Genomic DNA, 115343 nt, shown 5'->3' with positions numbered 1-115343 from the left:
GGCGCGGGGCCGGTGTTTTCAACGTGGCATCATTAAACAGCCGGCGCTCCGATCACTCGTAGACCTTCGCAGCGCACAGTATTTTTGCAAAGGTGCTCCAGCTTGGATGGACTACATCACTATCCCCAGTGTTCTTTGCATACATATCCATTGATCTAATCCAAGCCGCCATTGCAAACAGAAAGCGCTCCAAATTAGCGTTTTCCCATTCATAAGGAGCAGTGGTCAGTTCCTCGCCCAGCTCTTCGATAAAACTTGCCAGCTCTTCTTTTGTTTGTATCGCAACCACTCGATCAAAATTCATAAGCCCTCACTTACAGACGCCACGAACGCAAATAATTGATCCATTATTCGGCGTAGTCATTTTCCAGCCTTCTTTGGCAACTTCTGCTGGCGTAGCTGGCACAATCTTGATTGGGACACCGGCTTGTGAAGCGGCAAGCAAACGGCGATTGTCCAAGCTGTAAATCACCCCATCCTTCTCAAACACCCGAATAGGCGGCAAGTCGTCTGGAGATATTTTCCCAGTCTTTAGGCCATCGATTGTGGCTTGGAGCGTTTTGTGTAGTGGTCAACTAATCCCGGACACGATGTTAAGTTTTTTCTCGGCCTGAGCTGGGGCCAGTCCGTTGTTGAATCGGTGCGGTCTGACCCAGTTGTACCGATGCATCAGGTAATGACTGATGTCGCGGTGCGCTTCTTGAGCTGTCATGTAGCCCACGGTTGGTATCCATTCAGTTTTCAAGCTGCGAAACACACGCTCCATCGGCGCATTATCCCAACAGTTTCCACGACGACTCATGCTTTGGCGCATGCGGTAACGCCAGAGCCGTTGGCGAAACTGGCGACTGCCATATTGCGAGCCCTGATCCGAGTGAAACAGCAGCCCTTGAGGCCTGCCACGCTGTTCGTAAGCCATGTCCAACGCCTTGATGACCAGATCCGCATCCGGCTTGTTTGACAGTGCCCAACCCACAATTCGGCGTGCGTAGAGATCCAGAACGACTGCCAGGTAATGCCATTTCCCTTGAGCCCAGATGTAGGTGATGTCACCACACCAGACCTGGTTGGGTGCCGGAACATCAAACTCTCGATTCAAGATATTCGGAATGTCAAGCCGCTCGACCGTCGCTTGTTTGTAGGCATGTGATCCAGGTTGTTTGCTGACTAGCGCCAGTTCCCGCATCAGGCCTCGCACCTTAAACCGCCCGATCTGCTCGCCGTCTTCCTGCATCATCGACACGATACTGCGGCTACCGGCAGCGCTTCGACTTTGCGTGAAAAGTTCGTTGAACCGACTGCGCAACCGAAGCCGCTCAACGTCGGGATTTCGGCGTCTGAGGCGGTGTAGTAACACGAACGAGTGACATCAAAGACTGCACAAAGCCAATCGACCGGCTCTTGGGTACTTAACTGATCAATCAGCGTGTGCGCTCGTGCTCTTCCGACATCAAGAGCGCGGTAGCCTTTTTTAAAATGGATTTCTCCCGCTCAAGACGAGCAATACGCGCTTCCAGTTCTTGGATTTTCTGCTGCTCAGGCGTCAGCGCTTTGCTCTGCGGAGTAACGCCGCTGCGCTCCTGCTGGAGTTGGTTAACCCAGCGACGCAACGCGGACTCGACCACTCCAAGCGAACGGCTGGCTTCGGTATGGCTATAGCCTTGATCGAGCACGAGGCCTGCGGCCTCGCGTTTGAATTCAGCGGAAAAGGAACGACGTTGTTTGGTCATCAGACACCTCTATCTGGCGAGCATTCTCGCCTAAATGGGTGTCCGGTTTCATTAGACCACTACAGACTTCTACAGATAAAGCAACACTGCACATGGCCGGTGTTAGATAAAATCCTATTGATTAGGATTGGTAATCATCAAACTCCCAGGCAAATATCTTTCCCAGCTTTATCACGATAGTTTCCCAGCTATCCCCCTCGCAGCAACTCACATATTCATGAATCAATCCATTAATAGTCGAAAAATCATATTCTCGAACAATTAATAGACCTCTCCCCCAACGAGGCTCCCACATTGTCTCTTCTAACCACTTTGGAGTGCAGATGAAAAGCTCAAAATCATCTGCCCCTTGCGTACTATCAAGCCCAATTCGAATACGAAGACTTAAAGAAAAGTTGTCTACGTTCTCAGGGACGTAGGTCTCGACATCAAAAAAATCATTAGAAATACTTTTTATAACAGCACGCATCATTCCTCCTAGTCAGCCAATTCAGATGGCCGTTGCTTACTTTTACGCGCTGACCTGTTACCGGGTTTATGTTGTACATTTCGAAATTGGCCTGCACGCCTGTCGTTGCAAAAGATGAATCTTTGGGTGTCGGCGGCCTATATACACGAGTGCCGTCTGCGCTAATCAAACCAAGCCCATCACTTGTTTTTGTCGCACCATCTCCCCAGGTTTTACCCAACTGATTAGCTTCGGAAGATGTACCTTGACCTATAGAGAAATTCGGATTTTTCGTTCCACTGCCGTTCACAGCCGCAGCTAATCTTGAGTCCTGAGCCGCAATATTGCTCAGGTTTTCTTGTATCAGTTGATCCTTCAGCTTTGGATACAAGGCCGCATTTTCAGCGCCGGAGCTAGCAGCTCCACCTTTTGCACCTCCCTTCCCCATTAAAAACCCGCCTACCACAGCGAGCAGATGGCTTCCCCAATTAGCAGCCTCAGGCGACACCCCCTCGCCCTCCAACGATAGCTGCGTTTGTGCCTGAGTCAAAATGCCAATGGCATTGGTATTTTGCAGCTGATAACGATGCAGGTCCTCCCGAAACATTGCTGGAAGAGTGTCGTCCAAAGCCATGTGGGCTAGACGCTCCTGCAGGCTTTTCCGATCATGCAGGATGTCACCGAACAATTGAACACAAAGATATGGATTGCCATTGCATAACGCTGCAAGCGCGTCATCGTCCGCAACGCTTTGATCTCTGAACCGCTGCTTTACCTTCTCACAGTTTCCTTTCGCTTCACAAGAACGGGCGGCCGCTTCCAAATCATCCAGCTCTTGATGTCCCGTTAAATTGTATTGAGTGGCATTTTTCGCAATCCACCCCCCCTTGTCCATTTTGCTAGCGTCCGTATCCTCCTGCGCAGCAGCAGCTAAGACACCAACAATTTGCGAGCTCATGCTCAAAAGGTCTTCATTACCTTTTACCAGCGTGTTCAGGTACGTAACGAGCGCTTCGTTCGCCCCGGCAGCCAATGCACCGGTTCTGAAATCCCCGCCCGTCACCTCCGCTAACAAGCCTCCCACCATCGCGTGAACAGCAATTTTCGGCAGAGAGCCGTCCTCAAGAACGTCTTTAGTGTAATCGCCAACAGCGTTGAAGCTGGCCGCCGCCAACGTATTGAACAACGCACCTTTCAATGCATCGCTTGTGCTGCCGCCTTGTCCCAAGGCCTTGCTCACGAGCAAGGACGTCCCATTCTGTAGCACTTGATTGGCGGCGAATTGACCGATACCACCCCAACTTCCCAACGACTCGGAAATGACCTTGCCCGTTACCGTATTGGTCTTAGTACCGGTCCAATCGCTGAAATAAGCCGCTGTAAGGCCCGCTGTAATCGCCGAGATGGCATAATTCTTCACTGCATCTGAAGAAGTCACGTCTTTAATTACTGCGCCAAGGTCACCGCCGTTGTTGATGGCACTGACTGTTGCGTTCGTCGATACATTTGACGCAACGGCGCCAGCAATGCTCCCCCCGACGCCTCCGCCAGCCATACCCGCTACGGCTGGCCCGACAACTGCGGCCATGAGGATAGCAATGATGATCTGCGACGCCGGTCCCAGCCCGGAATTACTGTATTTAAACGACTCGTGAATTTCTCTCACTTGTCGCCAGTCCACGTCCCCTCTTGCCTCTGCCTGTTTGAGCCAAGCGAGTTGGGGATCGGCCTTTACCATTGCATCGATGGACTGACTGACGGTTTGTTGGTTGATCTGTTTTGCATCAATTCTCAGCCCACCAACCGCCTTGATAACCACATCGCCGGCCGCTTTCATCTGTGTCTGACGGAAGGTTTCGTTGGTGTGCCCTTTGCCTTTTGACGAGACCCAAAAAGCGTTGTTGTTGGTTTTCTCGTGGCTTTCCTGGTGGAGATCCTTCACTCCTTCAAAGGTAATCGAACCGCCACTTTGCAGAGTCAAGTCACCGCCGCTATTTAGTTTGGCAACCTGATACCTTTGATCTGTGCCGCTGATCAGCATCAGATCACCACCTGTGGTGATCTCGCTTCCAACATGGGTAATTTTGGTGACCTCGTCACGCTTGGTCTGTTTGCTGCCCCAACTGCCCTTTTTCTTTTTGTCATACAGCGAATAGTCGCTGTCTTGTGCCGCTAGCAGTTGAAGATTGCCACCTGCCACCAGATAGGCTTCGTCACCTGCGGTGACGCGAGTCGATACCACCGACATGTCCTTACCGGCCTTGAGCGAAACGTCCCCTCCAGCCGTCACAGTACTGCCGATTTGCTTGACGTGGTCTTCCTGTGTCGTGAGTTTCTTGGATTTGGAATAGGAGTGGCTTTCGTCCGCAGCGGAGCTAAGAAGCAGATTCTCGGCAGCGGTGATTCCAATATCGCGCCGGGCCCCGATCTGGCTACCGATTTCGGCAACATCTCGACCAGCACGAATGGTCAGATCCTGACCCACATCCAGCGTAGAACCGTATTGGGTGATGCTGGAGCTCTGTTTTCCGCGAAAAAGCGCGAAAAAGCGCGAAAAAGGGGACAGATTTATTTTCCCGGCTCAGTCCTCGGCCGCCCCTGCCCTCGCTGCTCTACCCGCACACCCACAATCCGCTCGACCACATCTACGAAATGGCTTGTTTCCGTCAGTTGACCTCGCTGCAAAGCGTCGCGGATTGATAGCGCAGGCGGCGGAGTAATGAAAATGGGCGCCCTGTGGGTCGCCTGTTTAGCATTTTTAAACTGAATTAGAGGTTAGATGCGCTCGTAACAGGAATGCGCTGCTGAGGCTGTGTGGTGTCATAGACATGCAACTCACAGCCCTGCCCCACAAACTGAAATTCAGCCAAATAAACCTTACCTTTCTCCGGTGTGAACGTGGTGTTGATCGGGCCACAGCGGTAACCACGGTTTATACTCGCACCACTGGCGTAACCTGATACCTCGAATGGCTGATCGGGGTCAGCTTGTACCTCCAACTGAGGGAAGTGTTTCAAGGTCGCGCTGTTAGCCGCTTCGTTAAGCTTGGCAATCCAGCCGAAGACTTTACCACGACCAGAATCCACTACGGTTCCCTGCACATCCAGGCGCTGGTCTGGATCCGTTGCGCGCCTGACCGAAAACTCCACCGGGACGACGTTGCCGGTCACTCTCATGAGGACCTTGGCGTGCTGAGCATCGGCGGTCACTTTGTTTTGCTGGAGCTGGATGCCGTTGTTGAGCAGGGTTGGGGAAGAGTCTCGGACGCTGGACTTGCAGTCCTGCTCACATCAAGATCAGGGCTCAATATAAGCAGTGTGTTTTTTTCATGAATGCTCCTGACACATTATTAAAAGTTATAAAAACAGGGAGAACGACACTCGATGTACCCTCTCGATAAAGCATGGCTTGAGCCTGATGAATTGATACAGTGGGGACGTAGGAGTAGTTTAGGATTTCTCAGGAACAGACCACGATTAAAAATGGCCCAGTATTTTAGTCATTAAAACTCTGATCTATCCCCTGAGAACCGCTGAGGATGCTACCGCATTCGGACCTTTGCTCGTATCACGAAATTTTTAACTGTTTAGCTATTTTCCTGGCAGTATGCCGTATTTTCTGGGTCTCTCCAGACTTACTCAACGCATCCAGCTCCAACTCCAACACTTTAGATTGCGGGATAAATAAAACCCACTTCAATGCCAAGTTAGACCAGCGCTCACTCTGACTTTTCAGACCTGCTACAACAATCTCCTCAAATGGGAATAACGCTATAAAATCTTCCGAAAGCCCACAGCATTTAAGACCATCAATAATTTTGCCGCGAACCGCTTCAGGAAGCTCCTCTAAAACTGGCAAAAAGAATACACACGAGGCGTCGTCGCTAATAATCTGAACAACAGGCCCTGTTGATCTAGCCCAAAACCCATTGGAAGTAAGCCCTAAAGAAAAGCGTCCCCCAAACAACTCCGCCACAGAAATCCAGTTTAAAGCCCCCCCTTCAGAGTTGTACTCTTTTTTTTTCACCCATGGAATCTCGAGCCTTTTGAGCTCCATCAACAGCTTTTTCCTTAGTTCATCTGTCATCTAGATATTCCGGGAGTATGGGTGACATCAACACCATGGCTACTCATAAAAGACTTGAATTTTTCACGAAGTTCAGGAGTCCAGTTCATCCCGTAATGTCCGCTCCACTCATAGGTTCGGAGAACTCCATTTTCCTTCCAGATCCCGCCGCCAACAATAGCGTCAGATGAAGGAATTTTCCCCGCATCCAATATCCCATCATGCCCAAATTGATTCCGCCCCATGATGAATCGTTGGCTGACAGGGTCATAAATAAAATCAATAGGTTTTGAATTACTCACCCCTTGTACAGCTTTAGAGGATGAATATGCATCGCTAACCTCTAAGAAGCCCTTAGCTGGTCCGCTGCCATTCGCCGTGGCTTTTGCACCAGTATTAAAAATCTCCAGTTGCTGCGCAAGCTTGGCCTCAAACTGCCCCAGCTCACTGACCTTCCCAACCGCCCCCACCTCGCCAGGTCCAGGCAGAATCAACGTCGCAAGATCAATAGTGTTCTTCGTTGTTTGCAGCGCCTGACTATAGCTATTGTTTTGTAGCTTGAGGACGAAATCCTGGCCGTCCTGGATGATTTTCCAACCGCCAATGAGGTCCTTTGGATCTACAAACGGGTCCAGCGCGTTGTTAGCAACCTCCAGTACGTGGCCCTCAAGAAGGTCGTTCCCCATCGAGGCCATCGATTGAACCGTCGACCACAGACTTGTACCTAAACCGGCTAACGCCCCCTTGGCTCCATCAAATACGCCATTTTTTCTGCCGCTGAAATCAAGATTCAGTTTGTAGAAATTAGCCAGATCAGTGGTGCCATAAGAGTCCGGGTCACCGAGGTAAGCAATATTGATATCTGCATTCTTGAATTCCGATGAATGCGTCTTGTTGTAGCTCTTTATCAGAGCCAGCGTTTCCCCAGAGGTGTAACCTTTGCTGCCGTTCTCCAGAACTCCGACGGTGGTGTCATACCGTTCAGCCAATGGCGCCAACGCCTTCCCCAAATACTCCAGCGTCACAGCATCAAACTGACCGTCCGTTCCTCCAATCGTCTTGTTCCAGCCCGCATCGGTATAAAACGCAAACGCCCTCGCCATCCGCTGCTCGGCCTCGGCCTGACTGATGCCCAGGCGGGCAGCCAGCATCGGCGCTTCCTGCTCAATCAAGCGCGCTTCAGTGGGATGTACCTGGCGGTTGTATCTTTCCACGTTACTCGCAATGGTCGCGCCGCTCGCCTGTGCAAGGCCGCCTTTGCCTACCGCCGCCCCCAGACCTGCCGCCAGCAAGACATCAAAGGCATCTCGGCTGTCGGCACCTACACCGCTGTCTTTAAGCACCTTGTCCAAGGCCGGCATGATGGCCGCCGAAGCACCGACACTCAATGCGCCCCCGGCAGCGGTGCCGCTGGACAAGCCTTGTGCAGCGCCGGCTAAGCTATGGAGCAAGACGCGCGCAGCACCGCCCTCACCCCAGGCGGCCTGAAGCGTTTTGTCTTTCTGGCGCGTCGCTTCTGCCAATTGCTGGTCGGCGTAATCGCCAATTCTCTTGTACGTGTCGGCGGCTGTGGTGTTAGCCACCAGTCCAACCGCTGTACTGCCGCCGACACCGCCCAGCCCTGCCGCAATCAAACCTGCGGCGATATCAGCCATGAAACGCTTGTTACCGCCCACGTCCCAGCTCTTGGCATCGGCGATCGCAGCATTGCGCTCTTGCTCGGTCGAGGCGTTTCGAGCCCTTTCATTGGCGGCCTGTTGCTGTGCACTGGCGACCTCGGAGATGACCGTCTTGGACAGAGCAATGGTGCTTTGGACCAGGTCGATCCGCTCCTGCATCGCTTTTTCGTCTGGACGGTCCAACCGCGAATTGGCGTTGTCGGTGTCCCGGTTCAGCCCAACAAGATCATTGGCCCCGGCCGCATTGCGGACGGTGATCGTGCCTTCACTGACAGCGCTGCGCGTGGTACTGTGGTCGGAATCCTTGAGCAACAGCGGAACGCTGCCACCAAAGATGCTACCTGGCTTCAACTCGCCATAACCACTGCCATAAGAGGCGTTGAAGCCCGCAGACTGACTCTTGATCTCACTGACGTTCTTGATGTCACTGACAATCAGCCTGTCCGTGCTCAAGCTGTTCTTGTCGGCCGTGGCCTCGCTAGCAATCACCGATCCTTGCAACACCGTGTTCTTGCCTACGGTGATGTTGTAGCCGTCCTTGCCGGCGAACAGACCGCTTTGATCCGTCACCGCCTCGTACTTGCTGTTCATGTTGCTAGCGGCGACGTTGGCGGTCGCTGTCACCGTTTCGCCGTAGCAGAACGGCGGTATGCAGATGCTGGCGCCGAAGCCGCCGCTGGTTTGCTTGTTCTTGTGCTCGGAGGTGTCCTGTCGTGAGGCGATATTCAAATCGCCGCCAACCAATGCCAGGATGCTGTCAGCATGGAGCTGCGCGCCCGCTAGGGTCGTGTCGTTTCCGCTCTGCAGTTTCAGCGTGCCCGTATCCAGGGTGCTGTTGGCCTGCGTAACGTCGTGACCGCTACCCTTGCCTTTGGCGAGCTGGGCACCCAAGTCGAGGGTGAAACCGTTCTGCGAGCCGATGTTGAAGCTGGCTCCAATGGCGGTCTTGTTGTTGCTGCTATGATTCTCACGATTTTCAGTGTTCTGTGCACTCTCGAACGTGATGTCGTTTTTGGCCAGCAGCAGCGTATCGTCCGCTTTCAGCTTACTGCCGATAACATGGATATTCCCGGCAGTGCCGGCAGCCTGACCCGACGCGACGATCAGCAGGTTGCCGCCGCTGTTGACGGTGGTCTGCTTGGCGGTGGTGCCGTCGTATTGCGTAGTGCTCTTTCTGTGGGTACTGGCCAGCTCCGTCCCGATCTTGAACACGGCACCGCTGCTATTTGGGCTGCCACTGGCGGCCGCTGCAAGGTCTTCGACCCGATCGCCCATGCCGTTGAGCGCCATCAGGGCTTGTGCCCCCTTCACGGCCTTGAGACGACCATCATCGGCGTTCTGCGCGGCCTTGGCATTGTCCCGGATGCTCTTTGCCGTATCGACAATCGCCCCACCCACCACACGCCCTACGGCGAGGCTGCTGGATTCGTCCGTGCTGCTCTGGCTGGCACTTTCCATACCGGCAGCCAAAGTCACGTTGGAACCCGAGAGGTTAGTGTTTTTGGTGCTGACAAGGTCGCTGGCTATTACGCTCAGTTCACGGCCAGCAGACAGATTGATGCTGCCCTCGCTTGAACCTACGGTACTGCCGGTCAATGTTGTCTGAGTTGCTTTGCCGGTATGGTTTGCCTTACTGATCGACAGGTGCTGATTACCGGTGATGTCATCGATGCCAAGGTTGTTGCCCGTCAGAACACCCGTCAGGTCACGGTTCTTCTGCTTGTGCATTTCGTCGCGAGTAAAGGTGTTCTCAGCCGCGTCGATCTTCAGGTCACGTCCTGCCTGGACGTTCAAGTCCTGGGTACTGACCAACGACGAACCGGTTACAGTTACATCTCGACGCGATGCCACATCCACGGTATTTCCCGAGACGATGCTGCCCACCGCCGTGGTCTGGGTTTCAGAGACCTTGTTCTGAACCTTACTCGACTTCAGGCCGCCCCAACTGCTTTTGCTTTGTTTGCGCTCATGGCGGGCGCTGCTGGAGTCGGTAACGGCTGTAATCTGTATGTCGTTACCTGCTGCCAGGGTCACGCCACCTTTTTCGGAGCTGACTGCACTTCCTTCAATCGCCAGGTCATGCACAGCCACCAAGGTGCTTTTAGTACCGCTGATAACGGAGCTGGCCACGTTGGTAACAGAACTGGTCTCATCCAGCCGAAACTTCTTCCCAGAAGACGACTTCTTGGTCTTGCTGTAGAAGCTGTAATCCGAATCCTCAGCCGATTGCAGCACCAGGCTCGCACCAGCCACTAGGTAAGCCTCATCCCCCGCACTCACCCGGCTGGCAATCAAGCCCAAATCCTTGCCCGCACTCAGCGCCACGTTTCCACCCGCCGTCACGCTGGTGGACACGTGGCTCACATGATCTTCCTGAGCCGTGACCTTCTTGCTCTTGCCATAGACATGTTGCTCATTCGCCGCCGAAGCCAGGGTCAGGTCGCCGACAGAGCTCATGGCAATGTCGCGCTTGGCATCGATCTGACTGGCGACGGCGGTGAGGTTGCGGCCCGCGTTGGCAGTCAGGTCACGGCCGATGTCGAGGCTCGAGCCATACTGAGTAATGGTCTCGTCACGATGCGTGCCGCGGTTGCCATTGGAGATGCGCTCGGCCGAGGCAAGGTTGACATCACGGGTGGCGTTAAGGGTGGTATCGGCGCCGCTTTTCAGCACGCCGCCAACGTTGTTGATGTCACGCCCGGCGCTGATGGTCAGGTTATTTGCCGCTTCGATGCGCGAAGCGCTGTCGATGAAGTCGGTGCGCTCGCGGCGGTAGCCACTGTCGCTTTCATGGGTGGTAACGGTACGCTCGTTGCTCACGTCGCCACGGGTGGCGGTGAGGGTGATGTCGCGTCCGGCGATGATGCCACCGGCCTTGTTGACGAGGTCATTACCCGCCAGCAGATCGAGGCGGTTGCCGGCTTCCACCAGGCCGCTGTTGACCAGATCATTGGTGGCAGTAGCGGACAGATTGTTGCTGGCGCGCAGGGTGCCGGCGCTGTTCAGGTCTTTGCCGGCGATCAGGTTGACGTCGGCGCCCTGGATCAAGGCGCCATTGGCGGCCAGGCGGTTGTTGGCATTGGCCAGATACAGCACCGGTACAAGGACTTGCTCGCCGTTGACCTCGACGTTTTCCATCCAGACGATGTCATGGGTCAGTGCCGCGACTTGTTCGGAGGTGAGGCTCACGCCAATGGACAGGTTGAGTGCCTGTTTGCTGATGATGGCATTGTTCATCAGGTATCTGAACATGTCCTCGTTGGAGGACTGACCGTCGATGAAACGCTGACCGGTGCGGGCGACTACGGCTTGCTGGATCAGGGTCTGCTCGTATAACCCATCTCCGAGGCGCTTGGCACTCTGGTCCGGGTTGTAGTCGAGTTTCTCCAGCAAGTAATCCGAACTCATGAACTGCCTGAGGTCAGTAAGCACCGGGTTGGTTTCGATCAGGTATTTGTGTGGATTGGCCGTCACGGTGCTGGTGGGCAAACCCTGGACGCGGTCGAGCGTGAAGTCGGCGCTACGGCCAGGCAAGGTGCCTGCCACGATGGTGCCCGAGGTGCTGGTATCGAGGCTGCTGGCCTGGTTGGAAACGCCGGTGGTTTGGCTGGCGGCGATGTTCAGGTCGAGGCTGCTGGCAGTGGGTTGGGTGATGTTTCCTACCCCGAGATTTCGCGCCTGGCCGGTGGGCAATACCTGTTGACGCTGGGCCGGGGTAAGGCTTGCGCTGCCCATGCTCCAGCCTTGAGGCCCACTGACAGCCGGCGTGCTATTGCCCTGCCCGCTCAGGCGGAACAGGCCGTTCTGACCGGCGGGCAAGCTGAAACCGGGCAAGGCGACCGGGTTGACCTGCTGTTGCGCCAGGTTAGGGGGCAGTTGCTGGTTAAGGGTGATGCGGGTGGAATATTGGCTGCCTGCTGCAGCCGTGTTGGTGCGTGGGCCACTGCCGACGTAGCTGTAGCCCGGGCGTACGACGTTGTTGTCGATGTTGTTCTGAGTCGAGATGTTGACAGCGCCGCCGGCCTGGATCACGGCTGCGTAGCTTTGATCACCGCCGGCGAGTTGCCTGGTGCTGCCTAGATTGGTGTACTCCATTTCGGTCATGCCAATGAAATTGGCGATGCCGGCCTCAAGGCCACTGAGGTCATTGGCGTTGTAACCCGCGCTTTCGAACCAGTACTGGTTGGTGAAGTTGCCCGCCGCGGTGTACCAGCCGCCCGCATTGCGGGTCCGCTCGGAACGGAATATCCGCGTGGTTTCCGTCTCGCCGGTTTCGATGCCGCTATTGGTCAAGTTGGTCAGGGACGCGGTCAGGTTGCCGCCGCTGGCAATGGTGCTGCTCTGGTTCAGCAGATCGCCGCCACGCAGGGTCAGGTTAGCGCCGGCGGTAATACTGGAGGCCGCGCTGGCGGCGGTGACTTCAGTTTTCTCCCGCTGCAGGATTTCCCAGACGTGGTTCCGTTTACCGCTGCAATCCCCGGCGTTGTAGCCCTCAATGCACGCGACCTCGTAGATTTTGGCGGTGTAGATACCGCCGTTACCCACAGTCAGCAACGTACGGATGTTCTGGATCGTGCTGGCCGCCAGGCTCATGCTGGCGTCGCTTTGGATCGAACCGGATCGGTTGAGGATGCTGCTCGCCAACGCACCCTGGCCGTTACGGTCAATGGTGAGGTTGCCCAGGCTGTAGATGTTGGCGTCGAGGTTGTTCAGCGTGTCGACTCGTAGGCCCATGTCGGCCCCGCTGAAGATCAATCCCTGATTGTTTGCCAGCAAACCGGTCGTGACGGTCATCCCCTGACCGGCGCCCAATGTCCCCAGGTTGTGCACGCCAGCAGCGTTGATCACCAGGTTGGCGGTGGAGGTCAGCCGACCGGCGTTGTCCAGTTGACCGCTGACATTGATAGAGGTGTTGCCACCGCCAGCGATGCTGGAGTTGACGCTGTTCAGGCTCACTTGGGCGGCGCCAAGCCCCAGGGTGCCCTGGCTGCTTAGGCGTCCAGCGCCCCAGTAAGCACCGCTCAGGCCGAGACTCAAGCTGCCATTGCTGGCAAGCAGGCCTTCGTTGAACCAGTTGACGCCACTGCCTATGAAACTGTCCGAGGCCAATAGCTGGCCACTGGCGGTTTGGGTGAAGTTGTTGACGTTGACGTTCAGGCGCCCAGCCTGGATAACGCCGCTGTTGCTCCACATGTCGGTGGTGATGGTCAGCCCGCCACGGGTGACGAGCGTACCGCCAGCTCCGGTGACATTCGCAGTGGAGATGTCGAAAAGCCCGGTGCCTACGTGCAGCAGGCTGCCACCGGTATTGAGGAAGCTGGCGGCGCCAAGCGTCAAGTCGGTATTGGCAGTTTCCAGGGTACCGTTGCGGTTGTCGAACAGCCCGCCGATCTGGAAGTTGGTCTTGCCGCCGGTACCCAACGCACGCAACTGCCCCGTCTGGTTATCCAGACTGGCGGCCTTGATCGCCAGGGTGCTGTCACTCTCGATGATGCCCAGTCGGTTGTTCAACGCGCCGGTCAAATCCAGATCAATCTGGCTACCGGCAATCTGACCGTCGTTGTCACCGCTGTTGTCAAAATCGTTGGCCGTAACGCTGACCTTGCCTTTGGCGTAAAGGCCGCCGTTGCGGTTGTCGAAGTTACCCGTGATGACGGTCGCATCACCAGTCTGCGCCGAAATGCGCCCACCATAGTTGTCGATCCCGCCTAGCACAGTCAGGCTCAAGCGCTGGGCCTGGGTGATGCCACCCTGGCGGTTGTTGTTCAGGTCGTAGCCGTTTTTCAACACGCCGGTCAGGTGGGTGTTGAGCAAACCTTGCAGGCTGGCGAGCACACCGCCACGGTTGTCAACGTGACGGGCGCTGACGAGCAGGTCACCGGCCTTGGCCTGGAGGCGACCGCTCTGGTTGTCCACATCGGTAGCCACGGTCAGGGTCATGGCGCCCTGGCTCTGCACGGTGCCCTTGCTATTGGCAAGAGTGGCTGCGTCGATCTGCACGCCACCGTTCTGGCTGTAGATCAAGCCATCGGCGTCGTTCTGCACCGCGCCAGCGGTGTTCAGGATGAGTTGATCGTTGGCCGCAACGGTGCCGCGATTGCGGTTGTCCAGGCCGCCGGTGAGCAAGGTCAGCAGGCCTTGGCTGGCGATCTGGCCGCCCTGGTTGTTGATTTGCGTAGCTTGCTCGACGCGCAGTGGGCCGAGGCTGGCGATCTTGCCGTTGGTGTTGGTCAGGGCCCCGAGCAAATCAAGGGTCACGGCGTCGTTGCCAATCTGGTTGCCGCCACTGTTATCCAACGCAGAGCCGGTGAAGCTCAGGGCTTTTTGCGCGTTGACGGTACCACCGGCATTACCCAGGGTCATGGCGTTCATGACCAGCATGGCGCCGCTGTCGATCAAGCCGTTCTGGGCGTTGTTCAGCACGCCACCGGTGACGGTCAGGGTCTGGTCGCCACCGCTGGACAGAATGCCGCCACGGTTGTCGATGCCTGCCGCGCTGACGGTCAGTTGTTTTTTACCCACCAGCGCGCCGGCATTGCTGTTGAGCAACGTCCCGCTGAGGGTGACGCTGACGTCTTCGTCGCGGCTCGACAGGGTGCCGCTGTTGCGGTTGTCCAGGCTCGTGGCGGTCAGGTCCAGGCCCTTGAAGCCGGAGGTCAAACCACCTTGGTTGAGGACATCACGGGCGCCCACGGTCAGCAGCCCGTTACTGATGAGCTTGCCAGCGCCGTTGTCGAGGTCGCGAGCAGTCAAGTCCAGGCTCTGGCTGCTGGAGATTTCGCCATTCTGATTGTTCAGGTCCCGCAGGTGCTTGAGGCTCAGTTCACCCGTGGTGGAAATCAGGCCGGCGCTGTTGTTCAGGTCGCCGGTTGCGGCGCCAAAATCGATGGCGATGGCACTGCCCAACACCGAACCTTGCTGGTTATTCAGGCCGCTGGTGGTGATGGTCAGGCCGTTGGTGGCGTTGATCAGCCCCTGGTTCTGGTTGTTCAGTGCGCCGGCAAGCTTCAAGTCGAGGTTCGCGCGGCTGGTCAGGGTGCCGCCGTTGTTGTTGAGGCTCGCGGCCTCGACTTCCAGCGCGGCTGCAGCGATCAGACCCTTGAGGTTGGTCAGGGCGTTATCGACCCGCACGGTCAGGGCCTGGTTGCTGAGCAGTTTGCCGTTGTCGTTGTTCAGGCTTTGCGCCGCCAGGGGGAATGCCTGGGCGCTGGAGATTTCGCCGCCGTCGTTGTTGACACCCTTGAGATTCTTGAGCACCAGCAGCGGTGCATTGATCAGGCCGTTCTGGTTGTTCAGCTGGCCTTGATTCAGGTCCAGGTTCAGCGCGGTATTGCTGAAGAGCTGGCCGCCTTGCTGATCGAGACCGGTGACGCTGGCGGTCAATGCACCGCCACTGGCGATGCGACCGCCGTCCTGGTTGGTCAGTTGCTTCGTGGTCAGGTCAAGGCTGGCAGCGCTGCTCAGGCGTCCGGACTGGCTGTTGTTGAACGCGCCGGTCTCGATGACCACCGCCTGCTTGGCGCTGATGCTGCCTTGGTTGCGGTTGTCCAGGCTCGCGCTTCTGAGGGTGAGGCCGGCGTCGGTGACGATTTCTCCGCCCTGGTTGAGCAAGGCATCGTCTAGGGTGAGGCCCAGCGCCTCGGCACTGGAAATGCTGCCCAAGGTGTTGGTCAGGCTCGCCGCTGTCATCGTCAGTTCGCCTTCGGCACTCACGACACCCTGGCTGTTATTCAACGCACCGGAAAAGACAGCGGTGAGGCTCTTCTGGCTCAGCAGCGAGCCGCCAGTGTTATCGAGTGTCTTGCCGATCAAGGTCAGGTCGCTCTTGCCTGACAACAGGCCCTTGGTACGGTTGAGAACATCCTTCACCATCAAGGCCAGTGCGCCGTTGGCGAGTACTTGTCCGCCGTCGCTGTTGTCCAGGGCATCACCCTTAACGGAAATGTCGGCCTGGCTCGAAAGTTCACCGCCACGGTTATTCACCGCAGAGACATTGAGCGTCAGCGTGTCGGTCGCACCGATCAGGCCGGCATTGCGGTTGTCCAGCGAAGTGCCGGCAAGCGTCAGCCCGCCGAGGGCAATCATCTGGCCGCCCTGGTTGTTCACGGTCTCGACATCGGCCGTGACCTTGGTTTTGCCGGCGACCTGGCCGGCGCTGTTGTCCAGGCTCGCCGCATCGATGTGCAGGTCGCCATCGGCGATCACCGCAGCGTTGCGGTTGAGCAACTGCTCGTCCACGCTCAAGACCAACGCACCTCGGCTGCTGATCAGGCCGTCGGTGTTGTCCAGTCGAGCACTGTGACTGTCAAGGGATTGGGCGGAAATCAGCCCCTTGATGTTGTTGAGCACCTGATCGATGCGCAGGGTCAGCGCCTGGTTGCTGATCAGCTTGCCGTTGCCGTTATCCAGGTTTTGCGCGGCGATCGTGAACCCCTGGGCGCTGGAGATTTCACCGCCCCGGTTGTCAACGTCCTTGAGATTCTTCAGCACCAGGACCGGCGCATTGATCACGCCCTTGAGGTTGTTCAACTGGCCGTGATTCAGGTCCAGGCTCAAGGCGGTTTTACTAAACAACTCACCGCCCTGTTGATCGAGCCCACTGACGCTGGCGGTCAGTGCCTTGTCGCTGGCGATGCGGCTGGCGGCGCCGTTGCTGACCTGGGTGGCTGTCAGGTCCAGGGTATCGCCACTGACCAGGTAACCGCCTTGGGTATTGTCGAAGGTGCCGGTGGTGATGCGGGTCGCGCCCCTGACGCTGAGCAAGCCATTTCGCTGGTTGTCCAGGCTTTGGCTGCTGACGGTCAGACCAGCGTCGGTGGTGATGGCGCCGCCACGGTTAATCAGCGCGCCCGAGGCAGCGAGTGCAAGCACGCCGACGCTGGTGAGGCTGCCGTCGGTGTTGTCGAGGGTGCCGACGTTGGCGCTTAGTGTGCCGTCGCTGTTGATCAGGCCCGCGACGTTGGTCAGGGCATTGTCCAGTCGAATATCCAAGCCCTGGCGAGCGACCAGGCTCGCGCCGCTGTTGTCCAGACTCTGCCCCTCAACCATGGTGGAGCCAGCACTGAACAGCAGGCCTTTGTTGTGGTTGATGATGGCCGCCACTTTCAGCCCCAGGTCGGTGCCAGCCAGGATCTTGCCGTTATCGCTGTTATTCAGGCTCTGGCCGTCAATGGCGATGCCGACTGTGCTGGAGATTTCCCCGCCACGGTTGTCCAGGACATCCACGTTGAGTTTCAGCGCTTCTGTCGCGCCTACCAGGCCACCGTTGCGGTTATCCAGGCTCTGGCCGCTGATCGTCAGCAGGCTTTGGGCAACCAGCTCACCGACCTGGTTGTTCAGTTGCGTCACGTTCGCGGTGAGGTCGGACTTGCTGGAGATGCGTCCGCCGCTGTTATCGATACGAGTGGCCTGCAGATGCACCGGGCCAACGGCACTGAGCAGGCCGCCGCGGTTATCCATCTGCGCGCCGTCGACACGCAACGCCGCCTGGCTGCTGAGCAGACCTTGCTGACGATTGTCGAGCTGGCCGACGGTCAATTGCAGGTCCTTTATGGACTGGACCTTACCGGCGCGATTATCCAGGCTACCCGACTGGACATCCGCAACACCCTTGGCGCCGAGGCTGCCCTGCCGGTTGTCTAACAGACCACTGATTCGCGCGGTCAGGCTGCCATCGCTGACCAGGCTACCCTCTGAGGTGTTGTCCAGGCTGGCTGCATCGATTGCCAGGCTCTTGCCGGAACCCAGCACACCGTTCTGGTTGTTCAAGGCACCGATCAGACCGATGTTCAGCGCCACGTCACCCATTAGCAAACCGTCGCTATTGTCCAGCGCAGTGCCGGTGACCCTGATGGTGGCGGAGCTGAAGACTTCACCGTCGTGGTTATTCAACTGCCCGACGTTGGCCGTCAGGTTTCCACTGCTGCTGACGAGACCTTGGGTATTGAGCAGCTTGTCGGCGGTGACGTTCAGCGCGCCGTTGCTCAACACGCGGCCCTTGTTCTGGTTATCCAACGCTCCGGCTTTCACCGTGGCGGTTTGCCCGGCGCTGAGGGTGCCGCCCTGGTTGTTCAAGGTCTGCGCGACGTTCGCCGTCAGGTTACGGCTGGCAACGATGCTCTTGCCGTTATTGTTCAAGCTCTGCGCCGTGAAACTCACATCTCCCGAAGTATTACGCGTGTTGTCCGAATTGACCCCGGCTTCGATAATGCCGCTGTTACGCAGGCTGCCGCCGCTGTCCAGACGAATGCTGTCGCGGGCCACCAGGTTGTTCTGGCTCGTCAGGGCGCCCTGAGTTTTCACAGTCAACTCGGTGCCTGCATATACCGGTCCCCGGGCATCGAGGCTCGCAGCCTTGACGTTGACCGCGGCACTGGCCGAGGTGTCGGCCAGGCTCAAATGCCCATTGGCATCGAGCTGGATATCCCCCCCACTGGCAATCAGCTTGCCGTCCAGTTTCACCCCGACCCCGGCCTCGGTGCCCACCAGCTTGATCGCCCCGGCATACATACCGCCCAAGGCCGAGGAGTCGATGGCCAGTTGCGGTTTGTCGCTGCCGTCATCGGCGCGGGCGGTGGCGTTGAGGGTGGCGGCATCGACGTCATTGCGTCCGGCGACGATGGTCAGGTTTTTCGCCTGGATCTCGGCGTTGATCCTGGCGCTGCGGGTGATGATTTCGAAGCGGTCGACGTTGTTCGCATTCAGGCCCGCGCCTTCGATGGCGACGCTGCCCTGGTCCACCTGGTAGCGGCTCAACTGGCCATTCTCGACGACCGGCTTGCCGGTGGTCAGGGTCGCCCGTGGGGTATTGATGAAGCCGCAGCCGTTGCAGGTGATGCCATAGGGGTTGGCGACGATGACATGGGCCGACTTCCCCGCCACTTCGGTGTAGCCGCGCAACTGGCTGGGATTGCCGCCGTTGACTTCGTTGAGAATGACCTTGGCCGCCGTGCCGTTGAGGTTCGGGTTGCCGAGGATGATCCCGCCCAGTTGCGTGGACTGGGTGCGGTTGGTGGCGTTGTTGAGGATCACGCCGTTGCTGCCGACGTTGTAGTCCTTGAACTGGTTGTGGGACAGGCCGCTGCCATTGGGCTTGGCGATGTTGACGATGGGCACGCCGTTGCCCGCCTGGCCGAGGCTGGTGCCCGGACGACTGACCACGATGCCATCGGCCTGGGCCCACAGCGGTTGCCAGAACATGACGTTGGCCAACAGGAACGCCAGGCCGCGCTTGGGCATGCCCCAGAACAGGTTGCGGTTTTGCAGGGCAGCAGAAGGCTGGCGGGCCAGGAAGGCGTATTGGCGGTCGTCCATGATCAGGTCTCGTTGCAGCAGAAATTAGAGGAAAACATCCAGGCGCAAGTAGATCGGCGCTTCGCGCTCGGTCAGAGCATCCGGACGTTCCAGGGAATGGGCGAAGGTCACGCTGGCGCTCAGGTGTTCGCCGCGGGCGAACAGCTCCAGCGAGTGGCTGGACATGCGCCCATGCTCGTCGCCGTTGTAGCGGGTCCCGGTGATCACCCCCTGGTCGTAACCCAGGCTGGTGCCGTACTCGGCAAACACCGGGCGCAGCCACTCCAGGGTGACCGGGCGGCTCCAGCGCAGGTCGTTGCGCCAGTAACCGCCGCTGTCGCCGGCCAGCGACTGGTCCTTGTAGCCCCGGATCGACGATTGCCCACCCAGGCTCATGCGCTGCGGGCTGAACAGCACGTCTTCGCTGCGCTGCCCGGTCATCAGGCTGCTGAAGCTGAAGGACTCGCCCCAGAGCTGGAAGGGTTGCAGGTAGCTGAGGGTGGCGGTGTATTTGCGGTAGCGCGCGTCGGGCTGGCCGGGGCGTGGATTGTCGTCGCCCTGGGCATCGAAGGCGCCGATGCCTTGCTGCAGGCCCAGGTCCAGGTTGACGAAGGCACTGCCGACTCGCCGTCCGTGGTTGATGCCGAACTGCGCTTCACTCAGGCGATGGCTGCTCACGGCGAGCTTGCTGTCTTCGATGAAGTTGCTGGTGCGCAGATAAGCCAGGCCGGTGTTGAGGGACGTCTTGCTCATCGCGTCACGATGGACCACCCGCTCGACCCGCACCTGGTGGTTCTGGCTGTCGCCGGTCTGCTTGAAATTGAACCCGTCGACCGTGCCCCGCGAGCGGTATTCGCTCTGGCTATAGGTGTAGCTGACGTTCCACCAGCCAAATGGCAGGTTGTAATACAGCATGGCATTGCGCGAAGTGCGTTGATGATCGCTGATGGCATCGTGACCACCGCGCAAGGACAATTGATCGGCCAGCCCCAAGGGGCTGTCCCAATCCAGGGACGTGCCCCATTGCTGTTCGCCCGTGCTCCGCTGGCCGTCGTTGTGCCGCGACAACCCGACGCGCCAGGGTTTTTGCGGGGTGTTCTGCACCAGCACTTCGCTGCCGCCGACATGCTGCCCAGGCATCAGCTCCATCTTCGCCTGGTTCGATGGCAGGCGGTTGAGCTGGTCCACCATCTGCTCGATCTCCCGCAGGTTGACCAAGTCGCCGACCTTGCCGGGAAACGCCATCGCCAGTTCACCTTCCGAGAGCCGGCTGTTTTCGGCGCCCTTCAAGCCCTCGAGGCGCCCCTCCACCACCAGCACCTGCAAGTGACCGTCGGACAGATCCTGCTGCGGCAGGTAGGCGCGACTGGTGACCAGGCCTTTCTCGATGTAGCGGTCGGTGATGACCTTGAGCAGTTCGTTGAGTTGCGGCACGCCCAGGCATTGGCCGATGTAGGGCGCCAACAGGCGCTCGCGCTCAGCGGAGGAAAGGCTGTCGGCGCCCTTGAGCTCGATGGTGCGGATGGGGAAGCAGCGGGTATCGACCGGCGCCGTCGGCTGGGCCGGCTTCGCCTCCTGGCCGGGCAGGTTCTTCAGATCCTCCAGGCGCCGGCGCTGTTCTTCGAGCAAACGGTTCTGGCGTTCGCGGATCAGGTCGGTGTCACCGGGGGTGGGGGCAGCGTGAGCGGGGGGCAGCGGAGAAAGGCACAGCAAAGCCAAGCACAACCTCGCCCAACGGGCGGGTGAGAACATGTTCGATCCCTCGAATAAAATGACATCAAAATAGTGGCGCGATACTAGTTAGCCATCATTTTGACGTCAATTAAAAAAGCTGGACCCTGAGGGTATGGCCGGAACCGTTTGTCGGAAATCAGACGATTCTGTCTTTCGGTACGAAACGTCTCGTGAGGAAGCCGGACGCTTCTCTTCAAGCCCAGAAATAATTCGATCCAAGCGTCCGGCTTCCTTGGGTCGCTGAACTTTCAACCCCGCGCAAGCCTCAACCCCTTACAGCCCAACAAGGAATACGAGGCCCGCCATGAAGACCCTGATGAAACTCGCCTTTGCCGCCACCCTCGCCTGCGCCCTTCCGGCCTGGGCCACCTGCACACCCGAAGAAGCCACCATCAAGCGTGAGCAACTGGCCCAGGAAGTGACCAAGCTCACCGAGCAGAACCCGGCCAAGGCCAAGGAAATCAATGATGAGTTGCAGGCCATGGACCTGGAGACGGCCAGCAAGGATTTGCCGGATAAGTGCCAGTTGATCGATAAGCGCCTGGAAGAGTTGAAGCATGCAGAGAAGAAGGCCGACTGATCGATCCGAACTCCCTCCGCTTCTGTGGCGAGGGAGCTTGCTCCCGCTGGGGGCCAAACACCCGTGAAACCAGCGTGGCTGATGTGTCAGGCAGAACAGTAGTGGGGCTGCCATGCAGCCCAGCGGGGCGGTGCGACGTTTCGCTAAATTCCTTCGCTACAGTTCTGGTCGAACTTCTGAAGTTCATGCATAAAAAAACCGGACTCAAGGTCCGGTTTTTTTATGCAGCGCTACTGACCACTCATTCAGCCGCCGGCGCCTGGGGCTTGCGGCGTTTGAGCGGGGCCATGCCGTCCTTGCTGACCAGGGCCGGCGCCTCGGTCTTGGGGCGGTTGGCGGTCTTGCGCTTGGTCGGGGCCTTGGCGGCGGATTTCTTCTTGTCGCCCTTGGCATCGACTTTTTTCTTCTTCGCGCCAACGGCCTTGCCCGAAGCCTTGACCTTTTTCGGTCCGCTGTAGGTGCCTTTGACTTCCTTGATGGTGCGGCGCTCGAAGCTCTGCTTGAGGTAGCGCTCGATGCTCGACATCAGGTTCCAGTCGCCATGGCAGATCAGCGAGATCGCCAGGCCATCATTGCCGGCGCGGCCGGTACGGCCGATGCGGTGCACGTATTCGTCGCCACTGCGAGGCATGTCGAAGTTGATGACCATGTCCAGGCCTTCGACATCCAGGCCACGGGCGGCGACGTCAGTGGCCACGAGGATTTTCACCCCGCCCTGCTTGAGGCGGTCGATGGCCAGCTTGCGGTCTTTCTGGTCCTTCTCGCCGTGCAGGACGAACGCCTTGTATTCCTGGGCGACCAGGCGACCGTAGATGCGGTCGGCCATGGCCCGGGTATTGGTGAACACGATGGCTTTTTCGTAGGTTTCGTTGGCCAGCAACCAGTTCACGATCTGCTCTTTGTGCTGGTTGTGGTCGGCGGTGATGATTTGCTGGCGGGTGGTGGAGTTCAGCTGGCTGACCGCGTTGAGCTGCAGGTGCTCGGGGTTGTTCAGCACCTTGGCCACCATTTCCCGCAGGCCCGAGCCGCCGGTGGTGGCGGAGAACAGCATGGTCTGTTGACGCTGGCTGCACTCGTCCACCAGGCGCTGTACGTCTTCGGCAAACCCCATGTCCAGCATGCGGTCGGCTTCATCCAGCACCAGCACTTCGACTTCCTTGAGGTCGAGGTTGCCGGCGTTCAGGTGCTCGATCATCCGCCCCGGCGTGCCGATCAGGATGTCCGGTACCTTGCGCAGCATGGCGGCCTGGACCTTGAAGTCTTCGCCGCCGGTGATCAGGCCGGACTTGATGAAGGTGAATTGCGAGAAGCGCTCCACTTCCTTCAAGGTCTGCTGGGCCAGTTCGCGGGTCGGCAGCAGGATCAGGGTCTTGATGCTGACGCGAACCTTGGCCGGGCCGATCAGGCGGTTGAGGATCGGCAGCACGAACGCGGCGGTCTTGCCGCTGCCGGTTTGCGCCGTCACCCGCAGGTCACGCCCCTGGAGCGCGAGCGGAATAGCCGCGGCCTGCACCGGCGTCGGCTCGACAAATTTAAGCTCGGCCACGGCTTTGAGCAGGCGTTCGTGCAGGGCGAATTGGGAAAACACGGGTGCTACCTCGAAGAAATGCAAAAAAACAGCTGCATAGGGTAACGGTTTCGAGCGCGCAGGCCGAGTTTCTTTGTGCAAAGCGCGACAAAACAGTGTGTTTTTATCAACGAAACCGTCATCAACGGTCACTTCACCGGGCTTAAATGCTCTAATTCGCCTTCGTCGCGCTCACAGAAGAACCGTTTCGTCCATGGATATCAAACAGCTCTGGCTCAATCTTCAAGACCTCTGGGGTGCCCTCGACCAGCATCCGCTCCTGCATTGCGGCCTGGCCCTGGCGCTGCTGCTGGTCATCGCCCTGGTACTGGGGCGCGTGGCGCGCTACGTGATCCTGCATGGTGCCAAGCTGCTCGGGCGCCAGCCGGCCCTGAACTGGGTCAACGACCTGCGCCAGAACAAAGTCTTCCATCGACTGGCACAGACGACGCCGTCGTTGATCATCCAGTTCGGCCTGCACCTGGTGCCCGGGCTGAGCAAGACCAGCCTGGTGTTCCTCGGCAATGTCGCCCTCTCCTTCACGATCCTGTTCATGCTCCTGGCCATCAGCGCCCTGCTCAGCGCCCTGCTGGACGTCTACGCCCGCACCGAACATGCGCGTACCCGCTCGATCAAGGGGTATGTGCAACTGACGAAAATGGTGCTGTATGTGTTCGGCGCGATCATCATCGTCGCCACCCTGATCGACCGTTCGCCGCTGTTGCTGCTGTCCGGCCTGGGTGCGATGTCGGCGGTGATCCTGTTGGTCTACAAGGACACACTGTTGTCCTTCGTCGCCAGCGTGCAGTTGACCAGCAACGATATGCTGCGGGTCGGCGACTGGATCGAGATGCCCCAGGTCGGCGCCGACGGCGATGTGGTGGACATCACGCTGCATACGGTCAAGGTACAGAACTTCGACAAGACCATCGTCTCGATCCCCACCTGGCGCCTGATGTCCGAATCGTTCAAGAACTGGCGCGGCATGCAGCAGTCCGGCGGGCGGCGGATCAAGCGCAGCCTGTTCATCGACGCCAGTGGCGTGCGCTTCATCAACGACGATGAAGAACGGCACTTGACCCAGGTACGCCTGCTGACCGACTACATCACCCGCAAACAGGCCGAGCTCAAGGCCTGGAACGAAGCCCAGGGCAATGTGGCGGCAATGTCGGCCAACCGGCGGCGGATGACCAACCTGGGCACGTTCCGGGCCTATGCGTTGGCCTATCTCAAGAGCCATCCCGAGATCCAGCCGAACATGACCTGCATGGTCCGGCAACTGCAGACCACGGCCCATGGCATCCCCCTGGAAATCTACTGCTTCACCGGCACCACCGTGTGGGCCGATTACGAGCGGATCCAGGGGGACATCTTCGATTATCTGCTGGCGGTGATGCCGGAGTTCGGCTTGAACCTGTACCAGCAACCCAGCGGCATGGACCTGCGTTCCGGCTTGCTGCCGGCAGTGCTGGGGGCCAGTCATCTGCCCGAACAGGAAAAAGACCTGGCGTAGCGCCAGATAAAGACCTGCCCCTTTCCACAGCGCCATAACGCTGCAAAAGGAAAAACCCCGGCGGGAGCGAGCAAGCTCGACTCCCACCAGGGTGATGTCCCGCCGGGTTACTTGACCTGGCGCTGCGGTGCCTTGTGCACCATTGTGTAGGCGTAGTCCACGCCCATGCCATAAGCGCCGCTGTGTTCCAGCACCAGTTCCATCACCGCCTCGTACGTGTCCTTGTGTGCCCAGTCGCGTTGGTATTCCAGCAGCACTTGCTGCCAGGTCACCGGCACCGCACCTGCCTGGATCATACGCTGTACCGACATGTCGTGGGCTTCCTTGCTGGTACCGCCGGAGGCGTCGGTGACGATGTACACCTCGTAGCCTTCAGCCAGTGCTTCCAGTGCCGGGAAGGTCAGGCAAACCTCGGTCCACAGCGCCGCGATGATCAGTTTCTTGCGGCCGGTGGCTTTCACCGCATCCACCAGGGCCTTGTCTTCCCAGGAGTTCATCGAGGTGCGCTCGATAGGCTTCTGGTCCGGGTGGACCGCCAACAGCTCAGGCCAGATGTAACCGCTGAAGCTTTCGGTTTCGACCGATGTGTAGATGGTCGGCACGTTGAAGATCTTCGCCGCCTTGGCCAGGCCCACAGTGTTGTTCTTCAGGGTCTGGCGGTCGATCGATTGCACGCCGAAGGCCATTTGCGGCTGGTGGTCGATCAGGATCAGGGCGGAGTTGGTTGGGTTCAGCAGTTCGCGGATAGACATGGTGTGTTCCTTTTAAATGTCGAGATTTCAATGGTTTGGGTCAGTAGCGCTTGCCTTCGTCGGTGTTGTCGTCGGCATGGGTGTACTTTAGGGGCTACCAATAAAAGGGACAATTACCTAAAATAGAGAATCATTGATTCTAAAATAGGGACAATAATGGATCGCATCGACTGCATGCGTGCCTTCGTCGTCACGGTCGGAGAAAACGGCTTTGCAGCCGCCGCCCGCGCCATGGACGTACCGAGGTCAAAGGTCAGCAAGCAAATCCAGGCGCTGGAAGAAGCGATTGGCGTGCAGCTGCTGCAACGCACCACGCGCAGCCTGCATCTCACCGAAGCGGGGGCCGAGTATTTCGAAGCGGCGCGGGAAGTGTTGGCGGCCCTGGATGAAGCCGAGCAACGGGCACGGGACGGGATTGGCGAACTGCGCGGGGTGTTGCGGGTCAACGCGCCGATGTCGTTCGGCCTGCGCCGGCTGGGCAAGTTGATCCCGCTGTTTCATGAACGGCATCCGAACATCGAGCTGCAGGTGGTGCTCAGCGACCAGCAGGTGGATCCGGTGCGCGGCGGTTTCGACGTGACCATCCGCATCGCCAGCATGCCCGACTCGACCATGATCGCCCGGCAACTGGCACCGGCCCCGCGAATCCTGGTGGCCGCCCCCGCCTATCTCGAGCGGGCGGGCGTGCCGCAGAACCCTCAGGACCTGCGCGCCCATCAATGCCTCAACTACGGCTACCTGCAAAGTGGCGCGAGCCTGCAACTGTGCAACGGCAAGGAGACGCAACGGGTCAATGTCACCGGCCCCCTGCATGTCAACAACGGCGACTTGCTGGCACAGGCCGCCGAGGCCGGCATGGGCATCGCGCTGCTGCCGGACTTCATCGTTGAAGATGCCCTGGCTGCCGGACGCCTGGTGCCGGTCCTGTGCGACTGGAAGGCGCCGGCGATCAGCATCAATGCCGTGTACTCGTCGGCACGGCGGCTACCGCAGAAAACCCGGGCGTTCATCGAATTTATGGTGGAGCAATTGGCGATCAAGCAGGGCGCTCCGGGCGCTTGCTGAGATCGCCGATGATTCACCTGGCAACCAGCGGTCTGCGCAAGCTCAAGCGGCTCATCCAGACCGCCGCCAGGATCACGCCCCCGCCCAGGAACAGCCGCCCCAGCTCCTCGTGCTGATTCCAGATCAGCAGGTTCAACAACAACCCCACCGGCACATGCAGGTTGTTCATCACCGCCAGCGTCCCGCCCTGTACCAGGCAGGCGCCTTTGTTCCACCAGTAAAGTCCCAGCGCCGTGGAGACCAGGCCAAGGAAAACCAGCACGCCCCATTGCAACGCAGCTTCAGGCCAGAAATCCGCCTTGCCGAACAGCAGGAACGCCGGCAGCACCACCGCCAGCGCACCGAGGTAGAAGTAGCCGAAACGCCGATAGTGCGGCAGATCGCTCGGGTAACGCGCCACCAGGCGCCGGTACAGGACCTGCCCGGCCGCGAAGGTGAAGTTGGCCAGTTGCAGCAGCAGGAAGCCCATGAAGAAATCCGGGCTGACCCGGTCATAGCGAATCACTGCGGCTCCCGCCACGGCCACCAGCGCCGCGATCAATGCCCAGGGATTGAATCGGCGGTTCAGTGCGTCTTCGATCAGAGTCACGTGCAATGGCGTGAGGATGGTAAACAGCAACACCTCGGGCACCGTCAATACCCGGAAGCTCAGGTACAGGCAGACGTAGGTCACGCCGAACTGCAAGGCGCCGATCAGCAGCATGCCGCGCATGAACGACGGTTCCACCTGGCGCCAGCGCGTCAGTGGAATGAACACCAGCCCGGCCAGCAGGACCCTTACCAGCACGGCAAAGTAGCTGTCGACATGCCCGGCCAGGTATTCGCCAATCAGGCTGAAGGAAAATGCCTGGATCAAGGTTACAAAAAGTAGATAGCCCATACGCCCCTCGTTTCGAATGGCGGCGAAGATAGCCGTTTTGACGCAGGGGGGCGAGCCTGGGCGGATTACGGATCGGGGATGGGAGCTGCGGCCGAGTGGCTGGCACCGCGTTGCCAATGGGCATTGGTCGCGCGCTGCAGCACTCGGGTCAGCGCTTGGAAGTTCGCCGGCTTGGTCAGAACGTCATCGGCGCCAGCGGCTCTGAAACGCTCGATCTCGCTGGAAAACGCGCTTGCGGTAAATGCAACGACATAACAGGTATCGCCACATGGAAGTTCGCGAATCCTGCGGATGGCCTCCAGACCGTCCATGACCGGCATGTTGATATCCATGAAAATGATCCCCGGGATCGCCGCCATGCACCGGTTGATCGCCTCCTGGCCGGTTGATGCCAGGTCCGGCGAATATCCCAGCTCCTGCAGCATCGCCATGGCGACTTTCTGGCTCACGGGATGATTCTCCACCAGAAGAATATCGAGCGGGTACTGGCTGGCAAAGGATGAGTCGTAACCCGCCTGCGCCTCCTCCTCGAGGGGGATTTGCGAAACTGGAAAGATTTCCATCGGGAGCGAGACGCTGAACGTCGACCCCACCCCGGGCTGACTGGTGAACGACAACGTTCCGCGCTGCGCCTCCACCAGGTTCTTGCAGATGGAAAGCCCCAGGCCACTCCCGGCGAAGCGCTGGTTGCTCGCCCTTGCGAGCTGGGAGAACGGCTGGAAGAGGTTGTGCTGCAGCTCCTCGGGAATGCCGATGCCGGTATCACGAATGGAAAAATCCAGCCAGGCCTGGGGGCCATGACCACTGGTCGTGACCTTGAGGGAGATCTTGCCGCTGTCGGTGAACTTGACCGCATTTCCCAGCAGGTTGATCAGTATCTGGCGAAGACAATCGCTATCGGTCTTGATCAACGATGGCACATCCGGCGAAACCTGGGCCTCGAGTACCACTGGCTTGTCCTGGATGTTCTGGCGGGTGATGTCGATACAGGACGAAACCAGCGCCCTGAGTTCGAAGATAGAAGGCTTGAGCTCCAGCTTGCCGGCTTCGATCTTCGCCAGGTCGAGCACGTTATCGATCAGGGAGAGCAGGGTTCGCCCGCTGGCATGAATCGTTTTCAACAGGCGGCTTTGCTCCGGATCCAGGTCGGATCGAGCCAGTAATTCGGTCGCGCCAATGACGCTGTACATCGGCGTGCGGATTTCATGGCTCATGGTCGCCAGGAACCGGGTTTTCGAACGATCGGCTTCTTCGGCGGCCTGTTTGGCCTGGTTCAACAGCCGTTCGTTCATGTGCAGCTCCTGGAGGTGGCCGCGCATGCGCAGAAGAATGAGCGCGAGAAAGACCAGGATGGCCACGACGATGTGATACAGCGAATCGTGGTTGAGCTGCTGGTAGTAATCTTCCAGGGTAATCTCGGCCCCGGCCACATAAACCGTTCCATCCCTTGATTTCATGGGGACGAAGACAGCGCGAAAGTCCCCCCAGTGATCCGAGTAATCGATCCAGGTGGGCTGCGTACGCTCGAAGCTGTCGAGCAGCGCCTGGCTGGCATCCGGGTAAGGATCGAAGAACCGCACGAAATTCTTCTCTCGGATTTCCTTTTCCGATGCGCTGGAGCTGATCAGGATGGCCTTGGCGTCACGTTTGATCACGCTATAGACGAAGGCGGTGCCCATGGACTCGTTGAAGCTGGAAAGCCGCTGGATGGCGTCCCAGTCCTGTTCCGGGGTCTTGGACTGCTTGTCGACCAGATTGTCATGGTAGCGGTCGCCCAGGATCGCCGAAGCGCCCAACGCGGCATGCAACAGTTTGTTATTGATGTTCTCGGTGAGTACGCCCTGGGTCTGGACGTAGAGATAGTAGATGTATCCACTGGCACCTAGGACATAAGCCAGAAGTAAAGCCCATGTCTTTCGTTTGAGTTTGAACATCTATGACAGCCTCCCTACTGCGCGCGCCCAAGCATAGGTTGATGACCGGCGGGAAACAATTCTTATCTCCCTGGGCTCGATCATGAAGGGCCGGTGTCGACTTGACCGAGCGCCCCGTTTCCCTTCCTCGGCCAGTGTCGCAATCGCTGCAGAACTCAAACCTCAGGTGAACAGGCAAAAAAAAGCCCGATGTCGCTAAAGCGTTCGATCGGGCTACGGCACTCAGGAGCAATAAGTGCAAAGGGAGGTTCGATGCGCAAAACGGTTTGAAGGGAAGCGCCAGGTCACTAGACCACCTGGCGATTATCCGAGGATTAACGGATCAGGCGACCTCGGCCAGTCTGGCATTGGCCTGGTTCAAGCCCTTCTCCTGGAAGTCGCCGCCCAGGTTCATGCCCTCGGCGTGGATGAAGGTCACATCATGGATGCCGATGAAGCCCATGACCTGGCGCAGGTAGGGTTCCTGATGGTCCGAACTGCCGCCGGCGTGGATCCCGCCACGGGCGGTCAGTACGAAGGCACGCTTGCCTACCAGCAGGCCCTGCGGGCCGGTGGGGGTGTATTTGAAGGTCACACCGGCGCGCAGCACATGGTCGAGCCAGGCTTTCAAGGTACTGGGGATAGCGAAGTTGTACATCGGCGCGGCCATGACCAGCACGTCGGCGGCGAGCAATTGATCGGTGAGCTGGTTGGAGCGCTCCAGCGAAGCAGTTTCCACTTCGTTGCGTTGCTCGGCAGGCTTCATCCAACCGCCCAGCAGGTTGGCGTCCAGATGAGGCACCGGGTTGACGGCCAGGTCCCGCACGCTGATTTCATCGCCGGGGTGGGCGGCTTGCCACTGCTTGATGAAGGTCTGGGTCAGTTGACGGGAAACCGAGTCTTGCTGGCGGGCACTGCTTTCGATGATCAGAACGCGGGACATGGGATGTAGCCTCCATCGGAAAATGTTGTCAGTCGATGGAGTGAAGGTTAAACGTGACCATATCGATGAAAAAGCGCAAATAACTGCTGCAAACCATCGATAATTTCGTTTATAAGCAAGGCACGCGTTGCAGCGCCGCCTTGCACCCGATCATTTCGGCTTGCAGGTCAGCACGATCCGCAGCTTGATGATGTCGCGATTGAACTTGGCGGTCACGTTCTTGAACTTGCCCGCGGCGACTTCGATCTTGCGAGTGCGAGGTGCCTCGGGACCATTGCGGAACAGCACGGTACAGGCCGCGTCGGTGTTGCCATAGTTGTTGACCTGGATGGAGCCGATATCGGCGTCGGTGTCGTAGGGGGTGTAGTCGATGCTGACGCCTTCGAGGTGTTTTTCCACGTCGATGGGGTAGGCAAAGGCAGTCAGCGGCAGCAGGGCCAGCAACGCACAACAGGTTTTTTTCATTCGGCAGTCTCCACCCGGGGACCGCCAGCTTAGGACAAGAGGAGCTCAATATGAAAGCGCCCCGTGTGACCCTTGATCAATGGCGAACGTTGCAGGCGGTAGTGGACCACGGCGGCTTCGCCCAGGCCGCCGAAGTGTTGCACCGCTCCCAGTCATCGGTGAGCTACACCGTGGCCCGCATGCAGGACCAGCTCGGCGTGCCGCTGCTGCGTATCGATGGACGCAAGGCCGTGCTGACCGAAGCCGGGGGCGTGCTGTTGCGTCGTTCCCGGCAACTGGTTAAACAGGCCAGCCAACTGGAGGACCTGGCCCATCACATGGAACAAGGCTGGGAAGCGGAAGTGCGCCTGGTGGTCGACGCCGCCTACCCCACCGCCCGTCTCGTACGGGCGCTGACGGCATTCATGCCCCAGAGCCGCGGTTGCCGGGTGCGCCTGCGCGAGGAGGTGCTGTCCGGCGTCGAAGAAGTATTGCTCGAAGGCGTGGCCGACCTGGCCATCAGCGGTTTCAGCATTCCCGGTTACCTGGGGGCGGAATTGAGCGACGTGGAATTCGTCGCGGTGGCCCATCCCGAACACGCCCTGCATCGGCTCAATCGCGAACTCAGTTTCCAGGACCTGGAAAGCCAGCTGCAGGTGGTGATCCGCGACTCCGGTCGCCAGCAGCCCCGTGACGTGGGCTGGCTCGGCGCCGAGCAGCGCTGGACCGTCGGCAGCCTCGCCACCGCCGCCACCTTCGTCAGCAGCGGCCTGGGCTTCGCCTGGCTGCCCCGGCACATGATCGAACGGGAATTGAGAGAAGGCACGCTTAAGCGGCTACCCTTGGACCAGGGCGGCAGTCGCAACCCGAGCTTCTATCTGTATTCGAACAAGGAAAAACCCTTGGGGCCGGCCACGCAGATTCTCATCGAACTGCTGCGCACCTTCGACACCGCGCCGCTGGATGCGCCCTTTGCCGCCCCTGAACAAGCCTGACAAGGATTTCGCCGATGGCCTATTTCGTTCATGAAGATTGCAACCTGCATTACGAGGAATATGGCCACGGCGCCCCGTTGGTCCTGGTCCACGGGCTGGGCTCCAGCACTCAGGACTGGGAAAAGCAGATCCCGGTGTTATCCGCCCATTACCGCCTGATCGTCGTGGACGTGCGCGGCCACGGCCGTTCCGACAAACCCCGCGGACGCTACAGCATCGAAGCCTTCAGCGCCGACCTGGTGGCCCTGATCGAGCACCTGGCCCTGGGCCCGGTGCACTTGGTGGGCTGGTCCATGGGAGGCATGATCGGCTTTCAACTGGCCGTAGACGAACCCCGCCTGGTCAGGAGCCTGTGCATCGTCAACAGCGCTCCCCAGGTCAAGATCCGTACCGCGGACGATTGCTGGCAATGGTTCAAGCGCTGGAGCCTGATGCGCATCCTCAGCCTGGAAACCATCGGCAAGGCCCTCGGTGCCAAGCTTTTCCCCAAGCCCCACCAGAGCGCCCTGCGACTGGAAATGGCCCGGCGCTGGGCAACCAATGACAAACATGCTTATCTCGCCAGCTTCGACGCCGTCGTGGGCTGGGGGGTCCAGGAACGACTTTCCCGGATCGCCTGTCCAACCCTGGTCATCTGCGCCGATCACGACTACACCCCGGTGGCAGTCAAAGAAGCCTATGTAAAGCTGCTGCCCGATGCACGGCTGGTAGTCATCGCCGATTCACGGCACGCTACCCCGCTGGATCAACCCGAACACTTCAACCAAACCCTGCTCGACTTTCTGATCGCAGTCGACTCCACCCCTCAGGATCATTGAACCCATGCTGAAAAACATCGCCCTCGCCGTCGGCTCCGTCCTGTTTGCCGCCAACCTGATGGCCGCGCAGCCGGCCAAGGCGCCCCACGTAGTGCTGGAGACCACCAACGGCCAGATCGAAATCGAACTGGACCCGGTCAAGGCTCCCGTCAGTACGCAGAACTTTCTCGAGTACGTGGACAGCGGCTTCTACAACGGCACGATCTTCCACCGGGTGATCCCGGGCTTCATGGCCCAGGGCGGTGGCTTCACCCCGCAGATGCGACAGAAGGACACCAAGGACCCGATCAAGAACGAAGCCAGCAACGGCCTGCATAACGTACGCGGCACCCTGGCCATGGCCCGCACGTCCAACCCGAATTCGGCCACCAGCCAATTCTTCATCAACGTCGCCGACAATGCGTTCCTCGACCCGGGCCGCGACGCCGGCTACGCGGTCTTCGGCAAAGTGGTCAAGGGCATGGACGTGGTGGACATCATCGTCAACTCCCCCGCCGCTACCAAACAAGGCATGCAAAACGTGCCGATCGATCCTGTGATCATCAAGTCGGCCAAGCGCGTCGACCAATAAAGGCACAGGGCAAGCCTGAGCGGCGGCTGATCGAGCGCCGCTCACAGCAGAAAGGAGAGCCCTCGCCCGGGCTGTTTATCCATGGTTTACCGCCGTTTCGAAAAACTGATCGACATCTTCCGCGACGCGCCGAGCGCCGCTCCACCTGACCGCGTCCTGCCCTTCTACACCTACTACCTGAAGCAGGTCTGGCCAAGCTTCGCCGTGCTGCTGGTGGTGGGCTTGATCGGCGCCCTGATCGAAGTGGCGCTGTTCAGCTACCTGAGCCGCATCATCGACCTGGCCCAGGGCACGCCCAACGTCGACTTCTTCAAGATCCACGGCCTGGAGCTGGCGTGGATGGCAGTGGTGGCGTTGATCCTGCGGCCCATTTTCGTGGCCCTGCATGACCTGCTGGTGCACCAGACCCTGAGCCCCGGCATGACCAGCCTGATCCGCTGGCAGAATCACAGCTATGTGCTCAAGCAGAGCCTGAATTTCTTCCAGAACGACTTCGCCGGACGCATCGCCCAGCGCATCATGCAGACCGGCAACTCCCTGCGCGATTCGGCGGTACAGGCCGTGGACGCGCTGTGGCACGTGCTGATCTACGCCATCAGTTCGCTGGTGCTGTTCGCCGAAGCCGACTGGCGCCTGATGATCCCGCTGCTGCTGTGGATCAGCGCCTACATCGGCGCGCTCTACTACTTCGTGCCACGGGTCAAGGAACGCTCCGTGGTGTCCTCCGATGCCCGCTCCAAGCTCATGGGCCGGATCGTCGACGGCTACACCAACATCACCACCCTGAAGCTGTTCGCCCATACCCATTTCGAACAGCAGTACGCACGCGAGGCTATCGAGGAGCAGACCGAAAAGGCCCAGCTGGCCGGACGCGTGGTGACCAGCATGGACGTGGTGATCACCAGCATGAACGGGATGCTGATCGTCGGCACCACCGCCTTGGCGCTGTGGCTATGGACCCAATCGCTGATCAGCGTCGGCGCCATTGCCCTGGCGACGGGGCTGGTGATTCGTATCGTCAACATGTCCGGCTGGATCATGTGGGTGGTCAATGGCATCTTCGAGAACATCGGCATGGTCCAGGACGGCCTGCAGACCATCGCCCAGCCAGTTACCGTCACCGACCGCGACCACGCCAAGCCCCTGGAGGTGGCCCGTGGTGAAGTGCGCTTCGAGCATGTGGATTTCCACTATGGCAAGAAGAGCGGCGTGATCAGCGACCTGAACCTGACCATCAGGCCAGGGGAAAAGATCGGCCTGATCGGCCCGTCCGGCGCGGGGAAATCCACCCTGGTCAACCTGTTGCTGCGCCTGTATGACGTACAGGGCGGACGCATTCTCATCGACGGCCAGGACATCGCCGAAGTGAGCCAGGAAAGCCTGCGCGAACGGATTGGCATGATCACCCAGGACACCTCGCTGCTGCACCGCTCGATTCGCGACAACCTGCTCTACGGCAAGCCCGACGCCACCGATGCGCAGCTATGGGAAGCCGTACACAAGGCCCGGGCCAATGAGTTCATCCCGTTGTTATCCGATGCCCAGGGCCGTACCGGTTTCGATGCCCATGTGGGCGAGCGCGGCGTGAAACTGTCTGGCGGCCAGCGCCAGCGCATCGCCATTGCCCGGGTGCTGCTCAAGGATGCGCCGATCCTGATCATGGACGAAGCGACCTCAGCCCTGGACTCCGAAGTGGAGGCCGCCATCCAGGAAAGCCTGGAGACGCTGATGCAGGGCAAGACCGTGATCGCCATTGCCCACCGCCTCTCGACCATCGCTCGCATGGACCGCCTGGTGGTACTGGAAAACGGCCGCATCGCCGAAACCGGCAGCCATGCCGAACTGCTGGCCCACGGCGGGTTGTATGCGCGGTTATGGCAGCATCAGACCGGAGGTTTCGTGGGGATCGACTGAGCTGAGAGGTGTGGCTTGGCCCCATGAACAAGGAGCTGACGGCTTGCTCACTGTGGCGAGGGGATTTATCCCCATCGGGCTCCTGGCAGGCTGAACCCGGCTGGCCTGACAGAGCGCAGTCTCAGGTTTTTGGGTTGCTGCGCAACCCAGCGGGAATAAATCCCCTCGCCACAGGGGCCGGTGTCGGTCAGCCGATATCAGCACTGCCGATACGGCAGTGCCATCCTGGCCTCTTCGGCATAGGCCAACACGCCTTCATGCTCGCGGGCGAGGAAATCCGCCACTGCCGCTTTCAACCCGGGGTGGCGCAGGTAATGCCAGGAGCGGGTGATCACCGGCTCGAAACCGCGAATCAGCTTATGCTCGCCCTGGGCACCCGCATCGAAACGCTGCAAACCGTGGGCAATGGCGTAGTCCATGCCCTGGTAGAAACAGGTTTCGAAATGCAGGCGGTCGAACTCCGCCAGGCAGCCCCAATAGCGCCCGTAGAAGCTGTCGCCCCCCACCAGGCTGAATGCCATCGCCACCGGCCGGGTGCCTTGCCTGGCCAGGACCACGCGAATGGCCTCGGGCATGCGTTCGGCCAACAGGCTGAAAAATGCCCGGGTCAGGTACGGCGCCTGCCGGCGTATCGCATAGGTATTGGCGTAACAGGCATAGACAAAATCCCACGACGCCTCATCCAGTTGATGCCCCTCGAGCCATTCGAACTCGATGCCCTGCCCTGCCACCTGCTCGCGTTCCTTGCGCATCTGCTTGCGCTTGCGGGAGCTGAGCACGTCGAGGAAATCCTGGAAATCCCGATAACCGCGATTCTGCCAGTGGTACTGGCAGCCGATTCGCTGCAGCCAGCCCTCCTGCCCGGCCAGCGCCGAGTCGGTGAAGGCGTCGGTAAAGTTGATATGGGCGCTGGATAGCCCTTCGATTTCCAGGTAGCCCGGCAGGCTGGCCAGCAACTCCAGGCCGTCCTCGACCCGAGCCGCCAGCAGTCGCGGACCGCTGACCGGGCTGAACGGCACCGCCGTCAGCAGCTTGGGGTAATAGTCGATCCCGGCACGGGCACAGGCGTCGGCCCAGCCATGATCGAACACATATTCGCCGTAGGAATGCCACTTGCGATAACTGGGCAAGGCGGCCAGCAGACGACCCTCTTCGATATGCAGCAGATGTTCCGGCCGCCAGCCGGATTGCGCGCCCAGGCTGGCGCTGTCTTCCAACGCGCCCAGGAAGGCGTGGCGCAGGAACGGTTGGTTGGCGGGCACCAGTGCGTCCCACTCTTGAGGCGCGATGGCGGACAGGTTGTCCAGGACGTGTAGCGGCATGCGGTTCCCCGATCTCCAGACTGCGGATGGGGCGAGTATCGCCGATCTCGGCCTGCGCACCATAAAAAAACCCCGCCGGAGCGGGGTCGAAAGGAGCTTTAACGGATGAAGAAAGAGCTCTGTATCAAGTCAGCGCGATTCAGAACACGTACTGGGCACGGACCACGAAGCCGTCACCGTCGTCATCGCCATTGGCGTTGGTGACCTTGTCGGTCTTGGCCTTGATGTAGGCACCGGTGATTTTCACGGCTTCGTTGGCGTACCAGTTCACACCCAGGTTGTGCACCTTGGCTTCGGCATCGCCCACTTCACGGGTGGCCGAGGCCGTGGTGATGTTGTCGTCCTCGACGGTCAGGCTGTCGAAGCGATAGAACAGTTCCCAGGCACCGATGGACTTGTTCTGAGGCTTGATCGAATCGAATTTGCCGACCTTGTAGCCACGGGACTCACCGGTGAGGGTGTAGGCGCCCTGCACGTAGAAACCGTGGCCCTTGATGTCTTCGAAACCGTCGGCGTCAGCCTTGGTCTTGCGGGTGACGTATTCACCCTGGATCGAGGCCGGGCCCATGGCGAAGGCGGCTTCCAGGCCGAACGCGGTGTCACGGTCGTAGGAGCCGGCCGGCGAGTTGTTGGCACCGCCCAGTACCGGACGGTTGCCGTTCGGACCGGCATCGTTGCCGCCGAGGGTTTCCACGCCACGCATCCCCAGGCGGGAGCGATAACGCGCGTCGAACACGGTGTCGGACACGTCACGGGAAGCCACGTTCACACCGAAGTGCAGCACGTTGCCGGCGTCATGCATCGGCGCGAACACGAAACGGCCGTTGACTTGCTTGACGCTGTCGCCGTCGGTGTCGTCGGTGTCCTTGCTGAACACACCGGCCGAGGCATAGAACGAATCGGCGAAGGTGCTGGAGGCTTGCAGGCCCAGGCCGTTCTGGTGGCTGTTGGTCCAGTCGATCAGGTCGTAGGCAGCGTTGCGCTCAGGTGCGGTGACCCACTTGGAGCTGGTGGCTTTTTCCAGGCCGAAGTCGGGGTCGAAACGACCGACCTTGATCGAAACCGGCTTGAAGCCGTTGTAGGCCAGGGACGCTTCGTCGAAATAGCCGTTGTCGGAGTCGCCGCTGTTGTGGGACATGTCGTAGTTGATGGTGTAGGCCCAATCCGTGTACAGCACGCCGGACAGTTCCAGGAAGGCGCGGCGGATGTAGGCGGCATCGGCCGAATTGCCGTTGTCGGTGTAGATGCCGTCGAACTGGCTGTAGTCAGCCTGCAAACGACCGCCAAGCTTGAAGCTGAACTCTTTGTCAGTGGTGGCGACTTCAAGGCCGCCCTTGGTTTTGACCACGATATCGGCGCCGTCGGTGGTGACGGTACCGGCGAAAGCCTGGGCGGTTACTGCCATTGCCAGCGCGCTGGCGGCAAAACCTGCGAAGTGCTTACGGATCATCGAAGAATTCCCCTGTTGGTAGTCTATGCGTTAGAAAACACGCGGAAACGGGCCCGCTGGTGTTGGGAGGGGATCTTGGCGGCGGGTTGTGTCAGGCAAGTTGCCATCACATAAAGATTTCATGACAGCGGAACTTTTTACTTCGAATTGAAATAACCAGTACCACGGCCAGCCCTTGTGGGAGCGAGCTTGCTGGCGCTAGCGGCATGTCAGTGACAGCTTTTTGCCTGATACACCGCCATCGCGAGCAAGCTCGCTCCCACAGGGGCTCTCAGGACTCAGCGGATGTTTCGGCGACGCTCGGCGGCAAGCTTTTCGGCGAGGTGATCCAGATCGGGAATGGGGGGTTGGGGAAGACGCTTGAGCGTCGCCTGCATCAGGCGCATCTGGCGGATAAAACGCCGGCAGTTGGGGCAGAACATCAGGTGATGGCGCACCATCAGGCGCTCACGAAAGGTCAATTGACCATCGAGGTAATCGCTGGAGCGCGCTACTTGTTCCTTGCAGGTCAGCATTCACCGGTTTCCTCGAAATGTTCCACCGTCGCAAAGACCTTCAGCCGTGCGCGATGCAACAGCACCCGTACATTGGAGAGCGTCAGGTCCAGAAGATTACAGATTTCCTGCAACTCCAGCCCCTGCCGCTCCCGCAGGTCCAATACGCTGCCCTGCAGTTGCGACAGGCTGAGCAGCGTGTGTTCGAGGCAATCACGTAACTCGCCTTCGGTAAGCAAGGCCTCGGGCGAGTCCTGATGCCAGGCGAACGGCGCCAGCAGCCAATGGCCATCGGCGGCGAAACGATCGTCCCCCACGGTGCCGTGAGGCGACGGCAGGTCATCGAGCAGCACCTCGCGACGATTCTGCTTGTAGCGCCCTTTGGCTGTGTTGGCGGTGATGGTCAACAGCCAGGTCTTGAGACTGGAGCGCCCCTGGAACCCGCTGAGATTTCGCACCACCGACAGCCAGGCGTCCTGTACCACTTCATCGGCATGACGGCTGCCGACGATGGCATAGGCCACGGCGCGCATCGGCCCCTGATAGGTGCCGACCAATTCCTTGTAGGCCTGCTGCTCGCCCGCCAGCAGGCGCTGGAGCAGCTGGGTGTCATCGATGGCCGTCATTCAATCCCCCGCTGCCTGGCAAGACTGACGATGTATTCGTGGCGAGGGGATTTATCTCCTCGTCAATGAACCGTCTCGCCGAAGTGTGGATCAACGCTTGCGCAGGATCACGCTGCCGATCGAATAGCCGGCGCCGAACGAGCTGAGCACCGCGACCGAGCCGCTGGGCAGGTCGTCCTGATACTTGTGAAACGAAATCACCGAACCGGCCGAGCTGGTGTTGGCGTAGGTATCGAGAATCACTGGTGCTTCCGCCTCGGTGGCCTCGCGCCCCAGCAGCTTGCGCACGATCAGCTGGTTCATGCTCAGGTTGGCCTGATGCAGCCAGAAACGCTTCACTTCGCCGACGTTCAGCTGGTTTTCTTCCAAGTGAGCCCCGATCAGCTCGGCCACCATCGGGCAGACGTCACGGAAGACCTTGCGACCTTCCTGGACGAACAGCTTGTCCCGGGTGCCGATGCCCTCTTCTGCCGCACGGTTGAGGAAGCCGAAATTGTTGCGGATGTTATTGGAGAACTTGGTGAGCAGCTTGGTGCTGACCACATCGAACTGGTACGGCGACGTCGCCAGGTCCGCTCGCTCGATGATCACCGCGGTGGCGGCGTCACCGAAAATGAAGTGGCTGTCGCGGTCGCGAAAGTTCAGGTGGCCGGTGCACACCTCGGGGTTGACCATGAGGATGGCCCGGGCCTGGCCCAGTTGCACGCTGTTGGCTGCCGCCTGGATGCCGAATGTGGCCGAGGAACAGGCCACGTTCATGTCGAAGCCGAAGCCCTCGATCCCCAGGGCTTCCTGGACCTCGATGGCGATGGCCGGGTATGGGCGCTGCAGGTTGGAACAGGCGACGATCACCCCGTCGATGTCGGCGGCCGTGCGGCCGGCGCGTTCCAGGGCCTGACGGGCGGCACCGACGGCCATTTCGCACAGCACCGACCACTCTTCGTTGGAGCGCTCGGGCAGGCGCGGGGTCATGCGTTGCGGGTCGAGGATGCCGTCCTTGTCCATGACAAAGCGGCTCTTGATACCGGAAGCCTTTTCGATGAACGCTGCGCTGGATTCGGTCAATGCCTCCACTTCACCCCGCTCGATGGCCTCGGCATTGTCGGTATTGAACTGCGCGACGTAGGTGTTGAAGGATTGCACCAGCTCTTCATTGGAAATGCTGTTGGCCGGGGTGTACAGGCCGGTGCCACTGATGACGACGTTATACATGGTCGTGTCTCTGATCTGTTCAGGCAGAAAGCATTGGTACAACCGTACCAATACACAAAGGGTCTTTTCCCATCCTGGGGAAGCAGACCTGGCATCGCTTTATTCCGATCCGCCCGTGGCATTGAAGCTCAAAACCACGGGACCGGCATTTATAGGCGCGAAGTTTGCCATAAACGCTGGCGTTTGGCCCATTCTCCCTCACTTACAACACAAAACCTGTGGGAGCGAGCTTGCCCGCGATTGCGGTGTATCAGTCAACATCAATGCAAGCTGAACCACCGCTATCGCGAGCAAGCTCGCTCCCACAGGGGTCATGGGGCTACCCCCTGATTCTGCGATCAGCCCTCTACCACGCTCCACTGCTTGCCCAGGCGCTTATCGGAAATCGGCACCTTGGTTCCCAGTTGCTGGGCAAACAGCGATACCCGGTACTCCTCCAGCCACCAGCGATACACCTCCAGCTGCGGATCGCGCTTGCCTTCCTGGGCGTGCTTGGCGGCACGGGCCTGGTACTGCGCCCAGAGGTTCGACAACTCGCCGCTCCAGACCCGATCCTTCTGCACCTGGCTGCCCAGCTTTTCGAAGCGCTGCTCGACGGCCCTGAGGTAGCGCGGCAACTCCTTGAGCCACTGGTGCGGGGTTTCGCGCACGAAACCGGGGTACACCAGATGGCTGATTTGCTGCTTGATGTCGTTCAGGGCCACGGCCTGGGCCAGGTCGATCTTGCCCTTGAAGCGCTTTTGAAGACCGTGCCAGAGCTTGAGGATGTCCAGGGTCAGCTTCGCCAGGCGTTCGGCGTGCTCGGTCCAGCCGCCGCGCTTGCGCTCGGCCAGGGAAGCCAGCGCGGCGCCGTCGCGGGGCAGGTTCGCTTCGCCTTCCAGTATGCAGCTGTCGAGGCTGGCCAGCAGGATGTCTTCCACCAGGCTATCGATACGGCCCAGCTCGCGATACAGCAGGCCCAGCTCCGTCAGGCCCGGCAACTTGCCTCGCAGGAACTTCGCCGTCTCGGCCAGTTGCTGCATCAGCAGCCGTTGCAGGGCGCGGCGATGCTGGAATTCGGCTTCGGCGGGGGTCGGGAAACGACCTTCCTTGACCACGCCTCCCTCTTCCACCAAAGCCGGGTAGACCGTCATCGACAAGCCGGCGATCTGCTGCTGGGTTTTCTCGGCCACTGGCGCGAACACCTTGGCTTGCACCGGCGCCTGGCTTTTCGCCGTCTGGGGCACGGCCAGGGCCGCCTGGCTGGCTTCGGCAAATCGCGCCGTCAGCTCGGCCAGGTCACGGCCTTCGCCCAGGAACTTGCCCTGGCCATCGACGATTTCCAGGTTCATGCGCAGGTGGCTTTCCACCTGCTGCGCGGCTTCCGTCCAGGCTTCGTCGCTGACCCGCGCACCGGTCATGCGCAGCAGTTCACGGCCCAGCGCTTGAGGCAGCGAACCTTCGGCGAACGTGATGCGTTGCAGCGCGGCCTTGACGAAGTCCGGCACCGGTACGAAGTTCTTGCGCAAGGCCTTGGGCAGGTTGCGCACCAGGGCGATGCACTTGGCCTCGAGCATGCCGGGCACCAGCCATTCCAGGCGCTCCGGCGGCAACATGGGCAGCAGCGGCGCCGGTACGCGCAGCGTCACGCCGTCGCGCGGATGATTGGGCTCGAAGTGATAGCTCAACGGCAAGGTCAGGTCGCCGACACGCAATGTGTCGGGGAAATGCGCGGCAGTGACCTCACTGGCCTCGCGCGCCAGCACGTCCTCTTCACGCATGATCAGCAACTGCGGGTCTTTCTGGCTGTTGATCCGGTACCAGCTGTCGAAGGTCGCCGTCTGGTGGATCTCGGCGGGCAGCCGCGCGTCGTAGAACGCGAACAGGGTTTCCTCATCCGCCAGGATGTCCCGCCGGCGGGCCTTGGCCTCCAGTTCGTCGAGCTGCTCCAGCAAGCGGGTATTGGCCCCCAGGCATTTGGCCCTGGACTGGATCTCGCCGCGCACCAGGGCCTCGCGAATGAACAGTTCCCGGGACACCACCGGGTCCACCGGGCCGTAGTGCACTGGCCGACGCCCGACCACGATCAACCCGAACAGAGTGATCTGCTCATAGGCCACCACCTGCCCACGTTTCTTCTCCCAATGGGGCTCGAAGTGGTTCTTCTTGATCAGGTGTCCGGCCAGGGGTTCGATCCAGTCCGGCTCGATCCTGGCCACCATGCGCGCGTACAGCTTGGTGGTTTCCACCAGTTCGGCGGTCATCAGCCACTGCGGACGCTTCTTGCCCAGGCCCGATGACGGATGCACCCAGAACCTTCGCTGACGGGCGCCGAGGTAGTCACCGTCCTCGGTTTTCTGGCCGATCTGGCTGAGCAGGCCCGAGAGCACCGCCTTGTGCAGTTTCGGGTAATCCGCCGGGTCCTTGTTGAGGCTCAGCTGCATGTCGCGGCAGATCAGGCTCAACTGGCGGTGGGAATCGCGCCACTCTCGCAGACGCAGGTAATTGAGGAAGTTCTTCCGGCACCAGTTGCGCAACGGGCTGGCGGTCAGGGCCTGGCGCTGTTCTTCGAAACCACGCCACAGATTGACCAGCCCGGCGAAATCCGAATCCGGATCCTTCCACTGGGCGTGGGCCTGATCGGCCGCCTGCTGGCGCTCGGGCGGACGCTCCCGCGGATCCTGGATCGACATGGCGCTGGCGACGATCAGCACTTCCTGCAGGCTGCCCAGCTTCGCCGCCTCCAGCAACATGCGGCCCATACGCGGGTCTACTGGCAGGCGCGCCAGCTGACGACCCAGTGCGGTCAATTGGCCGTTGCGGTCCACCGCCGACAACTCTTGCAGCAGGTTGAAACCGTCGCTGATGGCCTTGCCGTCCGGCGGCTCGATGAACGGAAAATCGGTGATTTCACCCAGGCGCAGGTGCAGCATCTGCAGGATCACCGCCGCCAGGTTGGTGCGCAGGATCTCCGGGTCGGTGAATTCCGGCCGCCCGAGAAAATCCTCCTCGCTGTACAACCGCACGCAGATCCCCGGCTCGACCCGCCCGCAGCGCCCCTTGCGCTGGTTGGCGCTGGCCTGGGAAATGGCCTCGATGGGCAGGCGCTGGACCTTGGCCCGATAGCTGTAGCGGCTGATGCGCGCGGTGCCGCTGTCGATCACATAGCGGATGCCCGGCACGGTCAGCGAGGTCTCGGCGACGTTGGTCGCCAGCACCACGCGCCGGCCCGGGTGAGACTGGAAGATCCGCTGCTGTTCGGCCGGCGACAAGCGGGCATAGAGCGGCAGGATCTCGGTGTGCTTGAGCTGGGCCTTGCGCAGCATCTCGGCCGCGTCGCGAATTTCCCGCTCGCCCGGCAGGAAAACCAGCACATCCCCAGGGCTGCGGCGTTCGCTGCGCTCATGGGCGGCGATTTCATCCAGCGTGGCCAGGATGGCCTGGTCGACGGTCAGGTCGTCCTCGACCCGGTTGCCTTCCTCGTCCTGCTCCAGGGTCAGGGGCCGATACCAGGTTTCCACCGGGAAGGTACGGCCCGAGACTTCCACGATCGGAGCGTTGTCGAAATGCCTGGAGAAGCGCTCCAGGTCGATGGTGGCCGAAGTGATGATGACCTTGAGGTCGGGACGACGGGGCAAGAGGGTCTTCAGGTAGCCGAGCAGGAAATCGATGTTCAGGCTGCGCTCGTGGGCTTCGTCGACGATGATCGTGTCGTAGCGCTCGAGGTAACGGTCGTTCTGGGTTTCGGCCAGCAGGATGCCGTCGGTCATCAGTTTGACCAGTGTGTTGGCATCGCTCTGGTCTTCGAACCGCACCTGATACCCCACCAACGCTCCCAGCGGCGTCCCCAGTTCCTCGGCCACGCGGCTGGCCACGCTGCGGGCGGCGATCCGCCGTGGCTGGGTGTGGCCGATCAGGCCATGCTGGCCGCGACCGATTTCCAGGCAGATCTTGGGCAACTGCGTGGTTTTGCCCGAGCCGGTTTCGCCGGCGATGATCAGCACCTGGTGTTTTCGCAACGCGTCCTTGATTTCATCGCGCTTGGCGGCGATCGGCAGACTGTCGTCATAACGGATCACCGGCAGGCTGGCCTTGCGCGCCAGCACCTGGTCGCACGACGCCTGCATCCGCGTCACCCACTGGGCCAGTTTCGCCTCGTCGGGTTTCTTGCGCAGCTCGAGCAACTGACGCCGCAACCGGTGACGGTCGGCGAGCATGGCGTGGTCGAGGTTCTTCAGCAGTTTGTCGATAGCGGGGGCTTGGTCAGTCATCAGGTACGCAAGGGTCATCGGTTTGAGCAAGGGGCGATTGTCGCAGATTTGCGGCCATTGCGCCGAACACGCAAAGCAGCCCACCGCCACACCCTTGTGGGAGCGAGCTTGCTCGCGATAGCAGTGGTTCAGCCTCGATTGATGTTGACTGATATGCCGCTATCGCGAGCAAGCTCGCTCCCACAGGAGATTTTCGTCAAGGCTGCTTTTGTGGCGAGGGAGCCTGCCGGGTTATTCGTTATCCAGGTCCTTGCGCCGATATGGAAACACATCGATCACCTTCCCTGCCCGGATCGCCTCTTGCAGGCCTTTCCAATAGTCGGCGTTGTACAGCTCGCCATGCATCTGGTCGAACAGTTTGCGTTGCCCGGCGTCGGCGAACAGGAAGGGCGGGAATTCCTCGGGGAAGACATCCAGCGGCCCGATGGAATACCAGGGCTCGGAAGCCATTTCGTCTTCCGGCGTGCGAGGCTGGGGGATGTGGCGGAAGTTGGCTTCGGTCAGGAAACAGATTTCATCGTAGTCATAGAACACCACGCGACCGTGGCGGGTCACGCCGAAATTCTTGAGCAGCATGTCGCCGGGAAAGATATTGGCGGCCGCCAGTTGCTTGATGGCCAGGCCATAGTCCTCCAGGGCTTCGCGCACCTGGGCTTCGCTGGCATTTTCCAGATAGAGATTGAGCGGTGTCATGCGCCGTTCGGTCCAGCAATGGCGGATCAACACGGTGTCGCCCTCGACCGACACCGTGGATGGCGCCACATCCAGCAGCTCCTCCAGGCAGGCCGGCTCGAACTTGCTCAACGGAAAGCGGAAATCGGCGAACTCCTGGGTATCGGCCATGCGCCCCACCCGGTCGACGCTCTTCACCAACCGGTACTTCTCGATCACCGTGGCGCGGTCGACGTTTTTCGACGGCGAGAAACGGTCCTTGATGATCTTGAAGACCGTGTTGAAGCCCGGCAAGGTGAATACGCTCATGACCATGCCCCGCACCCCGGGGGCCATGATGAAGCGGTCGTCGGTGTTCGCCAGGTGATTGATCAACGCGCGATAGAACTCCGACTTGCCGTGCTTGTAGAAACCAATGGACGTGTACAGCTCGGCAATATGCTTGCCCGGCAGGATGCGCTTGAGGAAGCCGATGAATTCCGCCGGCACCGGCACATCCACCATGAAGTACGACCGGGTGAACGAAAAGATGATCGACACCTGTGCCTCGTCGGTGATCAAGGCGTCGATCTGGATGCCCCGGCCCTCGCGGTGCAGCAACGGAATCACCAGGGGCCATTGGTCATCGCGGGTGAAGATCCGGCCCACCAGGTAGGCGCCCTTGTTGCGATAGAGCACCGAGGAAAACAGTTCCACTGTCAGTTCCGGGTCCTTGCAGACCCAGTCCGGCAGGTTCTCTCGTAGCTGGGCCTCCAGGCGCTGCAAGTCACCCGGCAGATCGGCGTAGTCCTCGCTGAAACGGTAATCGGCGAAGATGCTCGCCAGCATCCGGTCCAGTTGGCCCTGGGGCTTGTAGGTGCGGGTCTGGGCAGCGCGGGCCCGGCGCAGGCTGGGCCGGGTGGTGTGGATGAACATGGTGCCGTCGCTGATCAGGTCGTGGCTGAACAGGCCGCAGAAGATCGAGTTGTACCAGGTCTCCGACAGCTCGTCGTCGAAGCGCAGGTCGATCAGGCTGATGTAGGCGCTTTTCACCAGCGGCCAGCAACTGACGTCCATCAGCGCTTCGGCATCGAACGCCTGGCGCAGGCGGGTCACGGTTTCGAAGACTTTTTCTTCGTACAGGTTGATTCGTGCCGCTGACGCCGCCTGTGCCTCCTGCCACCGGGCCTGCTCGAACCGGGCACGGGCGCCGTCGGTGATCTGCCGGAAATGCTCCCGATAATCGTCGAAGCCTTCGAGGATCGAACGGGCGATATCGATGGCGGGCCATGGTTGCGGCATAGGGTGAACCTCGGCGGGTCATATTTATTGTTGGCGACTGAGCTTAGAGGCCAATCGCGCGGCAACGCAACCATTGCCATCGGTCTTCGCGGGGGCGACACTTGCCAGCCAACCACGGAAGGAACCCCCTCTTGAACCTCGTCGATCTCCTGCGTCTGCTGTCACTGGCCGCCATCTGGGGGGCGAGCTTTCTGTTCATGCGCATCATCGCCCCTGTCATCGGTACGATCCCCACCGCATTCTTTCGTGTGTCCATCGCCTTCGTCGGGTTGCTGGTGATCCTGGCGCTGATGCGTATCGACTGGAATTTTCGTGGCAAGCTGAAAGTCGTGATGGGCCTGGGCCTGATCAACTCCGGCATCCCGGCCACCTTCTATTCCCTGGCGGCCCAGGTGCTGCCGGCCGGTTATTCGGCGATCTTCAACGCCACGACACCGCTGATGGGGGTGCTGATCGGCGGACTGTTCTTCAGCGAGCAACTCACCGTGGCGAAAGTCAGTGGCGTGTTCCTCGGCCTGTTGGGCGTCGGCATCCTGACCGGCGCCGGTCCGGTGGCCTTCGACCTGCAATTGCTGATGGGCGCCCTCGCCTGCCTGATGGCGACCACCTGCTATGGCTTCGCCGGTTTCCTCACCCGGCGCTGGCTCGATCATCAAGGCGGGCTGGACAGCCGACTCTCGGCGCTGGGCAGCATGTTCGGCGCCACGGTGTTCCTGCTGCCGCTGTTCGGCTACAGCGTCATCAGCCAGCCACCGGCCAGCTGGGGCGGCTGGAGCGTCTGGCTGTCGCTGCTGGGACTGGGCCTGGTGTGTACCGCCCTGGCGTACATCCTCTACTTCCGCTTGCTCAGCGCCATCGGTCCGGTCAAATCCATGACCGTCACGTTCCTGATCCCGCCGTTCGGCGTGCTGTGGGGGGCGCTGCTGCTGGATGAGCCGTTGGGCATGGCACACCTGTATGGCGGGGTGTTGATTGCGGCGGCGTTGTGGCTGGTGTTGAAACCGGCGGCCCAGACGTCCGTTCAGGTGCCTCAGCGTCGCTGAAAATGCCATCGCCAGCAGACCCACTCCCACAAGGATCACCCTGTGGGAGCGAGGCCGCTGCGATGGCGGTCGTACAGTCACTCTCGCGCTAGTGGTCAGCGGCTTTTACGAAACACGAACGCCAGCCCGATGATAATCAGCACCATCCCCAGCACGCTCAACAACGCCAGCCGGTTGCCGAATACCAGGTAATCCATGATGGCCGTCACCGCCGGCACCAGGTAGAACAGGCTGGTGACATTCACCAGGTTGCCCCGTGCGATCAAGCGGTACAGCAACAACGTCGCCAGTACCGAGACCACCAGCGCCATCCACAACACCGGCACGATGAAACCCGCGTTGTGCTCGAAGTGAAACGGCTGGAACGGCACGAACACCGCACACAGGACAAGCCCGGCCAGGTACTGGACAGGCAGCGTGCCCAAGGGATTGTCGGTGATGCGTTTCTGCATGATCGAGCCGGCCGTCATGCTCAACAGCGCCAGCAGCCCGCACAGCATCCCGGCCAGGGACATACCGGCCAGGCCGATGCCCTGGTACACCACCATGACCAGCCCGGCCAACCCCAGCATCAGGCCGAACATCCGCTGCCAGGAGCGCTGGCGCTCCATGAGCACCACGGTAAGGATCGGCTGCACACCCATCAGCGTCGCCATCACCCCGGGCGTGACGTTCATCTGCAGCGCCAACAGATAGAAAATCTGATAGGCGCCCAACAGCACGAGCCCGGTGGCCGTTGCGTACAACATCGGTTGGCCCGCCTTGGGCAATTTGAACTTGAACACCGGGATCAAGACCACCAAGGCGCACAGGGCGATGGCAAAGCGGATCAGCAGGAACGCGAAGGGCGAAGCATGGGCCAGGCCCAGTTTGGAAAAGATCGCCCCGCTGCTCCACAGCAGGACGAACAGGCTCGTGGAAGCCGCCGCCAATAAGGCGTTTCTGGAAAGGAAAAACATGAATACCACCTGTTATCAGGCAAAGAGCCAACTCAGCCGAAGCTGAAGTCCAGTAGTTTTTTCAGGCGGGCACAGGGAACGGCAACGACGGCCGATCAGCCCTGAACGCCAACACCTGGCGGTGATACGACGGCGTACACCGCAGGGCTACTGACAGGTGGAGGGTATTGACCGATCTGCCCACGCTGCTGGTCCCCGCACGGCACGACGCCAGCGTTCAACGCTGGAACCACAACCGCGATGACAGGGGATACAGACATGAGTCGATCTCTGGAAGGATGGGTTTGATAACCCAAGAGCGCCGACTATAACCAGCGCTCGAGGTGCAATGCAATGCTCAGACGAACAACCAGTAGCCCAATGCCGTCAGCACCGCTACCGCCAGTACGGGTCGCATCACGCGGTAGGCCTTGGGATGCTGGCGCTTCCACTGCTTGACCCGGCCACTGATACCGTCGCTGAACGACTTGCTCCAGGCATAGGCCCGGTTGATACCGCCGACATGTTCGTCGTCCAGGTTCTGCGGCGCGGTGGCACGTCCCAGGAAGGCGCTGATGGTGCGGTTGAGGCGCGTCATCAGTTGGCTTTTCAGCGGCCGCTCGACATCACAGAACAGGATCACGCGGGTCTGGGGTGTTTCATTCTTGACCCAATGCACATAGGTTTCGTCGAACATCACGTCTTCGCCATCGCGCCAGGCGTAGATCTGGCCGTCGACAAAGATCCGGCAATGTTCGGAGTTGGGTGTGGAAAGCCCCAGGTGGTAGCGCAGCGAGCCGGCAAACGGGTCGCGATGGGGATTCAAGTGGCTGTCACCCGGAAGCAGGGCGAACATGGCGCCCCGGACGTTGGGAATGCGGTTGACCAATTCCACGGTCCTGGGGCACAGCTGCTCGGCCGACGGTAACGGCTTGTCGTACCACTTGAGGTAGAACCGCTTCCAGCCCTTCTTGAAGAACGAGCCGAAGCCGGCGTCGTTGTTCTTTTCGGCGGCCCGGATGTATCCCTCGTCGAACAGGCGCATGGCCTCGTCGCGAATGACCTGCCAGTTGTCCTTGAGCACATCCAGTTCCGGGAACTTGCTGCGGTCCAGATAGGGTTTGGAAGGCACTCCGGAGAACAGGTACATCAAGGCATTGTAAGGGGCGAACAACGCCGAGTGGTTGACGAACTGGCGCAACACCGGCAGGCGTGCCCTGCCGCGCAGGTGCACATAGAGGGTACTGCCTATGAACACCAGCAAGACCGACGCCTTGGCGACGAACGAAACGGTCATTTTCAAACTCCTTGTCAAAAACTTAAGCGACGCCAATTGCCCGACGTAGCCGAAGGCCATGGTAAAGATTCATGGCCCGGGTAAAAACCGTCCGACGCAACATTCTCTGTTGAGTAAAACGCAATAAACCCTTCTAGCATGCGTCAGCTGAACCAAGGCTGACGCCAGCAAACATTGTCCTCTGGTTCTCGCGGCGAGGGGATATCCCCTCGTCGCCTCAGGCTTGCTTTCAACCCGACGTCACTGCTGGGTCTCCTGTTCGGTGAACAGGTCGCTGAACAGCATGCTCGACAGGTACCGCTCGCCGGAATCCGGCAGGATCACCACCAGGGTCTTGCCCTGCATCTCCGGTTTTTCCGCCAGGCGCACAGCCACGGCCATCGCCGCGCCACAGGAGATGCCGCAGAGAATTCCCTCCTCCTGCATCAGTCGCAAAGCCATGGCCTTGGATTCGTCGTCGGTGACCCGCTCGACCTGGTCGACCATCGTCAGGTCGAGATTCTTCGGCACGAATCCCGCCCCGATTCCCTGGATCTTGTGGGGGCTTGGCTTGATTTCCTGGCCTGCCATCGCCTGGGTGATCACTGGCGAACTCTCGGGCTCCACCGCCACCGACAGGATCGGCTTGCCACAAGTGTTCTTGATATACCGTGAAACCCCGGTAATGGTTCCGCCGGTGCCCACGCCCGCGACCAACACATCCACTGCGCCATCGGTGTCGTTCCAGATTTCCGGGCCGGTGGTTTTTTCGTGGATGGCCGGGTTCGCCGGGTTATCGAACTGTTGGGGCATGAAATAGGTGTCGGGGTCGCTGGCGACGATTTGCGTGGCCTTCTCGATGGCCCCTTTCATCCCCTTGGCCGGCTCGGTCAGCACCAGCTCGGCGCCAAGGGCCTTGAGCACCTTGCGTCGTTCGATGCTCATGGACGCCGGCATGGTCAGCATCAGCTTGTAACCACGGGCCGCAGCCACGAACGCCAGGCCGATGCCGGTGTTGCCCGAGGTGGGCTCGACAATGGTCATGCCCGGCTTGAGCCGGCCCGTGCTTTCCGCGTCCCAGATCATGTTCGCACCGATCCGGCACTTGACCGAATAGCCCGGGTTACGCCCTTCGATCTTGGCCAGGATGGTCACGCCCCGCGGGGCGATGCGGTTGATCTGCACCAATGGCGTATTGCCTATGGAATGGGCGTTATCAGCGTATATACGGCTCATGGCTGGGTCCTTAATGCGGCGTGAATTCAAGCGACTAAAGGTATGCCTGTTGCCCCTGGGCGTCCAGTTGCACCGAACGTCCGCCTGTCACGACAGTCAATGGCTTTGGGGGTGTTCTCAAGAACAGGCTGGAGACTCAATGACATGAAACGTCGATACAGCTGGCCACTGTGGGCCGTCGCCGCCATCGTTGCGCTGCTGGTGACCCTGCACCTGGCCCTGCCTTACCTGGTGCGCGACTACCTCAACGATCGGCTGGCCGACATGGGCGACTACCGTGGCCGGATCGCCGATGTGGACCTGGCGCTCTGGCGCGGGGCCTACCGCATCAACGGCCTGCAGATCGTCAAGGTCGACGGCAAGGTCCCGGTGCCGTTCGTCGATGCACCGTTGATCGACTTGTCGGTGAGCTGGCATTCGCTGTGGTACGACCATGCGGTGGTGGCACAGGTGGAGTTCACCCACCCCGAGGTGAACTTCGTCGACGGCGGGGCCAACCGCCAGAATTCCCAGACCGGCCGGGGCACCGACTGGCGCGAACAATTGGGCAAGCTGCTGCCCATTACCCTCAACGAGGTAAGGCTAAACGACGGCAAGGTCACCTTCCGCAATTTCAATTCAAAGCCACCGGTCAACCTGCGGGCCACCAACGTCAACGCCAGTTTCTATAACCTGACCAACGTGGTGGACACCGAGGGCAAGCGCGACGCCCGCTTCGAGGGCAAGGCGCTGGTGGCCGAGCACGCCCCGCTGGAAGTCCAGGCCACGTTCGACCCGCTGAGCAATTTCGAGGAATTCGAGTTCCGCCTGCGGGCCAGGAACATCGAACTCAAGCGCCTGAACGACTTCGCCGCGGCCTACGGCAAATTCGATTTCAATGCCGGCCATGGCGACCTGGTGATCGAGGCGCAAGCCGAGAACGCCAGGCTCAGCGGCTACATCAAGCCCTTGCTGCGGGACGTGGATGTGTTCGACTGGCAGCAGGATGTGGAGAACGAAAAAAAGAACATCTTTCGCTCGGTCTGGGAAGCCTTGGTGGGCACGGGCGAGACGGCGCTCAAGAACCAGCGCAAGAACCAGTTCGCCACCCGGGTGGAACTCAGCGGCAACGTCCACCAGCAGGACATCAGCGCTTTCGAGGCCTTCCTGCAGATCTTGCGCAACGGTTTCGTCCAGGCGTTCAACGCCCGCTATGAACAACCGGCACCCTCGACCGAGTAAGGTCTGCGTCTTTCTGTGGCGAGGGTAGCCCCATGCAGATACGCCGAGACTGAGTCAGCATGTGACGCTCCATTCAGAGACTGAATACAGCGTCTGCGTTCACAGTCGGCGGGACGTCGCGTTATAGTCGGGCATGGCATTTATTTCGCGCCCCGCCTCGTCCAGGCCGGCGCTCCCGTTCGAGGAATCGCAGATGAAGTTCGAAGGCACCAGCGCCTATGTGGCTACCGATGACCTGAAACTGGCCGTCAACGCCGCCATCACCCTGGAGCGGCCACTGCTGGTCAAGGGCGAACCGGGCACCGGCAAGACCATGCTGGCCGAACAACTGGCGCAGTCCTTCGGGGCGCGGTTGATCACCTGGCACATCAAGTCCACCACCAAGGCCCACCAGGGCCTGTACGAGTACGACGCGGTCAGCCGGCTGCGGGATTCGCAGCTGGGCGTGGACAAGGTCCACGACGTGCGCAACTACCTGAAGAAAGGCAAGCTGTGGGAAGCCTTCGAGTCCGAAGAACGGGTGATCCTGCTGATCGACGAGATCGACAAGGCCGACATCGAGTTCCCCAACGACCTGCTGCAGGAACTCGACAAGATGGAGTTCTACGTCTACGAGACCGACGAAACCATCAAGGCCAAGCAGCGCCCGATCATCATCATTACCTCCAACAATGAAAAGGAGCTGCCGGACGCCTTCCTGCGCCGCTGCTTCTTCCATTACATCGCCTTCCCCGATCGCGCCACGCTGCAGAAAATCGTCGACGTGCACTACCCGGACATCAAGAAGGACCTGGTCAGCGAAGCGCTGGACGTGTTCTTCGACGTGCGCAAGGTGCCGGGCCTGAAGAAGAAACCTTCCACCTCCGAACTGGTGGACTGGCTCAAGCTGCTGATGGCCGACAACATCGGCGAAGCGGTGCTGCGCGAACGCGATCCGACCAAGGCCATCCCGCCGCTGGCCGGCGCACTGGTCAAGAACGAGCAGGACGTGCAACTGCTGGAGCGCCTGGCGTTCATGAGCCGTCGCGGTACTCGCTGATCCGCTTCGGTTAACAAGAGCGAGGGCGATTGCCATGCTGCTGAACCTGTTCAATGAGATGCGCGCCGCCAAGGTGCCCGTGTCCGTGCGTGAACTGCTGGACTTGATCAACGCGCTGAAGCAGCGGGTGATCTTCGCCGACATGGACGAGTTCTATTACCTGTCCCGGGCGATCCTGGTGAAGGATGAACGGCACTTCGACAAATTCGACCGGGCGTTCGCCGCGTACTTCAATGGCCTGGAAAAACTCGACGACCATCTCCAGGCCCTGATTCCCGAAGATTGGTTGCGCAAGGAGTTCGAGCGTTCGCTGACCGACGAAGAGCGCGCGCAGATCCAGTCCCTGGGTGGCCTGGACAAGCTGATCGAAGAATTCAAGAAACGCCTGGAAGAACAGAAGGAACGCCATGCCGGCGGCAACAAGTGGATCGGCACCGGCGGCACCAGCCCATTCGGCTCCGGCGGCTTCAACCCCGAAGGTATCCGCGTCGGCGACGCGGGCAAGCGCCAGGGCAAGGCCGTGAAGGTCTGGGACCAGCGCGAATACAAGAACCTCGACGACCAGGTCGAGCTGGGCACCCGCAATATCAAGATCGCCCTGCGCCGGCTGCGCAAGTTCGCCCGCCAGGGCGCGGCCGAAGAGCTGGACATCGATGGCACCATCGACCACACCGCCCGGGATGCCGGTCTGCTGAATATCCAGATGCGTCCGGAACGGCGCAACACCGTCAAGCTGTTGCTGCTGTTCGACATCGGCGGTTCCATGGATGCCCATGTGAAGATCTGCGAGGAACTGTTCTCGGCCTGCAAGACCGAGTTCAAGCACCTGGAGTATTTCTACTTCCACAACTTCGTGTACGAATCGGTGTGGAAAAACAACCTGCGCCGCACCTCGGAACGCACGTCGACCCTGGACCTGCTGCACAAGTACGGTCCCGACTACAAGGTGATCTTCATCGGCGACGCCGCCATGGCGCCCTATGAAATCACCCAGGCTGGTGGCAGCGTCGAACACTGGAACGAAGAAGCCGGCTACGTGTGGATGCAGCGCTTCATGGAAACCTACAAGAAGCTCATCTGGATCAACCCTTATCCCAAGGACACCTGGGGTTATACCGCCTCGACCAATATCGTGCGGGAACTGGTGGAGGATCGGATGTATCCGCTGACCTTGCGGGGGTTGGAAGAAGGGATGCGGTTTCTGTCCAAGTAGACGCTTTGGTGCCTTTCAGGGCCTCATCGCGAGCAAGCTCGCTCCCACACGGGATCTTCATCACACAAAAGATCCCCTGTGGGAGCGAGCCTGCTCGCGAAGCTTTTAGCGCTTGGCAAACACCTGCAAACACTCCACCTGCTGGCGATGCGCGACCTCCTGCACCATCGGCCGCAGCCGTACCTGCGTACCGGGCAGGCACTGCGCCAGGCGAGCCAGGGCCAATGGCGTCAAGGCACCCAGGCGCGGGTAGCCGCCGATGGTCTGCCGATCGTTGAGCAGCACAATCGGCTGGCCGTCCGGTGGCACCTGCACGGCGCCCAGGGGGATGCCTTCGGAGATCATCGAGGGCCCCTGATATTCCAGCGCCGCGCCCAGCAACCGGATGCCCATGCGGTCGGCGCGACTGTCCAGCGTCCACGGGGTATTGAACGCGTCGAACAGGCTTCGCCCACTGAATGCGCCATTCTGCGCCCCCAGGATCAAGTCCAGCGGCTGCGCTTGCTGGAAGTCCGGGATCAGCGAGTGCGGCATGGGCCGCGGCGCCGCCACGCCGGAGTAAGCCAACCGAGCCCCGCGCTCCAGCGCCCGCCCGCGTCCATCCAGGCCGCCAAGCTCTTCGCGCACTACCGTCGCTCGGCTACCCAGCACCGCCGGCGCATCGAATCCGCCGGGGGCCGCCAGGTAGGCGCGGGCACCGAGCACCGGCTGAGTGAAGCTCAGCGTCTGGCCCCTGCGCAGGCCGAAATAGCGCCATGACGCCACGGCCTGACCGTCGATCCGCGCCCCCAGGTCCGCCCCGGCGATCGCCAGCACGCAATCACCTTCGGCCACCACGGTGAAACCACCCAGGGTGATCTCCACCACCGCTGCGTCCAGCGCATTGCCCAGCATCCAGTTGGCCCAGGTCATCGACAACCAGTCCGCCGCCCCGCCCTGGGTCACACCCAGATGGCGGACACCGAAACGGCCGGCGTCCTGCAACAGGCACAGCGCAGTGCTGGCCTCGATCGATAGGCGACTCATGCCTGCGCCTCCAACGGTGTGTCGTCGCCACCCAGGGCGATGAATTCGGCATGGCCCACGGCCTCGAAACGCACCGTGTCACCGGGCCGCATCAGGCTGTAGCCGTCACGTTCGCGGTCGAACAACCTGGCCGGCGTGCGGCCGATCAGGTTCCACCCTCCCGGCGACACCACCGGGTAGGCCGCGGTCTGCCGCTCGGCGATCCCCACGCTACCCGCCGCCACCCGTTTGCGGGGCGTATCCAGGCGCGGCGCGGCCAATACCTCGTCCACCAGGCCCATGAAGGCGAATCCCGGGGCGAATCCGAGGGCGAAGACCTGGTATTCGCGTTCGCTGTGACGACGGATCACCTGCTCCACGCTCAACCCGCCGCGACGGGCCAGCAGTCCCAGCTCCGGACCGACACTGGGGTCGTACCAGACCGGCAATACATGGCGCTGGCCGACGGAGCGGGCGTCCGGCGACAGGTTGTCCAGCGCCTGGACGATCAGTTCCCGTGCCTGGGCCGGGCTGAGGGCCAGCAGGTCGTAATGCACCATCAAGGTGGTGTAGCACGGCACCAGATCGATCAGGTGCCCGCCGAACCCTTCGCGCAGACGCTCGCTGGCGGCGAGCATCCAGGGCATGTTGTCTTCGGCGATGGCATCGAACAGGCGCACCATCAGGCAGTCCACCGCCACCACTTCCACGCGTGGCTTCATGGCGTGCTCTGCCGGTCCAGAGCCTCGCGGATGCGTTGCACGGCCGCCACCGAACTGGCGTTATCACCGTGCACGCACAAGGTGTTGGCCCGCAGGTGCAAGGCGCTGCCGTCGCTGGCGGTCAGCGCATCGCCACGGGCGATGGTCAGGGCCTGGGCGATGATGACCTGGGCATCGTGGTGCACAGCCCCAGGCAGTTGTCGCGAGACCAGGCGACCGGCGCTGTCATAGGCGCGGTCGGCGAAGGCCTCGAACCACAGGGTCACGCCATATTCATCCCCCAGGGCCTGCGCGGCGCTGTTGTCCCGGGTGGCCATCAGCATCAACGGCAGTTCCCGGTCATAAGCGGCCACGGCCTGGATCACGGCGCGCAGTTGCGCCGGGTTGGCCATCATGTCGTTGTACATCGCCCCGTGGGGCTTGACGTAGCTGACCCGCCCGCCCTGGGCCCGGCAGATACCATCGAGGGCGCCGACCTGATAATGCAGCAGATCCTGCAATTCCTGGGCGGTGTAGGCCATGGAACGCCGGCCGAAGCCCACCAGGTCCTGATAGGCCGGATGCGCACCGATCCTGACGCCGTGGCTCAGGGCCAGGCCGACGGTCTTGCGCATGATGCTCGGGTCACCGGCGTGGAACCCGCAGGCGATGTTGGCGCAGTCGATGAAGGGCATCACCTCCGCGTCCAGACCCATGGTCCAGCTGCCGAAGCTCTCGCCGATGTCGCAGTTCAATAGCAGGCGGTTCACGTGAACGCTCCTGTAGATTTTGAGCACTGGGGCCTGTGCCCCACAGATTAACAGTTACTCGGCTTCCAGCTGCTTGCCTTGGGTTTCCGGCAGGCTCAGGGCCGCCAGGATCACCACGCCGTAGGACACCGCCGCGAACGCACCGATGCCCACGCTCAGCGGTACTTTCTGGCTGAGCAGGCCGATCAACAGGGGGAACAAGGCCGCTACCGCACGCCCGATGTTGTAGCAGAAGCCCTGGCCCGAACCCCGGATTCGCGTGGGAAACAGCTCGGTCAGGAACGAGCCCATGCCACTGAACATGCCGGAAGCGAAGAACCCCAGGGGAAAGCCCAGCCAGAGCATCACGTCGTTGCTCACTGGCACCTGGGTGTACAGCAACACGATGGTGAACGAGCCGATGGCGTAGAGCACGAAGTTCTTCTTGCGCCCCAGGATGTCCGACAGGTAGGCACTGATGACATAGCCGATGTAGGAACCGACGATCACCATCGCCAGGTATCCGCCGGTGCTGAGCACGCTCAAGCCACGCTCATTCTTGAGGAATGTCGGCAGCCAGGAAGTGATGGCGTAGTAGCCACCCAAGGCACCGGTGGTCAGCAGGGAGGCGCGGATCGTGGTGAACAGGATGCCGGGAGCGAAGATCTCGTAGAACTTCGCCGGGTTCTGCGGCGTCAGCCGGGCCTTGGTCTGGTTATAGACTTCCGGGTCCTTGACCAGCCGACGGACGAAAATCACGAACACCGCCGGGACGATGCCGAGGATGAACAGTGCCCGCCAGGCATCTTCCGGTGGCAGCACCGAGAACAGCAGAGCATACAGGATCGCCGTCATGCCCCAGCCCAGGGCCCAGCCCGACTGCACCATGCCGACGGCCTTGCCGCGGTCCTTGGCGCGGATCACCTCGCCCATCAATACTGCGCCGGCGGTCCATTCGCCACCGAAGCCGAAGCCCATCAGCGTGCGGGCGATCAATAGTTGCTCATAGTTCTGGGCGAAGCCACACAGGAAGGTAAAGAACGCGAACCACAGCACCGTCAGTTGCAGGGTACGCACCCGGCCGATACGGTCCGAGAGAATCCCCGCCACCCAGCCGCCGATCGCTGAAGCGATCAGGGTACTGGTGTGGATCAGCCCGGCCTGGCCGGTGGTGATGCCCCACATCGCGATCAGGGTCGGCACCACGAAACTGAGCATCTGAGTGTCCATGCCATCCAGGGCGTAGCCGATCTTGCAGCTCCAGAACGTGCGGCGCTCCTGCTGGTTGATGTTGCGATACCAGTCGAACGGGCCGGACCGGGCCTGGGGCTGGGGGACGCCGAGGGTGTCGGGTGCACTCATGGTGGTTCTCCACGGTTTTATTGTTCTAAGCCTCGACGATGCACGCAGAGACCGGTTGCCCTCGATTCTTGAGCGCGCACGCCATCGCGTCCAACGAATAAAACCTTGGCCGGGTCATAAGAAAAATTTGATTGGTCAGGATGTGGGCCTGGCTGGCAAGTCTGCCCGGGCACCCTTGTGGCGAGGGGATTTATCCCCGCTGGGGCGCCAAGCGCCCCCTGTAAGGCCACCACTGTGTGTCAGGCAGGATCATTTCCATTGCTGCATCGGGGGGGGGGGCCGCTTCGCTGCCCAGCGGGGATAAATCCCCTCGCCACAGGAGTACTACGAACGCGATGTCAGAGCCCGCGCAGGTCCCGCTCTTCGATCGGCCGGCTCTGGCGCAGGCGCTTGCCGCCCAGCACCACCCAGTCGATCAGACGGAACAGGCATTCGAGGCCGAAAGACAGCAGCATGGCCCCGCCGATGCCCCAGAGCATGGCTTCGGGGGTCAGCAGGATCTGGTAGCTGTAGCCGTTCCAGGTTTCCTTGCGAATGTCCGGATCGGCGGCCAGCGCCACCTGCAGCACTCGGATGTACCACGGCCCCTGCATCGCCTGGAACTGTTTGTCCAATGCCTGCTGGCGCACCAACAGGGTGTTCAGACTGTCGGCATCGCTGCGAAAGATCGGGTCTTCGCTGGCGCGATAATGGGCCACCAATGCCTGCATGTCGCCTTTGAAAAACTGGTTGGCGGTGTCCTGGAAGCCGCGCAGGCCCGTCTGGGCTTCGATCAGGTGCGCCTCGACCCGCTTGGCGTAATCGTTGACGAACCCCGGCACCTGCACCCCCACCAGCAGGCCCACCGCAAACAACACAAGCCGTAGATAACTGAGCAACATAACGTGACGTCCTTATTCGGTATCGCCATGGCTGACGCATTCGCCGCGCCGCCACAGGCTCCATTGGCCCGGTTCGTAGCGGGTCCAGGTTTCGTTTTCGGTCAGGGGTTCGGTGGCGATCACCGTGACCACGTCGTTGGGCGTGGTTTCGGCCTGGAAATCCACGATCACGTCCACATCCTTGAGGCGCGCCGGGCCAAACGGTGCACGACGGGTGATCTGGGCCAGTTTGGTCGAGCAATAGCAGAACAGCCAGTCGCCATCGCTGAGCAGGCAGTTGAACACACCCTTGCTGCGGTATTCGCTGCAGGCCTGGATCAAGGACGGCAGCAACGACTCCACCTCGACCGGCTCCGGAAAGGCCTGGCGCACGCGGTTGAGCAGATCGCAGAACGCCGCTTCGCTGTCGGTATCGCCCACCGGCCGATAGAAACTGGCCTGGGGCTGGAAATCGGCGAGCTGGCCATTGTGGGCGAAACACCAGTTGCGCCCCCACAACTCACGCACGAACGGGTGCGTGTTGGACAGGCAGACCTTGCCCACATTGGCCTGGCGGATATGCCCGATCACCACTTCGCTCTTGATGGGATAACGTTGCACCAGGTTCGCCACTTCCGATTCGCTGCTGGCGGCCGGGTCCTGGAACAGACGCAGGCCACGCCCCTCATAAAAGGCGATGCCCCAGCCATCCCGATGCGGGCCGGTCTTGCCGCCGCGCTGCATCAGCCCCGTGAAGCTGAACACGATGTCGGTCGGCACATTGGCGCTCATGCCCAATAACTCACACATGCTCGGACTCTCGCTTGAAGGGGGCAGGCCTGGCTACAGACGCGGTTCGATACGCGAACGCTGAGGGTTTCCCGGCACCGGCGGGCGACCGTAACGGTCATCCCCGGCCACGCCGAACGGGGGTGCATCCTCCACGTCATCGGCGGCGGCAGCGGCTTTCGCAGCAGCGGCCCGCTCCTTGCGAGCGTTGGCGGCACGCTCGATGGGGAAACGGATCAGTACCACGATCAGGTAGAGGCCGAAGGCAATCATGCCGTACATGAACAGATCGGACACCGCCCGCCAGGCGTTGTTGCCGACCTTGAACAGCACGTCCAGGGCCACGATGGCCAGGGCCGGGGCGACCTTTTCCTTTACCGGGTCGACGATGGTGGGGCTGAACAGCAACACGGCCATCAGCAGCCGCAACGGCTCGCGCAACCAGCGCCACATGAAACGCGTCATGCGCATCCATACCAGCAGGCAGCCCAGCGCGGCGAAGGCGTATAGGCCCCAGGCGATCAGATAGTCGTTCTCGGTCATGGTGTCCATGGCAAGGCAGGCAAATAGGCGCTTATAGTAACGGCTTTTCGCGCTTGAGGCTGCCCCGGCGTCTGCCCGGTGAGCTGTGTGGACAGTCCGACCGGCCAACAGAACTAATCGCACAGGTCACCTGTCCTTTTTCGTACAACGTTCGAGAGTCTTTCATGCCCCTATCTGCCCACTTTTCCAACGCCCCGATTGCCCGCAGGGACATCGGCGTCGACCCGTATGCCTGGCTGCAGGAGCGCGACACCGAGGCGGTGCTCGACTATCTCAAGGCCGAAAACAGCTACCAGGAGGCGCAACTGGCCGACCAGGCCGAACTGCGCGAAACCCTGTTCCAGGAGATCAAGGGGCGGATCCTCGAGACCGACCTGTCCCTGCCCTCCCCTTGGGGGCCATACCTGTACTACACCCGCACCACCGCCGGCGATGAGTACCCGCGCCATTACCGCTGCCCGCGTCCGGCCGACGACAGCCTGACCGTGGACGAGAGCCGCGAGCAACTGCTGCTGGACCCGAACGAACTGGCCGGCGGCGGGTTCTTTTCCCTGGGTGCGTTCAGTATCAGCCCCGATCATCAGCGCCTGGCCTACAGCCAGGACACCTCGGGCGATGAGATCTACACCCTGTTCGTGAAGGAGTTGTCCAACGGCAAGGTCAGTGAACTGTCCTTCGAAAACTGCGACGGCAGCATGACCTGGGCCAACGACAGCCTCACGCTGTTTTTCGGCGAGCTGGACGATACCCATCGGCCTCACAAGCTCTGGCGTTATCGGTTGGACGGTACCGCCGCCGAGGAAGTGTTCCATGAGCCGGACGGGCGTTTCTTCCTGCATTGCTACCGTTCAAGTTCCGAGCGGCAACTGATCCTGTCCCTGGGCAGCAAGACCACCAGCGAAGTGTGGGTGCTGGACGCGGCGCAGCCCCAACAGCCCTTCACATGCCTGGCGCCCCGGGTGGAAGACCACGAATATGACGTGGACCACGGCCTGCTCGAAGGTCAATGGACGTGGTTTATCCGCAGCAACCGCGACGGCATCAACTTTGCCCTGTACCAGGCACCCGACACCGGCGTGGCGCCGGTCGAGGCCGATTGGCAGAACCTGATCCCCCACAGCGACACGGTGATGATCGACGGCCTGAGCCTGAACGCCGGCGCCATGACCTTGAGCTTGCGCGAGGGCGGGCTGCCCATCATAGAAGTTCACCCACAGGGTTTGCCGGCATATCGGGTGCAATTACCGGACGCAGCCTACAGCCTGCATGTGCAAAACAGCCTGGAATTCGTCAGCGAGCGTATCCGCCTGCGCTATGAGGCCCTGAACCGTCCGGCGCAGGTCCGTCAGTTGCAGTTGGCCAGCGGCGAACAGGTGGTGCTCAAGCAAACCCCGGTGCTGGGCCCGTTCGATGCGGACGCCTATGTCAGCCAGCGGCTTTGGGCGAGCGCGCCGGACGGCACGCAAGTACCCATCAGCCTGGTGATCAAGCGCGAAGCCCTTGGCCGGCCGGTGCCTTTGTACCTCTATGGCTATGGCGCCTACGGCGAGAGTCTCGATCCGTGGTTTTCCCATGCCCGGCTGAGCCTGCTCGATCGCGGTGTGGCGTTTGCCATCGCCCATGTACGCGGCGGCGGCGAACTGGGAGAAGCCTGGTATCGCGCGGGCAAACAGGAGCACAAGCACAACACGTTCAGCGACTTCATCGCCTGTGCCGAGCACCTCATCGCCCAGGGTTTCACCACGGCCGAGCAGCTGGCAATCAGCGGCGGCAGCGCCGGAGGCCTGCTGATCGGCGCGGTGCTCAACCAGCGTCCGGAGCTGTTCAAGGTCGCCATTGCCGAAGTGCCGTTCGTCGATGTGCTCAACACGATGCTCGACCCGGACCTGCCATTGACCGTCACCGAATACGACGAATGGGGCAATCCCGAGGAGCCGGCGGTCTATGATCGGATCAAGGCCTACGCCCCGTACGAGAACGTCAGCGCCCAGGCCTATCCGGCGCTGCTGGTGATCGCCGGGTACAACGACAGCCGCGTGCAGTATTGGGAAGCGGCCAAGTGGGTGGCGAAATTGCGTGCCACCAAGACCGACGACAATCCGTTGCTGCTCAAGACTGAACTGGGCGCTGGCCACGGTGGCATGAGCGGTCGCTATCAGGGATTGCGTGACGTAGCGCTCGAATATGCGTTTGTGTTGAAGGTTTTGGGGCTGGTCTGAGGAACTCTGTGGCGTGGTCGGGTCTTAGGCTCTGTACGAAAAGTCTCGAAACACAGGTCAGGCGAGGCAGTTATTCAACGCAGCATGAACGAGTATCAAGGCTTTTCGTACAGAGCCTGGCTCCCTGTACCACTCCCCCCAAGGCGATATAGGGTTTGCCCGCGATAGCGATGTGTCAGTCAATATCGACGCCGACTGATTCGGCGCCATCGCGAGCAACTCGTTCCCACACGGGGTCTTCTTCAATCCGAAACCGCAACAGACACAAGAAAAAGACCGTGAAGACATGCCAGAACCGACCTTACTGAACAATGAAATCCGCGACTGGCTGATGGACTGCGGCCTGTTCGACCAACTGTTGCCCGTGGATTTCGCCGCAGCCTCAGGCTATTTCAGCATCAGCGCCATTGCCCAGGGCGAAGCCATTTTCCGCGAAGGCGATGCCGGCAGTTTCATGTGCATCATCCACACCGGCCAGGTGGCCGTGCAAAAAGCCGGCCCTGACGGTCAGCCCGTGACTATCGCCACCCTGCGCAGCGGCCGGGCATTCGGCGAAATGGCCGTGCTGGACGGTGAACGGCGTTCGGCCAGTTGCATCGCGGCCAGTGATTGCCAGCTGCTGAACCTGGGCAAGGACTCCCTGGAAAAAATGCTCAACGACGCCCCGAAGGTCGCCGCCAAGATCATCCGCGCCCTCGCCGTCTCCCTGTCCAAGCGCCTGCGCATGGCCGATGGACAACTGTTGTCGCAGCAGGTCTAGCACCCTTTATCAGGCCCTTGAAAATCGCTGGCAGGACCAATATGGGCCTGGCTGATCCGATGCCATCGCGAACAGGGTTATTGCCATTGCGCAAGCCAGGCGACTCAGGGCTAACCCCCCGGCGACTTAGCCTTTGGCGGTTTCGGCTCCATCCCCGGTAGAGGCTGGTCCTTGGGCGGCCTGGGCATCTCGATGGGCGGCAGCAACGGCGGCCCACCGCTGCCGGGCCCCGCCTGGGGCGCGCTGCGAGGAACCACAGGCGGGTATGGCATGGGTGTAGCGGTACCGGGCGAACCGGGGATGCTCGGCGGACTCACCGGGATCGTCGGCTGCTGGCCGTGTGCCCAACCGATCGAAAGTATCGCCAGGACGACCGCCGTTAGCAGGGTGCGCTTCATCAATGGCTCCGTGGCTATTGTCCATGTAAGGCTAGCTGCTGCTCGGGGGTTTGCCTTGCCGGTGCATCAACCGGCATCGCGAAGGCCGGCAGTGCTGAGCTAAACTCTGTTCAACCGTCATCAGTCTTCTCCAAAAGGTGAACCCATGAGTTCGTCCACACCGCCGTCCAATACCGCCAAGCTGGACCGCATCCTCGCCGACGCCCAGCGCGACCGGGAAATGGGTTATCGCGACAAAGCCCTGAAAATGTATCCCCATGTCTGCGGCCGCTGCGCGCGTGAATTCTCTGGCAAGCGCTTGAGCGAACTGACCGTTCATCACCGCGACCACAACCACGACAACAACCCGCAGGACGGCTCCAACTGGGAGCTGCTGTGCCTGTATTGCCACGACAACGAGCATTCGCGCTACACCGACCAGCAGTATTTCGGCGACGGTTCCCTGAGCACGCCGAAGATCGCGAAGGCGACCCACAACCCTTTCGCCGCGCTGGCCGGGTTGATGAAAAAGGACGAGTGAACGCTGCCACCCGAGAGATCTCACCCCAGTGTTCCAAGGTCCGTCGAGCGTTTTTCAGGGGGCAGGCCCGCTCTCACAGGTGAGCGGGCCATAGCAGCGCCAATGTGGAAACGAACCTGCTCGCGATAGCGATGCAAGAGCTTGCCCCATCGCGAACTCACCCCACTTCCGCATTCCCCGTATAATCGCGCCTTTTACCAAAGGCATCCTGCCCGTGGCCAACAAACGCTACAGCTGCATCGGTCTGTTCAACCCCAAGTCGCCGGAAAACGTCGGTTCGGTCATGCGTGCCGCCGGCTGCTACGGCGTGGCGTCGGTGTTCTACACCGGCAAGCGCTATGAACGCGCCGCCGACTTCGTCACCGACACCAAGAAAGTGCATTACGACATTCCCTTGATCGGCATCGACGACCTGAAAAAAATCCTGCCCCTGGGCTGCGTACCGGTGGCCGTTGAGCTGGTGGAAGGCGCCCGCCCCCTGCCCGAATACACGCACCCGGACCGGGCCCTGTACATCTTCGGCCCCGAAGACGGCTCGCTGGACAAGGACATCCGCGACTGGTGCGAGGATGTGGTGTACATCCCCACCAACGGCTGCATGAACCTGGCCGCCACCGTCAACGTCGTGCTCTACGACCGCATGGCCAAGGGCAACAACACACGCTCGGGGCCGCAATTCCGCTGACCGGTGCGAAATTCCATTGAACGACGGATCTGCTCCGACAGTCAGTTTTATACAAATTCCCATACCGGAGACAGATCATGAGCGATAACAATCCGTTCGAGCCGATTGAGTCCACCCCTTTTCAGTCCCGTCCCGTGCAAAACGTACATGGCTGGGAGCGCGCGGGCTCCCTGGCCGGCGGTGTGCTGATGATGGGCAAGGGCCTGCGTCGTGGCGGCATCATCGGTCTGGCTCAGTTGGCCATCGGCGGCATGGCGCTGGCCCGGGGCATCACCGGGCATTGCTCGGCCAAGACGCTGCTGGAAAAGAATCGTCAGAACCTGCGCAACGCACGCGCGCGGATCGAGCAGGCCGGCGATGAACTGACCCGCATGAAGGCCAACGCCGAAGCGGCGACCCACACGGCCACGGTGACGGGGAATGATTCGTTGAGTTCGCCCAAGGCGGGGCTTTGATCGGGCAGATGCAACTGCGCTGATGGCCTTGGCGCCAACAGGCTCGCTCACACATTGATCGGATCGGACACAGATGATGTGCCCCTGAAGAACCAACGTGGGGACGAGCCTGCTCGCGATGGCAGTGTCACTGGAGCAAGCGTGTATCCAGCACCGTAGAGCCCGCCCCCAGGATATTTTCGCTGAGCAGGACAAATTCCTCGGTATCGATCGTTTCCAGGCGCATCGCCGCTTGCAGGACATCGTCCAGGGAGCGTTTGTTACGGGTCTTCAAGCGAATCTCCCGATCCAGCTCCTGCAGCAACAACACCGCCCTGGCCACCGTCGCCGGGTTGACCTGCTCGCCGCGCAACGTCGTCACGCCCTTGCTGTCCCGGGCTAGGCGTTCATTCAGGGCCTGATAGCGGTCATCACTCATGCCGCCGGCGCGGCGCAGCAATTCCACGCCGTAATACTCGGCCAGGCCTTCGCTGATCCAGTCGCTGCGCTCGCTGTCGTTGATGCGCACGAGCGCCTGCACCAACTCGCGCAGCAACGGGCTGTTGCCCCGTTCGCTGACCAGCGGCGGCCGGCTGTGCAGATAGATCGACTCATGACCGGCCTGGGCTCCCCGCCAGAAAGGATCGGCCGCGCCAACGATCAACAGCTTCGGCGGGTGCCGCGGGATCAGCGCCTGCACCTGCGGCCAGACGAACGTCAGCAGGGTCAGGACGTCCATCCGGCGCATGCCCTGGCCCTGGGGCGATGCGACTGTCACTTCGGTTTCGCCCAGGCGCGCGCGGCGACTGCCGAGCTTGCCGGCAAGTATCCAGCCCGTGGGACGGTCGAACAGGCGTGACGGGTTATCGATGCGAAAGCGTTGCTTACCAATGCGCGGCCAAGGCGTTTCGACGCTTTTCCAGCCATCGGGCAATGCCACTTCCAGGCGGGCTACCAGTTCCACACCGTCCTGCTGGTCGAGCCGGGCCGCCGGCACCAGGTCGTCGCCGCGCAACAACGCCCAGCCCGGGGTCATGCGGGTTTCGAAAGCGCCGCTCTTGCGCTCATGGCTGATGCGCACGCGATAGCTCAGGCTCGCCTTGTCGGGGCCCGGTTGCCAGACGCCTCGGGCCTCCTGGCCGGAGGTGAGCTGCCACTTCCCGTCTGCCTTGAAGTCGCTGTAGCGGCTACCGTCGCCCAGGTCGAAATCCAGGCTACGCACTGCCGAACCCCGTGCCAGGGTCAAGCGCACCTCGGCCTGGTCGCTTTGTGGCAACAGATGGACGTGATAGTCCAGGTCGACTTTCTGCGCCGCCCACAGCGGTCCGCTCAACGCCAGCCACCCAAGGACCAGCGTGCGTCTCAATCCTTCAGCCATGCACTTCCCCTGGTGTCGCGACGTCCGGTGGCTCAACCGGCGCGGAATATCAGATGGTCTTCCCAGTCATCTTCGGCCACGCTGCCTTCGGCCAGCATGCGCCCGGACTGGGAAATGCGCTCATGGTGCACGGCGTCGCGGTCGCCGCAGACCAGGTGATGCCACAGCGGCAGGTCCTTGCCTTCGCTGACCAACCGGTAACCGCAGGTCGGCGGCAACCATTTGAACTCGTCGGCCTTGCCCGGCGTGAGCTGGATGCAATCGGGCACGAAATCGCGACGGTTGGGGTAGTTGGTGCACTGGCAGGTCTTGAGGTCCAGCAGTTTGCAGGCGATGCGCGTGTAATAGACGCTGTTGTCTTCTTCATCCTCGAGCTTTTGCAGGCAGCAAAGACCGCAACCGTCACACAGCGACTCCCATTCCTGGGCATCGAGCTGATCGAGGGTCTTGCGTATCCAGAAGGGTTCGACTTTGGCGGCCATGGCTCGGGCATCAACATCAGGTGGTGAAAAGGCCGACAGTCTAGTGCCGGGGCCTCGCCAGGCCAAGCATTGGCGACTGTCGGTAGGCGGGGCTTGTCAGGCCGGGCAACGGGCAGTAGGTTGCGTCATTCCCGTCCCGAACCCGAGCAGGTCATCTTCATGAGCGCCAATCCCCGCATCGCCGATTACGCCATCCACCCGCAATTCATCGAACGCTGGTCTCCGCGCGCGTTCACCGGCGAGCCGATTGCCGAAGAAACCCTGATGGGCTTTTTCGAAGCCGCGCGCTGGGCGCCGTCGGCCTACAACTCGCAACCCTGGCGTTTCCTCTACGCACGCCGCGACACGCCGAACTGGGAGCGCTTCCTGGGCCTGCTCAACGAGTTCAATCGCAGTTGGGCCCAGCACGCCTCGGCATTGGTGATCGTCGTCTCGAAAACCACCTTCGCAGTACCCGGTGCCACCGAGGAAACCCCGGCTCAGAGCCACACTTTCGATACGGGAGCGGCCTGGGGTCACCTGGCGCTGCAAGCCAGCCTCAGTGGCTGGCATACCCACGGCATGGCCGGTTTCGACCACGAACTGACCCGCCAGGAACTGAAGATTCCCCAGGGCTACGCCCTGCACGCGGCCGTGGCGATCGGCAAGCTGGGGGACAAGTCCACCCTGGCCGAATACCTCCAGGCCCGGGAAACCCCAAGCCCGCGCCGGCCGTTGAGCGAGCTGGTGGCCGAAGGCGATTTCACCCTGTAGTCCTGCGCCAGCGTGGGGGCGAATGCGCTCCCACGACCGGTCCGGCCGTCTCAATAACCCCGGGCGAAGTCCACTTCCCCGCGCAGGGCTTCGCCCGCCTGATAGGCCCGCAGGTTTTCCAGGAACAATTGCACCAGCATCGGAGGCGATGTCGGTGCCGAGCTGTGACCGGTCAGCAACAGGCCCCATGCCGTCCAGAACGGGTGACGCTGCGGCAGCGGCTCCTGGCGGCAGACGTCGATCACCGCGCCGGCCAGGTGCCCGTCCTTCAAGGCCTGCACCAGGTCCGCGTCCACCACGGCCACGCCGCGACCGGCATTGATGAACAGCCCGGTAGGCTTGAATTGCCTGAACAGCGCCGCGTCATACACGTCGTGGGTCTGGGGCGTGTTGGGCAGCAGGTTGATGACGTAGTCCACCTCACCGACCAGGCGCGGCAGGTCCTTCATCGTCCCAACCTCGAGGAAAGGCGCCAGCTCCCGTGCCTCGCTGGCGATGCCATAGAGCTGCACGCCAAAGGGCACGAGGAACTTCGCCACACACTGGCCGATATCGCCGGTCCCTACAATCAACGCCTTGCGCCCCGCCAGGCCTTGCCCCTGGCGGTTGTCCCACTTGCGCTCCACCTGGCTGACCAACCGCGCCAGCACTTCGCGTTCATGGCCAAGCATGTAGGTGAGCACGTATTCGGCCATCAGCTGGCCGAAAATGCCCACGGCGCGGGTCAGACGATAGTCCCGCGTCAGGCCCTCGGCCAACAACGGCGTAATGCCTGCCCAGGTCGATTGCAGCCAGCGGGGTCGATGGCCCTGACGCAACAGCGTCGCCAGCAGATCGGGCTGGCCAAGCCAGACCGGACAGTCGCTGGCCAGGCGCGACAGTTCGGCGGAGTCGCCGCTGGTCAGGACTTCGAGATCGGGTGCAGCCTGGCGCAGCAATTGGGCATACACCGCGTGGTCGTGTTCGGCAATCAGAACGCGCATGAATCAAACCTTTCAAAAACAGTGCAGACGACTGCCGACAGAGTGTCGCTCCATCCATGCGGCAATCGCCAGGAAATCCAGTATCGTTCAAGAGGCGCCAGGACAGGCGCCCCTGGGGTGCGTCAGACCGGGTCGTTGCGGCGCAGCAACTCTTCGGGCAGATGCTCGATGTATTCGTCTTCGGCCGGTGGCATCTGCAAGTGATACCCCTGGGTGTCGAGGTTCTCCAGCACCTTGTTGATGTCCTCGCGGGACAGCTGTCGCTCGGGGCTCAGCACCAGGTCGAACACATGGGTCGCCTTGCCGAAGGCAGCCAGCAATGGCTCGGGTACCCGCGCCAGTGCATCGCTCTTGAGCACATAGAGGTACATCTCGTTTTTCTTCGAGCTGCGGTAAATGGAGCAGATACGTTTCAAGGCTGTTCTCCGGCAGTGGCCAGGCTATCGAGCAGTGCCTGGCCCATCAATTCGCGGCGCCAGCCACGCAGCGAATCGGGCAATTGGTAAGGACCCTCGGGGAAGCCGCTCTTGATCAGCGCTTCGAGGGTTTTCTTGCGCAGCATCAGTTCCGGGGCGATGCCCAGGCGTTCGGCCTCGGCCTGCCCCAGTGCCCGCAGTCGCTTGACCAGCGCCGAAGCCTCGATGGGCAACGGCTCTGGCACGGCCGGGGGCCATTGCTCGGGCGGCACCTTGGCGGCGCGTTTAATCAGGTCCAGCAAAAACTCGCCATCCTGGCGCACGGTACGTGGGTGCATGTCCTCGATTTTCGCCAGGGCACCGAGGTTATCCGGTTGGGTACGGGCCAGGGGCCATAGGGAATGCTCGCGTATGATCCGGTTGCGTGGCAGGTCACGGGCCCGCGCCTCCCGCTCACGCCAGGCGCATAGCTCCCGCAGCACGGCCAGTTGGGCGCGGGAGAGTTTCCAGGCCAGCTTGGCTTCGCGGTAGACCTCGTAAGGATCGACTTCGCGGCGCAGGTTGGCGACCAGCTCGGCGCCGTCTTCCAGAACCCAGGCGTACTTCTCATCGGAAAGCTTCGGGCGCAGTTGTACGAAAACTTCCGCCAGGTGCACTGCATCTTCGGCGGCGTAGCTGATCTGCGTCTCGGACAAGGGCCGCTGCAACCAGTCGGAACGGGTCTCGCCCTTGGGCAGCTCGATGCCCAGCACGTCTTGCACCAACCGCGAATAGCCCATGGAGAAACCCAGGTTCAGGTAGGCGGCGGCCAACTGGGTGTCGAACAATGGAGCGGGCAGGCTGCCCGTCAGGCGCAACAGCACTTCAAGGTCTTCGCTGCAGGCGTGCAGCACCTTGAGCACCGCCGGGTTTTCCAACAATGCCGCCAGGGGCTGCCAGTTATCGATGGTCAAGGGGTCGATCAGATAGGCACGCGTGCCATCGCCGATCTGCAGCAGGCCGGCAATGGGGTAAAAGGTGTCGACCCGCATGAATTCGGTGTCGAGGGCGACGAATGGCAACTGTTGCCATTCGGCGCAAAACCGACCGAGGCTATCGTTGTCGCGAATCCAGTGAATATCGATGGCCACACGGCTCTCCCTTGAAGAATGGCGCGCAGTATATATCGCCGTCAGCGATTGCGAGCATCCATAGAGCAAGAGCCTGAGAGAAATCGCCTGCGCAACGGCAAGAATAGTCCTACATTTTGATTTATTGCTCGACAGCAGTCAGGGCGTCACTCGGACATGCCCGCCGCTAAAGGGGCGGTCCGATGAAAGATTGAACGCCCCGGATGAAAGCAAACATCATTGGCGAGCCAGCACTCCATCGATCACGGCGCCGCGACAGTTGGCGAACATGTCCAGATCCGGGTTGTAGACCTTGCTGTTGACCTCCAGCAACCCAAGCATCGAATGGAACAGGTTGTCCTGGGACAGGGGCTTTTCCCGACTCAGTTGAAGGCAATGGGTGTCGACCGAAAAGGACTTCTGATAGCTGTCGGAAAACCAGGCGAGCATTGCCACGTGCTTCTGCTGCTCAGGGGCCAGCATATAGGGCGTGCCATGCAGGAACAGGTTGTATTCGCCCAGGGACTCGCCATGGTCCGACAGATACAGCATGGCCGTGTCGACCTTGTCCTGATTGGCCCGCAACAGGTCGATCAAGGTCGATAGCACGTGATCGGTGTACACCAATGTGTTGTCGTAGCCGTTGACGATGCTTTCGCGACTGCAATTGTTCAACGCGTTGCTTTCGCACACCGGGGTGAAATGTTCGTACTGCTTGGGATAACGCTTGAAGTATTCCGGCCCGTGGCTGCCCATCTGGTGCAAGACCAGCACCGTATCCTTGTCCAGGGTGTCGATGAAATGCTGCAGCCCCTGCAACAGGATCTCATCGCGACATTCGCTATTGGCGCACAGGTCCGGGTCCTTGAGATTGCTCACGTCCTGAACGGTGACCCGGTCGCAGGTGCCCTTGCAGCCGGACTGGTTGTCCCGCCAGATCACTTCCAGGCCGGCGCGCTTGAGCACGTCCAACAGGCCTTCTTCGTTCCTGGCCTTGCTGGCGTCATAATCCTTGCGCCCCATGTTGGAAAACATGCACGGCACCGACACAGCGGTTTCGGTGCCGCAGGAATGCACGTCGGTGAAGGCGATCAGGCCGGCCTCGTGGTCCAGGTTCGGCGTGGTGTCGCGGTTATAGCCGAGGATGCCGAAGTTCTCGGCGCGGGCGCTCTCCCCTACCACCAGTACGGTGAGGGACTTGCGGGCATGGGTCTGCCAGGCCGGATTGCGACTCGCATCCTCCCCCAGCCTGATGAACGGTTGTTCGGCGGACGCGACCTGCTCACGCAGGTAGCCGAATGAGGCACCGATGTAGTTGCTCGGCACGACCATCAGGCGCAACTCGTGGTGGTTGCGAAACAATGACGACAATCCTTGGTAATTGATCAACGCGACCCCACCGATGACGGCCACAGAAACCATACCAACCAATAACTTGCTTAATAACTCCCTGGGCCACCGGCGATAATTGATTGGTATCTTCCACAACAACCAGGACGGCAATACGCCGAGCAATCCCAAGTAGGCAAACAACTTCAATGACAATAGATCACGCACTTCCGTGGCGTTGGTTTCGGCGAAGTTGCGAAACATGCCGGCATCGATCAGCACACCGTACTGGGCCATGAAATAGGCAACGCCGGCGCTGATCAAGAACAGCAGTATCAACACGGGCTTGAGCACTGGACGGAACGCCACGAGGGTGAGCACCAGGTTGAAGGCACAGAAGATCATCACGACAAATGCCAGGCCCATCAGCATGCCCCGGCCATCGGTCGCCGTGATGCTCAGCAAGTGCTCCCATAGAACAGTGTTGAAGGCAACGAGTAAAAAGGCACTGGCGACCAGCGTCACCCACTCGGGGCGCACGGCTTTAATAGGCAGCATAATGATTGATGGCTTCCTGAAAGTTGCTCTTTGAAAAAGAACTGCCGAAACTAAGTGTGAAAATTCGTTTTTCACGGCAACACAAACTTTAGGTAGGCCACCATCAATTTTTCGTGAAAAAGTTGCTACTAAATTATTTTTTAAGAGGCACACATCAAGTGTCGGGGCGGCAGCCGAAGCGGGCCGGACTCGTCTTCGTGCCTGTCGTGTTCCCTACACTATCTGTCCCGTTCCCGACCGTGAAACAGCCTGCGCGGCATTCACTTGGAACCATCGTTCCGCTAGGATCATCGGTCTGGTTTGCGCAAGATCCGCGCAAGGAGCACAGCGAGAAGCAACGGATGCTGAACAGTAACTCCCTCAGAAAGCTGGATATGCAGGACCTCATGGTGTTTAGCGCCGTGTACGAGCAAAGCAGCGTCAGCGGCGTGTCCGAGGCATTGTGTGTCAGCCAGTCAACGGTCAGCTACTGCCTGAAGAAATTGCGCACCTGTTTCAAGGACGAATTGTTCGTCAACACCCGCACCGGCATGCGCCCCACCTATAAAGCCGTAGGCATGTACGACCATGTGCGCAGCATCCTGCAAAGCATCAACCGGTGCCATGACGGTGCCCCCACCTTCGATCCCACCCGGCACGCCGTCACGTTCAACATCTGCGCGCCGGAATACTTCGAACAACTGATCCTGCCGAAGCTGCTCCAGGACTTCGACTATGCGGACCTGCCGGTGGCGATAAACATGCACAAGCTCGAGACGGACATCCCCGCCCAGGGCCTGCGCGACGGCAGCCTGGACCTGGTGATCTGCTTCGGCCCGCACTTCCACAGCGACCATGCCGACTTCAGATCCCGGCAATTGCTGGAAGATGACCTGGTCTGTGTGCTGGATAGGCAGGTGGCGCCACTGGAGCCGCAATTGAACCTTCGATCTTTCGTACAGCGCCGGCACGTTTTTCCGTCGCCCTGGATCTCATCCACCAACATGGTGGACGGCTGGCTGTCACGGCAGGCACACCAGCGACAGATTGCAGCGCGCGCCAATAGCTACAGCGCGGCCTTGAAGATGATCACCGGCACCCACTTCATCCTGACCCTGCCTCGCCGCATCCAGAGGCTGCTGGCCGACGAGGCGGTGTTCAGTCACTGCGAAGCTCCCAAGGGGCTGCCAGGGTTTACCTTGAACATGCAATGGAGCCAGGCAGCCGACCAGGACAGCGCCAATGCCTGGCTGCGAGAACAGATCGTCAAGGCTTGCGCCGGGCTTGATGCCTGAGTTTCAGTTTTCGATGACAGCCTTGGCGTAGGAGCCCCGGTCCATGTCCGCCATTTCCACGCTGCACTGCACGCTGAGCCCTGCCGGCCATGGGCCCAGCTCCTGGAGCACCGCCAGCAGGCTGTCGGCCAGTTGTTTCTTGATCTCCGGCGAACGACCACTGAGCAAGGAGAGTTTCACATGCACGAAACCTCGCTCGCCCAGACCGGTGCCCACCCGAAAATGCTCGACTTTCCTGGCGCGGCTCTTGATATCCGACTCGGCCGCGAACTGACCGGACGCCACCAGCGCATTATTCAGGCGCAGCAAAGCCACATCGGCATTCAACTGGGGCAGATTGGGGGTGTACTCGAGGTGCAGGTGGGGCATGTTTCGACTCCGGTTCGAAATAAGGCGATGTGGATTCCAGCCGACGCAACCATACCCCGCCTGGCTTCCCGGGCACAGCCTTGCGTGACAAGAGGCGATCAGGGCTCGGGTTGTCCCGATGGCCCACGATTGCCCATGAACGCCTCCAGCCGTGAGCGCAACCAGCGTTCGGCCGGGTCGTTGTCGACATGGCTCAGCCAGACCATCGACAGGTCCAGGGTCGGGGTCTTGAATGGAAAGGGCTCGTTGAATAACTGGCCCGAAGCCGCCATGGCGGTGGCGGTATAGTCCGGCAGGCTGGCGATCAGGTCGGTACCCGCCAGCAACGCCGGCAACGCGCTGTACTGTGGCACCGAAAGCACGACCTGGCGCTTGCGCCCGATCTCGGCCAGCCATTCGTCAGCCAGACCGGCGACGTTCGCCGTGTGAGACACCAGCACGTGGGGCCTCGAGCAGTATTCATCCAGGGTCAGCGGCGAGTCCGACGCATCGGCTCGCAATACCCGCGGCTGAATCTGCCGTAGCAGCTTGCGCTTGGCGTTGGCCGGCAATCCCCGGGTCTGGCTGATTCCCACGGTGATATCACCCGCTGCCAACAAATCGGGGATGCGCCAGTAATCGACGTGCTGGACCACGAACACGACCTGCGGCGCCTCCCGTCGCAAGCTGTGCAGCAGCGGCGGCAACAGGCCGAACTCGACATCGTCCGACAGACCGATGCGAAACGTCATGGTACTGCTGGCGGGATCGAAATCATGGGTCAGGCTCAACGCCGCCGACAGCGAATCCAGCGCCGGCGAAAGGTGCTGGAAAAGTTCCTCGGCCCGGGCCGTGGGCTCCATGCGATGACCGACACGAATGAACAGCGGATCATTGAACCGCGTACGCAATCGATTGAGGGCCGAACTGATGGCCGGCTGGCCGAGGAACAGCTTTTCCGCCGCCCGGGTCACGTTGCGCTCAAGCATCAGCGTTTCGAACACCACCATCAGGTTGATATCGGCCTTGCGTAATTCGCTACGGTTCATCCATGGTTCCCCAGAGGCTGTCATGAATAGCAATATCTCATAACCCTTGGAAACGTATTTGCGATAGCGAAAATTTTAAGCTTGGCTAGGCTTTCGACGACATGTTCAAAACATGTCTTGAATGAGTAAATCGCAGGGAGCGAATCGATGTATTTTGAGATCTACAGACAGACCCGAGGCACCCAGAGCAGCGGAAAAGGCCAATGGCGCTGGCGCTTGAGGGCCGGCAACCACGAGACGATCGCCAGCGGCGAGTCCTATGTGAACAAGGCTGACTGCCTGCATGTCATCGGACTGATCAAGAATGTCCAGGGCGAGACGCCTGTGAAGGAGATCTGAAGCAGCGTCGCGCGCACCGCCCATAAGCTGCTTCGCCGGGCCGCCCAGCCTGGGGAACAGCTTTGTGTGGCTTCCCCCACTCCAAAGCGAGCATTCCTCGATGGCCATACAGCATTCACCTGTCAACTTCGCTCAGAAATGCGCCCTGTTCCAGGATCGGTGGGCACCAAAAGTCGTGGCTGAAATGAACGACTACCAATTCAAGGTCGCCCGGCTCGAAGGCGACTTCATCTGGCATTCCCACGCCGACACCGATGAAACCTTCATCGTGCTGGAGGGCGAACTCCGTATCGACTTCCGGGACGGCTGGGTGACCATCGGCGCGGGCGAAATGTATGTCGTCAAGAAAGGCATCGAACATCGGCCCAGCGCCGCCCGGGAGGCGAAAGTACTGCTGATCGAACCTCGGGGCGTCATCAACACGGGCGAAACCCATGAGCGAACCGCGCAGAACGATGTCTGGATCTGACCGGACCACGAAACAGGGTCAATCGTATTCGGCTTCCAGATGATCGCCCAACAGGCGCCGTTGGCGAGGGGTCGCGGCCGCGAGCACGGCAGGGTTGAACTGCCAGTGCAGGTATGGAGAGAACTTCTGCGCCATCATGCGTCGGCCATAGTGCACTTGCAGCAGGTAACGCGAGCGGTCGACGGTCCGGTTGTCACTGCCGGCATGCCACAACTCGCTACGCAGCACCAGCACGTCGCCAGCCCGGCATAACACTGGCTGCGCGGAACGTCCCGCCCATTGCGTCTCGCCTGCCACGGGCGCGCGTCCCGCCCGGTGGCTGCCAGGAATGACGCGTGTCGGGCTCAGATCGGCATCGATATCGTCGAGGTAGAACTGGGCGGTGAAAATCTGCATCGGCAAGTCGAAGGCCGGATCAAGCAGCAGGCTCGGCGGCAACTCCATCATCAGGTAGTCCAGGTGCAACGGGGCACCGACGAAACCGGGGTGGCAGCGCCAGGCGGTCTGGCCGATGATATGGCAATCATCCCCCAGGGCCGCTTCCGCCAGTTCGATGACGCCGTCCACATCGAGATAGGGCAACCAGAACGGGTCGCGATTGAAGACGCATTTGTAGTGATCGATGACGCCGCTGTAGTCCCAATGCATGGGCTTCAGTGCGTCGATGGCCCGGCGCAGGTCGACAATCTGCGAACGGCCCAACACGGCGGGCAGCAGGACGAAACCGTCCTGGTGCAGGGCGCGCAGGCGCTCATGAGTGAGCGCCGCGTCAGACTTGGAAACAGGCACTGTCGCGTTTGCCTCAGGTGCGGAAACGGCCGGTCAGTTCCGCCAGGCTCCTCGACAGGCTGGAGAGCTGCTGGCTGGCGTGCATGCTCTGGGCGGAATTCTCTGCCGCTTCGTTGGACAGGTCACGGATATCGGAAATGTTCCGGGCGATCTCCTCGGTCACGCTGCTCTGCTCTTCACAGGCATTGGCGATCTGTGCGGCCATGTCGTTGATGCGCTCGATGGAGCCACTGGTGCCACTGAGCACCTGATCCACACCCGCAGCGCGCTCGACACTGTCGCGGGCCTTGCTGCTGCCGACCTGCATGGCTTGTACAGCCTTGGCGACCCCGCTCTGCAGGCGCTCGATACGCACCTGGATGTCCTTGGTCGAATCCTGGGTACGCGCCGCCAGGGCCCGGACCTCATCGGCCACCACGGCGAAACCACGGCCCTGCTCGCCAGCCCGTGCGGCCTCGATGGCAGCGTTGAGTGCAAGCAGGTTGGTTTGTTCGGCAATGCCGCGAATCACTTCAAGGACGGCACCGATGCTGGAGGTTTCCTGGGCAAGGGCCTCGATGGTGCCCGAGGCACTCTCCACTTCCTGGGCCAACTGGCGGATCGATTCGATCGTGCTGGTGACGACTTCGGCACCATCCCGGGAGCGGCTGCTGGCTTGCTGCGCGGCGTCCGAGGCACTCACCGCGTTATGGGCCACTTCGTGTACAGCCGCGCTCATCTGGGTCGCAGCGGTGCTGACCTGATCGAGGGCCGCATGTTCGCTGCTGATCAATTGATCGTTGGTGGCGGCCATGCTGGCCATGGCACGAGCCGCAGCCTCCACCTCTCCGGTCACCCGGCCCACCTCGGCGATCAGTGGCTGAAGCTTGTCGAGGAAACGGTTGAAGGCGGTGCCAAGCTGTCCCAGCTCGTCAGCCGAACGCACTTCAAGACGCCCTTTCAGATCGCCACCACCCTCGGCAATCTGCTCGACGCGGTGAAGCAGACGACGCATGGGCGTCAGCACCACAAGCGGCAGGACAAGAATCACCAGGATGCCCCCGAGCAGACCGACCAGCAGGATGCCGCCTTGAAAAATCCCTACGGCCTCACCGCGCTCGATCGCTGCGTCCCCTTCCCGGTGCGAGGCCTCTTCCTCCAGTTCGCCCAGCTTGTCGATATCATCGCGCATCGCCTCGAACAGACGCTCACTGTCAGAAAAACTCAAGGCGCTGGCCGCTTGCGGGTCCCCCACGGACAACTCGATCACGCGCCGGGAAACCTGGGTCCATTGGGCAAAGCGCTCGTTGAACTGACTCACCAGCGCCAACGCATCGGCCCCAGGCTGCATCGCTGCGTATTTCTGGACACGGTCATAGGCTTGCTTCGTATTTTCCCCATGGCTGGCGCTCAAGGCTTTCAAGTGCTCGTCCGCATGGCCGTCCAGCAGACTGCGCTCGGCCACGAAAGCCTGGTAGAGATCACGGTCAGCGTTGAGCAGCAGGCTGATGGCAGGCAGATAACGCTTGGTCAACTGCGTGCTGGATTCGGTGACCTCACCGATGCCCCGCATGCCAGACCAGCCCATGAGCACCAGCAACACCACGAGAAAAGCGATGGGCAGGGTAATTTTCCAGCGGAAGCCAAGGTCGGCAAAGAACCGCAACATGGTGTCGCTCCTTTCATGAGGATTGACTTGCCTATCGGCAGACATGTCTTGAGCTATAGACCATTTATCCAATTGTCACAAAACAAGTGACACTGCCGATCGCTCAACAACAAGGCTCGGAGGCCTGCCTCGGTGCGGATTTGCCTAGCGCTTGCTGCCCTTCGAAGCAGCATTTGCATCCCGGAAACGAAAAAACCCCACAGACACAAATCTGTGGGGTTTTCGAATAATGGCGGAGAGATAGGGATTTGAACCCTAGGTACTGTTGCCAGTACAACGGATTTCGAATCCGTCCCGTTCGGCCACTCCGGCATCTCTCCAGTGGCGCGCATCATACCAGCACATTCGCCGGAAGCGAACCCCCGTGCGAATTTTTTTCCGTGCTATCAGATGCTTGCGTCGATTACAGCGGCACACCCAGACGCTGGGCGACTTCTTCGTAGGCTTCGATCACGTCGCCGAGGCCCTGGCGGAAGCGGTCCTTGTCCATTTTTTTCTTGGTGGCCTTGTCCCAGAGGCGGCAGCCATCCGGGCTGAATTCGTCGCCCAGGACGATGGAGCCGTCGCTGAACACGCCGAACTCGAGCTTGAAGTCCACCAGTAGCAGGCCGGCGTCGTCGAACAATTTGCTCAGAACTTCGTTGACCTTGAGGGACAGCTCCTTCATCCGGGCCAGTTGCTCGGCGGTGCCCCAGCCGAACGCCACGACGTGGGATTCGTTGATGAACGGGTCGCCCTTGGCGTCGTCCTTCAGGAACAGTTCGAAGGTGTAGGGGTTAAGCTTCATGCCCTCTTCCACACCCAGGCGCTTGACCAGGCTGCCGGCGGCGTAGTTACGCACGACGCATTCCACCGGGATCATGTCCAGCTTCTTGACCAGGCATTCGTTGTCGCCCAGCAGCTTGTCGAACTGGGTCGGCACGCCGGCTGCTTCGAGCTTCTGCATGATGAAGGCGTTGAACTTGTTGTTCACCATGCCCTTGCGGTCGAGCTGCTCGATGCGCTTGCCGTCGAACGCCGAGGTGTCGTTGCGAAACAGCAGGATCAAGCGGTCGGCGTCATCGGTCTTGTAAACCGACTTGGCTTTGCCGCGGTAGAGTTCTTCACGTTTTTCCATGATGGGCTCCGCTTGCTAAGTATGGGCTAGGCGATATGTCGCCAGTCGAGCCCTGAATCTTGATCGGCCAGTTGCAGCCAGTCCGGGTCGCACCCGAGGGTGTCGACAAAACATCGCCGGGCCAGCTGCGGCAGGTTGTTCTTGCTGCTCAGATGGGCCAGGACCAGGTGTTGCAAGCCCTGCCAGCCCAACTCGGCCACCAGGTACGCCGCCTGGTGGTTGTTCAAATGTCCTCGCTCCCCGCCTACCCGCTGCTTGAGAAAGTAAGGGTAATAACCACGGGCCAGCATGTCGCGACAGTGATTGGACTCGATCATCAACGCATCGAGATCCCGGTAGCTGTCCATGACCCTGTCGCAATACGAGCCCAGGTCGGTCAGCAAACCGAAGCGCCGTTCACCGTCGCTGAATACATACTGCGTCGGCTCCAGGGCATCGTGGGCCACACTGACCACGCTGATATCCAGAGCACCTATGCGCAGCTGCTCGCCACCGGTCACGAAACCGGCCGGCTCGATGGGCTTGCGCAGACCACCCAGCGTACCGCGGCTGAGGTAGACCGGAAGATTGTAGCGCCGAGACAGCAAACCCACGCCATGCACGTGGTCGGCATGTTCGTGGGTCACGAGTATCGCGCTCAGTTGCGCCGGATGCACCCCAAGGCGCAACAGGCGCTTCTCGGTTTCCCGCAAGGAGAAACCACAATCGACCAGCACATAGGTCCCAGCGCTGGCTACCAGCGTGCCGTTCCCTTGGCTACCGCTGCCGAGAACGGCGAAACGCATCGGATCAGCCCAGGTTGTCCTGAATCACGCTCAACACCTTGCGGGCCACATCGGCCGGCGCCACGGTGTTGATGTTCTTCTCGACCGTCACCTGGACGTTGTCGCCCACCTTGCTCAGGCGAACCTGATAGCGCTCAGCACGGGCTTCGATTTCTTCCTTGTCCGGCTTGCTACCGAACAGGCCACTGAAGAAGCCGGGCTTCTCGTCTGGCTTGTCGGCTTTTTCGGCGAGGTTGATGTAGTACAGGCCCAGGCTGCGGTTGATGTCTTCGACCCGCCATTCGCCCTGCTCCAGCGCACGCCCCACACTGGACCAGGCACGGTCCAGGTCGGAACCGACGTTGAGCACCGGGTTGCCGCTGCCGTCTTCACTCAGGCTGACTCGGCTCGGCGTGTCGAAATCACGGGAGGCCAGCATCGAGACCGAACCGCCCTGTTCGGCGGAGCGGCTCATGCTGGCGAGCATGTCGTCCACCAGCGCAGCGTCGAGGCCGGTATTGACCGAACGGTTGGTGAATGCCACGTCGGCGGTGCTGCCGGCGGGACGCTCGGCGCTGACCACGTAGACTTCACTGGTGTTGCGCTGGACGCCAGGCTCGATGCGCACGCGAACGCGGGTTTCGCTGTCGGAGCCGACGCCGGCGGCGCCCAGGCGCTTGCCCATGGCGGCGGACAGCTCATCGGCACGTTGCCAGGATGTGGTGAATTCGCCGGTCTGCGGACGCTGTTCGTCCAGGCGGAAACCGTTGTCCTGGAAGAACTGGATCGCCACGGGCCAGACTTCGGCCGGCGGGTGCTGGGCCATGACCCAGCGAGTATCGCCGCTCTTCTGCAGGGTGTAGTCGCTGGCATCGGCCACGGCCGACAGGGGTTGTGGACGCGGGACGACGTACTCGCCCTTGACGCTGTCGTCAGCCACGTTGCGCGGGATCGGCAACAGCGGATCCAGGCGCTTGGCGACGTGGACATCCGGCGGCAGTTGCATCGGTGCAGTCTGTTGTGCGCTGAGGTAATCGCTACCACGGTCGCGGAAATAACCTTCCGGCCCCCAGATCCACCCGCAGCCACTGGTGCTGGAGATAATCAAGGCAAGTGCGGAAAGTCCGGCCATTCGCTTCATGCGTTGTACTTCCTCAATTAAACCAGGACGCCGGACTGGCGCATGGCCTGCCGCAGCGGTTCTTGACAGGTATTGCTGAGCCAGGTGAGCGGCAGGCGAATGCCCTCCTGCATCAGGCCCATTTCCACCAGCGCCCATTTCACCGGGATCGGGTTGGCTTCGATGAACAGGTCCCTGTGCAACGGCATCAGTTTTTCGTTGATTGCCCGAGCGGTGGTGGCGTCGCCCTTGAGTGCCGCCTCGCACATGTCGGCCATTTCCCGGGGAGCGACGTTGGCGGTAACGGAGATGTTGCCCTTGCCACCCATCAGGATCAGTTCGACCGCCGTCGGATCATCGCCGGACAGCAGGATGAAATCCTTGTCCACGCCATCGAGGATGGCCTTGGCGCGCTTGAGGTCGCCGGTGGCTTCCTTGATGCCGATGATGTTCGGGATGGTGGAGAGACGAATCACGGTCTCGGCCTGCATGTCGCAGGAGGTGCGGCCGGGAACGTTATAGAGGATCTGCGGGATGTCGACCGCTTCGGCAATGTGCTTGAAGTGCTGGTACAGGCCTTCCTGGGTCGGCTTGTTGTAGTACGGGACCACCAGCAGGCAGGCATCGGCGCCGGCTTCCTTGGCGTTGCGGGTCAGCTCGACGGCTTCGCGGGTCGAGTTGGCGCCGGTGCCGGCGATCACCGGAATGCGCCCGTCGACCTGCTTGACCACGGCCCGGATGACTTCGATATGTTCATTGACGTCGAGGGTCGCCGACTCGCCGGTGGTGCCGACGGCGACGATGGCATGGGTACCGTTTTCAAGGTGGAAGTCCACGAGTTTGCTGAGGCTGACCCAGTCAAGACGCCCTTGTGCATCCATGGGTGTGACCAGTGCCACCATACTGCCCGCAATCATGAAACCGCTCCTGCCGGAAAAAGAGAGCCGTAATGGTACTGGCGCCAAGATGCTTGTACAAGCGAACTCCCATTCCCCTTGGCGATGGTTTTCGCTACCCTTCAGACTTTGATCGGTACCGATAAGCTCATATGCCGGTTCCCAGCCTCCGTTTTCGTCGCCACAAGCCCCGATCCTGCGTTTGCCCTGGTGCATTTCCCGTTGTTGCGGAACGCACGGCAATCCCAGGCACAGGGCTTGAGCCGTTCGGTTTTCGTGGGCAGGGCATCGTGTCGAGTGACAAAGGTCCCGACCGCTCATCGCTTTAGGAATGCTGCATGTCCACCCCCACAGTCCGCGAACAATTCCTTGTTATCAGTGCCCTTGGCGCCAACCCCATGGAGCTGACTAACGTCCTGTGCCGCGCCAGCCATGAAAACCGCTGCGCCGTCGTGACCTCACGCCTGACCCGTCACGGCGAATGCAGTGCGCTCGTGCTTGAGATCTCCGGCAGCTGGGACGCCCTGGCCCGCCTGGAAGGCAGCCTGCCAGTGCTGGCCAAGAAGCATGCCTTCACCGTCAACGTGGTGCGCAGCGCAGCCCTGGAAAACCGTCCCCAGGCCCTGCCCTACGTGGCTTATGTGAGTTCGGCCTATCGCCCGGACATCATCAATGAGCTGTGCCAGTTCTTCATGGACCATCACGTCGAGCTGGAAAACCTGACCTGCGACACCTACCAGGCTCCGCAGACCGGCGGCACCATGCTCAACGCCACGTTCACCGTGACGCTGCCGGCCGGCACCCAGATCAGTTGGCTGCGCGATCAGTTCCTGGACTTCGCCGATGCGATGAACCTGGATGCGCTGATCGAACCGTGGCGCCCACAAAACCCAATGTAAGGAAGCGTTCATGGCCGTTGCCGTCGACCAGCCGGTTACCGATTTCCAGGCGCCCGCCACCAGCGGGCAGACCGTCAGCCTCGCCGCCCTGAAAGGCAAGCAGGTGGTGATCTATTTCTATCCGAAGGACAGCACGCCGGGCTGCACCACCGAAGGCCAGGGCTTTCGCGATCAATACGCACAGTTCCAGGCGGCCAACACCGAAGTATTCGGCGTGTCCCGGGACAGCCTCAAGTCCCACGAGAACTTCAAGTGCAAACAGGAGTTTCCGTTCGAGCTCATCAGCGACAAGGACGAAGCCGTCTGCCAGTTGTTCGATGTAATCAAGCTGAAAAAGCTGTACGGCAAGGAGTACCTGGGCGTCGATCGCAGCACGTTCCTGATCGACAAGGATGGCGTGCTGCGCCAGGAGTGGCGCGGCGTTAAGGTGCCAGGGCATGTGGATGCAGTACTGGCGGCGGCTCAGGCACTGAACAAGGCCTGAAGTTTTTTGGCGCCAGCGCCGACGCCTTGGTGAGCAGGCTCCCCCACAGAGGATTGTTCAACAACATGAATCCGTGTGGGAGCGAGCCTGCTCGCGATGAAGCCATCCGCCTCACATCAGTCAAAGCTACAACAACGGCGCGACAACCGGCTCCTTGCCCGGCCAGGCATCCAGCACTGCTTTGATCAGGGTCGCCAGGGGAATCGCGAAGAACACACCCCAGAACCCCCACAGCCCACCAAACAGCAGCACCGCGCAGATGATCGCCACCGGATGCAGGTTGACCGCTTCGGAGAACAGCAGCGGCACCAGCACATTGCCGTCCAGTGTCTGGATGATCCCGTAGACCGCCATCAGGTAGATGAACTGATCGCTCCACCCCCATTGGAACAGAGCGATCAATGCCACCGGCACAGTCACCACCACGGTGCCGACATAGGGCACCACCACCGAAATGCCCACCAGCAACGCCAGCAATGCGGCGTAATTGAGCCCCAACGCCACGAAGCCGATATAGGTCACCCCACCGCAGATGAAGATCTCGATGACCTTCCCACGGATGTAATTGGCAATCTGGCGATTCATTTCCTGGGCGACCCGAGTAATCAGCGTCCGCTCACGGGGCAGGTAGCCGAGCACCCAGCGCCCGATCGTTTCCCGGTCCTTGAGGAAGAAAAACACCAGGATCGGCACCAGCACCAGGTAAATCATGACGTTCACCAACAGCGGCAGGCTGGACAACGAAAATGTCAGCGCCCACTGACCGAACTTGCCGATCTCGCCGCGCAGCACTTCGATGGCCTGCAGGACCTGCTCATCGGACACCAGGTGCGGATAGCGCTCAGGAAGCAGCAACAGCAGGGACTGCCATTTGGCGAGCATGCCGGGCAGCTCGTTGAACAGCGTCACCAACTGATGCCAGAGCAGCGGCACGACCACCACGACGAATACCACCAGCAACCCCATGAACAAGGCGAATACCAGACCCACTGCCACGCTGCCAGGCAACCGCAAGCGTTCGAGCGTCGTGACCAGCCCCTGCATCAGGTAGGCCAGCACCATCCCCGCCAGCACCGGCGCCAGCATGCCGCCCAGGGTGAGCACCGCCGTAAAGGCCAGGAATAGCAGCACGGCCAGCACCACGGCCTCTTCGTCAGAGAAATAGCGCTGAATCCAGTCACGTAACACTTTGAACATCAACAATCCTTATGAGCCGCCGGCTGGTTTTTTCAGGCTTTCTTGAGCCAGTAACGGAAGACGCCGTTATCGTCTTCCTCGTGCAGCAGCGTATGACCGGCCAGTCGGGCGAAGGTGCGGAAATCACGCTGGGAGCCCGCGTCCGTGGCAGTAACCTTGAGCACGGCACCGCTGGCCAGGCGATTGAGTTCCAGCTTGGCCTTGAGCAACGGCAACGGGCAATTCAGGCCACTGGCGTCCAGCTCGGCATCGTGGGCTACAGCATCGGTCATCGGTTCACTCCGCAACAGGTCGTTTGGCCGCCCATTTTTCTTGAAAAGCCGCCGGGTGACGATCAACGAGGCGACAACAGGCGAGGAAGCGCAGTCTACTGGTTGTAAATGAGCATTCCGAGCCCGTTTTCAACGCAACATGATCGTGGCGCAGACACTTTTCGACAAAATCAGAATATCTGGTCCAGCGCCCGGTGTCCGGCTACAGTAGGGTCTTTGTCAACTAAGGCTTCGTGCATGACATTTCTGCGCCCCACCCTGCTGACGCTCGCTTGCCTGCTTGCCTCACCAGGCTTCGCCGACGACCTGCCGTCACTTGGCGACGCCAGTTCTGCCATCGTCTCGCCGGAACAGGAACACCAGCTGGGTCGCGCCTGGCTGGCTTTGCTGCGCAGCCAGGTCGCGCAACTCAACGATCCGCAACTCAAGGACTATGTCGAGACCAGCGTCTACAAGCTGGTGGAAACCAGCCAGGTCAACGACCGGCGCCTGGAGTTCATCCTGATCAACAGCCCCCAGCTCAACGCTTTCGCCGCACCAGGGGGAATCGTCGGGGTCAACGGCGGCCTGTTCCTCAATGCCCAGACCGAAGGCGAATATGCCTCGGTCATGGCCCACGAACTGGCGCACTTGTCGCAACGCCACTTTGCCCGCGGCGTCGAAGCCCAGCAGCGCATGCAGGTGCCTATGATGGCAGCGCTGCTGACCGGCATCGTGATTGCCGCTGCCGGCGGTGGAGATGCGGGAATCGCAGCCATCGCCGGGACCCAGGCGGCGGCCATCCAGGAACAACGGCGCTTTTCCCGCCAGAACGAACAGGAAGCCGACCGCATCGGCATCCTGAACCTGGAAAAGGCTGGCTATGACCCACGCGCCATGCCGACCATGTTCGAACGGCTGATGCGTCAATACCGCTTCGATGCCAGGCCACCGGAATTCCTGCTGACCCACCCGGTGACCGAGTCCCGGATCGCCGACACGCGCAACCGCGCCGAGCAGGCCAGGCCAGGCGGCATCGAAGACAGCATGCGCTACCAATTGATTCGCGCGCGGGTCCAATTGATCTACGAGGAAACCCCGGGCCTGGGCGCCAAGCGCTTCCGGGCGCAACTGGATGAAAACCCGAAGAACGACGTGGCCCGCTATGGCCTGGCGATCGCCCAGATCAAGGGTGGCCAGTTGAATGAAGCCCGGGAGAATCTCAAGCCGCTGCTGGCCAAGTCCCCCGACGAGATCATCTACAACCTGGCCCAGACGGACCTGGACATTACCAGCAACCGACTGGCGGATGCCCAGTCACGCGTCGACCGGTTGCTGCGGCAATACCCCGCCAACTATCCGCTCAACCAGGTGCGCGTCGACCTGCTGCTCAAGCAGAACCGTCCCGCCGATGCCGAGAAGGCCTTGGAAACACTGCTCAAGACCCGCCCGGACGATCCCGACGTCTGGTACATGGTGGCCGAGACCCGCGGCCTGTCCGGCAACATCATCGGCTTGCACCAGGCCCGCGCCGAGTACTTCGCCCTGGTGGGCGACTATCGCCAGGCCATCCAGCAACTGGATTTCGCCAAGCGGCGTGCCGGCACCAACTTCCCGTTGTCGTCACGTATCGACGCCCGACAACGCGAGCTCATGGAGCAGGAGCGCATGGTCAAGGACATGATGGGCTGAGTTTTCCCGCAGGCAAAAAAAAACCGCCTCTTTCGAGGCGGTTTTTCGTTGCGCCGCTAACCGGTCATTCGGCCAGCTTGAAGGTGATGAAGCTCGCACGTCCCTGACGCAGGACACGCATCGAGACCGAGCGATTCTTCGGCAGCGCATTGGCGATATCGGTGAATTGCTTGGCGGAACTGATGGCCTGGTTGTTCAGATGAGTGATGATGTCGCCTGGCTGCAGGCCGATCAGGGCGGCAGGACCGTCCTGTACTTCCTTGATCACCACACCGCCCTGGAGCTCCAGGGTTCGCTTCTGCTCGGCCGTAAGCTCGACCACTGCCACCCCCAGGCGATTGCTGCTGCGCTCGATGCCGGATTTTGGCTGCGACTCCAGCTCCGCGCCTTCTTCCGGGATGGCGCCGACGGTCAGTTCGACGTTCTTGCGCTTACCTTCGCGGATCACTTCCAGGTTGGCCTTGGCACCGGCCTTCAACGCACCGACCAGGTGTGGCAGGTCAGCGGACATGATGATCGGCTGGTCATTGAGCTTCAGGATGACGTCGCCCACCTGCAGACCGCCCTTGGCGGCCGGACCGCCCTCCTGGATCTGCGCTACCAGCGCACCGGCAGGCTTCTCCAGCCCGAAGGACTCCGCCAGGTCCTTGTTCACTTCCTGAATGACTACGCCCAACCAGCCACGGCTGACCTTGCCCTCGCTTTTGAGCTGGTTCGATACGTCCATGGCAACGTCGATCGGAATCGCGAAGGACACCCCCATGAATCCGCCTGAACGAGTGTAGATCTGGGAGTTGATGCCCACCACTTCACCGTCGAGGTTGAACAGCGGGCCACCGGAGTTGCCCGGGTTGATCGGCACGTCGGTCTGGATGAACGGAACGTAGTTTTCGTTCGGCAGGCTGCGACCGATGGCACTGACGATGCCCTGGGTCACGGTGTGGTCGAAGCCGAACGGTGAACCGATGGCCACCACCCACTGGCCAGCCTTCAGGTTCTGGGACTTGCCGAGCTTGAGCACCGGCAGGTCCTTGCCTTCGATTTTCAGCAGCGCCACGTCGGAACGTGGATCGGTGCCGACCAGCTTGGCCTTCAATTCGCTGCGATCGGCCAGGCGCACCAGGATTTCGTCGGCGTCGGCGATCACATGGTTATTGGTCAGGATGTAACCGTCCGGAGAAATGATGAAGCCCGAGCCCAGGGACTGTGCCTCACGCTGACGACCACCGCCGGGGGAGCGTGGCTGGGGCATCCCGCGCTCGAAGAATTCGCGCAACATGGGCGGCAAACCTTCCAGATCCGGCATCTGCGGATCCGATACACGGCGATCCGGCAGTTTCTGGGTCGTACTGATGTTCACCACCGCAGGAGAAGCCTCCTCGACCAGGTGGGTGAAGTCAGGCAAATCGGCCGCCATGGCGGGAACGCCCTGACCGAGCACCAGCACAGTGGCGAAAATGGATAGATAGGTTTTCAAGCGTGGTATCGACATACGGCTCCCGTTACGACGAGCAGGGTTAAGCGATATGGAGCAAGGAATACCAGTTGGAAAAAGGCGCCGGTATTTTTGTTCCGGAAAAACAGGCAAGGCCAGAGCCGAGCGGCTCTGACCTAATAGAAAAAAAACAGAAGTTTTGCAAATTAAAATGCTGACATGAAGTTTCGGCATTTCGATCAGCCCCCGGCCTGGCTGGCCTCTGGCATGATCGAGCCACCGAAGCGGCCCATTATTGAGTCGCCGTGGCGTCTGAACGCATGGACAGCGCGATCCGTTCGGCCGTACCGATAGGGATTTCGCCGACCACCGTCACCATCATTTCGCCCTGGGGCGTGGTGAGGCGACGAGAAACGGCCGCCGTTGGCCCGAGCTGGGTACGGGTATCGGTGACGGTAGCACCGTTCAGGGGCTCGAGGAATACCGAGAAACGTGCCAGGCCGTCGTCATACATCAGGCTGTTGACCTGCACATTGGTATCCGGATCCTTGCGCACGTTACTGCTGGTCAATTCGAAGCCCGGTGGTAGCCAGTCCGAATGCCAGGCAGCCTTCACCGCAGTGGACTTGTCGGCACTTTGCACCACCGCCTTGCAGTCGGCGCTGGCCTGCAGGTCGTTTTCCGATGGCACGCCGGTATTCAAGCGCGTGAACTGGAAACGCTCCAGCAACTGCCCCTTGTCATTGAGCAACAGGGACTTGAGCGGCAAGCCGGTTTCTTTATCCAGATGCAGTTCGAAAGCGTACCGATGCTGGTCTTTGGGTGTCAGGGAGATGATCACAGCCGGTCGCCCGGCCACGCGCGACCTGCCGACTACGGCAAGGTCGTACCAATTCTTGAGTTTTTGCGGATCGAGCGCACGTGCAGTGCCTTCAGCATTTCCCAACCCCGGCGCCAGAGCACCGCTGACGCATTGTGTGCGTCCGTCAACACGCAGGACCTCCTGTGCGGAACCATCCTGCTGGAGCAACCGTTCGCGGACTTTACCGTCCTGGACACGGTGCCAGATGTTATGAGTGGAAAAGCTGCCGTTGCGCTCGTAAACGAAAGTACCCTGGAAACTTTGCTGTTGCTCGGCCTGGCCCAAACGATTCAACCAGTCCTGGGCTTCATCGGCATGGGCTGGAACAGCGCACCAGCCACCCAGCAGAAGCGTGAATAGAGGTATGGCGCGCAAGAGTCCTTCCTTAACGATTTTCCAGGCTAGCGGCACGAGCGTAAGGCAGCGCGCTTTCGGTACCTTTCAGCGCAGCCTGCTGGGCATGCTGACGCAGGTAGCTGGGCAGACGCTGGTCATGCCAGCCTGGCTGGCCTTGCAGGACACCGTTGACCATCGGGCCGGCGGTTTCCGAACCTTCGCTGTAGCCGGCCAGTACCGCAGGTCCCTTGACCTGTGGAGCGGCCAAGCCTGGCTGGCTGGACTGTTGCGCCATCTGGACACCGGCGATTTCATCCTGGTTGTACAGGCGAACACCGGCCAGGACGGCGACGGTAACCGACGCGGCAACGGCCAGGCGACCCAGGCTGCGCCATGGACCGCGGGAAGCTTTAGCCGGTACGGCTTCGTCAGCCAATGCAGCAGAAACGGCCGCAGCGATATCCAGACGCGGAAGCAGCAGGTCCTTGTGCATCACAGCCCGGGCGATCTGGTAACGAGCCCAGGTCTCACGGGTTTCAACATCGTCGAAGGCATTCAATACCCGACGCAATTCCAGTTCGTCCGCTTCGTTATCCATCACTGCGGACAGCGATTCCTGCAGGGCTTCACGACTCATGGCGTTCCTCTCTTGGCTGTCGCCGCTGTCTCAGTTTTCCTGCAACAAAGGCTGCAGGGCTTTATCGATGGCCTCCCGAGCGCGGAAAATCCGGGAGCGCACGGTACCCACCGGACACTGCATGACGCTGGCAATGTCCTCGTAACTCAGACCGTCGAATTCACGTAAAGTTAACGCCGTACGCAAATCTTCAGGCAATTGCTGGATGGTGCGATGGACGGTGCCCTCGATCTCATCCCGCAGCAACGCTCGTTCCGGTGATTCGAGGTCCTTGAGGCCGTGATCGCCATCGTAGAACTCCGCGTCTTCAGAACTCACATCGCTATCCGGCGGCCGTCGGCCGCGTGAAACCAGATAGTTTTTCGCCGTGTTGATGGCGATGCGGTAAAGCCACGTGTAAAACGCGCTATCGCCGCGAAAATTACCAAGTGCGCGGTAGGCCTTGATGAAGGCTTCCTGAGCGACATCCTGGGCTTCATGGGTGTCGTGCACGAACCGCACGATCAACCCGAGAATTTTGTGCTGGTATTTCAGCACTAGCAGATCGAAAGCTCGCTTGTCGCCACGCTGAACGCGCTCGACCAGCTGCTGATCCTCTTCCTGGGTTAGCATGAACACTCCTCGATAAGCTCGAAGGAGGCTTGCATGGCTAATTGTCCGGGCTTGCAAACATAGACTCGGGCTTTTCGCAAAAGTTCTCCCCCTTCAAAGCAAGTTTCCGACGCGCTCTGATCCCGGCACGCACGAAAAACGCAGCGCGAGATTTCCCCCGGCTGCGCGAATAATCTGTCGCCGGGTCTGCCGGCAAAGACTCGAATCGAAATCTTGCACCAACCCGACGCTGCTCCCTTCTGCAGACAACCGTCTATTGAACCTGGCCGGCTGACAAAAGTTCCCGCTATTTATAGCCATTCAAAACGGACATCGAGCAACCATGTGTAGATAAACCGCCTTATATCCTCGAAAAGGCCGGCTTGTCGCCCTTCGGCGAAAACCGTGACCCGACGAAGCGTGTCGCTTTTTCTGTCACGCTGGTTTCACATTGCCATGAATGCCCGGCTATTGTGCCGATCCCCCCCTCTATATACTAGTGGGCTGCGTGGCTGCCTGACCCGTTGAAGCGGATGTCTTGCGCCAACCCCGACCCGGGTCGCTTTGAGCGGAAACCTTTCGAATGAGCCAACAGTATCAACACGATGTTCTGGTAATCGGCAGCGGTGCCGCCGGATTGAGCCTTGCCCTGACATTGCCCCAGCATTTGCGCATCGCAGTGCTGAGCAAAGGCGACCTGGCCAACGGCTCGACATTCTGGGCCCAGGGCGGTGTCGCAGCCGTACTGGACGACACCGATACCATTGAATCCCACGTCGAGGACACCCTCAACGCTGGCGGCGGCCTGTGCAACCCGGAAGCGGTACGTTTCACCGTCGAGCACAGCCGGGAGGCCATCCAGTGGCTGATCGACCAGGGCGTGCCGTTTACCCGGGACGAGCACTCCGGTACCGAAGACGGCGGTTTTGAGTTCCACCTGACCCGTGAAGGCGGCCACAGTCATCGGCGCATCATCCATGCAGCCGATGCCACCGGCGCGGCGATTTTCAAGACCCTGCTGGCCCAGGCACGGCAACGGCCCAATATCGAACTGCTGGAACAGCGGGTCGCGATCGACCTGATCACCGAGAAACGCCTGGGCCTGGACGGCGACCGTTGCCTGGGTGCCTATGTGCTCAACCGTGGCACCGGCGAAGTCGATACCTACGGAGCCCGCTTCGTGATCCTGGCGTCCGGTGGCGCGGCGAAAGTCTACCTTTATACCAGCAACCCCGACGGTGCCTGCGGCGACGGCATCGCCATGGCCTGGCGCTCGGGCTGCCGGGTGGCGAACCTGGAGTTCAATCAGTTCCACCCCACCTGCCTGTACCACCCGCTGGCCAAGAGCTTCCTGATCACCGAAGCCCTGCGTGGCGAAGGCGCGCACCTGAAGCTGCCCAATGGCGAACGTTTCATGCCACGCTTCGACCCGCGCGCCGAACTGGCGCCAAGGGATATCGTCGCCCGGGCCATCGACCATGAAATGAAGCGCCTGGGTATCGACTGCGTCTACCTGGACATCAGCCACAAACCCGAAGCCTTCATCAAGAGCCATTTCCCGACGGTGTACGAGCGCTGCCTGGAATTCTCCATCGACATCACCAGGCAACCGATCCCGGTGGTGCCTGCCGCGCACTACACGTGCGGCGGTGTGATGGTCGACCAGCACGGCCGCACCGACGTGCCGGGCCTGTACGCCATCGGCGAAACCAGCTTCACCGGCCTGCACGGCGCCAACCGCATGGCCAGCAACTCATTGCTGGAATGCTTCGTCTACGCCCGCTCGGCCGCGGCGGACATTCTGGAACAGTTGCCCCGGATCGCCGCTCCCACCGCACTGCCCTCCTGGGACGCCAGCCAGGTCACCGACTCGGACGAAGACGTGATCATCGCCCACAACTGGGACGAACTGAGGCGCTTCATGTGGGACTACGTCGGCATCGTGCGTACCAACAAGCGCCTGCAGCGGGCCCAGCACCGGGTGCGCCTGCTGCTGGATGAAATCGATGAGTTCTACAGTAACTACAAAGTCAGCCGCGACCTGATCGAGCTGCGCAACCTGGCCCAGGTGGCGGAGCTGATGATCCGCTCGGCCATGGAGCGCAAGGAAAGCCGGGGCCTGCATTACACCCTCGACTACCCGAACCTGTTGCCTGAAGCGCTGGACACTATCCTGGTGCCGCCCACCTACGCCGACTGAACCTGAGCCGTACGCGCAGGCGCCGGTGCAGATCCGGTGCCAGCGCGTCTCGGGGCACGCAAATCGAGCGGACTCGCCGCTCACCCTTCAAGCGAAAGCGCAACACGACGATCAGTGGCAATGCCAGGCTGTCGGGACGCAACTGCACCGCCTGCCAGCCATCGGCGCGGTTCCAGAGTTGCCAGCCATCGAGGTCACGGCGCAACCCGCCAAAGGCCTGGCGATGGCTCAACAGCAGATGACGCGGCACCGTCCAGGCACCATGGGCCAGGCACACCGCAACGCCAAGCGCTGCGAATCCGCTCGGTACAGACATCAGCAGTAACGAGCCCAGGGCGAACGCCTGGGCCAGGAGATAGGCCGCCAGCAACTGCCCGGAGGCCCGCCAGCGGCATTCGAAGTGGTTATTTGGGCTGGACACGGTCCAGAATCATCCGAACCATGCGTTGCAATTCCGGGTCGTCGGATTCACTGCGCTCCATGAACCAGCCGAACATGTCCTGATCCTCGCACTCGAGCAGGCGGACATAGCAGGCACGATCCACTTCGTTAAGGTGGGGATAGACCTCTTTGACGAATGGCACCAGCAATACATCAAGTTCGAGCATGCCGCGACGGCTATGCCAGTAGAGGCGATTCAGTTCTACATCTTCGACCATGGAGGGCTCCTCAAATAGAGCGCAAGTATACAGGCACGGCCACGGCGGAACAGACAGCTTTGGTCGGGCACGACCGATCCTTTGTGAACTACCCATTTCAAGGGCGCCCCCTTATGATGTCCATCAGACTTTTTTATCCTGCGATGACCCATGGCTGATTCCGCTTTTTTCTGCACCCTGTCCCACGAAGGCGTCCTCGCGGTTCGCGGCGTGGATGCCAGTAAATTCCTGCAGGGCCAATTGACCTGCAACCTCAACTACCTGAGCGACGAGCGGGCCAGCCTCGGCGCCCGCTGCACCCAGAAAGGCCGCATGCAGTCCAGCTTTCGCATCGTGCTCCAGGGCGACGGGGTGCTGATGGCAATGGCCACCGAACTGCTCGAGCCGCAGTTGGCGGACCTGAAGAAATACGCGGTATTTTCCAAGGCCAGGCTCACCGACGAAAGCGCGGCCTGGGTCCGCTTCGGCCTGGAAAATGCCGACACGGCGCTCTCCGGCCTGGGCCTCGAGCTACCGGCTGACGTTGACTGCGTAGCGCGTCATGAATCCCTGATTGCCATCCGCGTCTCCCCCGGCCGCGTCGAACTGTGGGCGCCCGCCGAACAGGCCGACGCGCTCAAGATCCGCCTGCGCGAAGTAGTGGCCGAAGCCGACCTGAACCCGTGGCTGCTGGGCCAGATACGCGCAGGCATCGGCCAGGTCATGCCGGCTACCCGTGAACTGTTCATACCCCAGATGCTCAACCTGCAGGCCATCGGTGGCGTGAGTTTCAAGAAAGGCTGCTACACCGGCCAGGAAATCGTTGCCCGCATGCAGTACCTGGGCAAGCTCAAGCGGCGCCTCTATCGCCTGCAACTGGACGCCAACGAATTGCCGGAACCGGGTACGGCGTTGTTTTCTCCCTCCCATGGCAGTTCCATCGGTGAAGTGGTGATCGCAGCACGCGCCGAGCAAAATATTGAACTGCTGGCGGTGTTGCAGGCCGAAGCAGCAGAAGAGGGCAACGTGCACCTCGGAACGCTGGAAGGCCCGTCGCTGCAGTTGCTGGACCTGCCTTACGAACTGGACCGCGACCGCGAGATCCAGCGCTGATCGCAGCATTTGTCGCAACACCCTAGAGAACCGAAATGAGCGATTTGGCGGATAAGGTCCTGCGGGATTTGGTGGAGGCCATCGATAACGATGACCTGGTTCTGCCGACATTACCGGAAGTGGCCCTGCAGATTCGCCGGGCCGCGGAAGACCCGGAGATCAGCGTCAGCAACCTGAGCAAGGTCATCGGCCGCGATACGGCGCTTTCGGCGCGCCTGATAAAAGTGGTCAACAGCCCGCTGCTGCGCGCCACCCAGGAAGTCACCGACCTGCACACTGCCATCACCCGCCTGGGCGTCAACTACAGCAGCAACCTGGCCATCGGCCTGGTCATGGAGCAGATCTTCCACGCCCGCTCCGAGGTGGTGGAACAGAAGATGCGCGAGGTCTGGCGCAAAAGCCTGGAGATCGCCGGCATCAGCTATGCGCTGTGCCGTGGCTACACGCAACTCAAGCCCGATCAGGCCGCGCTGGGTGGCCTGGTGCACCAGATCGGCGTGCTGCCGATCCTGACCTATGCCGAAGACCATAACGAATTGCTGTCGGACCCCATCAGCCTCAGTCATGTGATCGACACGATCCACCCGGTGCTGGGTGACAAGCTGCTCAGCGTCTGGGAGTTCCCGGAGCGATTGGTGAAGCTGCCAGGCCTGTACCTGGATTTCAGCCGAGAGTCGAAGCAGCTCGATTATGTCGACCTGGTACAGGTCGCGGCGCTGTACTGCTACAAGGACACCGACCATCCCCTCGGCAGGATCGATGTGTTCAGGGTGCCGGCCTTCAAGAAGCTGGGCATCGACCCGGACAACAAGGACCGTTGCGCGGACATCGAAGAAGCGCGATCGATGTTCTACTGATCGAGCCCATGCCCCCCCTCCAACTGACTTCAAGCCGCCTGTGGCGAGGGCATATATTCCTTCGCCGCCACAGTATCTGCCTTTCGTCAATCCGAGCCCGGGATAAAGCTCACCCGCACCTTCAACCCGCCTTCCTGTCCGTCGTGCAGGCTGATCTGGGCCAGGTGGGCACGGCAGATTTCCCCGACGATCGCCAACCCCAGGCCGGAACCGGCGACTTGCTGGTTGCGTCGATAGAAGCGCTCGAAGACACGATCGCGCTCGTGCAGCGGAATACCGGGACCGTCATCCTCGACCTCCAGCACCGCTGGCGCAGTGACCCGCAGGATCACATTGCCGCCCGACGGTGTATGGGCCAGGGCGTTATCCACAAGATTGCTCAACAGCTCGTTCAACAACGTCGGCTCACCCCGCAGCCACACCGGCTCGTCCGCCTCCAGGGCCAAGGCCACGCCACGGGCATGAGCCAACGGCGCCATGGCCATGCCCAGTTCCCGGGCCAACTGACTGAGATCCAACAGCTGCGCGCCACCTTCGGCAATAGCCCGGGCGCCGTTCTCCACGCGGGCCAGGGACAGCAACTGGTTGGCCAGGTGAGTCAGGCGGTCGGTGCCCTGGGCCGCGGTTTCCAGGGTTTCCCTCCAGGTCGCCGGCTCATTGGCGCGCAAGCCCAGCTCAAGCCGTGCCTTGAGCGCAGCCAGGGGCGTTCGCAGCTCATGAGCGGCATCGGCGATGAACTGCGCCTGCCGTTCGAATTGCCCGCGCAGGCGCTCGGTGAAATGGTTCAGAGCCCTCACCAATGGCCATAATTCGTGCTGCACCTCCACCAGGGGCAACGGGCGCAGGTCGTCCGACTGACGCTCCTCCACCGCCGTGCGCAAGCGCTCCAGCGGGCGCAGCGCGGCGCTGACCGCAAACCACACCAGCAACAACGCGCCCACGGCCAGCATGCCCAGGCGCAACAGCGTATCGGCCATCAGGCTGCGAGCCATCCTGACCCGAGCTTCTTCGGTCTCCGCCACGCGGATCTCCGCCATGCCGTTCATGTTCGGCTCACTCACGGCCTTGAGCAGGCTCACCACTCTCACGGTCTGACCCTGGTAGTTGGCGTTGTAAAAGCGTGCCAGGGCCGGGTAATCGTCCGTGCGGGGCGTACCGGGTGGCGGGCCTGGAAGATTTTCGTAGCCGGAAATCAGCTTCTGGTTGATGTCGTTGACCTGATAGTAGATGCGTCCCGCGCTGTCGTAGGCGAAGGTGTCCAGGGCCACATAAGGCACATCGGCGCTTAGACTGCCGTCACGCTGGGACAGGCCGGCAGCGATGGTCCGGGCCGAGGCCAAGAGGGTCCGGTCATAGGCGGTATCCGCCGCTTCGCGGCCGTTCCAGTAGGCGCTCAGGCCGCTGGCCAGCATCAGCACCACCAACAGCAACGCCAGGTTACGCAGTAGCCGCCAGCGCAGGCTGTCAGGCTTATGCATCGCGGGTTTCCAGCAGGTAGCCCAGGCCTCTGAAGGTCACGATTGCCACGGCATGCCCATCGAGCTTCTTGCGCAGGCGATGGATGTAGATTTCGATGGCATCAGGGCTGGCTTCTTCATCCAGGCCGAACACCTGGGCCGCCAGTTGCTCCTTGCTCATCACCCGCCCCGGCCGAGCGATCAAGGCCTCCAGCACCGCTTGCTCGCGGGAGGTGAGGGTCAGCAGTTCCTCGTCGAGGGTGAAGCGGCGGGTATCCAGGTCATAGACCAATGCCCCGCAACGCTGCTGGCGTTCGCCACCCAATACGCTACGGCGCAACAGGGCCTTGACCCGTGCTTCGAGTTCGGTGAGTTCGAACGGCTTGGCCAGGTAATCGTCGGCGCCCAGGTTCAGGCCATGGACCCGGTCCTTCACATCGCTGCGAGCGGTCAGCATCAATACCGGCAGGGTCTTGCCCCTGGCCCGCAGGCGCGCCAGCACTTCAAAGCCGTCCATGCGCGGCAGCCCTACGTCCAGGATGGCCACGGCGTATTCCTCGCTGCTCAACGCCAGGTCGGCGGCTACCCCGTCGTGCAGCACATCCACGGTCAGACCGGTGCTCTTGAGCGCCTGGGCCACGCTTTCGGCGAGCTGCAGATGGTCTTCGACGAGCAGAACACGCATGGGTATTTCCTCGATTCAGGGACAGTCGGCGCCATTCACTGGCGCGGAGTTTACAGCCGCATCCGGTGCTGTGAAGCCAAAAAACATCTTGAAAGCTTTTGAAAGGTTAGCGAAAGGTTGGGCCGATAGAGTCTTGCAAGGATAGTTTCGGCTGTCCGCAGCCAACACGATGAACGAAAAACGCCTCGAAGCGTTTTCGCCCGAATAAGAACAATAAAGCGGAGTATTCACCATGCTCTCCATGCAGCTCCAGGCCCCAGTGCCTGCCCGCCCTTCCCGTTCCAATCCGATTGCCCTGGCCGGCGTCGAGTCCAAGACTCTGCCGAAGCCGGCGTACATCTATGGCCAACTCACCATGTCCCATGACTTCGATGGATCGGGGATGGCAAGGCCGAGCGTCATGAACGACTGCATGTAACGAACCCGCTGACCGGCTCCGCTCCGGATCCGGCAACGCCAGATTTGCACACACAACAACAACTCCTGTGGAGACCGTAATGAGCCCATCACTGCGTAAAATCGCTCTCGCCGCCGGTTGCCTGGTATTCGCCGGGCAACTGCTCGCCGAACCCAAGCGCCCCGAATGCATCGCCCCGGCCTCTCCTGGCGGTGGCTTCGACCTGACCTGCAAGCTGGCGCAGAGTGCGCTGGTCAATGAGAAATTGCTGACCAAGCCGATGCGCGTCACCTACATGCCGGGCGGTGTTGGCGCGGTGGCCTACAACGCAGTAGTCGCCCAGCGCCCCGCCGATGCCGGCACGCTGGTGGCCTGGTCCAGCGGTTCGCTGCTGAACCTGGCCCAGGGCAAATTCGGTCGCTTCGATGAAAGCGCCGTGCGCTGGCTGGCCGCTGTCGGCACCAGCTATGGCGCCATCGCGGTGAAAAGCGATTCGCCCTACAAGACCCTGGACGATCTGGTCCAAGCCCTGAAGAAAGATCCGGGCTCGGTGGTCATCGGTTCCGGCGGCACCGTGGGCAGCCAGGACTGGATGCAGACGGCCCTGATCGCCAAGGCCGCCGGCATCAATCCTCGCGACCTGCGCTACGTGGCACTCGAAGGCGGCGGCGAGATCGCCACGGCCCTGCTGGGCGGACACATCCAGGTCGGCAGTACCGACATTTCCGACTCCATGCCGCACATCCAGAGCGGTGACATGCGTCTGCTGGCGGTGTTCGCCGAGAAGCGCATCGATGAGCCAGAAATGAAGGAAATCCCCACCGCTCGCGAACAGGGCTACGACATCGTCTGGCCAGTGGTTCGCGGCTTCTACCTCGGGCCAAAGGTCAGCGACGAAGACTACGCCTGGTGGAAAGAGGCGTTCGACAAGCTGCTGGCTTCGCAGGAGTTCGCCAAGCTGCGTGACCAGCGCGAGCTGTTCCCGTTTGCCATGACCGGTCCGGAGCTGGACACCTACGTGAAGAAACAAGTGGCTGATTACAAGGTGCTGGCCAAAGAGTTCGGCCTGATCCAGTAACCGTCTCTGTTCACGTGGCGGCGCCGGCATCACCGGCGCCGCCCAGGAGTTAGTCATGCTCACCATCCAACGAATTTTTGCTGCGGTGCTACTGCTGGTCTGCATCGGCCTCGCGCTGATGGCCTGGCCGTATCAGGCAGCGTTTTCCTACGAGCCTGTCGGCCCGCGCGCCTTTCCCCTGCTGATGCTGGGGCTGATGGGCGCGGCATTGCTGTACATGGTGTTCCGTCCGGCCCCCATCGTGCACAGCGATGAAGACCGGCAGCTGGACCGTGAAACCCTGAAGAAGATCGGCATCTGCGTGGCGCTGCTGCTGATATTCGCCGGCACCTTCGAGCCCCTGGGCTTCATCCTCGCCAGTGTCCTGACCGGCGTACCAATGGCCCGCCTGTATGGCGGTCGCTGGATCCCGAGCGTGGTGATCATCAGCCTGATGGCCATTGGTCTTTATCTATTGTTCGACAAGTTGATGGACGTTCCCCTGCCCCTGGGCCTGCTCGACGTCCTGGAGAACTGATATGGATACCCTGAATTATCTTGGCCAGGGTTTCGGCGTTGCCATGACGCCCTATAACCTCGTCACCGCACTGACCGGTACCCTGATCGGCACCGTGGTTGGCCTGTTGCCGGGCCTGGGCCCGATCAATGGCGTGGCGCTGCTGATCCCCATCGCCTTCGCCCTGGGCCTGCCGCCTGAATCGGCACTGATCCTGCTGGCCGCGGTGTACCTGGGTTGCGAATACGGCGGGCGCATCAGCTCGATCCTGCTCAATATTCCCGGTGAAGCGTCCACCGTGATGACTACCCTCGACGGCTATCCGATGGCACGCCAGGGCCTGGCCGGGGTGGCATTGTCCCTGTCGGCATGGAGCTCGTTCATCGGCGCCTTCATCGCCACCTGCGGCATGGTGCTCTTTGCGCCCTTGCTGGCCAAATGGGCGATTGCCTTCGGACCGGCGGAATATTTTGTCCTGATGGTCTTCGCCATTGTCTGCCTCGGAGGCATGGCGGGCGACCGGCCGCTCAAGACGTTCATTGCAGCGTTGATCGGCCTGTTCCTGTCGGCAGTCGGGATCGATGCCAACAGTGGTGTGTACCGTTTCACCGGTGACAACGTTCATCTGGCCGACGGCATTCAGTTCGTCGTACTGGTCCTGGGCCTGTTCTCCATCAGTGAAATCCTGTTGATGCTGGAAAAGACTCATCACGGCCAGGAAGCGGTGAAAGCCACCGGGCGGATGATGTTCAACTTCAAGGAAGCGGCATCGGTCTTCATCGTGAACCTGCGTTGCGGCGTGCTCGGCTTCATCATGGGCGTGCTGCCAGGAGCCGGTGCAACCCTGGCCAGCGCCGTGGCCTACATGACTGAAAAACGCATCGCTGGCGCCAGTGGTACGTTCGGCCAAGGAGACAAGCGCGGTCTCGCCGCCCCGGAAACGGCCATCGGCGGTGCCGCCTGCGGTGCACTGGTGCCGATGCTGACCCTTGGCGTGCCTGGTTCGGGTACCACGGCAGTGATGATCGGCGCGTTGTCGCTGTACAACATCACCCCGGGTCCACTGTTGTTCCAGCAGCAGCCGGACATTGTCTGGGGCCTGATCGCGTCGCTGTTCATCGCCAACATCATGCTGGTGATCCTCAACATCCCGATGATCCGTGTCTTCACCCGCATCCTGGCCGTGCCGAACTGGGCCCTGGTACCGGTGATCGCAATCATCACCGGCATCGGCGTCTACGCGGTGCACGCCACCACGTTCGACCTGTTCCTGATGATTGGCATCGGCATCTTCGGCTACATCCTGCGCAAGCTGGACTTCCCACTGTCGCCAGTGCTGCTGGGCTTCATCCTCGGCGGCCTGATGGAACAGAACCTGCGTCGTGCGTTGTCGATCTCCAACGGCGGGCTGGAAATCCTCTGGTCGAGCCCGATCGCCTTCGGCTGCTGGGTACTGACGGCTATCATGCTGTTCATGCCACTGCTACGGATCTGGCGCCGTCGCGCCGCACAACGTCGCGCCCTGGCCAATGTCTGAAGCGACTTTCAGACAATGGTGGGGAACACCGCTGGTCGGCCTGGCCGGCGGTTACCTGGCCAGCCTGATCGGCTGGCCCCTGCCGTGGATGGTCGGTTCGTTGCTGGCGATCATCCTGGTGCGTTGCCTGACCCCATGGCAATTGGCGGAAATTCCCGGCGGCCGCAAATGCGGCCAATGGGTGGTGGGCATCGGCATCGGCCTGCACTTCACGCCAGTGGTGATGGAACAGGTCCTGAGTCATTTCGGCCTGATTTTTTTCGGCGCGCTGATCACCAGCGTGTCCAGCGTGGTGAGTGTCTGGCTGATGCGCCGCACCGGCGAAGATCGCGCCACCGCCTTTTTTTCCAGCATGCCGGGCGGCTCCGGCGAGATGGTCAACCTCGGCGCGCGCAATGGCGCGGACCTGAGTCGTGTCGCTGCGGGCCAGAGCCTGCGGGTCCTGGTGGTGGTGCTGTGCGTACCGGCCGCGTTCAAGTATTTGCTGGGCCAAGGCGCCCCGGTGCAGCACGCCACCACCGTGGACTGGCTGTGGCTGGCCATCCTGTTCCCCGCCGGCGCCCTGCTCGCCTGGATCTGGGAGCGCCTGCGTCAACCCAACCCATGGTTGTTCGGCCCTCTGCTGGTGAGCGCGGTGGTGAGTGTCGCCTGGGACCTGCACATCAGCCTGCCCCATGGCGGCAGCCAGATCGGCCAATGGCTGATCGGCAGTGGCCTGGGCTGCCACTTCAACCGGCAGTTTTTCCGCCGGGCGCCATCCTTCATGGGGCGCACGCTGGTGGGCACCGTGTTGACGATGCTGATCGCCACCCTGGCGGCCCTGGGCCTGAGCACGTTGACGCATCTGGACCTGCGCTCGCTGACACTGGGCATGATGCCCGGCGGTATCGCGGAGATGAGCCTGACGGCAGAGACCCTGCAGCTGTCGGTGCCGCTGGTGACGGCATTGCAGGTGATGCGTTTGTTGTTCGTGCTGTTCCTGGCGGAACCGTTGTTCAGGTACTGGATGCGCAAGCCGGCCTCAAGTTGATGACCGTTTGCCCCCATCGCGAGCAGGCTCGCTCTCACAAGCCGCACAGGTGAGAGCGGGCCTGCTCGCGATGGGGTTGCGCATCAAAGCGGCGGCAATCGCCAATCGATCGGCGTATCACCATGCTGTTCGAGGAACTTGTTGGCCCGGCTGAAATGCCCGCACCCCAGGAAACCCCGGTAAGCCGACAACGGCGATGGATGGACCGAAGTCAGCACCAGGTGCTTGGTGGCGTCGATCAGCTTCTGCTTGCTCTGCGCATGAGCGCCCCATAGCAGGAAGACCAGGTGCGGCTGATGCTCGCTGACCACCTCGATGACCCGATCGGTAAAATGTTGCCAGCCCTTGCCCGCGTGGGAGTTGGCGTTGGCACGTTCCACGGTCATGGTGGTGTTGAGCAGCAACACCCCCTGATCGGCCCAGCTTTGCAGGTAGCCATGGTTGGGGATATCGATGTTCAGGTCGCGTTTCAATTCCTTGAAGATGTTCACCAGCGATGGCGGCGCCGGCACGCCCGGCTGTACCGAAAAACACAGGCCATGGGCCTGGCCCGGGCCGTGATACGGGTCCTGGCCGAGGATCACCACCTTGACCTTGTCCAGGGGCGTGGAATTGAGGGCATTGAAAATCAGCGAAGCCGGTGGATAGATCTGCTTGCCGGCTGCGTACTCCTGGCGCAGGAATTCGCGCAACTGCGCCATGTAGGGTTGGTCGAACTCGGCACGCAGTGCCTGCTTCCAGCTCGGCTCGAGTTTGATACGGTCGTCGGCAGTCATGATTGCACCCGATAAAAACAATGGGCGCACCCTAGGAAAGCCCACAAGGCTTGTCAATTGATCCGACATGGCTTCGGCGTTTGATCCGGCATTTTCCCACGCAGCAGTCATACTGATCATTCAAATTTCTGATCGAGGTCACGATGAACCTGCACTTCGAAGAGCTCATTGGCATCGACGGCGCCCGTATCGGCATCGCCACCCTGGATGCCGAAAAATCCCTGAACGCCTTGTCCCTGCCCATGATCAACGCCCTGCGTGATCGTCTCGATGCCTGGGCCCGGGAACCGCAAGTGGTTTGTGTATTGCTGCGTGGCAACGGCGCCAAGGCATTCTGTGCCGGCGGTGAAGTACGCAGCCTGGTGGAAGCCTGCCGTGCCCACCCTGGTGAAGTACCGCCATTGGCAGCACAGTTTTTCGCGGCTGAATACCGACTGGACTTCAACCTGCATACCTATCCCAAACCCTTGATCTGCTGGGGCCACGGCTATGTACTCGGTGGCGGGATGGGCCTGCTGCAAGGTGCAAGCACGCGGATCGTCACGCCCAGCAGTCGCCTTGCCATGCCGGAAATCAGCATCGGCCTGTACCCGGACGTCGGCGCCAGTTGGTTCCTGTCTCGCCTGCCGGGCAAGCTTGGCCTGTTCCTCGGCCTGACCGGCGCCCACATGAATGCCAGGGACGCCATCGACCTGGGCCTGGCCGACCGTTTCCTGCTCGACGAACAACAGGACGACCTGATCGAAGGCCTGTTGCAGCTCAACTGGCAGGAACAGACCGACATGCAGCTCAACAGCCTGCTCAAGGCCCTGCAGCAAGAGGCCTTCGATCGACTGCCCGAAGCCCAATGGCTGCCGCGTCGGCAGAAAATCGACGAATGGCTGGATGTCAGCGACGTGCGTTGCGCCTGGAAAGCCTTGAACCTGCTGGTGGAAGACCAGGACCCGTTGATTGCCCGGGCCGCCCGGACCATGACCGAAGGCTCACCCCTGACCGCCTGCCTGGTATGGGAGCAGATCGCCCGGGCCCGGCATCTGTCCCTGGCCGGCGTGTTCCGCATGGAATACACCATGAGCCTCAATTGCTGCCGGCATCCGGAATTCAGCGAGGGCGTGCGCGCGCGGCTGATCGACAAGGACCACAAGCCCCGCTGGCACTGGCCGGACATCAACCACGTACCCGAGGCCGCGGTGGAGGCACATTTCCACAAGGCCTGGGAAGGCCGACACCCGTTGGCGGACTTGCCCAACGAATAGAATGGTTTCTGCCAGGCACAAAAAAAGCGGCGCTCGATGCGCCGCTTTTCATGGTCTGCCGATCAGCGATGGTAGCCTCGTCCATCATGATCGCGCCGTCCTCGATGATCACGTCCGTCTCGGTGACGACGGTTGTCATCCCAACCGCCCCGATCGCGGCCATCCCAGCCGCCCCGATGCGGATAAGGCCGATAGGCCGCCCGCGGTGGCGAATAATAGCGAGGGCCGTGTTGATAGTAGCGCGGTGCCGAATAGTAGCGTGGCGCCGGTTGGTAATACCGCGGGGCGTAGTAGCCACGCGGAGCCGAATAGTAATAGCTTCCGCCGCTGTAATAAGCCGGCGCCGGTGAGGTGTAGACCTCGGAGCGGTAATAGCTGGAGTCTGCGTCGTAGTAAGGCGCACAGGCCGAGAGAGTCAATCCGAGAAACGCAGTGAGCAGCAGTCGTCGATACATGGCGGCCTCCTGGACCGCGAATGGGCCGCATCAGCGACGCTGATGGGCGGCAGTCAACTATTGGGTGACTGACGATAAATCAGACAGTGAAATCGGAATCTGGTGCGACGCCGCAACAACTCGAAACATGTAGCTTTTTGCCTCATTGCGGTGCGCCCCGGCACCACAACCAAGCACTCATCAAGCGCTTCACAGCATCTTTCCAAGTCCGATCTCTCTGGCTCGGGCCTTTTGCCGACTTGGCACGGCTCTCGCTTAAACAATCACCGTGCAGGAGTCATCACAGGTTCGCGGCACCACAATTTGCAATGGCTGACTAGGGTTCCGGCTCGCCTCTGGCGAGTGGCTGGTCCGAGAGTTGGCGACCTCCAGTTGAGGTTACACGGCGGGAAAAAAGCCCGGGAGACAAGCCACCGTTCACGGTGCCGCGTTGCTCCTGTCCGCCCTTGATCAACTGGAGAACCCCCATGTTCAAGCTTCGTCTGTCCTCTCTGCTTCTCGCCGCCTTCGCGGCCCTCGCCAGCCTTTCGTCCACCGCCGCGCAGAAAGACCACTTCAGCGTTTGCTGGACCATCTATGCCGGCTGGATGCCTTGGGAATATGCCGGTAGCCAGGGCATCGTCGACAAATGGGCGAAGAAGTACGGCATCAAGATCGATGTCGTGCAGCTCAACGACTACGTCGAATCCATCAACCAGTACACCGCCGGTCAGTTCGATGGCTGCACCATGACGAACATGGATGCCCTGACCATTCCCGCGGCCGGTGGCGTGGACAGCACCGCCCTGATCGTCAGTGACTTCTCCAACGGCAACGACGGCGTCGTCATCAAGGGCGAAGGCAAGAAAGTGACGGACCTCAAGGGCATGGACGTGAACCTGGTGGAGCTGTCGGTCTCGCACTACCTGTTGGCCCGGGCCCTGGACTCGGTTGGCCTGACCGAAAAAGACCTGAAGGTCGTCAACACCTCCGACGCCGACATCTCCGCCGCGTTCAACACCGAGCAGGTCAAGGCCATCACTACCTGGAACCCGATGCTCTCGGACATCAAGGCCCAGCCTGGGGTGAGCGAAGTGTTCAACTCCAGCCAGATCCCCGGCGAGATCATGGACATGATGGTGGTCAACACCCAGACCCTCCAGGACAACCCGGCCCTGGGCAAGGCATTGACCGGCGCCTGGTTCGAGGTGGTGGCGCTGATGAATGCGAAAAACGCAGCCAGCAAGGCGGCGCTGGAGCACATGGCGAAAGCCTCGGGCACCGACCTGGCGGGTTTCCAGGCGCAGCTGGACACCACCAGGCTGTTCGCCACGCCCCAGGAAGCGCTCGGCTTCGCCACCAGCGGGCAACTGCCCGACACGCAGCGCAAGGTGGCGGACTTCTCGTTCCGCCACGGTCTGCTGGGCGAAGGCGCCAAGAACGCCGACGCGGTCGGCATGGCATTCGCCAACGGCGTGATCCTTGGCGACAAGGCCAACCTCAAGCTGCGCTTCGATCCCACCTACGTACAGCTGGCCGCCGACGCCAAGCTGTAACCGGAGGACCTGGCATGCGCCTGATCAACCGCTACCCGGACCGCCCCAGCCGCTTGTTGCTGGTGATCCTGCCCTTCGCGCTGGTGTTGTTCGCCTATTTCACTGGCTCGGCCGAACGGTTGACGGACAACCCCAACGACAAGCTGCTCCCCAGCGCGACACAGATGAGCGACGCGGTGAAACGCCTGGCTTTCACCGCCGATGCTCGCAGCGGCGATTACCTGCTCTGGCAGGACACCGCGTCGAGCCTGCGCCGGCTGGCCATCGGCCTGGGCATCAGTGCCCTGGCCGGGCTCTGCCTGGGGATCGCCGCCGGCACGCTGCCACTGCTGGGCGCGCCGCTGTCGCCCTTGCTCACCGTGGTCTCGATGGTGCCGCCGTTGGCCATCCTGCCGATCCTGTTCATTGTCTTCGGCCTTGGGGAGTTGTCGAAGGTGATGCTCATTGTCATCGGCGTCACACCATGCCTGGCCCGGGACCTGGAACAGCGCGCCCGGGAAATTCCCCGTGAACTGCTGATCAAGGCCCAGACCCTCGGTGCGTCCACCTGGACCCTGATCCTGCGCGTGGTCCTGCCACAGCTATTGCCGCGGCTGTTGATTTCCCTGCGGCTTATGCTGGGTTCGGCCTGGCTGTTCCTGATCGCCGCCGAAGCCATCGCCTCCACCGATGGCCTGGGCTATCGGATTTTCCTCGTGCGTCGTTACCTGGCAATGGACGTGATCCTGCCATACGTGGTGTGGATCACCCTGCTCGCCTGGCTGATGGACTGGGGTCTCAAGCGCCTGACTCGCCAAGCGTTCCCCTGGTATGAAGGGGCGAAGGCATGAGCTTCATCACGGTGAACAATGTCTGGCAACAGTATGCCGATCAGGTGGTGCTCGAACGCTTGAACCTGAGTGTCGCCGAGGGCGAGTTCTGCACCCTGGTGGGCGCGTCGGGTTGCGGCAAATCGACCTTCCTCAGGTTATTGCTGGGCCAGGAACAGGCCAGTCGCGGACAGATCCTGCTGGATGGCGAGCCCTTGGCGGGCGAGCCGGATGCCAGCCGGGGCGTGGTGTTCCAGCGCTATTCGGTATTCCCGCACCTGACGGCGCTGGACAATGTGGCCCTGGGCCTGGAGCTGCCACGCTCGCCGGTGCTGGGGCGTCTGTTCGGTAGCGCCAAGCGCCAGGCCCGGGAAGAAGCCGCGCGATTGCTGGACAAAGTCGGCCTCGGCCAGGCCCTGGATAAATACCCGGCGCAGCTCTCCGGCGGCATGCAGCAACGGCTGGCGATTGCCCAGGCGTTGATCATGCGACCGCGCGTCCTGCTCCTGGATGAACCCTTCGGCGCCCTCGACCCCGGCATTCGCAAAGACATGCATGCCCTGCTGCTGGCGCTTTGGCGCGAGACCCGCCTGACCGTGTTCATGGTCACCCACGACCTGTCCGAAGGTTTCAGCCTCGGTACGCGCCTGCTGGTATTCGACAAGGTGCGAGTCGACCCCCACGCCCCGGGCGCCTACGGCGCGCGCATCACCTACGACATCCCATTGAACAGCGATCGACGCACCGCCCATGCCGCCGTCGAGGCAGCGTCCGCCGGCCTGGCCGGTGCGTTGCGTATCGCTTGAAAAGGAGCTTTTACATGACCGATTCGATCCAACTGTTTCCACCCTTCGCCGAAGAACTGCTGCCCGGCGGCGGCCATCGCTCGTTCGTGCTCAAGCGTGGCCAGTTGCTGCGCCTGACCGATTTGCGCGGCGGGGCCAACGTGAGCATGACGCTGCTCAATGCCAACGAGAAAACCGAACGCCTGAACCTGCCGGACAGCCTCAAGTGCCAGCACACCGCCAAGCTCACCGCCGGTCATTGCCTGTACTCGGACATGGGTCGGGTGCTGGCGGCGATCACCGCTGACACCTGCGGCTGGAGCGACAGCCTGGGAGGCGTGCTCTGCGCCGAGGAAGTCGCCGAGAAATACGGCCAGGGTCGGTACCAGGAACTGCGCAACGGCTTCTTTCGCAACGGCACCGACAACCTGCTGGTGGAACTGGGCAAATGGGGGCTGGGCCTGTCCGACCTGCTGATGACCCTCAACCTGTTCAGCCGTGTCGATGTCGACGAGGCCGGGCAGTTTCATTTCGTCGAGGGCAACTCCAGGGCTGGCGATTTCATCGAGCTGTACGCCCCGATGGACACCCTGGTGGTGCTGACCGCGTTGCAACACCCGATGGACCCGAATCCGCAATACGCCCCGCAACCGGTCAAGCTCAGCTGGATGAATGCCAATGCCAGCGTCGCCGAGCACTGCCGTCATTCGCGCCCGGAAAACCAGCGCGGCTTCATCAACACCGACCGCCTGTTCGCCTGAGGATCGCAGCCATGTCATTCGCCATCAGCACCGCACACAAGCAACCCGACACCGCCCTCTATCGCGCCACGATTCCCGCCGGCGAACCCTGGCTGACAGAGGTCAAGGCGGGCCAGACCCTGCGCATTCTCGACCTGGAAGGCAACCAGGCAGTCGACACGCTGTTCTACAGCCTGGCCAACCCCAAGGAACGCTATGACGTGCAACGCACCCTGCGCCGGCAGAACAATGTCTACCTGAGTACCGGCAGCGTGCTGTATTCCAACCTCGGCCGTCCGATGCTGACCATCATCGAAGACACCTGCGGGCGCCACGACACCCTCGGCGGCGCTTGTGCCCAGGAAAGCAACACCGTGCGCTACGCCCTGGAGAAGCGCTACATGCACAGCTGCCGGGACAACTATCTGCGGGCCTGTGCCCACGACGGTCGCCTGGGCAAGGGCGACATCGGCCCTAACATCAACTTTTTCATGAACGTGCCGGTCACCGCCGACGGCGGCCTGAGCTTCGAAGATGGCATTTCGGCACCGGGCAAATACGTCGACCTGCGGGCGGAAATGGACGTCATCGTACTGATTTCCAACTGCCCGCAACTGAACAACCCGTGCAACGCCTACAACCCCACGCCTGCGGAGCTTTTGATATGGAACTGAAATTCGCGCGCCTGCGCCGTTGGCTGTTCATGCTGTGCCAGAGCCGTGCGGGGCAGTGCATCAAATAAACAGGATATTTATGAAACACCACCCATCCCCTGGGGGAATCTGGGCTTTGGTTTCGCTCACGGGGACGACCCCGTAGGCCATCGACAACTGCGGGACGGCCCGCATCCCGGTTCAGGCAGCACCCATGCCTGAGGGGGCAATGCCATGTTCGAAAAAATCCTCATCGCCAACCGTGGCGCCATCGCCTGCCGCATCCTGCGTACCTTGCACCAGATGCAGGTCAAGGGCGTCGCGGTGTACTCCCAAGCCGACGCCGCCAGCCTGCACATCCTCCAGGCCGATGAAGCCCATTGCCTGGGCGACGGCGCCGCGGCCGGCACCTACCTGGCGCTGGACAAACTCCTGGAAGTCGCCCGAAGCAGCGGTGCGACGGCGATTCATCCCGGCTACGGTTTTCTCTCGGAGAACGCCGCTTTCGCCGAAGCCTGCGAGGCCGCCGGCATTGCCTTCATCGGCCCGACGCCGGAGCAACTGCGGGTGTTCGGCCTCAAGCACACCGCTCGCGCCCTGGCCCGACAGCACGACGTGCCGTTGCTCGAAGGCACCGAGCTGCTCGACAGTGTCGAGGCGGCACTGCTGGCCGGCGCCCAAGTCGGCTATCCGGTGATGCTGAAAAGCACGGCGGGCGGCGGCGGCATCGGCATGCGGGTGTGCCGCAGCGCCACCGAGTTGAGCGAATCCTTCGAAGCGGTCAAGCGCCTCGGGCAGAACAATTTCAGCGACGCCGGTGTGTTCATCGAGAAGTACATCGAACGGGCCCGGCACCTTGAGGTTCAAGTGTTCGGCGACGGCCAGGGCCAGGTGCTCGCCCTGGGGGTGCGCGACTGCTCGGTACAACGGCGCAACCAGAAGGTCATCGAAGAAACCCCGGCGCCCAACCTGCCCGAGGGAATGGCCGAAGAACTCTGCGCGGCGGCGATCAAGCTGGCCCGGGCGGTGAACTACCGCAGCGTCGGCACTGTGGAGTTCGTGTTCGACAGTGACGCGGGGCGCTTTTATTTCCTGGAGGTCAATACCCGTCTGCAAGTGGAGCACGGCGTCACCGAGCAAGTATGGGGCGTGGACCTGGTGCGCTGGATGGTGGAACTGGCCGCCGGCGAGCTGCCGCCCTTGAGCGAACTGAGCCTGGGCTTGAAAGCCGAGGGGCATGCGATCCAGGCGCGCCTGTATGCCGAAGATCCAGGCCGGGATTTCCAGCCAAGCCCCGGTTTGCTGACGTCCGTGCAATTCCCGCCAACCGATGGCAAACGCCTGCGCATCGACACCTGGGTCGAGGCCGGTTGCCAGGTCCCGCCCTACTTCGACCCGATGATCGCCAAGGTCATTCATTGGGCGCCCACACGTGAACAGGCGCGCCTGGGCCTGCACCAGGCGCTGGGAGACAGCCTGCTGTACGGCGTCGAAACCAACCGCGAATACCTGCAACAGATTCTTCTCGACGCGCCCTTCGCCAACGGCCAGCCCTGGACCCGCTGCCTGGAAACCCTGGTCTATCGCGCCAACACGTTCGAAGTGCTCAGCCCAGGCACCCTGACCAGCGTCCAGGATTATCCAGGTCGCCTCGGCTATTGGGCGGTGGGGGTGCCGCCATCGGGACCGATGGACAGCCGCTCGCTGCGCCTGGGCAATCGCCTGCTGGGGAATGAAGAAGGCGCGGCTGCACTGGAAATCACCATGAGTGGCCCGCTGCTGCGCTTCAACTGCGATGCCCGGGTTGCCGTGACGGGCGCGACGATCGCGTTGAGCCTCAACGATGAACCCGTGCCGATGAACACCCCATTGGCCATCGCCGCCGGCTCCACCCTCGCCATCGGAACCCTTTGCGGCGCCGGGGCGCGCAGCTATCTGTGCCTGCAGGGCGGCCTGCAGGTACCGGACTACCTGGGCAGCAAAAGCACGTTCACCCTCGGCCAGTTCGGCGGCCACGCCGGGCGCGCATTGTGCACCGGCGATGTACTGCACCTGGCTGCGCTGGACGGGCGCCTCGAGTTGCCGTCGATCAGCGAGACGCCCATCGAGTTGCCGCCCGTGCGGCAGATCCGTGTGATCTACGGTCCGCACGGCGCGCCCGAATATTTCACCGAGCGCTACATCCAGACCTTCTTCGATACCTCATGGGAAGTGCATTTCAACTCCAGCCGAACCGGCATCCGACTGATCGGGCCGAAACCCGAATGGGTACGCGCCGATGGCGGCGAGGCCGGACTTCACCCCTCCAATATCCACGACAACCCCTACGCCATCGGCGCCGTGGATTTTACCGGCGACATGCCGGTTATCCTCGGCCCCGACGGACCGAGCCTGGGCGGCTTCGTTTGCCCGGTGACCGTGATCGAGGCGGACCTCTGGCAACTGGGGCAGCTCAAGGCAGGGGACCAGGTGCGCTTCGTGCCGGTGGACCTGAAGACCGCCCGCTCACTGGCCCTGAAATGGGCTTGCTGTGGAAGCGAGCTTGCTCGCGATAGCGATCTGTCAGTCCCCTCGATGTTGGATGTCCCGCCGCTGTCGCGAGCAAGCTCGCTCCCACAGGGGATCGCGTCGCCTGTGGTGTTGGATATCGGCCAGGACGATACCCACCTGGTGGCAAGATTGTCCGGCGATACCCACCTGCTGCTGGAAATCGGCGCGCCCGAACTGGACCTGGTGCTGCGCTTTCGCGCCCATGCCCTGATGCAGGCCCTGGAACAGAAACGACTGGATGGCGTGGTCGACCTGACGCCCGGCATCCGCTCGCTCCAGGTGCACTACCAGCCCGAGCGATTGCCCCTGGCCGATCTGCTGGCCATCGTCGCCGGAGAATGGGATGCGGTATGCGCCGCGCAAGACCTGCAGGTGCCGTCGCGCATCGTCCATCTGCCGCTGTCCTGGGACGACCCGGCCTGCCAGCTGGCGATTGAAAAATACATGACCACAGTGCGCAAGGACGCACCCTGGTGCCCGAGCAACCTGGAGTTCATCCGCCGGATCAACGACCTGCCCAACCTGGACGAAGTGCAACGCACGGTGTTCGAGGCCAGCTACCTGGTGATGGGGCTGGGCGATGTCTACCTCGGCGCGCCGGTCGCCACCCCGCTGGACCCGCGCCATCGGCTGGTGACCACGAAATACAACCCGGCCCGCACCTGGACCGCGGAAAACTCGGTGGGCATCGGCGGTGCCTATCTGTGCGTGTACGGCATGGAAGGGCCTGGCGGCTATCAGTTCGTCGGCCGCACGTTGCAGATGTGGAATCGCTATCGGGATGTCTCCGCGTTCGAAGGAAAGCCCTGGCTGCTGCGCTTTTTCGACCAGATCCGTTTCTACCCGGTCAGTGCCGATGAGCTGTTGCGCATCCGTCGGGATTTCCCCCTGGACCGCTTCGACCTGGCCATCGAACACAGCCAGCTCAACCTGGCCGACTACCAGCGTTTCCTGGCGCGGGAAGCCGACAGCATCGCCGCGTTTCGCCAGCAGCAACAACACGCGTTCAATGCCGAACGCGAGCGCTGGATCGCCAGCGGCCAGGCCCACTTCGACAGCGAGGAACCGACGCCCGCACCCACTGAAGACGCAAGGCTGGACGCGGATCAAGTGAGCGTCGACAGCCACATCGCCGGCAACCTCTGGCAGGTCCAGGTGGCCGCCGGCGCACGGGTCGCCGCCGGAGACGTGCTGGTGATCCTGGAGTCGATGAAAATGGAGATCCCGGTACTGGCTCCGGTGGCCGGCGTGGTGCGCCAGGTGCATGTCCAGCCAGGCTCGGCGGTGCGTGCCGGACAGCGCGTCGTGGTGCTGCAACGTGACTGAACTCAATCGAAGGATCAATGCCATGAGCCCATCCCTACAGCTGGACGACCTGCGTAACGCCTACCGCAGCGGCGAACTGACGCCTCGCCAACTGATATTGGCCCTGCGGGAAAAAGCCGCCGCGCTCAACCCGGACTACCACCTGTTCATCCACCTGTTGTCGCCCGAAGAACTGGAACCCTACCTGGCGGCCCTGGAAAGCCAAGACCTGGAAAACCTGCCCTTGTATGGCGTACCGTTCGCCATCAAGGACAACATCGACCTGGCCGGCATTCCCACCACCGCCGCCTGCCCGGCGTTCGCCTACGTGCCGCACCGTTCAGCGAGCATCGTCGAACAGTTGCTGGCGCTGGGCGCGATTCCCCTTGGCAAGACCAACCTCGACCAGTTCGCCACCGGGCTCAACGGCACCCGCACGCCCTATGGTGCTTGCCGCAACAGTGTCCTGCCCGATTATCCGGCGGGTGGCTCCAGCGCCGGATCGCCGCTGGCGGTGGCACTGGGAGTCGCCAGCTTCGCCTTGGGCACCGACACTGCGGGCTCCGGCCGAGTACCCGCAGCGTTGAACAACCTGGTGGGGTTGAAAGCCACCAAGGGTTTGATTTCCACGGCAGGCGTGATCCCTGCCTGCCGTACGCTGGACTGCGTGACGACATTCACCGCAACGGCCCGGGAAGCCAGCCAGCTGCTGGCGCTGACGGCCCGTCTCGACCCGGGGGACGAATACAGCCGTTGCAATCGGCAATGGAACGACAGCTCGGCTTTCGGCGTGCCGCAACGCTTTCGCTTCGGCGTTGCGCGCCAGCAGGACCTGGAGTTTTTCGGCTGCGATGAAGGACCCAGCTTGTTTCAGGAGGCCATCGAGCGCCTCGAACGCCTGGGCGGCGAGGCGGTGGAGCTGGACCTGTCGCCCTTCCTCGAAGCTGCGCGCCTGCTTTATGAAGGCCCCTGGGTGGCCGAGCGCTACAGCGTGGTCGGTGAGTTGATGGAGCGTCAGCCCGATGCGGTCCTGCCGGTCATCCGCGCAGTACTGGCGAAAGCGCCCGGCGTGGATGGCGTGCAGACCTTCCGCGCCCAGTATCGCCTGCAAGCACTCAAGGCCCGATGCGACCGTGCCCTGCAAAGCCTCGACTGCGTACTCACCCCCACCATCGGTCGCCCGGTGACCCTCGCCGAGCTCGCCGCCGAACCGGTACTGCGCAATTCGGAGCTGGGTTACTACACCAACTTCATGAACCTGCTGGACTACGCCGCCGTGGCCGTCCCCAGCGCATTCATGGCCAATGGTCTGCCCTGGGGCGTGACGTTGTTCGGTCGGGCCTTCACCGATCAATACCTGCTGAGCGTCGCCGACGCCTTGCAGCGCCAGCAGATGCCGGCACTGCCAGTTCCTGTCAACCCGGCGCGTCATGATCGGGCACGGCTGGTGGTCTGTGGCGCGCATCTCGATGGGCTGGCCTTGAACTGGCAGCTCCAGCGACGCGGCGCCCGCCTGGTCGAAGCCACCCACAGCTCGCCGGATTACCGCCTCTACGCCCTGGCCGGCGGCCCGCCGCTGCGCCCTGGCATGCTGCGCGTCAATGAGGGCGGCGTGGCGATCGAAGTGGAGGTCTGGGAGTTGCCCAGCAGCGAACTGGGCTCGTTCCTGACCGGTATTCCCGCGCCGCTGGGGCTGGGCAAGGTGCAGCTCGCCGACGGCCGTTGGGAAAGCGGGTTCATTTGCGAGCCCTATGGCCTGGAAGGCGCGCGGGACATCAGCGAACTGGGTGGATGGCGGGCTTACCTTCGAAGCCTGCGATAGCGGTCAGTCGTGGCGAGGCTGCAACCTCGCCACGGTTCTGCAAATCCGGACACCTTTTCCTGCAAGGCCACTAAACTGATTCCATCGGGTCACGCCAAGGGAATCGCCATGTCGCTTCGTCCGTCGTTGTATTCCCAGCGCTCGCCGGTGCTGATGTTGGCCATCCTGGTCGGTGCCGGCTTCCTGGTGACCTCGCTGCTGGGGTATTACGCGGCCGGTACATCGCTGCGAGACAACGTCCTCAAGGCGCTGTACATCAACCTGCTGATCGGTCTGCTGGTCACAGTGGCCGTGGTCGTGGTGCTCTATCGGTTGATCGCCAGTTATCAACAAAGGATCGACGCTCAGTCCATCCTTGACGGCCTGACCGAGCTGCCCAATCGCCGGGGCTTCGACCTGTTGGCGGTGCAGGCCCTGCATGAAGCCCAGCGCGAGCCCAAGCCCTTGAGCGCGTTGTTGCTGGAAGTGGACAACTTCAGGCAACTCGACAGCACCCATGGCCACATCGCCAGCGATCAGTTGCTGACCGCCCTGGCCCGCGACCTGACCGACTCACTGCGGCACTCGGACATCGTATGCCGCTGGAGCGCCGACGCTTTCGTCCTGTTGCTCAAGGACACCGATGGGCAGAACGCTTTGAGGATCGCGGAGAAAACCCGCCAGCACATCCAGCAGCAGCGCTATTTCTGCAGCGGAAAGCAATTGCAGGCCACCATCAGCATCGGCCTGACCACCGTGCAGGACGAAGACACCTTGCATAGCC

Annotated in this window: 95 protein-coding genes, 1 tRNA gene, 4 pseudogenes and 1 riboswitch (1 of these 101 only partly in view); of the genes and pseudogenes, 40 read left to right on the top strand and 60 right to left on the bottom strand. The window is 61.3% G+C overall.

Features of this window, described 5'->3' with window-relative positions:
* Nucleotides 1–52 precede the first annotated feature (52 nt).
* From AC1M7R_RS18615 to AC1M7R_RS18575, 9 genes and pseudogenes are all read right to left on the bottom strand, one after another.
* Nucleotides 53–304, bottom strand: coding sequence for a DUF7660 family protein (locus AC1M7R_RS18615; protein ID WP_490609807.1), 252 nt, complete (start codon nt 302–304; stop codon nt 53–55).
* Between the two features lie 267 nt (nt 305–571).
* A pseudogene (locus tag AC1M7R_RS18610) lies at nt 572–1730 on the bottom strand (IS3 family transposase).
* Nucleotides 1731–1851: 121 nt separating this feature from the next.
* Nucleotides 1852–2199 carry an immunity 8 family protein gene (locus AC1M7R_RS18605; RefSeq protein WP_490609806.1) on the bottom strand — a complete coding sequence of 116 codons (348 nt, stop codon included), beginning with the start codon at nt 2197–2199 and terminating at the stop codon, nt 1852–1854.
* Nucleotides 2171–4699, bottom strand: a pseudogene (locus AC1M7R_RS18600) (DUF637 domain-containing protein); the annotation flags it as partial. The gene AC1M7R_RS18605 and the pseudogene AC1M7R_RS18600, both read right to left, overlap by 29 nt.
* Nucleotides 4700–4746: 47 nt before the next feature.
* Nucleotides 4747–4875, bottom strand: a pseudogene (locus AC1M7R_RS18595) (transposase); the annotation flags it as partial.
* A gap of 71 nt (nt 4876–4946) precedes the next feature.
* On the bottom strand, nt 4947–5387 hold the full coding sequence (locus AC1M7R_RS18590) for a hypothetical protein (RefSeq protein ID WP_490609805.1): 441 nt from the start codon (nt 5385–5387) through the stop codon (nt 4947–4949).
* 358 nt (nt 5388–5745) lie between these two features.
* The gene (locus AC1M7R_RS18585) at nt 5746–6264 is read right to left on the bottom strand and encodes a hypothetical protein (RefSeq protein WP_490609804.1); all 519 of its coding nucleotides are present in this window, start codon (nt 6262–6264) and stop codon (nt 5746–5748) included.
* Nucleotides 6261–19235: a two-partner secretion domain-containing protein gene (locus tag AC1M7R_RS18580; RefSeq protein ID WP_490609803.1), complete on the bottom strand. Its 12975-nt coding sequence runs from the start codon at nt 19233–19235 to the stop codon at nt 6261–6263. The genes AC1M7R_RS18585 and AC1M7R_RS18580 overlap by 4 nt, the downstream gene beginning before the upstream one ends.
* A 24-nt stretch (nt 19236–19259) precedes the next feature.
* A complete protein-coding gene (locus AC1M7R_RS18575; protein WP_490609802.1) occupies nt 19260–20966 on the bottom strand; it encodes a ShlB/FhaC/HecB family hemolysin secretion/activation protein in 1707 nt (568 codons plus the stop codon).
* A 286-nt stretch (nt 20967–21252) separates the two neighbouring features.
* Here AC1M7R_RS18575 and AC1M7R_RS18570 point away from each other — a divergent pair, with 286 nt between their 5' ends.
* Nucleotides 21253–21528, top strand: a complete 276-nt coding sequence (locus tag AC1M7R_RS18570; protein WP_490609801.1) for a hypothetical protein — start codon at nt 21253–21255, stop codon at nt 21526–21528.
* A 241-nt stretch (nt 21529–21769) separates the two neighbouring features.
* On the opposite strand, the gene AC1M7R_RS18565 is transcribed toward AC1M7R_RS18570, so the two are convergent.
* On the bottom strand, nt 21770–23116 hold the full coding sequence (locus tag AC1M7R_RS18565; protein ID WP_072398747.1) for a DEAD/DEAH box helicase: 1347 nt from the start codon (nt 23114–23116) through the stop codon (nt 21770–21772).
* Nucleotides 23117–23309: 193 nt separating this feature from the next.
* Here AC1M7R_RS18565 and AC1M7R_RS18560 point away from each other — a divergent pair, with 193 nt between their 5' ends.
* The gene (locus tag AC1M7R_RS18560) at nt 23310–24608 is read left to right on the top strand and encodes a mechanosensitive ion channel family protein (RefSeq protein ID WP_072398746.1); all 1299 of its coding nucleotides are present in this window, start codon (nt 23310–23312) and stop codon (nt 24606–24608) included.
* Nucleotides 24609–24715: 107 nt separating this feature from the next.
* Here AC1M7R_RS18560 and AC1M7R_RS18555 read toward each other — a convergent pair whose 3' ends face one another.
* A complete protein-coding gene (locus AC1M7R_RS18555) occupies nt 24716–25360 on the bottom strand; it encodes a hydrolase (protein ID WP_008018228.1) in 645 nt (214 codons plus the stop codon).
* Nucleotides 25361–25516: 156 nt separating this feature from the next.
* Between AC1M7R_RS18555 and AC1M7R_RS18550 the strand changes: the two genes are divergently transcribed.
* Entirely contained in the window at nt 25517–26425 is a 909-nt protein-coding gene (locus AC1M7R_RS18550) for a LysR family transcriptional regulator (protein ID WP_072432382.1), read from the top strand.
* A gap of 13 nt (nt 26426–26438) precedes the next feature.
* Here the strand turns inward: AC1M7R_RS18550 and AC1M7R_RS18545 are convergent, their stop codons facing one another.
* From AC1M7R_RS18545 to AC1M7R_RS18530, 4 genes are all read right to left on the bottom strand, one after another.
* Nucleotides 26439–27305 (bottom strand): carboxylate/amino acid/amine transporter, encoded by an 867-nt coding sequence (locus AC1M7R_RS18545; protein WP_490609800.1) that lies wholly within the window; start codon nt 27303–27305, stop codon nt 26439–26441.
* Nucleotides 27306–27370: 65 nt separating this feature from the next.
* Nucleotides 27371–29239 carry an ATP-binding protein gene (locus AC1M7R_RS18540; RefSeq protein ID WP_123595254.1) on the bottom strand — a complete coding sequence of 623 codons (1869 nt, stop codon included), beginning with the start codon at nt 29237–29239 and terminating at the stop codon, nt 27371–27373.
* Between the two features lie 322 nt (nt 29240–29561).
* A complete protein-coding gene (locus tag AC1M7R_RS18535) occupies nt 29562–30161 on the bottom strand; it encodes an FMN-dependent NADH-azoreductase (RefSeq protein ID WP_072432384.1) in 600 nt (199 codons plus the stop codon).
* A gap of 150 nt (nt 30162–30311) precedes the next feature.
* Nucleotides 30312–30626 carry a 3-phosphoglycerate kinase gene (locus tag AC1M7R_RS18530; protein WP_072398741.1) on the bottom strand — a complete coding sequence of 105 codons (315 nt, stop codon included), beginning with the start codon at nt 30624–30626 and terminating at the stop codon, nt 30312–30314.
* Between the two features lie 50 nt (nt 30627–30676).
* On the opposite strand from AC1M7R_RS18530, the gene AC1M7R_RS18525 reads away from it, so the two are divergent.
* The 4 genes from AC1M7R_RS18525 (at nt 30677) to AC1M7R_RS18510 (ending at nt 34903) form a co-directional block, all read left to right on the top strand.
* Nucleotides 30677–31600 (top strand): PA3225 family LysR-type transcriptional regulator, encoded by a 924-nt coding sequence (locus AC1M7R_RS18525; protein ID WP_072398740.1) that lies wholly within the window; start codon nt 30677–30679, stop codon nt 31598–31600.
* Nucleotides 31601–31614: 14 nt separating this feature from the next.
* Nucleotides 31615–32418: an alpha/beta fold hydrolase gene (locus AC1M7R_RS18520; protein WP_072398739.1), complete on the top strand. Its 804-nt coding sequence runs from the start codon at nt 31615–31617 to the stop codon at nt 32416–32418.
* Between the two features lie 4 nt (nt 32419–32422).
* Nucleotides 32423–32989 (top strand): peptidylprolyl isomerase, encoded by a 567-nt coding sequence (locus AC1M7R_RS18515; protein ID WP_072398738.1) that lies wholly within the window; start codon nt 32423–32425, stop codon nt 32987–32989.
* Nucleotides 32990–33070: 81 nt separating this feature from the next.
* Entirely contained in the window at nt 33071–34903 is a 1833-nt protein-coding gene (locus AC1M7R_RS18510) for an ABC transporter ATP-binding protein (RefSeq protein WP_072459278.1), read from the top strand.
* A 197-nt stretch (nt 34904–35100) separates the two neighbouring features.
* Here the strand turns inward: AC1M7R_RS18510 and AC1M7R_RS18505 are convergent, their stop codons facing one another.
* The 7 genes from AC1M7R_RS18505 to aceK all read right to left on the bottom strand — a co-directional run bounded on the left by AC1M7R_RS18505 (nt 35101) and on the right by aceK (nt 46210).
* Entirely contained in the window at nt 35101–36225 is a 1125-nt protein-coding gene (locus AC1M7R_RS18505; protein ID WP_072398736.1) for a GNAT family N-acetyltransferase, read from the bottom strand.
* 139 nt (nt 36226–36364) lie between these two features.
* Nucleotides 36365–37675: an OprO/OprP family phosphate-selective porin gene (locus AC1M7R_RS18500; RefSeq protein ID WP_072398735.1), complete on the bottom strand. Its 1311-nt coding sequence runs from the start codon at nt 37673–37675 to the stop codon at nt 36365–36367.
* A 278-nt stretch (nt 37676–37953) separates the two neighbouring features.
* The gene (locus AC1M7R_RS18495; RefSeq protein ID WP_072398734.1) at nt 37954–38190 is read right to left on the bottom strand and encodes an anti-sigma factor family protein; all 237 of its coding nucleotides are present in this window, start codon (nt 38188–38190) and stop codon (nt 37954–37956) included.
* Nucleotides 38184–38795 (bottom strand): RNA polymerase sigma factor, encoded by a 612-nt coding sequence (locus AC1M7R_RS18490; RefSeq protein WP_072398733.1) that lies wholly within the window; start codon nt 38793–38795, stop codon nt 38184–38186. Before AC1M7R_RS18490 ends, AC1M7R_RS18495 begins: the two co-directional genes overlap by 7 nt.
* 90 nt (nt 38796–38885) lie before the next feature.
* Nucleotides 38886–40007: a beta-ketoacyl-ACP synthase III gene (locus AC1M7R_RS18485; protein ID WP_072398732.1), complete on the bottom strand. Its 1122-nt coding sequence runs from the start codon at nt 40005–40007 to the stop codon at nt 38886–38888.
* Nucleotides 40008–40345: 338 nt separating this feature from the next.
* Nucleotides 40346–44257: an ATP-dependent RNA helicase HrpA gene (gene hrpA, locus AC1M7R_RS18480; RefSeq protein WP_072398749.1), complete on the bottom strand. Its 3912-nt coding sequence runs from the start codon at nt 44255–44257 to the stop codon at nt 40346–40348.
* Between the two features lie 231 nt (nt 44258–44488).
* Nucleotides 44489–46210, bottom strand: a complete 1722-nt coding sequence (gene aceK, locus AC1M7R_RS18475) for a bifunctional isocitrate dehydrogenase kinase/phosphatase (RefSeq protein ID WP_072398731.1) — start codon at nt 46208–46210, stop codon at nt 44489–44491.
* 131 nt (nt 46211–46341) lie between these two features.
* Here aceK and AC1M7R_RS18470 point away from each other — a divergent pair, with 131 nt between their 5' ends.
* On the top strand, nt 46342–47253 hold the full coding sequence (locus AC1M7R_RS18470; protein WP_072398730.1) for a DMT family transporter: 912 nt from the start codon (nt 46342–46344) through the stop codon (nt 47251–47253).
* Between the two features lie 95 nt (nt 47254–47348).
* On the opposite strand, the gene AC1M7R_RS18465 is transcribed toward AC1M7R_RS18470, so the two are convergent.
* The 3 genes from AC1M7R_RS18465 to cysK all read right to left on the bottom strand — a co-directional run bounded on the left by AC1M7R_RS18465 (nt 47349) and on the right by cysK (nt 50703).
* The gene (locus AC1M7R_RS18465) at nt 47349–48212 is read right to left on the bottom strand and encodes a DMT family transporter (RefSeq protein WP_092181680.1); all 864 of its coding nucleotides are present in this window, start codon (nt 48210–48212) and stop codon (nt 47349–47351) included.
* A gap of 337 nt (nt 48213–48549) precedes the next feature.
* A complete protein-coding gene (locus tag AC1M7R_RS18460) occupies nt 48550–49488 on the bottom strand; it encodes an aspartyl/asparaginyl beta-hydroxylase domain-containing protein (protein WP_072398728.1) in 939 nt (312 codons plus the stop codon).
* Between the two features lie 240 nt (nt 49489–49728).
* Nucleotides 49729–50703, bottom strand: a complete 975-nt coding sequence (gene cysK / locus AC1M7R_RS18455) for a cysteine synthase A (RefSeq protein ID WP_072398727.1) — start codon at nt 50701–50703, stop codon at nt 49729–49731.
* Between the two features lie 144 nt (nt 50704–50847).
* On the opposite strand from cysK, the gene AC1M7R_RS18450 reads away from it, so the two are divergent.
* From AC1M7R_RS18450 to AC1M7R_RS18440, 3 genes are all read left to right on the top strand, one after another.
* Entirely contained in the window at nt 50848–51924 is a 1077-nt protein-coding gene (locus AC1M7R_RS18450; RefSeq protein ID WP_072398726.1) for a DUF748 domain-containing protein, read from the top strand.
* Nucleotides 51925–52117: 193 nt separating this feature from the next.
* A complete protein-coding gene (locus AC1M7R_RS18445) occupies nt 52118–52963 on the top strand; it encodes an AAA family ATPase (protein ID WP_053155966.1) in 846 nt (281 codons plus the stop codon).
* A gap of 34 nt (nt 52964–52997) precedes the next feature.
* On the top strand, nt 52998–54176 hold the full coding sequence (locus tag AC1M7R_RS18440) for a vWA domain-containing protein (protein WP_072398725.1): 1179 nt from the start codon (nt 52998–53000) through the stop codon (nt 54174–54176).
* 105 nt (nt 54177–54281) lie between these two features.
* Here AC1M7R_RS18440 and AC1M7R_RS18435 read toward each other — a convergent pair whose 3' ends face one another.
* The 7 genes from AC1M7R_RS18435 to AC1M7R_RS18405 all read right to left on the bottom strand — a co-directional run bounded on the left by AC1M7R_RS18435 (nt 54282) and on the right by AC1M7R_RS18405 (nt 60194).
* Entirely contained in the window at nt 54282–55202 is a 921-nt protein-coding gene (locus tag AC1M7R_RS18435; protein ID WP_072431930.1) for a 5-oxoprolinase subunit C family protein, read from the bottom strand.
* Nucleotides 55199–55903 carry a 5-oxoprolinase subunit PxpB gene (gene pxpB, locus AC1M7R_RS18430; RefSeq protein WP_490609799.1) on the bottom strand — a complete coding sequence of 235 codons (705 nt, stop codon included), beginning with the start codon at nt 55901–55903 and terminating at the stop codon, nt 55199–55201. The genes AC1M7R_RS18435 and pxpB overlap by 4 nt, the downstream gene beginning before the upstream one ends.
* The gene (locus AC1M7R_RS18425) at nt 55900–56652 is read right to left on the bottom strand and encodes a 5-oxoprolinase subunit PxpA (RefSeq protein ID WP_072398722.1); all 753 of its coding nucleotides are present in this window, start codon (nt 56650–56652) and stop codon (nt 55900–55902) included. Before AC1M7R_RS18425 ends, pxpB begins: the two co-directional genes overlap by 4 nt.
* A gap of 54 nt (nt 56653–56706) precedes the next feature.
* Nucleotides 56707–57993, bottom strand: coding sequence for an MFS transporter (locus AC1M7R_RS18420; RefSeq protein ID WP_072398721.1), 1287 nt, complete (start codon nt 57991–57993; stop codon nt 56707–56709).
* A 338-nt stretch (nt 57994–58331) separates the two neighbouring features.
* Nucleotides 58332–58874: a DUF2937 family protein gene (locus AC1M7R_RS18415; protein WP_072398720.1), complete on the bottom strand. Its 543-nt coding sequence runs from the start codon at nt 58872–58874 to the stop codon at nt 58332–58334.
* 12 nt (nt 58875–58886) lie between these two features.
* Complete coding sequence (locus AC1M7R_RS18410) at nt 58887–59663, bottom strand: class II glutamine amidotransferase (protein WP_072398719.1); 777 nt, start codon at nt 59661–59663, stop codon at nt 58887–58889.
* A gap of 33 nt (nt 59664–59696) precedes the next feature.
* Nucleotides 59697–60194 (bottom strand): MFS transporter, encoded by a 498-nt coding sequence (locus AC1M7R_RS18405; RefSeq protein WP_072398718.1) that lies wholly within the window; start codon nt 60192–60194, stop codon nt 59697–59699.
* A gap of 155 nt (nt 60195–60349) precedes the next feature.
* Between AC1M7R_RS18405 and AC1M7R_RS18400 the strand changes: the two genes are divergently transcribed.
* The gene (locus tag AC1M7R_RS18400; protein ID WP_490609798.1) at nt 60350–62404 is read left to right on the top strand and encodes a S9 family peptidase; all 2055 of its coding nucleotides are present in this window, start codon (nt 60350–60352) and stop codon (nt 62402–62404) included.
* A 286-nt stretch (nt 62405–62690) separates the two neighbouring features.
* Entirely contained in the window at nt 62691–63164 is a 474-nt protein-coding gene (locus AC1M7R_RS18395) for a cyclic nucleotide-binding domain-containing protein (protein WP_072398716.1), read from the top strand.
* A 110-nt stretch (nt 63165–63274) separates the two neighbouring features.
* Here AC1M7R_RS18395 and AC1M7R_RS18390 read toward each other — a convergent pair whose 3' ends face one another.
* Nucleotides 63275–63562 (bottom strand): hypothetical protein, encoded by a 288-nt coding sequence (locus AC1M7R_RS18390; protein ID WP_072398715.1) that lies wholly within the window; start codon nt 63560–63562, stop codon nt 63275–63277.
* A 145-nt stretch (nt 63563–63707) separates the two neighbouring features.
* On the opposite strand from AC1M7R_RS18390, the gene AC1M7R_RS18385 reads away from it, so the two are divergent.
* The 3 genes from AC1M7R_RS18385 (at nt 63708) to AC1M7R_RS18375 (ending at nt 65222) form a co-directional block, all read left to right on the top strand.
* Complete coding sequence (locus tag AC1M7R_RS18385; RefSeq protein WP_003184246.1) at nt 63708–64082, top strand: YajD family HNH nuclease; 375 nt, start codon at nt 63708–63710, stop codon at nt 64080–64082.
* A 214-nt stretch (nt 64083–64296) separates the two neighbouring features.
* On the top strand, nt 64297–64767 hold the full coding sequence (locus AC1M7R_RS18380; protein WP_072398714.1) for an RNA methyltransferase: 471 nt from the start codon (nt 64297–64299) through the stop codon (nt 64765–64767).
* Between the two features lie 77 nt (nt 64768–64844).
* Nucleotides 64845–65222 carry a YgaP family membrane protein gene (locus AC1M7R_RS18375; RefSeq protein WP_072398713.1) on the top strand — a complete coding sequence of 126 codons (378 nt, stop codon included), beginning with the start codon at nt 64845–64847 and terminating at the stop codon, nt 65220–65222.
* A gap of 127 nt (nt 65223–65349) precedes the next feature.
* Here the strand turns inward: AC1M7R_RS18375 and AC1M7R_RS18370 are convergent, their stop codons facing one another.
* Nucleotides 65350–66579 carry a hypothetical protein gene (locus AC1M7R_RS18370; RefSeq protein WP_490609797.1) on the bottom strand — a complete coding sequence of 410 codons (1230 nt, stop codon included), beginning with the start codon at nt 66577–66579 and terminating at the stop codon, nt 65350–65352.
* A 32-nt stretch (nt 66580–66611) separates the two neighbouring features.
* Nucleotides 66612–67061, bottom strand: a complete 450-nt coding sequence (locus AC1M7R_RS18365; protein WP_072398711.1) for a YcgN family cysteine cluster protein — start codon at nt 67059–67061, stop codon at nt 66612–66614.
* A gap of 159 nt (nt 67062–67220) precedes the next feature.
* Between AC1M7R_RS18365 and AC1M7R_RS18360 the strand changes: the two genes are divergently transcribed.
* On the top strand, nt 67221–67814 hold the full coding sequence (locus tag AC1M7R_RS18360; RefSeq protein ID WP_072398710.1) for a nitroreductase family protein: 594 nt from the start codon (nt 67221–67223) through the stop codon (nt 67812–67814).
* A 50-nt stretch (nt 67815–67864) separates the two neighbouring features.
* Here the strand turns inward: AC1M7R_RS18360 and AC1M7R_RS18355 are convergent, their stop codons facing one another.
* The 4 genes from AC1M7R_RS18355 to AC1M7R_RS18340 form a co-directional block, all read right to left on the bottom strand.
* Nucleotides 67865–68797 (bottom strand): D-2-hydroxyacid dehydrogenase, encoded by a 933-nt coding sequence (locus AC1M7R_RS18355; RefSeq protein WP_072398709.1) that lies wholly within the window; start codon nt 68795–68797, stop codon nt 67865–67867.
* Between the two features lie 122 nt (nt 68798–68919).
* Nucleotides 68920–69213 carry a YcgL domain-containing protein gene (locus tag AC1M7R_RS18350; RefSeq protein ID WP_053155846.1) on the bottom strand — a complete coding sequence of 98 codons (294 nt, stop codon included), beginning with the start codon at nt 69211–69213 and terminating at the stop codon, nt 68920–68922.
* On the bottom strand, nt 69210–70343 hold the full coding sequence (rnd, locus tag AC1M7R_RS18345; protein WP_490609796.1) for a ribonuclease D: 1134 nt from the start codon (nt 70341–70343) through the stop codon (nt 69210–69212). The genes AC1M7R_RS18350 and rnd overlap by 4 nt, the downstream gene beginning before the upstream one ends.
* Nucleotides 70344–70559: 216 nt before the next feature.
* Nucleotides 70560–72209 carry a phosphoethanolamine transferase gene (locus AC1M7R_RS18340; protein ID WP_072459285.1) on the bottom strand — a complete coding sequence of 550 codons (1650 nt, stop codon included), beginning with the start codon at nt 72207–72209 and terminating at the stop codon, nt 70560–70562.
* 341 nt (nt 72210–72550) lie between these two features.
* On the opposite strand from AC1M7R_RS18340, the gene AC1M7R_RS18335 reads away from it, so the two are divergent.
* Nucleotides 72551–73483, top strand: a complete 933-nt coding sequence (locus tag AC1M7R_RS18335) for a LysR family transcriptional regulator (protein WP_490609795.1) — start codon at nt 72551–72553, stop codon at nt 73481–73483.
* 3 nt (nt 73484–73486) lie between these two features.
* Here AC1M7R_RS18335 and AC1M7R_RS18330 read toward each other — a convergent pair whose 3' ends face one another.
* Together AC1M7R_RS18330 and AC1M7R_RS18325 are read right to left on the bottom strand one after the other, a co-directional pair.
* Entirely contained in the window at nt 73487–73852 is a 366-nt protein-coding gene (locus AC1M7R_RS18330) for a 5-carboxymethyl-2-hydroxymuconate Delta-isomerase (protein ID WP_072398704.1), read from the bottom strand.
* A gap of 98 nt (nt 73853–73950) precedes the next feature.
* Nucleotides 73951–74880, bottom strand: coding sequence for a LysR family transcriptional regulator (locus tag AC1M7R_RS18325; RefSeq protein WP_092181692.1), 930 nt, complete (start codon nt 74878–74880; stop codon nt 73951–73953).
* 147 nt (nt 74881–75027) lie between these two features.
* Here AC1M7R_RS18325 and AC1M7R_RS18320 point away from each other — a divergent pair, with 147 nt between their 5' ends.
* Together AC1M7R_RS18320 and AC1M7R_RS18315 are read left to right on the top strand one after the other, a co-directional pair.
* Nucleotides 75028–75219, top strand: coding sequence for a YegP family protein (locus tag AC1M7R_RS18320; protein ID WP_041023896.1), 192 nt, complete (start codon nt 75028–75030; stop codon nt 75217–75219).
* A 100-nt stretch (nt 75220–75319) separates the two neighbouring features.
* Entirely contained in the window at nt 75320–75688 is a 369-nt protein-coding gene (locus tag AC1M7R_RS18315) for a cupin domain-containing protein (RefSeq protein WP_072398702.1), read from the top strand.
* An 18-nt stretch (nt 75689–75706) separates the two neighbouring features.
* Here AC1M7R_RS18315 and AC1M7R_RS18310 read toward each other — a convergent pair whose 3' ends face one another.
* The 7 genes from AC1M7R_RS18310 to dapA all read right to left on the bottom strand — a co-directional run bounded on the left by AC1M7R_RS18310 (nt 75707) and on the right by dapA (nt 82043).
* Nucleotides 75707–76477: a phytanoyl-CoA dioxygenase family protein gene (locus AC1M7R_RS18310; protein WP_072398701.1), complete on the bottom strand. Its 771-nt coding sequence runs from the start codon at nt 76475–76477 to the stop codon at nt 75707–75709.
* Nucleotides 76478–76490: 13 nt separating this feature from the next.
* A complete protein-coding gene (locus AC1M7R_RS18305) occupies nt 76491–78125 on the bottom strand; it encodes a methyl-accepting chemotaxis protein (protein WP_072398700.1) in 1635 nt (544 codons plus the stop codon).
* A 230-nt stretch (nt 78126–78355) separates the two neighbouring features.
* Nucleotides 78356–78445: transfer RNA gene (locus tag AC1M7R_RS18300), tRNA-Ser, on the bottom strand.
* Between the two features lie 83 nt (nt 78446–78528).
* On the bottom strand, nt 78529–79242 hold the full coding sequence (purC, locus tag AC1M7R_RS18295) for a phosphoribosylaminoimidazolesuccinocarboxamide synthase (RefSeq protein WP_016963914.1): 714 nt from the start codon (nt 79240–79242) through the stop codon (nt 78529–78531).
* A 26-nt stretch (nt 79243–79268) separates the two neighbouring features.
* Nucleotides 79269–80027 carry an MBL fold metallo-hydrolase gene (locus AC1M7R_RS18290; RefSeq protein ID WP_490609794.1) on the bottom strand — a complete coding sequence of 253 codons (759 nt, stop codon included), beginning with the start codon at nt 80025–80027 and terminating at the stop codon, nt 79269–79271.
* A gap of 4 nt (nt 80028–80031) precedes the next feature.
* Nucleotides 80032–81147, bottom strand: coding sequence for an NlpB/DapX family lipoprotein (bamC, locus tag AC1M7R_RS18285; RefSeq protein WP_072398698.1), 1116 nt, complete (start codon nt 81145–81147; stop codon nt 80032–80034).
* Nucleotides 81148–81164: 17 nt separating this feature from the next.
* Nucleotides 81165–82043, bottom strand: a complete 879-nt coding sequence (gene dapA, locus AC1M7R_RS18280) for a 4-hydroxy-tetrahydrodipicolinate synthase (RefSeq protein WP_072398697.1) — start codon at nt 82041–82043, stop codon at nt 81165–81167.
* A 317-nt stretch (nt 82044–82360) separates the two neighbouring features.
* On the opposite strand from dapA, the gene AC1M7R_RS18275 reads away from it, so the two are divergent.
* Together AC1M7R_RS18275 and AC1M7R_RS18270 are read left to right on the top strand one after the other, a co-directional pair.
* Nucleotides 82361–82921, top strand: a complete 561-nt coding sequence (locus AC1M7R_RS18275; RefSeq protein WP_003184325.1) for a glycine cleavage system transcriptional repressor — start codon at nt 82361–82363, stop codon at nt 82919–82921.
* Between the two features lie 10 nt (nt 82922–82931).
* Nucleotides 82932–83405: a peroxiredoxin gene (locus AC1M7R_RS18270; RefSeq protein WP_072398696.1), complete on the top strand. Its 474-nt coding sequence runs from the start codon at nt 82932–82934 to the stop codon at nt 83403–83405.
* A gap of 126 nt (nt 83406–83531) precedes the next feature.
* Here the strand turns inward: AC1M7R_RS18270 and AC1M7R_RS18265 are convergent, their stop codons facing one another.
* On the bottom strand, nt 83532–84602 hold the full coding sequence (locus AC1M7R_RS18265) for an AI-2E family transporter (protein WP_490609793.1): 1071 nt from the start codon (nt 84600–84602) through the stop codon (nt 83532–83534).
* A gap of 32 nt (nt 84603–84634) precedes the next feature.
* Complete coding sequence (locus AC1M7R_RS18260) at nt 84635–84874, bottom strand: sulfurtransferase TusA family protein (RefSeq protein ID WP_072398694.1); 240 nt, start codon at nt 84872–84874, stop codon at nt 84635–84637.
* Nucleotides 84875–85111: 237 nt separating this feature from the next.
* On the opposite strand from AC1M7R_RS18260, the gene AC1M7R_RS18255 reads away from it, so the two are divergent.
* Entirely contained in the window at nt 85112–86545 is a 1434-nt protein-coding gene (locus AC1M7R_RS18255; RefSeq protein ID WP_072398693.1) for a M48 family metalloprotease, read from the top strand.
* 64 nt (nt 86546–86609) lie between these two features.
* Here AC1M7R_RS18255 and AC1M7R_RS18250 read toward each other — a convergent pair whose 3' ends face one another.
* The 4 genes from AC1M7R_RS18250 to rpoE form a co-directional block, all read right to left on the bottom strand.
* The gene (locus AC1M7R_RS18250) at nt 86610–88037 is read right to left on the bottom strand and encodes a DegQ family serine endoprotease (RefSeq protein ID WP_072398692.1); all 1428 of its coding nucleotides are present in this window, start codon (nt 88035–88037) and stop codon (nt 86610–86612) included.
* A 235-nt stretch (nt 88038–88272) separates the two neighbouring features.
* Nucleotides 88273–89217 carry a MucB/RseB C-terminal domain-containing protein gene (locus AC1M7R_RS18245; RefSeq protein ID WP_072398691.1) on the bottom strand — a complete coding sequence of 315 codons (945 nt, stop codon included), beginning with the start codon at nt 89215–89217 and terminating at the stop codon, nt 88273–88275.
* Nucleotides 89218–89227: 10 nt separating this feature from the next.
* Complete coding sequence (locus tag AC1M7R_RS18240; protein WP_072398690.1) at nt 89228–89815, bottom strand: sigma-E factor negative regulatory protein; 588 nt, start codon at nt 89813–89815, stop codon at nt 89228–89230.
* A gap of 30 nt (nt 89816–89845) precedes the next feature.
* On the bottom strand, nt 89846–90427 hold the full coding sequence (rpoE, locus tag AC1M7R_RS18235; protein WP_003172477.1) for an RNA polymerase sigma factor RpoE/AlgU: 582 nt from the start codon (nt 90425–90427) through the stop codon (nt 89846–89848).
* A gap of 562 nt (nt 90428–90989) precedes the next feature.
* Here rpoE and nadB point away from each other — a divergent pair.
* Complete coding sequence (nadB, locus tag AC1M7R_RS18230) at nt 90990–92606, top strand: L-aspartate oxidase (RefSeq protein ID WP_072398689.1); 1617 nt, start codon at nt 90990–90992, stop codon at nt 92604–92606.
* On the opposite strand, the gene AC1M7R_RS18225 is transcribed toward nadB, so the two are convergent.
* A complete protein-coding gene (locus AC1M7R_RS18225; RefSeq protein WP_072431920.1) occupies nt 92575–93027 on the bottom strand; it encodes a protein YgfX in 453 nt (150 codons plus the stop codon). The two genes, nadB and AC1M7R_RS18225, sit on opposite strands and share 32 nt — an antisense overlap.
* Nucleotides 93011–93265, bottom strand: coding sequence for an FAD assembly factor SdhE (locus tag AC1M7R_RS18220; protein WP_072398687.1), 255 nt, complete (start codon nt 93263–93265; stop codon nt 93011–93013). Before AC1M7R_RS18220 ends, AC1M7R_RS18225 begins: the two co-directional genes overlap by 17 nt.
* A 150-nt stretch (nt 93266–93415) precedes the next feature.
* Between AC1M7R_RS18220 and ygfZ the strand changes: the two genes are divergently transcribed.
* Together ygfZ and AC1M7R_RS18210 are read left to right on the top strand one after the other, a co-directional pair.
* On the top strand, nt 93416–94357 hold the full coding sequence (gene ygfZ, locus AC1M7R_RS18215) for a CAF17-like 4Fe-4S cluster assembly/insertion protein YgfZ (protein WP_072398686.1): 942 nt from the start codon (nt 93416–93418) through the stop codon (nt 94355–94357).
* A 35-nt stretch (nt 94358–94392) separates the two neighbouring features.
* Nucleotides 94393–95214, top strand: coding sequence for an HDOD domain-containing protein (locus tag AC1M7R_RS18210; RefSeq protein WP_072398685.1), 822 nt, complete (start codon nt 94393–94395; stop codon nt 95212–95214).
* Between the two features lie 86 nt (nt 95215–95300).
* Here AC1M7R_RS18210 and AC1M7R_RS18205 read toward each other — a convergent pair whose 3' ends face one another.
* Nucleotides 95301–96692, bottom strand: coding sequence for a sensor histidine kinase (locus AC1M7R_RS18205; protein ID WP_072398684.1), 1392 nt, complete (start codon nt 96690–96692; stop codon nt 95301–95303).
* Nucleotides 96685–97356, bottom strand: a complete 672-nt coding sequence (locus AC1M7R_RS18200) for a response regulator (RefSeq protein ID WP_072398683.1) — start codon at nt 97354–97356, stop codon at nt 96685–96687. Before AC1M7R_RS18200 ends, AC1M7R_RS18205 begins: the two co-directional genes overlap by 8 nt.
* 232 nt (nt 97357–97588) lie before the next feature.
* On the opposite strand from AC1M7R_RS18200, the gene AC1M7R_RS18195 reads away from it, so the two are divergent.
* The 5 genes from AC1M7R_RS18195 to AC1M7R_RS18175 all read left to right on the top strand — a co-directional run bounded on the left by AC1M7R_RS18195 (nt 97589) and on the right by AC1M7R_RS18175 (nt 101894).
* The gene (locus tag AC1M7R_RS18195; protein ID WP_072398682.1) at nt 97589–97774 is read left to right on the top strand and encodes a hypothetical protein; all 186 of its coding nucleotides are present in this window, start codon (nt 97589–97591) and stop codon (nt 97772–97774) included.
* Nucleotides 97775–97853: 79 nt separating this feature from the next.
* Entirely contained in the window at nt 97854–98831 is a 978-nt protein-coding gene (locus AC1M7R_RS18190) for a Bug family tripartite tricarboxylate transporter substrate binding protein (RefSeq protein WP_072398681.1), read from the top strand.
* A gap of 55 nt (nt 98832–98886) precedes the next feature.
* Nucleotides 98887–99348 carry a tripartite tricarboxylate transporter TctB family protein gene (locus tag AC1M7R_RS18185; protein ID WP_072398680.1) on the top strand — a complete coding sequence of 154 codons (462 nt, stop codon included), beginning with the start codon at nt 98887–98889 and terminating at the stop codon, nt 99346–99348.
* Nucleotide 99349: 1 nt separating this feature from the next.
* Nucleotides 99350–100864 (top strand): tripartite tricarboxylate transporter permease, encoded by a 1515-nt coding sequence (locus AC1M7R_RS18180; RefSeq protein ID WP_072398679.1) that lies wholly within the window; start codon nt 99350–99352, stop codon nt 100862–100864.
* Nucleotides 100857–101894, top strand: coding sequence for an AbrB family transcriptional regulator (locus tag AC1M7R_RS18175; protein WP_072431918.1), 1038 nt, complete (start codon nt 100857–100859; stop codon nt 101892–101894). The genes AC1M7R_RS18180 and AC1M7R_RS18175 overlap by 8 nt, the downstream gene beginning before the upstream one ends.
* An 83-nt stretch (nt 101895–101977) precedes the next feature.
* Here AC1M7R_RS18175 and ung read toward each other — a convergent pair whose 3' ends face one another.
* A complete protein-coding gene (gene ung / locus AC1M7R_RS18170) occupies nt 101978–102673 on the bottom strand; it encodes a uracil-DNA glycosylase (RefSeq protein ID WP_165887909.1) in 696 nt (231 codons plus the stop codon).
* A gap of 140 nt (nt 102674–102813) precedes the next feature.
* On the opposite strand from ung, the gene dspII reads away from it, so the two are divergent.
* A complete protein-coding gene (gene dspII / locus AC1M7R_RS18165) occupies nt 102814–103926 on the top strand; it encodes an enoyl-CoA hydratase/isomerase DspII (RefSeq protein ID WP_076407304.1) in 1113 nt (370 codons plus the stop codon).
* A gap of 62 nt (nt 103927–103988) precedes the next feature.
* Here the strand turns inward: dspII and AC1M7R_RS18160 are convergent, their stop codons facing one another.
* On the bottom strand, nt 103989–104381 hold the full coding sequence (locus AC1M7R_RS18160; protein WP_072398675.1) for a hypothetical protein: 393 nt from the start codon (nt 104379–104381) through the stop codon (nt 103989–103991).
* 305 nt (nt 104382–104686) lie between these two features.
* A riboswitch (guanidine-I (ykkC/yxkD leader) is annotated at nt 104687–104788 on the top strand.
* A 60-nt stretch (nt 104789–104848) separates the two neighbouring features.
* Here AC1M7R_RS18160 and AC1M7R_RS18155 point away from each other — a divergent pair.
* The 8 genes and pseudogenes from AC1M7R_RS18155 to AC1M7R_RS18120 all read left to right on the top strand — a co-directional run.
* On the top strand, nt 104849–105916 hold the full coding sequence (locus AC1M7R_RS18155) for a putative urea ABC transporter substrate-binding protein (RefSeq protein WP_072431915.1): 1068 nt from the start codon (nt 104849–104851) through the stop codon (nt 105914–105916).
* 14 nt (nt 105917–105930) lie between these two features.
* Nucleotides 105931–106746: an ABC transporter permease gene (locus AC1M7R_RS18150; RefSeq protein WP_072398673.1), complete on the top strand. Its 816-nt coding sequence runs from the start codon at nt 105931–105933 to the stop codon at nt 106744–106746.
* Nucleotides 106743–107531 carry an ABC transporter ATP-binding protein gene (locus tag AC1M7R_RS18145; RefSeq protein ID WP_072398672.1) on the top strand — a complete coding sequence of 263 codons (789 nt, stop codon included), beginning with the start codon at nt 106743–106745 and terminating at the stop codon, nt 107529–107531. Before AC1M7R_RS18150 ends, AC1M7R_RS18145 begins: the two co-directional genes overlap by 4 nt.
* A gap of 14 nt (nt 107532–107545) precedes the next feature.
* The gene (locus AC1M7R_RS18140; protein WP_072398671.1) at nt 107546–108271 is read left to right on the top strand and encodes an urea amidolyase associated protein UAAP1; all 726 of its coding nucleotides are present in this window, start codon (nt 107546–107548) and stop codon (nt 108269–108271) included.
* Between the two features lie 11 nt (nt 108272–108282).
* A complete protein-coding gene (locus AC1M7R_RS18135) occupies nt 108283–108924 on the top strand; it encodes an urea amidolyase associated protein UAAP2 (protein ID WP_072431914.1) in 642 nt (213 codons plus the stop codon).
* A 213-nt stretch (nt 108925–109137) separates the two neighbouring features.
* Nucleotides 109138–112779 carry an urea carboxylase gene (gene uca / locus AC1M7R_RS18130; RefSeq protein ID WP_490609792.1) on the top strand — a complete coding sequence of 1214 codons (3642 nt, stop codon included), beginning with the start codon at nt 109138–109140 and terminating at the stop codon, nt 112777–112779.
* A 22-nt stretch (nt 112780–112801) separates the two neighbouring features.
* Nucleotides 112802–114580, top strand: a complete 1779-nt coding sequence (gene atzF / locus AC1M7R_RS18125) for an allophanate hydrolase (protein WP_076405232.1) — start codon at nt 112802–112804, stop codon at nt 114578–114580.
* Nucleotides 114581–114817: 237 nt separating this feature from the next.
* A pseudogene (locus AC1M7R_RS18120) lies at nt 114818–115343 on the top strand (GGDEF domain-containing protein); its annotated part runs 92 nt beyond the window's last position; the annotation flags it as partial.

The organism is Pseudomonas sp. MS01C9 (genome assembly GCF_058202755.1).
This window is presented reverse-complemented; position numbering and strand designations above follow the sequence as displayed.

Bases quoted from the DNA above. Each gene is read 5' to 3' on its own strand.
- AC1M7R_RS18155 (WP_072431915.1), top strand. From the start codon at position 104,849: ATGTTCAAGCTTCGTCTGTCCTCTCTGCTTCTCGCCGCCTTCGCGGCC.
- AC1M7R_RS18390 (WP_072398715.1), bottom strand. From the start codon at position 63,562: ATGAAGCGCACCCTGCTAACGGCGGTCGTCCTGGCGATACTTTCGATC.
- AC1M7R_RS18220 (WP_072398687.1), bottom strand. From the start codon at position 93,265: ATGGTCGAAGATGTAGAACTGAATCGCCTCTACTGGCATAGCCGTCGC.
- AC1M7R_RS18540 (WP_123595254.1), bottom strand. From the start codon at position 29,239: ATGTTCAAACTCAAACGAAAGACATGGGCTTTACTTCTGGCTTATGTC.
- AC1M7R_RS18585 (WP_490609804.1), bottom strand. From the start codon at position 6,264: ATGACAGATGAACTAAGGAAAAAGCTGTTGATGGAGCTCAAAAGGCTC.
- AC1M7R_RS18265 (WP_490609793.1), bottom strand. From the start codon at position 84,602: ATGTTCAAAGTGTTACGTGACTGGATTCAGCGCTATTTCTCTGACGAA.
- AC1M7R_RS18335 (WP_490609795.1), top strand. From the start codon at position 72,551: ATGCTGAACAGTAACTCCCTCAGAAAGCTGGATATGCAGGACCTCATG.
- AC1M7R_RS18545 (WP_490609800.1), bottom strand. From the start codon at position 27,305: ATGGGCTATCTACTTTTTGTAACCTTGATCCAGGCATTTTCCTTCAGC.
- AC1M7R_RS18460 (WP_072398728.1), bottom strand. From the start codon at position 49,488: ATGACCGTTTCGTTCGTCGCCAAGGCGTCGGTCTTGCTGGTGTTCATA.
- AC1M7R_RS18580 (WP_490609803.1), bottom strand. From the start codon at position 19,235: ATGGACGACCGCCAATACGCCTTCCTGGCCCGCCAGCCTTCTGCTGCC.
- AC1M7R_RS18275 (WP_003184325.1), top strand. From the start codon at position 82,361: ATGTCCACCCCCACAGTCCGCGAACAATTCCTTGTTATCAGTGCCCTT.
- AC1M7R_RS18135 (WP_072431914.1), top strand. From the start codon at position 108,283: ATGTCATTCGCCATCAGCACCGCACACAAGCAACCCGACACCGCCCTC.
- AC1M7R_RS18370 (WP_490609797.1), bottom strand. From the start codon at position 66,579: ATGGCTGAAGGATTGAGACGCACGCTGGTCCTTGGGTGGCTGGCGTTG.
- AC1M7R_RS18190 (WP_072398681.1), top strand. From the start codon at position 97,854: ATGAGCCCATCACTGCGTAAAATCGCTCTCGCCGCCGGTTGCCTGGTA.
- AC1M7R_RS18185 (WP_072398680.1), top strand. From the start codon at position 98,887: ATGCTCACCATCCAACGAATTTTTGCTGCGGTGCTACTGCTGGTCTGC.
- AC1M7R_RS18330 (WP_072398704.1), bottom strand. From the start codon at position 73,852: ATGCCCCACCTGCACCTCGAGTACACCCCCAATCTGCCCCAGTTGAAT.
- AC1M7R_RS18420 (WP_072398721.1), bottom strand. From the start codon at position 57,993: ATGAGTGCACCCGACACCCTCGGCGTCCCCCAGCCCCAGGCCCGGTCC.
- AC1M7R_RS18270 (WP_072398696.1), top strand. From the start codon at position 82,932: ATGGCCGTTGCCGTCGACCAGCCGGTTACCGATTTCCAGGCGCCCGCC.
- AC1M7R_RS18400 (WP_490609798.1), top strand. From the start codon at position 60,350: ATGCCCCTATCTGCCCACTTTTCCAACGCCCCGATTGCCCGCAGGGAC.
- AC1M7R_RS18240 (WP_072398690.1), bottom strand. From the start codon at position 89,815: ATGAGTCGTGAAGCCCTGCAGGAATCGCTGTCCGCAGTGATGGATAAC.
- atzF (WP_076405232.1), top strand. From the start codon at position 112,802: ATGAGCCCATCCCTACAGCTGGACGACCTGCGTAACGCCTACCGCAGC.
- AC1M7R_RS18150 (WP_072398673.1), top strand. From the start codon at position 105,931: ATGCGCCTGATCAACCGCTACCCGGACCGCCCCAGCCGCTTGTTGCTG.
- AC1M7R_RS18340 (WP_072459285.1), bottom strand. From the start codon at position 72,209: ATGCTGCCTATTAAAGCCGTGCGCCCCGAGTGGGTGACGCTGGTCGCC.
- AC1M7R_RS18410 (WP_072398719.1), bottom strand. From the start codon at position 59,663: ATGTGTGAGTTATTGGGCATGAGCGCCAATGTGCCGACCGACATCGTG.
- AC1M7R_RS18375 (WP_072398713.1), top strand. From the start codon at position 64,845: ATGAGCGATAACAATCCGTTCGAGCCGATTGAGTCCACCCCTTTTCAG.
- AC1M7R_RS18255 (WP_072398693.1), top strand. From the start codon at position 85,112: ATGACATTTCTGCGCCCCACCCTGCTGACGCTCGCTTGCCTGCTTGCC.
- AC1M7R_RS18395 (WP_072398716.1), top strand. From the start codon at position 62,691: ATGCCAGAACCGACCTTACTGAACAATGAAATCCGCGACTGGCTGATG.
- AC1M7R_RS18450 (WP_072398726.1), top strand. From the start codon at position 50,848: ATGAAACGTCGATACAGCTGGCCACTGTGGGCCGTCGCCGCCATCGTT.
- AC1M7R_RS18435 (WP_072431930.1), bottom strand. From the start codon at position 55,202: ATGAGTCGCCTATCGATCGAGGCCAGCACTGCGCTGTGCCTGTTGCAG.
- AC1M7R_RS18445 (WP_053155966.1), top strand. From the start codon at position 52,118: ATGAAGTTCGAAGGCACCAGCGCCTATGTGGCTACCGATGACCTGAAA.
- AC1M7R_RS18440 (WP_072398725.1), top strand. From the start codon at position 52,998: ATGCTGCTGAACCTGTTCAATGAGATGCGCGCCGCCAAGGTGCCCGTG.
- AC1M7R_RS18570 (WP_490609801.1), top strand. From the start codon at position 21,253: ATGAAGACCCTGATGAAACTCGCCTTTGCCGCCACCCTCGCCTGCGCC.
- ygfZ (WP_072398686.1), top strand. From the start codon at position 93,416: ATGGCTGATTCCGCTTTTTTCTGCACCCTGTCCCACGAAGGCGTCCTC.
- AC1M7R_RS18385 (WP_003184246.1), top strand. From the start codon at position 63,708: ATGAGTTCGTCCACACCGCCGTCCAATACCGCCAAGCTGGACCGCATC.
- AC1M7R_RS18210 (WP_072398685.1), top strand. From the start codon at position 94,393: ATGAGCGATTTGGCGGATAAGGTCCTGCGGGATTTGGTGGAGGCCATC.
- AC1M7R_RS18405 (WP_072398718.1), bottom strand. From the start codon at position 60,194: ATGGACACCATGACCGAGAACGACTATCTGATCGCCTGGGGCCTATAC.
- AC1M7R_RS18325 (WP_092181692.1), bottom strand. From the start codon at position 74,880: ATGAACCGTAGCGAATTACGCAAGGCCGATATCAACCTGATGGTGGTG.
- cysK (WP_072398727.1), bottom strand. From the start codon at position 50,703: ATGAGCCGTATATACGCTGATAACGCCCATTCCATAGGCAATACGCCA.
- purC (WP_016963914.1), bottom strand. From the start codon at position 79,242: ATGGAAAAACGTGAAGAACTCTACCGCGGCAAAGCCAAGTCGGTTTAC.
- uca (WP_490609792.1), top strand. From the start codon at position 109,138: ATGTTCGAAAAAATCCTCATCGCCAACCGTGGCGCCATCGCCTGCCGC.
- AC1M7R_RS18560 (WP_072398746.1), top strand. From the start codon at position 23,310: ATGGATATCAAACAGCTCTGGCTCAATCTTCAAGACCTCTGGGGTGCC.
- dspII (WP_076407304.1), top strand. From the start codon at position 102,814: ATGAACCTGCACTTCGAAGAGCTCATTGGCATCGACGGCGCCCGTATC.
- AC1M7R_RS18160 (WP_072398675.1), bottom strand. From the start codon at position 104,381: ATGTATCGACGACTGCTGCTCACTGCGTTTCTCGGATTGACTCTCTCG.
- AC1M7R_RS18550 (WP_072432382.1), top strand. From the start codon at position 25,517: ATGGATCGCATCGACTGCATGCGTGCCTTCGTCGTCACGGTCGGAGAA.
- AC1M7R_RS18195 (WP_072398682.1), top strand. From the start codon at position 97,589: ATGCTCTCCATGCAGCTCCAGGCCCCAGTGCCTGCCCGCCCTTCCCGT.
- AC1M7R_RS18315 (WP_072398702.1), top strand. From the start codon at position 75,320: ATGGCCATACAGCATTCACCTGTCAACTTCGCTCAGAAATGCGCCCTG.
- AC1M7R_RS18465 (WP_092181680.1), bottom strand. From the start codon at position 48,212: ATGTTTTTCCTTTCCAGAAACGCCTTATTGGCGGCGGCTTCCACGAGC.
- AC1M7R_RS18175 (WP_072431918.1), top strand. From the start codon at position 100,857: ATGTCTGAAGCGACTTTCAGACAATGGTGGGGAACACCGCTGGTCGGC.
- AC1M7R_RS18250 (WP_072398692.1), bottom strand. From the start codon at position 88,037: ATGTCGATACCACGCTTGAAAACCTATCTATCCATTTTCGCCACTGTG.
- aceK (WP_072398731.1), bottom strand. From the start codon at position 46,210: ATGCCGCAACCATGGCCCGCCATCGATATCGCCCGTTCGATCCTCGAA.
- AC1M7R_RS18520 (WP_072398739.1), top strand. From the start codon at position 31,615: ATGGCCTATTTCGTTCATGAAGATTGCAACCTGCATTACGAGGAATAT.
- AC1M7R_RS18530 (WP_072398741.1), bottom strand. From the start codon at position 30,626: ATGAAAAAAACCTGTTGTGCGTTGCTGGCCCTGCTGCCGCTGACTGCC.
- AC1M7R_RS18360 (WP_072398710.1), top strand. From the start codon at position 67,221: ATGAGCGCCAATCCCCGCATCGCCGATTACGCCATCCACCCGCAATTC.
- AC1M7R_RS18180 (WP_072398679.1), top strand. From the start codon at position 99,350: ATGGATACCCTGAATTATCTTGGCCAGGGTTTCGGCGTTGCCATGACG.
- AC1M7R_RS18490 (WP_072398733.1), bottom strand. From the start codon at position 38,795: ATGACGGCCATCGATGACACCCAGCTGCTCCAGCGCCTGCTGGCGGGC.
- AC1M7R_RS18535 (WP_072432384.1), bottom strand. From the start codon at position 30,161: ATGTCCCGCGTTCTGATCATCGAAAGCAGTGCCCGCCAGCAAGACTCG.
- AC1M7R_RS18145 (WP_072398672.1), top strand. From the start codon at position 106,743: ATGAGCTTCATCACGGTGAACAATGTCTGGCAACAGTATGCCGATCAG.
- dapA (WP_072398697.1), bottom strand. From the start codon at position 82,043: ATGATTGCGGGCAGTATGGTGGCACTGGTCACACCCATGGATGCACAA.
- AC1M7R_RS18555 (WP_008018228.1), bottom strand. From the start codon at position 25,360: ATGTCTATCCGCGAACTGCTGAACCCAACCAACTCCGCCCTGATCCTG.
- AC1M7R_RS18320 (WP_041023896.1), top strand. From the start codon at position 75,028: ATGTATTTTGAGATCTACAGACAGACCCGAGGCACCCAGAGCAGCGGA.
- AC1M7R_RS18260 (WP_072398694.1), bottom strand. From the start codon at position 84,874: ATGACCGATGCTGTAGCCCACGATGCCGAGCTGGACGCCAGTGGCCTG.
- hrpA (WP_072398749.1), bottom strand. From the start codon at position 44,257: ATGACTGACCAAGCCCCCGCTATCGACAAACTGCTGAAGAACCTCGAC.
- AC1M7R_RS18525 (WP_072398740.1), top strand. From the start codon at position 30,677: ATGAAAGCGCCCCGTGTGACCCTTGATCAATGGCGAACGTTGCAGGCG.
- AC1M7R_RS18510 (WP_072459278.1), top strand. From the start codon at position 33,071: ATGGTTTACCGCCGTTTCGAAAAACTGATCGACATCTTCCGCGACGCG.
- bamC (WP_072398698.1), bottom strand. From the start codon at position 81,147: ATGAAGCGAATGGCCGGACTTTCCGCACTTGCCTTGATTATCTCCAGC.
- AC1M7R_RS18500 (WP_072398735.1), bottom strand. From the start codon at position 37,675: ATGATCCGTAAGCACTTCGCAGGTTTTGCCGCCAGCGCGCTGGCAATG.
- AC1M7R_RS18355 (WP_072398709.1), bottom strand. From the start codon at position 68,797: ATGCGCGTTCTGATTGCCGAACACGACCACGCGGTGTATGCCCAATTG.
- AC1M7R_RS18605 (WP_490609806.1), bottom strand. From the start codon at position 2,199: ATGCGTGCTGTTATAAAAAGTATTTCTAATGATTTTTTTGATGTCGAG.
- AC1M7R_RS18200 (WP_072398683.1), bottom strand. From the start codon at position 97,356: ATGCGTGTTCTGCTCGTCGAAGACCATCTGCAGCTCGCCGAAAGCGTG.
- AC1M7R_RS18415 (WP_072398720.1), bottom strand. From the start codon at position 58,874: ATGTTGCTCAGTTATCTACGGCTTGTGTTGTTTGCGGTGGGCCTGCTG.
- AC1M7R_RS18575 (WP_490609802.1), bottom strand. From the start codon at position 20,966: ATGTTCTCACCCGCCCGTTGGGCGAGGTTGTGCTTGGCTTTGCTGTGC.
- AC1M7R_RS18615 (WP_490609807.1), bottom strand. From the start codon at position 304: ATGAATTTTGATCGAGTGGTTGCGATACAAACAAAAGAAGAGCTGGCA.
- pxpB (WP_490609799.1), bottom strand. From the start codon at position 55,903: ATGAAGCCACGCGTGGAAGTGGTGGCGGTGGACTGCCTGATGGTGCGC.
- AC1M7R_RS18515 (WP_072398738.1), top strand. From the start codon at position 32,423: ATGCTGAAAAACATCGCCCTCGCCGTCGGCTCCGTCCTGTTTGCCGCC.
- rpoE (WP_003172477.1), bottom strand. From the start codon at position 90,427: ATGCTAACCCAGGAAGAGGATCAGCAGCTGGTCGAGCGCGTTCAGCGT.
- AC1M7R_RS18290 (WP_490609794.1), bottom strand. From the start codon at position 80,027: ATGCGTTTCGCCGTTCTCGGCAGCGGTAGCCAAGGGAACGGCACGCTG.
- nadB (WP_072398689.1), top strand. From the start codon at position 90,990: ATGAGCCAACAGTATCAACACGATGTTCTGGTAATCGGCAGCGGTGCC.
- AC1M7R_RS18505 (WP_072398736.1), bottom strand. From the start codon at position 36,225: ATGCCGCTACACGTCCTGGACAACCTGTCCGCCATCGCGCCTCAAGAG.
- AC1M7R_RS18305 (WP_072398700.1), bottom strand. From the start codon at position 78,125: ATGTTGCGGTTCTTTGCCGACCTTGGCTTCCGCTGGAAAATTACCCTG.
- AC1M7R_RS18205 (WP_072398684.1), bottom strand. From the start codon at position 96,692: ATGCATAAGCCTGACAGCCTGCGCTGGCGGCTACTGCGTAACCTGGCG.
- AC1M7R_RS18140 (WP_072398671.1), top strand. From the start codon at position 107,546: ATGACCGATTCGATCCAACTGTTTCCACCCTTCGCCGAAGAACTGCTG.
- AC1M7R_RS18495 (WP_072398734.1), bottom strand. From the start codon at position 38,190: ATGCTGACCTGCAAGGAACAAGTAGCGCGCTCCAGCGATTACCTCGAT.
- AC1M7R_RS18365 (WP_072398711.1), bottom strand. From the start codon at position 67,061: ATGGCCGCCAAAGTCGAACCCTTCTGGATACGCAAGACCCTCGATCAG.
- AC1M7R_RS18485 (WP_072398732.1), bottom strand. From the start codon at position 40,007: ATGTATAACGTCGTCATCAGTGGCACCGGCCTGTACACCCCGGCCAAC.